We start from the raw sequence: 115,343 nt of genomic DNA, 5'->3' as shown, positions 1-115,343 counted from the left end.
GAACGTGAACTTAAGATCGCTTGTTAAGCGTAATTAGGCCTCACACCAATACAGCCTTTAGGCATCTCAAGTTCATCTTGTAAAAACAAGATGCAGTTATGTAATTTAAAATTAACGCTTTTATCATGCAATAAAGACGTTTCATCTTGAAATTGTAGTTCAAATACTAAGAACCAAAAAACCATTTCTTTTTGACTTGATATTCTGTTATCCACGATATTTAAACGTTGCCAGTCTTGTAATATTTCCCAAATATAATCACATAGCATGGCGTAACTCAGTTTATTATTCATGAATTGCTGAGTATGCCAGATTAATAGTTCTGATTTTAATGCGACAAAGTTACCTTCAAGCATAAGTTGGTCTCCAATTATAAATCACTGGAATATTAATCAGTAGATGCATACAGGCTGGTATCCTAATTAGCTCAAACTAATGTAAGCATAAGTGATGATCTTTGATTTGTATATTTATCGGATATAGGTGCTTACGTAGCAGGTCTTTGGTCGGTTAATCGACAATGGAAAATATTTAAAATTTAGCTAAACTTTCGCTATGGTGTTGTTAATTTACAGCAGTAGGAAATGGCTATGATGTGTCAAGTTACAAATGACCCCTGTATTTATAAAGGACGGGAAATGAAAGAGGCGCATAAGGATTTACATATAACGGAAAAAGAATGGTATCTGAAAAATAACATTAGGCTTCACCTGTCGTAGTAACACAACTAATGAAGCCTATTTTATATAATGCTATTTCCTAATCATCTATTTAACGACAAGCGTCAATGTTGTTTGTGTACTTGCTGATGGCACATTGCTTTGATGACTTAATACAAAGATACGGCCCGCGTCAACTTTGCTTACATCTCGTAGGTGAGTTTTAATTGCATTAGCTCGCGATTTAGCTAACCCTCTTAGCGCTTTATCTGTGATTGATTGTTGCTTACTTGTTTCTGTATATAAACGACGAAGCCAAATTTTTTCTAACTCTGGTTTAGCTAATGCGGGTTGTTGCGCTGCAATTGCGTTGCGTAACGCATCTGCTTTACTTTTGGTTTCTTGCTCATATAACGCGATAAGTGCATCTCTCATATCACTTGATGCTGGTATATTCGTTGCGTTAATCATTTCCGAAACATTCGTGTTTGTTAATTGACTTAGCTTCGCATTCACCACTCGATTTTGAAGCGTTTGTTTGTCCATATTCACATCATAACTGCCTTTTATGTTCAATTTGATGTCAGGGCGCTGTGCTAATGCTTCCGCTAATGTGTCTAGCTTAGTTTGCTCTGCTTTGGCAAGTATTGCTGAGCCATTAGCAAAACTTACTTTATCTAAATCGTCGGTTGTATCAACAAGACTTGCCAATAACGTAAATGGTGAGGTAACCGCTTTAAGAATAATGTTGCTTAATGATTTTAGTACAATTTCAGCAACATTAAAACTTGGGTCGTTAATATCACCAGATACATTCACACCTAAATCAATCGCACCACTGCTGTCTTTTAGTAGTGGTAAAGCGAGGGTAATAGGAAGAAAACTTCCTGCGTCACTGTCTTTGGTATCGTTAATATCCAGTTGGTCAATAAAGATATGGTTACTGCCCTCTAAATGATTTTTATCTAGTTTGTATTTTAGGGCTAGAGATAACTGACCTTCATCAATATCTAAACCAGCATATGTACCAGAGTAGGGCGTCATTGAGGGCAACTCGAAGTTATCAAACACGAATTCCACATCAACAAAAGGTTCTGGGATTAATGGGTTAACCACGCCTCTTAAGGTCATGGGGGCGTATTTGTTGACGACAGCTTTGATATCAATTTCTGCATTTTTGGTTGTTGTCGATGAGAGTTTACCAACATGGCCTTCTATATTTTCGATGACAGCTTCAAAACTAGGTTTAAGCAGGTTATCGGTATAGTCAACTTTACCTTGTGCGAGTGTGATCTTGTTTATTTCAATCAGCATTGCATCTTCTGCTACTTTAGTTTTTTGAGTCTCTGGTTTAACTTGGAGTTCTCCTTGTTCAACCGTCACATCTTTCTTTGCATCTTTTGTTTTGACAACCAGATCAGACACATTGGAGCTTTTATCTGCAGCGACAATTATCTGAGCATAAGGCTGCACTAGAGAAACATGGTCGATAAGCAAACTGTTTGCTTCTTTATCGAATTTAAGACTGTTGATAGTGAAATCTTGCCATTTGATGAGCGTTTTATTTAATTTGTTGTCATTAATCGCTAGTGCTTCCAGTTTTATTGAACCATCAAAGCGAGCTGCACCTTTGGCATTCGCATAAAGGTTACCTTGCGTTGTGAATTCACCACTTTGGATTGTGATGTTCACGTAAGGTTTAAGATAAGGTTGAAATTGTGCGAGGTTCAATTTATCTAAATTGATCGTAGCATCAAGTGATTGTTCTTTTACATCTGCGCTACCTTGAGAAGAGAAGGTACCTTTATCGTTAATCGTGAAGGCTAAATTATATTCAATGGGTGTATCGAGACGGCTGGTTAATGATTTGGTACTGACGTTAATTGGGAATACACGCCATGCAGTTGCATCCGTCATTATAGATTCAATGACATTGATATCGTAGTTGGTTAAATTAAACTCACCAAGGGTGACGAGCCATTCTTGTGTTTCTGCATTTTCAGTTGCTTGAGTTTCATTGCTTTCAGGTTGCGTTGCCTGCAATTTCGATTTAGCTGTTATTTTGATATCGGATGATGCGCTAGTTGGTTCTGTATGTTTTGGTGTAAAAGCGTTTACTAGGTTAACAACACCATCTTTGTTTATAACTGCATTAACTTTTAATCCATCGGTACTGATATTATCTAAACCAATTTGTTGCTCTAATAGGTCAACTTTGATGCCTGCAACTGTGAATAACGGTAGGTTAACGAGTTCTTTTTCTGGGTTAGTGAATACCAGTGTACGTAATGAAAATTGACCCGCATTAGTGATCAGCTGCGGAGATTCATCATCACTAATGAACTGATAGTCAGTTGTAAAGTCGATAACGCCTGACTCTAGCTTAGCTGTTAGTTGTTCTGCTATGAATGGCCAGAATGTCACTAATTTTATGTGTTTAAGGGCCAGGTTACCTTGTGCTTCCAATGGCGTTAACTGGAATCGACCTACCGTGGTCACAGCACTATTGTCGGCGCCTTCAATGCTCAAATCATAACTGTTGTAAGGTATGGATGGCGCGTTGCTGTGTTTTTTACTATTCAACATTGCCAGGCTATTGAATTTGGTCAGTACAATATTGATTGCTGGGTAGTTGAGTTCAGCACCTGTAGGGAGGTCTTTAAAATTAAACGCGGTGTTGGTGATGCTGATATTAGCGATTTGAATATGCGGTAACTCACTGCCTTCAGTTGTCTCTTCGCTAATGGGTGCTGGTGTTTCTGATGGCACCGATTGTGCTGCTATGTGCGCTGGAATATCAGAGAAGTTAAATTGACTTTCATCTAATTTTTCAATATTAGCAAAGGCTTGATCAATTTCGATAGTCTCAATATTGATACTGCCATTGAATAAACTTTTCCATAAGTTAATTTGCAATGTGAGTCGACCAATACCAGTAAAATCTTGCTGATCTTGGGTTTGAATTGCAAACCCTTTGATCTCAAACTTGAGGGTAAAAGGGTTAATACTGACATCTTGCAGTTGTACTGGGCGGCCAAGTAACGCACTGATTTTTTCTGGTGCGATACTTTTAGCGAGATAGGGGGCGAGTAAACCTAACAGCAAGGCATACATTAAATAGGCAACCAGCGCATAACTTAATAAACGTTGATAACGTGGCGCACCTGAGAATTTTTGACGAAAGTTTGAAAATATAGCAGCCATTAGTAATGTAAATCCTTTTAAATACAATCAATAGAACTAATTATAGAATATCAATGGCTAGCAGAACAGTTATTATTCTAACCATTGCTGATGTAACTGGTCACTATCCCCTAAATAATCAAGTAACCATTGAACTGCAGGGCTCATTCGTTTGGTATTCCAAGCAAGACAACAGTCGCTGACAGGTAAACTTGTAATGAGTTCTTTCTCTATTAACTCTCCAGTCATTAACAGTTTATTTGCCATATGTGCAGGCATGATAGCAATACCTAAGCCGCCTTTGAGTAATTGGGTTGCGCTATGCCAGTTTGGTACTACAAGACGACGTTGATTATCAAGTAACCAGGTGGTGCGTTTAGGTAGTTTACGTGCCGTATCTTCTAAACAAATAACCGGGTATTTTGCCAGTTCCTCGTTACCTATTGCTTGTTCTGCGTTGGCCAGGGGGTGATTAGGGCTAATGACAAACGTCCATTTTAGTTCCCCCATACCACGATAATCAAAACCGCCACTCACCGGGATTGATGCGGTTGCACCAATGGCAATATCGGCGCGTGAATCAACTAAGGCATCCCAAACACCGTTATACACTTCCATCGTGAGTAAAAGTTCTACATCTGGAAATGCGTTGTAGAAGTCACCCACCATAGTGTTAATACGACCTTCATGTACTACATTATCGAGCGCAAGAGACACACTTTGGTTCCAACCGTTAGCGACGCGCTGGGTTTGAAATTTCATATGTGCCATTTGCTTGAGCAATTTCCGAGATTCAATCACAAAGTATTCACCTGCAGGTGTTAGCTCTACTTTACGATGCAGACGAATAAATAACTCGACCGATAATCGCTCTTCAATATTACGTACCGTGTAGCTAATCGCACTGGGTACTTTACATAATTCATCTGCTGCAGCAGTGAAACTTCCGCGTCTTGCAACTGCGTCGATAACTTGCAGATCTTGTTGGGAAAACATACACATCAAATTTTTTGAAAGCAATAGTGAAATATTAGCGTTTCTCAAACAGAATCGCCAGTATTAAACTAGTAACATCATCATTAGTCTATGTAGTTTAAGTAATGAACAATATTGAAAATAACACTAAAAATAAAATTCCAATGAGCACGATGATCTGGTTTTCTGGATTAAGTATGCTAGGTTTTCTTGCAACGGATATGTATTTACCCGCATTCGAAACTATTCGTCATGAATTTGGTACATCTCAGACATTAATTAGCTTGTCGCTCAGTATTTTTTTATTGGGAATGGCGCTTGGCCAATTAGTTTATGGTCCGCTGTCTGATCGTGTTGGCCGTAAGAAGATGCTGTTTGTTGGTATGACTATCTTTGTTATATCAACCGCTGTTATCTCTGTATCTAACAGTATTGAGCTGTTTCTTCTTGCACGGTTTGGTCAAGCATTAGGTGCATGTTGTGGCACTGTTATTTGGCAGGCTGTGGTGATTGACCGTTATCAAGGTAAATCGTCAGAGCGTGTCTTTGCGACTATTATGCCATTGGTTGCGCTGTCTCCTGCATTAGCTCCTTTACTCGGCGCAGGTATGGAAGCGTTCTTTGGCTGGCGTAGTATTTTTGTTGTGCTTATGGTGATTGGTTTAGCGTTGGCATTTGCAACAAGTCGCGAACAAGAAAGTGTACCCTTAGGTAAAAAACAAGAAAAACTGTCATCGCAATTGGCGCGTGATTATAAGCAAATTATAAAATCAAAAATATTCATGGGTAATATGTTGATATTTGCGGCGTGCTCGGCTGCATTCTTCGCGTATTTAACTGGTTCACCATTCATTATGACTGCCATGGGCTATTCAGGTTCGGACATTGGTCTAAGTTATCTACCTCAGACAGTTGCTTTTCTTGTTGGTGGTTATGGTTGTCGTAGCCTGTTAACACGCTTTAATGCGAAACAATTATTGCCTTGGTTAATTACACTGTTTATCACAACGGTTGTGACTATGTTTGTGATTGCGTTTGTAACATCACCAACGACTATTTGGCCTATTTTGATCCCATTCTGTTTCTTAGCGGTTGCTAATGGTGCGATTTACCCATTGGTGATTAATGCTGCACTCGCTGACTTTAAGAATTGTAGTGCAACGGCTGCAGGATTACTTAACTTTTTACAGACGATGTTTTGTTTCTTAGCAAGCAGTGTGGTATCCGCATTTTCTGAACATGGTATGTATACAGTGACTGCTGTGATGTTGTTCCAAGGTTTGCTGATTGTGGTCGGTTATGTATTAGCTAAGCACAAAAAAATGAATGAAACAGCGAATGCAGCTGTAGTGGTTTAATTATGAAGTTTAGTTATGAAATAGTGGTGTAGTCATTAAGAAGTGATTATTTTAAATTAAGGTGAGTTAGAGATGAGGGGGGATTTCTTACAAACTGAAATTTGAATAAAAAACGGGAAAGACAGTAATTGTCGTTCCCGTTTTTTTATTGGTAACATTCATCTAAATCGTATGCTAGCGCGGTTTATTCGATACTGTACTAGCGATAGTTTAGTGGCTCAATTCACCACGAATGTTTTGTTGCATTAGTACTTTAATTTCTTCACTCGGTAGCTTTTTACTGATGAGATAATGCAACTTAGTTAATGCAGCTTCGGTCGTCATATCATAACCCGAGATAACACCAACTTGCGCTAGAGCATCGCCTGTCGCATAACCGCCCATGTTAACTTTACCTTTAATGCACTGGGTAAGATTTACCACAACGATACCACGCTGGTTAGCGGCTTCAAGCGCATTCAATAGCGCTTCACTTTGCGGGGCATTACCTACGCCATAACTTAGCAAGATTAACGCTTTAACTGGTTGTAACAGAATATTAAAGATAACTTCTGTTGAAATACCAGGGTAAAGTGTCACGATCGCAATAGGCTGTGGTGTAATATTACTAACCGTAAGTGTTTTTTCAGTAATCGGTTTTACATCACCCAGCATTATTTCAATGTTGATACCCACTTTTAATAGTGTTTCGCAGTTTGGTGTCGCAAACGCGCTAAAACCATCGGCATGCACTTTTGTGGTTCTGTTACCGCGTAATAACTGGTTATTAAAAAATAAACAGACTTCATGAACAGGGTAGTTTGCTGCGAGGTAAAGCGAGTTCAGTAGGTTGCTTTGACCATCTGAACGGATCTCAGCCAGTGGGATCTGGGAACCAGTAACAATAACGGGTTTGCCAAGATCTTCTAATATAAATGATAATGCTGATGCTGTGTACGCCATGGTATCAGTACCATGTAAGATCACAAAGCCATCGTAGTCGTCATAATTGCTTTGGATATCTTCTGCGATCTGCTGCCAATCAGAAGGTGACATGTTAGAAGAGTCGATTAACGGCGAATACTCGTGAAGGGTGAAATCAGGCATTTCTTCGCGGTGGAATTCAGGTAGACGCGCTAAGCAATCCGTCATGAATCCTTCCATCGGTACATAACCGTGCTCTGAATGTTGCATACCGATCGTGCCACCAGTATATGCGATGTAGATTGATTTCTTAGCCATTAATAAATTCCCTGTGCGTTTTTTAAGAGGATTATAGTGCTGAAATCAATTAATGGAATAGCTTGATACTAGATTGCTTAATAAAACTGCAATTTAATAGGGTAATTAAGATATAAATTTGAATTGAGCGGTAAATGGATTCGTTTACCGCTCAATACAATGACTCACTGGGTGCAGTTAATCTAGAGGATTATTTAATTTCGCATACTAAACATTCCACATATAGGCCTTGTGGATCTGAGTAGTTAGTGAGTTGTCCGGCTTGTCGGCTCATTGTTGCTAACCAAGTCGCCATGCTACCATTAGGACTAATGTTGAGTTCTGTTAATACTTGTTTTGCAACAGATTGAGTGAACATAGACAGTAATCTATCGCGCTCACTACGGGGTGTTTGAATTAAAATTAATGAATCACTCGATACACCCGCTTTTTTAGCGGCAGACGCAATGGCATCATCAAGGCTGCCAAGGTTATCAATAAGGCCAAGATTGAGCGCATCGCTACCAGTCCAAACACGACCTTGAGCAACCTTATCAACTTCTTCTGTCGTCATATCTCGACCTTCAGCAACCACATTCAAGAAGTTGCTATAGCCATTTTCAACCGTCATTTGGATAATTTTAGCCATGTGCTCAGGCAGTTCTCGATTTACAGATAGCCCTGTGTAATCGGTTGTCCCGACACCATCACTGTAAATTCCCATCTTAGCGAGTAATTTTTCAGTTGTCGCAAATAGACCAAAGATACCAATTGAGCCGGTGATCGTGGTTGGTTTAGCCCAAATTTCATCAGCTGCTGAGGCTATCCAATAACCACCAGATGCGGCGACGCTACCCATAGACACTATCACGGGTTTACCCGATTTTTTCACTTCTAATAATGCGGTACGGATTTGTTCTGATGCAAATGCACTACCACCTGGACTGTCTATTCGTAGGACCAAGGCTTTGATTTGTTCATCGTCTTTCGCTTGTAGTAACAGCTTAGTCAGCGATTTTCCGCCAATCGCACCAGGAGGTTGATTACCATCTAAGATTTGGCCATTAGCAAAAATGATACCGACACCAGGCTTACTAGCAAAACCTTGTTCTTCAAACTGTGTAGGCAGAAGATTAAGGTAATCTAAAAACTCAACTTTGTCATACTTATCCGATTCGCTATTTAGCTTTTTAGCCAGATAATGAGAGATTTGTTCACGCGTTAATAGTTGGTCTACAAGTTTTTGTTTTAAAGCATATTGCGCAATGTTGCCATTGACTGATTGCAATTGTGCAATAAATATATCTGCTTTAGGTGCTACGTCGTCAGCGTTAATTAAGCGATTCTTAGCAACCGTGCTGGTGTAGGTATCCCAAAGTTGATTTAACCAGTTTAATTTAGCTTCTTTACTTTCTGCTGACATGTCACTACGTGTAAAGGGTTCAACAAATGATTTATAAGTGCCTACACGGAACACATGTGATGATAGATTGAGCTTATCAATGGCATCTTTGAAATAAAGACTATAACTACCATAACCTTGTAGTAATACACCACCTGCAGGATTTAACAGAATTTCATCCGCAAATGAAGCAAGGAAGTATTGTTCTTGGCTAAAGTAATCACCGTAAGCATAAATTGGCTTATTACTTTTTTTGAATTCAACTAATGCATCCGAAATATCCGTTAATTTCGTTAGACTCGCTGGTTTTAGCTGTGCGAGATCTAAGATTAGTGCGCTAATGGCATTGTCTGTCTTCGCGCTGTTAATGACGCTAACAACGTCTGAAATAGCAATTTCATTAATGACATTTTGAGAATCAACAAGTTCACCAATAACTTTGTCGAATGGATCAACTAATTTTGGTTGATCAACGAGAACACCGTTTAAGTTGAGAACCAAAGCGGTATTATCTGCGAATGTGACGGGAGCATCTTTTTGCTGCTGCAAAGCAATAATAATAATTGCTATAAAAGAAATGAAAAACAGGTTTAAGATTAAATTACGCGTGAATGTAATCGAACGACCTATTTTAGAAAGAATGAATCCGAGTAGTGAGAATAATTTTCTCATTATTATATTCCTAGTAAACCCAATGGGATTAGACTGTTATGGATGTTATTTTGTATATTAAGCCATAAATCTAGTTTAGATTAAAGCACTTAGAATATGGAGGTGTGACAATACGTAGCGGATCTAGTTCTCATTAATAATAAATAATGACAAATTAAGCTTAGTGTAAACACGACGAAATGTATTGTTAAGTGTTGAAATTCAACGAAATCATTAATTTATGACTACACTTGTACGCTGTATTAGTTAAAATAGCGTTTGAAATGAACGATTAAATTAATTACTCTAAAATTAAAATAGATAACAATTATATAGCAATTGTGTAACCACTGGGAGTGGAGTTATGTCTGCAAGCAATTATCCGAATATGTTGGCACCGTTAGATCTGGGCTTTACAACATTGAAAAACCGAGTCTTGATGGGTTCGATGCATACAGGCTTAGAAGAAGAAAAAAATGGATTTCAAAAACTGGCTGCTTTTTATGCTGAACGTGCCAAAGGTGGAGTCGGGTTAATTGTGACGGGTGGTATTTCACCAAACCTACGTGGTCGCCTCATGCCACACGGTATGCAACTGTCTTATAAATGGCAAGCGAAGAAACATCAAGTCGTTACACAAGCTGTTCATGATAATGGCAGTAAAATTGCGCTACAAATTCTGCATGCGGGTCGTTATGCTTATCATCCATTTAGTGTGAGCGCGAGTAAAAAGAAAGCACCGATTAACCCGTTTACACCAAGAGCGATGTCCAAACGTTCTGTCCGTTGTACTATTTATGATTTTGCCAAAACCGCAGAACTGGCTAAGTTTGCTGGTTATGATGGTGTGGAAGTAATGGGTTCTGAGGGGTACCTTATCAATCAATTTATTTGTCGACGCAGTAATAAGCGTACTGATGAATGGGGTGGTAGTTATCAAAATCGTATGCGTTTTCCTATTGAAATTGTAAAAGCGATTCGTCAGCGTGTTGGTAATGATTTTATTATTATTTTCCGCCTTTCAATGCTTGATCTTGTTGAAGATGGTAGTACGTTTGAAGAAGCGGTTGAGCTTGCGAAAGAACTTGAAAAAGCCGGTGTGACGATTATTAATACGGGGATTGGCTGGCATGAAGCGCGTGTACCAACCATTGTAACCAGTGTACCTCGTGCCGCATTTAGCTGGGTAACAGAGAAAATGAAGGAGCACGTCAATGTTCCTTTAGTGACAACTAACCGTATTAATACACCAGAGGTTGCAGAACAGATTTTAGCTTCTGGGCAAGCGGATATGGTATCGATGGCACGTCCAATGTTGGCAGATCCTAACTTTGTAGAGAAAGCAGCAGCGGGTAAAGCAGATGAGATCAATACTTGTATTGCCTGTAACCAAGCATGTTTAGACCATGTATTTAAAGCGAAACGTGCATCTTGTTTGGTTAATCCACAAGCTTGTTTTGAAACTGAGCTAAAATTTGAAACTGCCTCAATATCAAAACGAATTGCGGTTGTTGGCGCGGGTCCGGCGGGTTTAGCATTTGCTTGTTATGCTGCTGAGCGTGGTCATAAAATTGATATTTTTGATAGCCGTTCAGAAATTGGTGGTCAATTCAATTATGCGAAACAGATCCCGGGTAAAGAAGAGTTTTACGAAACACTGCGTTATTATGCGAAACAAATCGAAGTACTTGGTATTAACTTACATTTAAATGAGTTAGTGACGGTTAAGACCCTGCAAGGTAAAGGGTATGATGATGTTGTTGTGGCAACGGGTATCAAACCAAGAACACCAGCCATTCCCGGTATTAAACATGAAAAAGTATTAAGTTACATTGAAGTGTTACGAGATCATAAGCCAGTTGGTAAACGTGTTGCTGTTATTGGTGCTGGTGGTATTGGCTTCGATGTTTCAGAATTCCTAGTTGAAGAAGAAGGCGCTTCACCATCGACCAATACTAAACGGTGGTTAAGCGAGTGGGGCGTAACAGAAGATAGTCAAACTGTCGGTGGTCTAACACCAGCTAAAAATACTGCGCCAGCGCGTGAAGTATTTTTATTACAACGAAAAGATACTAAAGTCGGTGCTGGCCTAGGTAAAACAAGTGGCTGGGTACACAGAGCAACACTGCAGAAGAAAAATGTAGAAATGATCAAAGGCGCTTCTTATGACCTTATTGATGATCAAGGTTTACATATTACCGTTGATGGTGTGAAAAAAGTATTAGATGTTGATAATGTGATCTTATGTGCTGGACAAGAACCTTTTAGAGAATTGTTTGAGCAACTGCAATCTGAGAAAGTGAAAACACACCTTATTGGTGGCGCATTTGAAGCGGGTGAACTTGATGCTAAACGTGCAATTCGTCAAGGTGCTGAACTTGCCGCGTCGATTTAACGTTAGTTTAATACGCATTTAATACTAATATAAGACAATCAAAGTTGCTGTTGTAGCGACTGTTATTATTAAAAGAAGCCCATCTTATGTATGGGTTTTTTTGATCCTAATAAATTAATCACTTGATATTTTATTGACTACATTGAATACTTTAGCTATCACTCATTGTTCAAAGTAGTAAATAATGGACGCAATTGACCTATTAATAAATCGCCATTCTTGTAATCAGCTTATCGCACCTGCCCCAAGTGGTGAAGCATTAGATAACATTATTAATGCTGGATTACGTGCACCTGATCACGGTGGATTAACCCCTTGGCGTTTTATTATCACCGAAGGTGAAGGTTTAAACACTTTATCGCACTATTTTCAAGATGCGGCATTTAATCTAGGAAAAGTGGAGAAAGATGTATTAAAGGCGGCAAATGCACCGTTTCGAGCACCGCAAATTATTACTGTTATTGCTAGAATTGAAGATCATCCAAAAATCCCGGAGTCGGAGCAGTTAATGTCAGCAGGTTGTGTGGTCATGGCAATGCAAATGGCAGCGCAAGCACAAGGTTTTAATGGTATTTGGCGTACGGGCTGGTTTGCTTATGATAGCCATATAAAACAAAAGCTTGAGTTAGAAGAAAAAGATGAAATTGTTGGTTTTTTATATTTAGGTACTCCCGACGTATCATGCAAAAAAATTCGTCAATTAAACACTGATAATTTTGTTACGCGAATGGATAATTAACACTATTGAGTTTGGAATTAGTACTTAAATAAAAACTGAGGAATTAAGATGACAACAGACTATCCGAAAGGACATTTACTCAGTGTACAATTTCCACTTTACCATCATGTTGGTATCTCGGATGGTTGTGGTCATGTTTATGAAAATTCGCGTGCACGATCTGGCCGTGGCTTGGTTAGCTTGCTTGATTTTTCTGATGATAAAGACATTATCGACCATGGTTTTTTACCTGGGAGTTTACCTGCCAGTGAGATCATCAAAAATGCCAAGCAATTGATTGCAGATAAAAAGCGTTATCATCTGCTGAAAAACAATTGTGAACATTTCGTACACGAGGTTTGCGGTGTTAAAATCACTAGCCCGCAGTTACGTCGAGCCTTAATTTTAATTGCTACCTTGTTAGTTGATCGCTGCTCAAGTGGTCGACTACGCTCTGCACTACTGTGGGGTATCGCCTCGCAATTATCGCATTTAAATGAGGCGTCACTGTCTTGGTGGAAACATGCTCTTTTTACATCAACCGGATTTTGGTTAGTATTATTAACGAATAGTAATCAAGATATTGAAGATAAAACCCCTGATTAATACCTCTTTATATCTAGTTTCTGTCCTTTAAGTGCTCACTTCTTTAGTAAGCGCTTTCTAGTTATTTTCTCTATAATATCGACCATTAGACTTAACACTCGTCAGGGTTCTAACTTAGCGAGTAAGGTGAATTGTGGGTAACATTGAAATCATTCGCGATCATAGTTTGCCACATCAGCAAATTATCCGCATCGCAGACAAAGTTATGCTTGATATAGCAGAAGAGTATGGCCTTACACTTAAATGGAAAGGTGATAAACTTCATATTAAGCATGCACATACCAGAGGGTATTTACATGCTGATTCAGAAAGTATCAAAATTAAATTAAAATTGGGGATACTGTTATTTCCTGTTAGTTTTGTTTTAAAAAAAAGCATTGAAGAAACGCTTGATGAACTGCTGCCAAGTGCAGCGTGTTCACATAAATAAAGTATGACTAAGGCTTGATATTATGGAACAATTATCACTGGTTGAAACCTCATTTTTATTAAGTGAGAGTACAGCAAGTCCTAAGCATTTTTCAGGACTGCAAATATTTGAACCGCCAAAGGACTATGAAGGTAATTTTGCGCGCGATCTCTTTCAAAAATTGATTATGGATCCGGCTGTTGCCACCCCGTTTAACTTTAAGCTTAAAAAAAGCATTGGCGGCTTGTATTATTGGGTCCATGATAGTCAATTTGATTTTAATTATCATATCCGCATGTCAATGTTACCGGGTGATGGTTCTGATGAACAATTACGTGATTTAGTTGAACGTTTACATTCACATCTAATCGATCGAACACGCCCGTTATGGGAGGTTTATCTTATCGAAGGGCTATCGGACGATCGTTTTGCTATCTTCACCAAAATTCATTATGCAATGGCAGATGGTAAAATGGCAAATAGTTGGCTGTCTGGGTATTTACAAAATGATCAATCAGTAAATGACTACCGTCCATTTTGGCAGATCCCATCTTTCCGTCCTGGTTATAAAGAATCCGCGGGTGTGATTGAAAATGCGTTATCAGCTTATATGAGCGGACTAAAGCAGCTAAAATCAATACCAGGCCTTGTCAAACTTGGTACACGCATGGGGTTAAAATTTCTACATCTACGTGACAAAGGACCTGCATTACCATTTTGTGCACCAAGGACGCCATTTTCTGTCCCTGCGACGCGATCTCGTATTGTCTCTTTTGGTCGTTTACCTTTTGAAAAAATGCGTTCAATTAGTAAGATAACAGGGGTAACGTTGAATGACGTGATCTTATGTTGCGTTGATATCGGCCTTAACCGTTATTTAAAAGAAAAGGGCATCTTATTACGCAAGCCGTTAGTTGCTCAGGTTCCTGTTCGTATTGGTAATGGACGTAGAAATGCATTAACAGGCGTTGAATTGGGTAATATTGATGCTGATGCATTAGATCATTTAGAAACTATTTTTAAACGTACGAGCAGTGTGAAAGAAGATTTATTCAGTTTACCTGCAGAATCGGTGGTTAATTTTTCATTACTGATCCAAGCAACAGCGTCTATTTCCGAATGGTTGGGTATATCAAAGTTCTTACCCCCATTAGGTTCAGTGCTGGTATCGAATGTGCGTGGACAGCAAGAGTTTGCTTACCTAGCTGGCGCTAAATTAACAGAAGTGTATCCTGTGTCAGTACTTTCTGCAGGTACGGCATTAAACATTACGCTGTATAGCTATCATGAAAACGTGTTTTTTGGTCTAGTCGGTTGTAAGAATGAATTACCTGATTTAGATATGCTATCTCGTCATGTTGAAGCTGCCTGTGACATTCTATCCGATGAAATCCTCGACAATGCCAAGCAACACTCAGTGCTAATCTCTTCACGGTAAATATAAAGATGGTGACTAGGTCACCATCTTTATCTATCCCTTCTGCTTATTTTATGCTACTTTTTGTAAGTTACAGATTTGTTACATAAAGATGTAACTTATAAAATATAAATTCCATTGTTAGTTCTATGTCTTAGGAAAAGTACCTAATTTGTATTGCTATATTTTTACACGTATAAATTTTGTTCGAGGTTACTTTGATTAGTTGGCAAGCTAAGGCGCTGAATTTATTTTTGAAAAACACAGTGAAGCGTTCGATTGAAAATACCAAAGACGTGCATAAATTACGTTTTCAAATGCGAGCATTAGACAAATTTGTATTCGGAACTAGCTCTAAAATTGAACGTTCACAATCCATGCGTGCTGGCACTTTGTGTGATGAGATCAAAGTTAAGTTCTCTACGAGTAAGAAAAAATTATTATATGTACATGGTGGCGCTTTTGTATTTAAAACACCGGGATTACATCATAATTTGATAGCACGTTTAGCTGAACCATTAGATTTACACGCGATTATTCCTGATTATCCACTTGCCCCTGAACACCCTTTTCCGGCTGCACTTAACAGTTGTTATGCTGTTTACCAGTCATTATTAGATGACGGTACCTTACCCGAAGACATCGTTGTCGCGGGAGATTCTGCGGGTGGTAATATTGCGCTATCTTTATTGTTACGCGCTAAACGTAATGGCTTGCCGATGCCGAGTTGCGGTGTATTATTATCACCGGTGGCTGATATGACTCAAAGTGGCTTATCTTCTGTGGAAAACCGTTATAGTGATGCACTGTTTAGTCTAGAAGTGATGCTACATTGTCGAAACCTGTATTTAGAGGGGGATAATACCGATCTGCATAACGATGAGATTTCACCGTTATTTGGTGACTTCACTGGTTTTCCTCCTTTTATGTTCCATGCTGGAAGTGCCGAACTAATGCGTGATGATTCAACTCGACTTGCTGACTTTATGCAAGCCAAGGGCGTTGATTCTCATTTACAAATATGGCACCAGATGCCGCATGTATTTCCATTATTTGAGCAGCTTCCTGAAAGTAAGGCGGCGCTGATTCAAATTGTAGACTTTATAAATAAGCATCTAAATAAGTCTTAAACAGGGTTGTTTCATCATTTAATAAAATCAAATCATAACGTATCCATAGAGACTAGGTGTTTTCACGTTATATAGCATCTTGAAGTAACTTGGAATAACAGTCAAAAAAAAGGCGAGTAAGATAAATAATTATCTCACCAGCCTTTTTGTTTTAAGTGGTTAGCTTTCTATTTTAAAAACTAACTATACACTTAAATTAGAATTCAGCTGTACGTGGTGCACGTGGGAAAGGAATTACGTCACGGATATTTTGCATACCAGTTACATAAGACACTAAACGTTCGAAGCCTAGACCGAAACCAGAATGTGGTACTGTACCAAAACGGCGTAGATCACGGTACCACCAGTAATCTTCTTTGTTTAGGCCCATTTCTTCCATACGCTTATCAAGCATATCTAAACGCTCTTCACGTTGGCTACCACCGATGATTTCACCGATGCCTGGTGCAAGTACGTCCATCGCTGCAACTGTTTTACCGTCATCATTCATACGCATGTAGAATGATTTGATATCTTTCGGGTAGTTTTTAACAACAACAGGTGCTTTGAAGTGTTCTTCAGCAAGGTAACGTTCGTGCTCAGAAGACATATCGATACCCCAAGAAACTGGGAATTCGAATTCTTTACCGCATTCTTCTAAGATTTTAATTGCGTCAGTGTAATCAATTTGAGCAAAGTCAGAATCTACAAAGCTTTCTAAGCGAGAAATAGCGTCTTTATCGATACGTTGTGCAAAGAACTGCATATCATCCATACGCTCTTCTAGTACAGCTCTAAAGCAATACTTAAGCATATCTTCAGCTAGTTTTGCAGCATCGTCTAAATCAGCAAACGCAATCTCAGGTTCAACCATCCAGAATTCTGCAAGGTGACGCGTTGTGTTTGAGTTTTCAGCACGGAAAGTTGGACCGAAAGTATAAACTTTACCAATCGCACAAGCATACGTTTCAGCGTTAAGTTGACCAGATACCGTTAGAAAGGTTTCTTTACCAAAGAAGTCTTCGTTGTAATCAACGTCACCTTTATCAGTTAAAGGCAGGTTATTCATATCCAGTGTACTTACACGGAACATTTCACCAGCACCTTCACAATCACTACCAGTGATAAGTGGTGTGCTTAACCAGTTATAACCATTTTCATGGTAAAAGCGGTGAATAGCTTGTGATAAACAGTTACGAACACGCATAACGGCACCCATTACGTTAGTACGGCCACGAAGGTGAGCGTGTTCACGAAGGTATTCAATGCTGTGACGTTTTGCTGACATAGGGTAAGTATCAGGGTCTTCTACTAAACCAAGTACAATTACTTCTGTTGCTTGGATTTCGAATGCTTGACCTTTACCAGGTGATTCAACTACTTCACCTGTAATTTCAACTGAACAACCTGCCGTAAGACTTAATACGTCGTCTGAGTAGTTCGGTAAATCTTTGCTTACAACTGCTTGGATAGGATCGAAACACGAACCATCGTAAACGGCTAGAAAAGAGATTCCAGCTTTAGAATCACGGCGTGTGCGGATCCAGCCTTTCGTTGTAACTGTGCTGCCTACCGGGAATTTACCGGCAAAAATATCTTTAATTGACGTATGCGTCATAGGATTATTGCTCTCCAGCATAAAAAGCTCTTGCTGAGCGAATGATGATTATTTAAGTAAGGTTATATTACCTTTGCAATTGCAGGATACAAGTAAAAACAATGAAAAATCATTTTGTTTGCTTATTATTTAGTAAATTAACACTGATAATCGCAAATGGTTGAGGATTCTAATGGTAATTAATTTGTTTTTTCTTTTGTTGCAGTAAACGGGCTTGGTTTAAAATGCTGCGATTCAATTTAATTGGAGGAGTGCCTGCAGGGCTGATTTCGCGTTGCTTTAACGTTTGTTGTAATTTATCAAAATAACTTGATTCACTAATATTATTATCGAGCATCAAGTTGTAGCGCTCTGACAACCCTTGTGTACCAGTTGCATGTTCAAGTTTATTGATGATTTTATGCTCAAATTGAGCTTCCTGTATATAACCTTTGATACTGCTAAGGGGCTCAATTATTTTAATATAAAGAATATACGAGATAGTGAAAAAACTAATTAGACTTAAGCTGAATATCAATAAATTATTGAGCATAAATGACCCCACAAACTAAGATTAAATTAATGTAACAAACTTAATATTCCGTTTGTTACATTAACAATAATGAAGTACGCAGGTCATAAACACAGACTTGGTACCCATAGTTTAGCAAAGACTATTTTGACTATATTGCAAGTGAAAACAGGATAAAGCTAAATACATATTGGTTAATACGTTATTCAGCCCAAATGTCAGCATCAAGTACTTGTCTGATCACATGGCATAATGTGATGAGTTCTGAATCTGAAATGATGTAAGGGGGCATAATATACAAGAGTTTCCCAAAAGGTCTGATCCATACACCCAATTCAACAAATAATACTTGTGCTTTAGCCAGATCAATTGCTTGTTTAGTTTCTATAACGCCAATACTGCCTAGCACACGTGCATCTGCAACATTTTGATGTGCGACGAGCGGGAGTAATGTTTGCTGTAACTGATCTTCTATTCGTTTAACTTGTTGCTGCCAATTACTTGCCATTAATAAATCGATACTGGCATTTGCCACTGCACAGGCTAATGGGTTACCCATAAATGTAGGCCCGTGCATTAATACGCCACTTGGCCCATTACTGATTGTTTCTGCTACATGGCGAGTGGTTAATGTTGCCGCTAATGTCATGTAACCGCCTGTGATGCCTTTACCCAAACACATGATGTCAGGTGTGATACCTGCATGTTCACAAGCAAATAATTTTCCTGTTCGACCAAAACCTGTCGCAATTTCATCGGCAATCAGTAACACCTTATAACGCTCGCACAGTAATTTTGCTTGGCGTAAAAATTCGGGGTGATAGAATTTCATACCGCCAGCACCCTGCACGATAGGTTCTAAAATAAGCGCCGCTATGTGTTGATGGTTTTCTATTAATGCTTGCTCTAGATCTTGCATGGCGCTCTGCTGCCATTGCTCATTAAATTTGATGCTTGGTGTATTAATAAAGAACTGTGGCGCTAAAAATCCTGTAAACAATTCGTGCATGCCATTATCTGGATCGCAAACTGACATCGCGCCAAATGTATCCCCGTGATAACCATTACGTATGGTGACAAATTTCTTCTTCGTCGGTTGTTGATGGTGCCAATATTGAATTGCCATCTTCATTGCGACTTCAACACTGACTGACCCTGAATCTGACAAGAACACACATTCGAGACCATCGGGTGTTATGTCGACTAATTTTTTGCATAAATTAATTGCCGGATCATGGGTTATGCCACCAAACATCACATGTGACATTTTACTCGCTTGTTGTTGCATTGCTTGATTTAGCGCTGGCACGTTATAGCCATGTATTGATGCCCACCAAGAAGACATGCCATCGATTAATCGCGTACCGTCATTCAACGTTAGATAAACACCTTCAGCACTATCAACGTGATAACAAGGTAATGGTTTTGTCATCGATGTATAAGGGTGCCAGATGTGTTGCTGGTCGAACTTCATTGATTTGCTGTGTGTTTTTTGAGTCATTGTAAACCTTTGTTTTGGCATTTGGTTGACCTTGCGGCTATGCTGGATAGACTAATCGAGTTTAAGAACAAATTCAAATAAAGGATTTTAGATGACTAACAGCGTTCGCCATGATTGGCAAGTTGATGAGATTGAAGCACTATTTAACCAACCGTTTAATGATTTGATGTTTCAGGCTCAAACGGTTCATCGTCAGCATTTTGATCCAAACAGTGTGCAAATCAGTACGTTGTTATCAATCAAGACAGGTGCTTGCCCTGAGGATTGTAAGTACTGCCCACAGAGCGCTCGCTATACAACGGGTATTGAAAAAGAGCGCTTGATGCAAGTAGAAACCGTGCTTAAACGCGCAGCCGAAGCGAAAGATAATGGTGCAAGTCGTTTCTGCATGGGTGCGGCTTGGAAAAATCCACATAAGCGTGATATGCCGTATTTAATTGATATGGTTAAAGGCGTTAAAGCAATGGGACTGGAAACTTGCATGACGTTAGGCATGTTAGCGCCGGAACAAGCACAATCTCTTTCTGCAGCGGGCTTAGACTATTACAACCATAACTTAGATACGTCAGAAGAATACTACGAACAGATTATTACCACGCGTACCTACCAAGATCGTTTAAATACCTTAAACCATGTTCGTGAAGCAGGGATGAAAGTATGTTCTGGTGGCATTGTCGGAATGGGCGAGCAACAACTCGATCGTATTGGATTGCTTAAATCATTGGCTAATTTACCGCATCACCCTGAAAGTGTGCCAATTAACATGTTAGTTAAAGTGGCAGGAACACCGCTTGAAGATACGCCTGATTTAGACGAATTAGAGTTTGTACGTACTATTGCTACTGCTCGTATCTTAATGCCGAAATCGTATGTACGATTATCTGCTGGTCGTGAAGCGATGAGTGAACAAACGCAAACGTTATGTTTTATGGCTGGTGCAAATTCTATTTTCTACGGTTGCAAGTTGTTAACAACGGACAATCCAGATGAAGACAGTGATAAGCGTTTATTTAAGAAACTGGGATTGCATCCTGCACGTATCCGTGAAGCCAGTGATGAAGCACAATCAGCGCAGTTACTCGATGAAATAGCAGAGCAGGCGTCACCATCACTATTTTATGATGCGACAATTGTTGATACAAATAATGTTGATACAACGAGTGTTGCACATTAATGGCTTTTGAATTCATTACACAAGCATTACGCCAGCAGCAAACCGATTCTTTGTTACGTTCGCGAACGGTCTGTAATGGTACGATAAATTTTTCTGCTAATGATTATTTAGGGTTATCGACACATCCGGAACTAATCAGTGCTTGGCAGAGCGGGGCAAACGAATATGGCGTTGGTAGTGGCGGCTCTTTTTTAGTCACGGGTTATACTAACGCTCATGCCGCCCTGGAAGAAAAATTAGCTGAAATAACAGGCTATGAATCGAGTTTGCTATTTAATTCAGGCTACAGTGCCAACCAAGCGCTAATTAAAGTCTTGTTAGATAAACATGATTTACTGGTTCAAGATAAGCTTAATCATGCTTCGTTAATTGAAGCGGGTGTTTATTCGCCTGCGACCATGAAACGTTTTAAACATAATGACAGTGAGCATCTTGCACAAATTCTGACTCAAAACCGCTATCAACATACGAATTCACTCGTGGTAACGGAAGGTGTATTTAGCATGGATGGTGATACGCCTGATTTACAGGCGATTAGTCAGCAATGTAAAGCGCATGACAGCTGGTTGTTAGTGGATGATGCTCATGGTTTTGGTGTTCTTCCAAAGGGACAAAATAGCCTAAAACAGCATAGCTTATTAGCCCATGATGTTGATTTGTATATGGCGACGTTTGGAAAGGCAGTTGGTGTATCGGGGGCATTTGTAGCGGCTTCCAAAGACGTTATCGAATATCTGGTTAATTTTTCAAAACCGTATATTTACTCGACGGCGATGCCCGCTGCAATGGCAGTATGTATTGATAAAGCATTGACGATTATGGCAACTGAGAGATGGCGTGTTGCGCATTTAAGTCAACTTATCACTTATTTTAAACAACAATGTTTTTTACGTAATATCGTCCTAATGCAGTCTGATACCGCGATTCAACCACTTATCATTGGTGATGCTAATAGGGCTATGAAGATCAGTCAATATTTAGCGGGTAAAGGGTTGTTAGTCAAAGCCATTCGACCGCCAACGGTACCACAGGGGTCATCTCGTTTGCGTATTACCTTATCTGCGAATCACAGTATTGAAGATATTGATTTATTACTGACCTGTCTAAAGGATGCGCTAGATGATAGTGCTGGAGGTATAGCATGATTGATAAGAATGCTGTTGCACGTTGTTTTGGTAAAGCCGCAGCGAGTTATGATCAGCATGCACTCTTACAGCGGTTATCGAGTGATAAGTTACTGCAGTACTTACCTACGGTGCCAAACATGGTGAATACCTACGCGACGACTGTCGATCTTGGTTGTGGGAGCGGGGCATTATTATCAACATTGGCAGAGTGTAGTGAAAATTTGATTGCGGTTGATTTATCCTTTGGGATGCTTACCCACGCTAGAGGTCATCATCAATTAGCCACGCCTACTTATTGGCTTAATGGTGATGCTGAGGCGTTACCATTGCAGTCGGATAGCATTGATTTATGCGTCTCTAACTTGGCATTACAGTGGTGTGATGATTTAGCTATGCCGTTAATTGAAACATCACGTTGCTTAAAACGAGGTGGTTTGATGCTATTCAGCACCTTAGTCTCGGGGAGTCTTGATGAACTGACGCAATCGTGGGCAGCCGTTAATAAGCATCGTCATGTAAATCGTTTTCTGTCTGAAGGTGAAATTAAAGCCGCGTTATTAAAATCGGGTTTGAGTGTTGAAAGTTTTCAAATTGAAATTCAAACGATGCATTACTCTAGTGTTAAAGAGGTCATGTTAAGTCTAAAAGGCATTGGCGCCAACCATGTCCACAATAAAAACGTGAAACCGACAACGCAGGGTGACCTGCGTGCATTCAAAGCCAACTATGAAACATTACGTGATAACCAAGGCTTGTTGCCGCTTAGCTATAAATTAGCTTACTGTTTATTGCGGAAACGTTAATACACCTGAACTAAAGACATTAAATTTAAGATACATTCATTTTAAGAACCGCTAATTTAAAACATGCTCATTTAAACAGAACACGAAAGGTATCAATGACAAATCATAGGAAAAAAGTATTTATTACCGGTACGGATACGGACGTTGGTAAGACGGTGATTAGCTGTGCGATCCTCGAGTATGCCAATAAGTTAGGCTTTAAAACGGTAGGGTTGAAGCCTATTTCTGCCGGTTGTGAATTAACCCCAGCGGGTTTACGTAATGAAGATGCCTTGTTATTACAGCAACATGCATCACATCATCTAGACTACGATATCATCAATCCCATTGCTTATCAGGAACCGATAGCACCGCATATCGCAGCACAGAAAAAAGGCGAGTTTATTGATCTTACGTTAGTCGATGCCGCTCTCACGAAGGTGCCGGATGATATCGATTTTACTGTTGTCGAAGGTGCTGGAGGCTGGCATCTTCCTATTGATAATAATCACTATTTTTCATCTTGGGTAGCTGAAAATAAGTTAGATGTTATTCTTGTAGTAGGGGTTAAGTTAGGTTGTTTGAATCATGCGATACTATCAGCGCAAGCGATTCAACATTCAGGCGCTAATCTTATTGGTTGGGTTGCGAACAGTTTGACGGTCGATATTGCTAATTATGATGAAATGATAGAAACATTAACGGTGTCATTACCTGCACCACTCATGGGAAAAATGCCTTATTTGTCATCAATTGGAGATAAACAGGAAAAACCAGCTAACTATTTGGATTTAACTTCTTATTTAGCGTTGTAAAGGATAATATACTTAGCCATAAATACCCCATTGAATGTTAATGAAAACGTATATTCCACAGTGGGTACTTTTATCGTGCGCTTATGTTAAGTGGGGCAAGGAGTACGTGTAATAATTAAAGGATGTGCAAGGCGTGGCTAAGATTGTTTTAAAGCAAGAAGATAAATTATCATTTAAATTGAATCACCTTATCCCGCAAGGTGGTTATCGTCGTGTCGATGTGTATTTTTTATTACCTAATGAGATGGGTATCAATCCGCAGACATTGACGGAAGAAGATTATTTCTATCGTGGCATTCAAGGTAAGCGCGCGTATTATTCTGAAGGTTTACACCTCCCGCTAGTACAAAGCCGTTTTGCAAGTCGAATGAAACGTTCTCCAGATGAATACCGTGTAAACTTAAATCTGTTTGCTTATCAATTTGCTAAAGCCTTCGAAAAAGATATCAGCAATATTCAGCAGCAAATCGAACCGCAATTATTCTATTCTGCGTTAATTGAGCTTAATGATGTCGCAAAATCGATTATTAAGAAGTTTCGTCGTAATGCCCCGTCAGATGAAAAATTAAAAGCTTACTTTAATAATGTGGATAATTATTTGTCATGGTTTAGTGAACAATGCTGCTATAAAGCGTTATCAAAACGGAAAAAGAACAATGAATTTCTTGATGAGCGGGCTGAAATTATAGGCTTTTGTCGTAGTGAAGCTAAGTACCGTTTAGAAAATGGCTATAATTCAGCAAATACCTTATTAGACCCGAATCGCATTGCCAATAAAATGCGTTTATTGCGTCGTTTGATTGAACATGGCGTGATCTTTAAAGAAGAAACTCAGCAATTGGGTAAACACCAACAAAAAATTGTAAAAGGTACTGCAACGTCACTCGTGATGGTGATTGTATTAAGCATGATTTTTTTTGCTCAAGGCGAATTGAAAGGTTTAACTTATGCTTTAATTGCTGTGTTATCGGTTATTTATGGCTTCAGGGAGATCTTTAAAGATGAATTTAATAACACGCTATGGCGTTGGATCCGTAAGGGACGCCCAAAATGGTCAAGAAATCTAATCGACACAACAAATAAACAAATTATTTCCAAGCAGCGTATATGGCTGGACTACATTAAACAGAGTAAATTACCAACCGTTGTACGTGACGTATTATATCGCCGTCGTCCGCAAAACAAGCAAGAATCAATTCTATTACACTATCGCCTTGATACTCGAGTGAGTAACAAAGGTTTCCAAGCTGGCTATGATCGTATGCAAGAGCAGATCTATTTTAGTGTGCGTCCACTTATTCGTTATTTAGAGCGTGGAACCGGTGCTGTCTATGCTGAAAGTGATGGCAAGATCAGTAAAGAAGCGATTGAAAGACGCTACCAAGTGAACGTGGTGGTTGGATTAAAAGATGATAGTGCTAAAGTCGTTTATCAGCGTCATAAAATAACAGTCAATCGATCTGGTATTCTTGATATTGAAGCCGCGGATATATTTAGTGAGATTCTTTAGCCGTGAAATTATATTTATTAGGCATTAAATCTATCGATAACCTAAAGCCTTTATGATCATTTAATCAAACGTTTGAATTATTATGATACTAAGCTCTTATTTTTGAATTAACATTGTTGCGAAAATGTTGCCTATGTGGAATATTTGTTGTATGTTTTCTGGTTTTTAATTTCAATCTTTAAACTATCTGTAATTATGAAATAATAAGCAAAGGAGTGCTGGCAATGGACGGACAAGGAGATGTTATTGGTGGTTGGCTTGTTGCGCTCTATAAAGCCTTACAATGGAAGGGGATAGAGCCTCTCGAACTGCTATCTAAATCAGATATTAACATGAATGAAATTACACATGTAGGCAGCCGTGTGCCAGTTAGTCTGTGTAACAAACTCTTTGAGCAATCTGTAGTGTTAACAGATGACCCACTATTACCAATCAAAATTAGCCAATGTATTGTCGCGACAACGTTTCATGCACTTGGTTATGCATTACAAGCATCCTCATCTTTACAAGATGCATTTACCCGTCTAGTTCATTATGACCGTGTTTTGAGTAGTACATGCCGCATTAATTTAAGCGAGGATGAAACGTATTGTTACCTTGCGTTAAACCTGAATGAGACCGAAAGTGATATTAATCGTATCGGCGATCAACTTGAATTAACCATGCTGCTGTCCATCATCAAAATATGTCGTGATCTTTCTAATCCTGGCTTTGCACCAATTAAGATATATACAACTGTCGACAGTCGTTGCCGCGAACAATTTGAAGCCCATACTGGATGTTCGATTGAATTTAGTTCAAGTAAATCTATGCTGGTAATGGATCGTGAATTGTTATCAAAACGCCTTCCTAATTTTGCGCCTGATCTCACGTTATTAAGTGATCGGGCGGCAGATGATTATCTCGCAGGGCTGACGAGTAATAATGTTGTAAGTAAAGTACGTTCAGAAGTCGTTTCACGGATGACGACAGGCATACCTAATATTGACCTGGTGGCTGAAAAATTAAATTTCAGTCAGCGTAGCTTACAGCGAAAATTAAATGATTCAGGGACGAGTTATAAAGACTTAGTTGAAAATATTCGTCAAACAATAGCCGAGCAACATCTTAATCAAAATCTCTTATCTTTGGGGGAAATAAGTTACTTATTGGGCTTTTCTAATGTGGCCAATTTTTCTCGTGCTTTTAAGCGCTGGAAAGGGATCACACCAGGTGCATATCGAGGAGAACATTACCATTCGTAAATAGTTGTTGGTTCACAACTGTTGAAGTGTTTATATCAAATGACGGCTATAACCATTTGATGAAAAATTTGGGGTCTTAGTGAAAAGACGTCGTAAACTTAAGGGATTAGGGAGTACAAATGCCAAGTATGGACAAAAAATTGTTGGCACTGTTATGTACATTAAGTTTACCAGTACACAGTGCAAGCGAGGAACAAGCGCTAAACACAGCAAACGGTTATGTAGATAATAATGTTCTACTGGTCGCAGCTGAAATGAATAGCCTTGTAGAGCAAAGTGTTTTTTTAGAAATTGATAATTATGCTAAGCGACAAATATTGGTTGGTGAGTACGGCCGTATTTTGGTTCGAGAGAATAGTAATTCCGCTTGGCTTCAGGCTAACGTGCCTGTGCAAACTACGATAACCGCAGTTGATTTTATTGATGATCAAGTGGCTTGGGCTGTGGGTCATCAAGGCGTCATATTAAAAACAACGGATGGTGGTCATAATTGGAATAAGGTTTTTGATGGTCTTCAATTAACGAGCCTACTGAAATCAAGTTTAGAAACTCAAGTTGCATTGTTAACTGCTGCATTTGAACGGGCCGAAATTGCGGGCATCGATGAAGATATGTTGGATGAACTTGAAATGCAACTTGATGATGCATCGTACAAATTAGAAGATTTAACGGTTAATTCTGGTATTGAAATTTCATTCTTTGATGTGCTATTTAGTACAGCAGATTATGGCCTTGTTATTGGCGCTTATGGTGCAATGTTAGAGACTAAAGATGGCGGTAATAGCTGGGAATATATCGGTTTTAAAGTGTCGAATCCTGAAGGTTTCCATCTTAATGCATTAACCGCAGACGCGGAAAATAATATTTATGTTATTGGTGAGGCTGGTTTTGGCATTGCAACGTCAGATCAAGGTCAAACTTGGCGTTCGTTAAATATTGATTACCCGGGTTCATTGTTTGGTATCGAAGTGCAAGGAAAGACACTCTACAGCTATGGATTACGTGGCAACATGTTTGCGTCGAAAAACCAAGGAGAAACTTGGCAACGCTTAGATACAGGTGTGACAAATCATATATTTTCTGCTGACTGGCTAAATAACAAGGAATTGTTATTAGTGGGGGCTGGTGGTCTAAAACTCGTTTATGATGGGCATGTCTTTAATGATATTTCAAAATCGAATCAACGTATTGATATCACATCAGTTAAAATAATTGATGATAATGTTGTTACAACGGGTCTCCGTGGTTGGCAAAGCAGTCTGAAAGATGAATTAGTACAGGGAGGTCTTAAATAACATGGAAAAACTTACTATTTGGATCGAAAAACAATTATTTGGTTTTAAATATGTGGTGTTTGCATTCATCGTATTGCTCACTGCTTTTTTAGCTTATAATGCAAGTTTAGTGAGACCAAGTGCATCATTTGAAAAAATGATCCCCGTGCAACATGAATATGTTCAAAACTACTTAAATTATAAACAAGAACTAGCGAGTCTAGGTAATAGTGTCCGTGTTGTTATTGAAAATGAAAATGGAGATATTTTCAATGCTGAATTTCAAGAACAGATGCGTACATTAAATGATGAATTGTTCTTTATTTCGGGCGTTGACCGTTCTGGGATGAAATCAATTTGGACTTCAAATGTGACTTGGGCTGAAGTCACTGAAGACGGTTTTGTCGGCGGTACGGTTATTCCGAGTGATTATGATGGTAGTCAGCGGACACTAGATAGATTACGCCGTAATGTGATGCTATCAGGGCAAGTTGGTTATTTAGTCGGTGATGATTTTAAATCGGCAGTATTCTTATTACCTTTAATGAGCATCAACCCTGAAACAGGTAAGCCATTAGATTATAATAAATTATCGAATACGTTAGAAGAAATACGCAGTAAATATGAAGTGGATGGCGTTAAGGTTCATATTACCGGATTTGCTAAGGTCGTCGGTGATCTTATTGCTGGTGCTTCAGAAGTGGTCATCTTTTTTATCACTGCAATTATCATTACGTTCGCTTTATTATACCTTTACAGTCGTTGCTTACGAAGCACGATAGTGACTGTTACTTGTGCACTGGTCGCGGTTATTTGGCAATTAGGATTACTTAATTTATTAGGGCAGGGACTCGATCCTTATTCTATGTTAGTGCCATTTTTGGTATTTGCGATTGCGGTAAGCCATGGTGTTCAGTTAATTAGTGCAATCGGTCAACATATGGCTGCTGGCAATAAAGCAGAACAAGCTGCGCGTCTGGCATTTAGAGCACTCGCAATTCCAGGTCTGATTGCATTGTTAAGTGATGGTCTTGGTTTTATTACCTTGAATGTGATTGAAATTCAGGTTATTCAAGATTTGGCCACTGCGGCGAGTGTGGGTGTTGCGGTTATTTTGTTAACGAACTTAGTGTTGTTACCTATTTTAATGTCTTGGACGGGAGTGTCTCCTTCGGGCATTAAATATTTGTTGGCGGAACAATCAAAGACGCCGCTAATTGTCACTGTGTTTAGTCGTTTTGCTGATGCAAAATGGGCTAAATCAGCATTAATATTTGGTGTGTTTTGTCTTGCTGTTGGTTTGTACCAAGGGCAATCATTAAAAATTGGTGATCTCGACGCTGGTGCGCCTGAATTACGTGCAGACAGTCGCTATAATTTAGATAATGCGTATGTTGCAAATAATTACCAAGCGAGCACTGACATCATGGTGTTAATGGTCGAGACTCCCGCAGAACAATGCAGTAGTTACCATACATTGAATGCAGTAAACCAATTACAAGCACATGTTGAAGGTATCCCTGGTGTGCAATCAACGCTTTCTGTGGCGACGATTGCTAAAAAAGCCATTGTGGGCATGAATGAAGGTAATCCCAAATGGCAGGGATTAAGTCCTAATCAATTAGTACTTAATGCTGCCGTAGGTCGTGCGCCTGCTGCGTTTATGAATAATACGTGTAGCATGTTACCGCTTATTATTTATCTTGATGATCATAAAGCGAATACACTCGAAACTGTGATTGCTGATATCACCGCTTATACAGCCGCGAATAAAACTGAAGGTGTTAATTTTGCGCTTGCGGCTGGTAATGCGGGTATTGAAGCGGCGACAAACAGCGTGATTGAGAAAGCCCAATATCAAATGTTGATGTGGGTATATGGCGTGGTTGGGGTGCTTTGCTTCCTGACATTCCGCTCAGTCAAAACACTCATATGTATTATTTTGCCTTTAGCACTGACCTCTATTTTAGGCCAAGCATTAATGGCTACATTAGGTATTGGCGTTAAAGTTGCCACATTACCTGTCATTGCATTAGGTGTGGGTATTGGTGTGGATTATGGCATCTACATTTATAGTCAGTTATCAGCCCGTTTAAAAATGGGTGATAATTTACAAGACGCTTATAAGTACGCATTATCTAGCACAGGTAAAGCGGTTGCATTTACTGGTGTTACCTTGGCTATTGGTGTGTGCACTTGGGTATTGTCACCCATTAAATTCCAAGCTGACATGGGCTTAATGCTTACTTTCATGTTTATCTGGAATATGATCGGTGCTTTATGTTTCTTACCCGCGCTTGCATGGCTGTTAAACATTGGTGGTAATACTCAAGCCTCTGTACCAAGTCAACAGAACCGTGTTGACGTAAATGAAAGCAACGCTGCGTGATCTAATGAATATATATTTACATCATTAGTCTTTTATAAAGGGCTGAGCTATTTAGTTCAGCCCTTACCATGTATACATGGTTAAAAAATAGTTATTTGTCGGATCTATACTTTAAAGTTTGGCGTTTTAGTTAACCTAGGTTTAAAATGAACGCCTATCTCAATAACAAGACAGTTTTCATGGATCAACAGCGTACAGCTTGGCAAACGCTCAAGCGATTTTCTTCTTATGTTCTCGATTTAAAAACCACCTTATTTTTTGGTATAATAGCCATGCTTGGTTATGGTATTGTCGATGCAACATTATTAAATATTCTACAACCCCTTGTCGACGAAGGCTTTAATGCTAAAACTTCGACATTTTTGAAATGGATGCCACTTTTTGTTGTGGGCATGGTCGGCTTACGTGGTTTGGCTTCATTCGGGTCTAGCTACTGTATGGCAAAAGTAGGTAATACAGTTGTTATGCGCCTACAACGTGAGTTATTTGATCATTTGATGCACTTACCCGTTAGTTTTTTCGATAAGACGCCATCGGGTGAATTAGTATCAAAGATTATTTATGATTCGACCCAAGTGTCGGGTGCTGCATCTAAATCAATGGTTAATATATTTCGTAGTGGTGCATTTATTCTTGGTTTGCTTATTTGGATGTTTTACCAAAGCTGGCAGTTATCATTAGTATTACTCTTTATTGCACCCGTTGTAGGGATAATTGTTAGCGTTGTTAGTCGCCGCTTCCGGGTTATCAGCCATCGTTTGCAGCAAGCCATGGGTAACGTATCTTCAACTGCACAACAAATGTTGCACGGACAAAAAGATGTTCTGATGTTTGCTGGTCATGAAACTGAACGTGAACGTTTTGGTACAGTGAGTAACCATATTCGTCAACAGCAGATGAAAATGGCAACGACAACCGCGGCAAGTAATGCACTTGTGCAGGTCGTTGCTTCATTTGCTTTAGGTGTTGTGTTATATCTCGCGTCATTTGATTCTATTCGTGCAGAATTAACGCCGGGTAAATTTGTGGCAATCGTTGGTTCAATGATGGCGTTATTGCGTCCATTACGTGATATCACTAATATTAACTCAGAAATTCAAAAAGCCATTTCAGCATGTAATAGTTTATTTAATATTCTTGATCTTGATATTGAGAAGAATACTGGCACGCATAAACCTGCACGTGTTGAAGGTAAGATCTCATTCACCAACGTAGATTTTACATACCCTACAGCAACGAAACGTTTGATTGAGAATATGAATTTTACTGCTCAACCAGGTGAGATGATCGCGTTGGTGGGCCGTTCTGGTAGTGGTAAATCAACATTAGCAAGCTTGATCACTCGTTTCTATGAAATAGAAAATGGCCAAATCAGTATTGATGATATCGCTATTCATGATTACGAATTGAAATCGTTACGTAGTCAGATCGCCTTAGTGTCACAGCACGTGCATTTATTTAATGACACCATTGCGGCGAATATTGCTTATGGCCGTATGAATGAGGTGACGCGTGAGGAAATTATTGCCGCGGCAACGAAAGCCAATGCGTTAGAGTTTATTGAAGAATTTGACAATGGTTTTGATACGATTGTCGGTGAAAATGGGTCAATGCTATCGGGTGGACAGCGCCAGCGTATTGCTATCGCTCGTGCGTTATTACAAGATGCGCCAATTTTAATTCTCGATGAAGCGACGTCTGCATTGGATGCTGAATCAGAACACAAAGTACAGCAAGCCCTTGAAGTATTACAAAAAGATAGAACGTCATTAGTGATTGCACATCGCCTATCAACAATTGAAGCGGCAGATCGTATTTTGGTTATTGAGGCTGGTGCGATTGTTGAAAGTGGAACACATAGCGAGTTACTTGCTAAAGGTGAGCATTATGCTCAACTGCATCGCTTACAACTTGGCGTAAAATAGGTCTATACGTGAAAATAGAAGAGGATATTTGGTATGGTAACCATTGGACAAAATGGTTACTGGCACCACTTAGTATTACTTTTGCAGCTATTACAGGCTGTCGTCGCGCGCTATTTAAATCCGGCATTAAAACCAGTATAAAGCCAAGTGTACCGACGATTGTGGTTGGTAATATTACGGTCGGTGGTACTGGTAAGACGCCGCTCGTTGTTTATTTGTGTGAGCAACTGACTACAGCTGGATATAAGCCCGGTATTATTAGCCGGGGTTATGGTTCTAAAGCGCCGCAATATCCGTATATTGTTAATTCGGACTCTCCTGTTGAACAAAGTGGTGATGAACCATTCATGTTGCAGCAACGTACTCGATGTCCATTGGTGATTAGTCCTGTTCGTACCGATGCAGCTGCACATTTGTTAGCACATTTTGATGTAGACATTATTATTACTGATGACGGTTTACAACATTATGCCATGCAAAGAGACATCGAATTAATTGTCATCGATGGAAAACGCCGCCTCGGTAATGGCCATCTATTACCCATGGGGCCGTTACGTGAAGGTCCGTGGCGTTTAGATACAGCTGATTTTGTAATCTGTAATGGTGGTAACGGCTTGGCTGGTGAGCTTAATATGTTATTAGTTGCTGCGCCATTACGTAAAGTAACAAATAATGAATTAGTGACATCGGATAAATCTAAATCGATGGTTGCAATTGCTGGTATTGGTAATCCTCAGCGTTTTTATACTACATTAGAGAAACACGATTATGTGATTGAAGAACATCTTTCATTTCCTGATCATCATGCTTTTAGTGCCGCTGAAATTGAACAGTTTGCAGCAGGGCGAACCGTTATTATGACCGAAAAAGACGCTGTAAAGTGTCAATCTTTTGCTCTAGATAATTGGTATTATTTACCGGTAAACGCAAGTTTAGATAGCGATTTTTTACCGCAGTTATTATTAAAATTAAAGGAATTAACCCATGACTCTGGATCATAACTTACTTGAAATTATTGCTTGTCCTGTTTGTAAGGGAAAACTGCACTATGATAAAAGTAACAATGAACTTATTTGTAATGTAGATCGTCTTGCTTATCCAATTACGGAAGGTATACCAGTACTACTTGAGGTTAAAGCACGTCAGTTAAGCAGTGAAGAGTTAGCTAAATGAGTTTTATTGTCATTATCCCATCACGCTATCAATCTAGTCGTTTGCCCGGTAAGCCGCTCGTTGATATTTGTGGTAAAACAATGATCCAACGTGTTGCCGAACAAGCTATGCAAAGTGGCGCTTCACGTGTTGTTGTTGCTACAGATGATATACGTATTGAACAGGCCGTTACTGCTTTAGGTTATGAAGTTTGTATGACTTCACCTACGCATAACTCTGGTACAGAGCGTTTAGCTGAAGTATGCAGTAAGTTAGGTTTTAATGATGATGACATTATTGTTAATGTACAAGGTGATGAACCATTAATTCCACCGCGTATTATTGAGCAAGTAGCGAATAACCTTGGCAAACAAAACGAAGCGCGTATGGCTACGTTATCTGTTGCTATCACAGATGTGGAAGAAGTCTTTAACCCTAATGCGGTTAAAGTTGTCACGGACAAGCAAGGTTACGCTCTGTATTTCAGCCGTGCACCTATTCCGTATCACCGTGATAACTTTATGCATACGCCAGTGACTGAGATTAAGCCTGTGTACCAACGTCATATAGGTATTTACGCATACCGTGCTGGTTTTATTCGTGATTATGTTCAATGGGCGGAAACAGAATTAGAACAGATTGAATCGTTAGAGCAATTACGTGTACTTTGGCATGGTGAAAAAATTCATGTTGAAGAAGCGCTTGAAGCACCTGCTGCAGGCGTTGATACACCAGAAGATCTTGTTGTTGTACGTAATATTGTAAGCGGCTGATGGTTTACGAATAATACAAGCTTGCTTTAAGTAGATTAAGTCATGTAAACGTCTTTTTCAATAAGCATTTGGCAGCATATAAAGCACTTAGCGTGGAAACGTTCGGTGCTTTTTTAGGAAGTGAAAATGATGACTTTATACGTAAACGTGAGGTATTTAAGTTGAGCCTTCATTAATATTTTTATTTATATCATGCATAAATGTATTTTTAAGGTGTTTAAGATCTTGATAGGTAATGGAATCGAGTTCGCTATGTTGTTGTAAAAATTGCTCTAATTTTATTAAAGAGTAGGGTGATAAACTTTTTGGGTGCCCCATTATATTAAAAATACTATCTTGATCTGTTTGCTCTAGATGTTCTTGAAATGCCTTCTCTAGTTGTCCAGCTTTGGAACCATCAATCATGACAGGCCCGTAAGTTGTTTTTGTTAATCGTTCAATGTAATAACTGCGATTTGAGAGCATTGCTTGGCCATCGCCAAAGGAACTAAATAAATGGCTGGAGAGTTTTTTACGAAGTGCGAGCTTCCAAAAAAATAGAGGTGATGTTTTAGTTGCGCTGATGGGAAGTTCGGTAAAGTAACCATCTTGTTGTTGTTTTAAAGGATCATCATCAAAGTACCAATATGCTTGCTTAGGTATGGTATTAAAATCAAACCAGCGGGTTGGGTCATCTGAGTGTCCTTGAGAAAATACCGTACTGTCTAACCAAATTTCATTCGCTTTTAACGCTAACTTAATTTGCTCAAAGGGTTGTAAACACCAGCCCCCCGCTCGAAAAGCGAATACAGCTTGTTCACTGCATGATTCAAGTTCTTGTTTGTAGCTTTGCACTATGTTATTGATTTCTTCTGGGGTAAAATCATGCAGGCGATAGCGCTCAGTATTAATTACCCAAGTATGACCATTATAATAACTATCCTGCCAATGAGGGTGAATATGAAGTTGTATATCATGGCCTTGCAATGACAGTGATTTCAATTGTGTTTTAATCGTTTGATATTGTTTTTCTAAAACCGGAAAATCAAAAGATTGCGATTTTAGTTTAACCAAAAATCCAGCATCAACAAATAAGCTGACTTTACAATTATACTTATTCAATACCCTAAGTAATCGTTGTGTCGGATTAATCATACAGTTTTCAACACTGCCGGTATTATCACCAAAAAAAAGCTCATAATCTAAACTGAGTATTAATTTGACTTGATCTTTTTCCATTAACTCATTCCCATTTAAACAAGTGACTTATTAGCTATCAACCCTATACGGGCATAAATCGGTATAGGGTTAGTTGTATTGCACTTGATTATTACGACGAGTGAATCCAAAACCTAAAAGTGCTAAGCCTAATAGCGCTGCACCAGCAGGCGCTGGAACCACGGTTGGTGGGAATGAACTCCTACTTTGGATAATACTGGGGGGGGCAGGATATACTGTTGCAGAGAAGGCATTATTACCTCGTCTGCTACTGTAAGCCCAATGAAAGGGAGTCGTTTCATAGCCAGCCGTTGAAAGAAAACCAGCCCCTTCAACGATGGCTACACTACCAACAACAGTATTAATAGTAATAGCAGCAAGGTCAAATTCAAACCCTCCGACATGCCATAAATCAATTGTTGGGACTATGGTGGGTAAATCCGAAAATATGACTGTATCACCAGGCGTAACAGCTGGAATAAAGTTACCTGTTACTGCATCGATTTCAAACGTAGCGAACATCAATGACGTTACAGCGGAACCATCATCGGTAGTCGTTGATAGACCGGTGAAGTCTATCTTACCTTCAAGTAACATTGCAGATGTTGTCGTGCTTGTGAAGAAAAATAACGCTGTTAGTAAAAATATAAATTTTCTCATGGTTATCGCCTTAAAAATATGACTATTTAATATAAAGCATTTTTCACACCAATTTTAATATCATTTAATTTTCAATGTGCTACATATCTACAGTATTATTACTTGAAATTTATGTAAATTATTTCGACAGTTATCCCTTACTTACCTCGTCTAAATGTTGTTGAATATTTTTATCATTAGGTAATAATTTACTGGCTTGTTTGATTAAGGCTTTTCCTCGGTTTATATCGCCGTTATGAAATAATATCCAACCATAAGTATCTAAAATAGCAGCATTATTAGGCTTCAATTTATAGGCTCGCTCAGCAAAAGAAAGAGCCTGTGGAATACCAGCTTCAAAAGAAAGCCAAGCGGTATTATTTAAGCTGATTATCTCATTTGGTGCTTTTTGTAATATTGAATTATAGATGGCAATCGCTTGCTTATTTTCACCTTGTTCCTGCAAGTAAATAGCCTTATAACGAGTCGGTATCAGGCTATCAGGAAACTCATTTTGCCATTCATCAAGAAACGTGAACGCTTTTTCTGAGCTATTAGTTTTTAATTGTAAATATAATTGCTCAGCGACGCTTCTATCTTTTACTTTATTCCAGTATGAATGTAATAGCTTGATGGCTTCATTTTTTTCTCCTTTTGCATTCAATATCTGTGAATTGAACAGTGTTGCTAATGAATTATCGGGTAATAATTGGTTTATTTGTTCAGCTAGGCTTTGGGCTTCATTATATTGACCTGAAGCAATCTCTATGTGGGTTAATAAACTGAGGAGGCGGACATTATTTACATAATTTTTAGTTGTAGAAGTGACTATTTCTCTCGCTTTTAGATAATCTTTTTCTATTAAAGCGGTACGTGCTTTCAATAGAGCAACTTGTACCGTTAATTCATCAAGGTTTACTTGGTATTTTTTAGGCAACTCATTGTTTGCTTCTTTTGCATAATTATCAGCCAAATCGAGTCTATTTTGTTGTAGGCTTAAATGGGCTAGGGTGAGTGCTAATACACTAGCGTTATAATTTTCGTGAAGGTAGTCAGCTGTCTTTAAGGGATCTTTTTTTAATTTCATTAAGCTCAGTATAGCCCCTTTATAGGCTGTGATTTCAGTAGGGTAAAACTTAATAATGTCGTTATAGTTATTTAAAGATAACTGCCAATTTTTATTTATATTATTTATTTTAGCCATGGTATAAAGTGCTTGGATATTATCTTTCTCTGATACCAAAATATTTTCTATTATTGGTATTGCCTTATGTAATCTCTGTTGATACATGTAGTAACTCGCGATAATTAATTGTGTATTCGTATTTTTACTATATGTTTCTTCTAAACTAGCAACATAGTTATCTACTTCCGTTGTTTTATTAAGTGTAAGTAGTTGTCGAATGTACAATGTTTGTAATTTTGGGCTTTCTGGATTAAAAGTTAAACTTGAAGATAGGGTTTGTAATGCCATCTCTGGCTGTGGTTCTGGTAAGTTGCTGTAATAAAGGAATGCAAGTAATGCAACACGCTCAGATTTAGGGCTTAATGACATTGCTTTATCAAGGCCTTTTTTGGCTTTGCTAAACTCTTTTTGCTGGATTGCAGCACTTATATAAAGAATCCATGTGTCAGTATCTCTACTTGTTTCGGGTATATATTTAAGTAGATCTAATACATTGTCATATTTATTTTGTTGTAATAGGGTTTTGACATAAAGTTCTGTGAGTTTTGTTGGAGATACTTCTGGATCAATAATATCAATGAGATACTTTTCGGCGTGTTGTGGGTTACCTTCATTGTAAAGTATTAATCCCAATAAGACGGCTGATTTTTTATGCCCAGGAGAACCATCTAAAATTTCCAATAATATTTCTTTAGCGGCTGAAAACTCTTCATTTTGAAATAAGTTAAGTGCCTGAGTATATTGTAGTGACAGTGATTCTGACATTGGGAATTCATCAGATAAAATACGTGTATATATTTTTGCTTCAGATAGTCGCCCTTGTTGTGTTAATACATGTGCTAAGCTCTGAAATATTTTAATGCGTTGTACCGTAAATATATCAGCATTTGGAAGGCTAGCTAGTGTTTGTGATAGTGCTTCTTCTGCATTATTAAGCTCACCCATATTGATATAAATTAGACTTTTTAAGAAGAGAGCATCTGTGTTTTCAGGGGCGATTTCGATGATATTATCAATTATATTGATTGCATTAATTTCATTGTCTGAGGCAACTTCAATTTTTGCTAAGCCAAGCATGCTATCAACTTTGTAATCCGGATCTTCTAATAATTGGCTAAACGTTGTTTTGGCTTGTTCTAACTCATCGGTATGTAGTAGTTGCTGTGCAACGGATAGCTGTAAACGTTGTGCTTGTGTTGATAGTAATTGTTGTTTTTGTTCAATGAGTTGTTGTGCTGAAATCAATTTGTTTGACATTTGGTAAGCATCGAGTAGTGCAAAATAGTACTCGACATTTTTACTGCCGGTAAAATCTTCAAGCACTTTAATGCTATCTCTCGGGTGCCCTGATTGTAGATGTATTGAAGCTAAAATAAGATAACTCTCAAGTCGGTTAGGATCTGCATTAATCGCTTCAGTTGCGGCATTAAAAGCGGCTCTAAATTGATGTCCATCGAGGTATGATTTACTCTGTTGAATATATATGTCTGGATCAGTTTTGTTTTGTAAGTCAGAGGATTCACTGCAACCTGCGAGTAGAATTACACCTGATAGTAATAGTGCTGTGAAGACTATTTCTATTTGAATATTAAGATCAATTAATTTCATACATATCTTCCTAGTCTAACTTTTTTAAGATTTATGTGTTTGACTGATTTTTAGTTTGTCATTAAATCAGGTTTGTTTTTAAGCTCGCATCCAAATTATGCTTTTTCATTAGATCGTATAATGTAGGTCTAGTGACACCAAGCAGTTTTGCAGCCGCAGAGATATTATTCCCCGTTGCACTTAGTGTTGTTTTAAGCGCATCTTTTTCCGCACTCTCCCTAATAACTTTTAGATTTAGCTGGATGTTTTCAGCTGACTTCAAACCAAGATCTTCAGCGCTAATGTATTTATCTTCACACATGATTGCGGCTCGAGTGACTTTATTGCTTAGCTCTCGAATATTGCCAGGCCATGAATATTCCTCGATAGCATTGATGGCTTCTTCACTAAGACCTACTATGTTTAAATGTTCTTTTTGAACATATTTTTTTAACAAATAACGAGCGAGTAAGGTTTTGTCTGAGCTTCTATCTCTTAATGGCGGAATTTCTATCTGTATTTCTGCAATTCGATAATAGAGGTCTTCCCGGAATGTGGCGTTAGCCATCATATCTTCTAAATTTCTATTGGTTGCACAAACAATTCTGGTATCTAGGTGAATTAACTTCCGTCCTCCAATTCGTTCTATTACTTTCTCTTGCAGAAAGCGTAGCAGTTTAGCTTGTAACTGCAGGGGCATTTCACCAATTTCATCAAGAAATACTGTGCCACCATTTGCAAGCTCAAACTTTCCGGGGGTACTTTTTACTGCTCCGGTAAATGCCCCTTTCTCATAGCCGAATAATTCACTCTCAAACAAATTCTCGGGTAGGGCCGCGCAATTTATTGCCACAAAAGGATGCTCATTACGAGTACTGAGAGTATGTAATGCTTTGGCTAATACTTCTTTACCTGTTCCACTTTCACCAAGGAGCAAGCAAGCTGCATTGGTCGGCGCTACTTTTTCGATTAATTTACAAAGTTTTAGCATTTTATCATCGGTAGTTATTAATCCTTCCAGATTGCTACTTTTAGATAAGTTAAAGGCTCTATTTTTACTTTCGAGTTGATGCATATGAAAGGCACGTTGCACGATAAGTTCCAGTGTTTCAGGGTTGGCTGGTTTACTATAGAAATCATAAGCCCCTAGGCTGACCGCTTTTAGCGCATGTTCATTACAATCATTACCTGTCATCACGATTAATTTCATGTGCGGATGTATACGTAGGGATTGTTGTAGTAATTTGAAACCCTGTATTACACCATCTGGTTCGGGTGGTAAGCCAAGATCTTGCACCATAACTTGTGGTTCATGTAAACGTATAGCTGCAATAGCATCATTGACATTCGCAGCTACAACTACATTATAATTAGAAAAATGCCATTTAAGTTGAGTTTGAAGTCCGATGTCATCTTCAACAATGAGTAATGTTTGAGTGATGTTTTTTTGCAAAATAAACTCCCTAATATAAGAATATTTAGTATCTGAAAGCTATTCTAGTTGCATAGTTTTTCTCTTCATAACCAGCAGCGTTCCGCATGCTATTTTGTTTTTCAAAAGACACAGTAAATTGGATATATATTGAGGAATTTAAATTATAACGACTGCCAATTTTTGCTTCTGCGAATTTTTTTGTGTCGCTAGTTGAAAGCTCTGCGTTATAATAGTTGAGGAATAAGTTAGCGCTTAATTTATTTGTAAATGACCACGTCAACCTTGCGTAAGCGCCATATCTATCTTGATCGCCAGTATCAGAGCCGTTAATGGATGTGATAGCATCATCATTATTATAATATAAGCGGATGGTGCTGAGTAATCGCTTATCTAAGGACGTGTACTGTTGTTGCAATGAAATATTAGTTCTATAAAATAATTGCTTGTTTGAAAAGTCTAACTCATCATCTGTCCCAACTTGAGCTGAAGTATTGGTTAATACTTGAGATGCATGAAAGATAAATAAATGCCGATGAAGTCTTGCGTCAATAGTGAATCCATAATGGTATCCATCATATTTTTCGCTGGAAGTATCAACCCAGTTTCCTCCTGCATTAAAGGCGTAATTTCCCAGTAAGTATTGACGTGTTAAGCGGACATCTAAATTATGCTCATTGTAGGTGTAGTCAAAATCATCAAACTTATTTTGGCTACGAACATAACTGAGTTGAATTTGTGATATGTCATCGAATGCATATTGCAAACTGACTTGACCTTCGTTCGTACTGTTATCATTGATTTTTTCTTCTTTAAACCAAGTTTGTGTATGTGTGGCGCCTAATATAAAGGTTGCCCGGGGCGAATAAGGGATTAGCCACTGTAAGCCAGCTGTCAGAAGATCTCTTTCATCTTGATTACTATCAAGCGCTGTTTGAGTTTGATCTATCAGGTAACGCTGACGTATATGCTCAAGATTAAACAGCAGATTTTTACTGAAAACGTCTTGTGAAATGGCAGAATGACCGACCCAATAACTATTACTTCGTAAGTCCGCTTCACTTGTTTCTGAGTATTCACCATCGTAGTTAAGCGTAATACGGTTGTTGGCTTTACTTTGCTCATAGCCGAGTTCTATTCCAGCAGTCGTCGTCGTCCCATCCTTCTTGCGATTAGGTGATTTATAGATGTTATCACTGTATTCATACCCCGCGCTCACCTCTATAAATCTGTTTCGAGCGTCGGCTTCAGATGCGAGAGCGCTACCTCCGTATAAGATATTAAACGAGGATAGAGTTATATATATTCGAATAGTATTGTTACTCATATTCATAGATATATTACTCATTGTTAAGAATAACACCCGCTAATTTATCACTGCTGATCAGATCAATTCCGGTCTGAACTTCTGATGCTGTTGTATGACCGTAGCGAATGACTAAAATAGCTATATCGCAAATTGACGCTAAAATTTGGCTTTCTACATAAAGGCTAATAGGTGGAGTGTCTAAAATAATAAAACGATCTGGATAACGCTTTTTTACTGTATCGATAAAAAATTTCATTTTGTCGGATGAAAAATTTTCAGCTGCAGATTCAGTTTTAATACCGGTAGGTATAATCCTGACTCGACGGATACCTGAAGGGTAGATAATATCTTCGATTTCTTGGGTGTTTTGCTCAAGGTAGTTTGATAATCCGAGTGGATTTTCATCCTTTAAATAGTTATGTAGATGAGGGCTATAGCTATTACAGTCTATTATCAGCGCTGTTTTACTGTGGTCTAATGCAATACTTGCAGCCAAGTTAACTGCAACATGACTCGTTCCAGCCCCTTCTTCGATGCTAGAAACCATACAAACAAAGTTTTGGTTATTGGCCGATTTTAATAGTTTAGTGCGTAATTCGCGATAATAATTAAGAGATTTATCATTTTTACAGCCGGGATAAATTATTTTTAGCTCATCCAATTCTTCTGAAGTGAATAGACAAGCATCATCCATATTTTTAATTTTTTTACAGCCATCGCTATCCATACTATTAGTATTCGATTTCTCATTACTAATACTTTGTGCTTTTAAATTTAAAGGGTTCTGTGTCATTTTATTAATTCCATTAATTGAAAATACAATGGTGTAATTAATGTCGGTATAGATACGTCATATTTTTGCGCAAGTGCAGTTGCTATATAGATTGTTAATGCGCATAAGAGGTAAAACGTGAAAAAAGTATTGTCTAGTTTTTGTTTTTTTCTTTCAGAACGACTAAAAGTGTGATCAATACTGATTAGAAGTTGTGTATTAGTGAGTGATGACAGTTGAGATGCAAAGCGAATCTTATTATCGAGTACGACTTTTACTGCAAATAGACAAATGACCGATAATAATCCAAGGATGGGGCCTGCAATAACGAAGTGTACAAAGCGAAGTCCAGATGGGATCATGGGGTAAGTTGCTGGTTCTTGTATTTTGTAGTTAACCCCTTGTCCTTCAATATCTAACACCATGGAAAGGCGCGCTTTTTCTTTATTTGCAAGCATGTCTTCATACAGTGTCCGAACTACATTGTAATCCCGAGTCAATTCAGACAACTCTGCTTGGTTATTAGCGATTCGCTTACGTCGTTCATAGGCATCTTCAATTAATTTATGAAAGGCTTTAAGTCTGTTTTCTATTGTGCTGTTTAAAATACGGGCTTCTGCCAATTTTATTTTTAGTTCTTGATATAATGGGTTGAGAGTATTTGATATATTACTTTTCTCTTTTTTTCCAGAGTTCAAATCTTGAATAACTTTATTTAGATTACTAATTTGGTATCTAACGTCAGATACTTCAGGGTAATCGTCTTTATACACGAGTAGTAGGTTTTCAAGACGCAGTTGTAATGCCCTGAGTTGATTGTGGTAAATGGATACTTCATAATCATTCGATGAGAATTTTTTTTGTGAACTTAATTGTCTTTTAAGTAAATAAATACGATTTAAGTTTTCCAGTTTTTCTATTTTCATATCTTCAATATCACTACGTAACACTGAAATTCTAGATTCGACGCCTGTTTCTGTGCCATCTAAATGTGATGATTTAAATTTCTTCAATTTATGTTCAGCTAACACTAATTGATTTTTATAACTCGTCACTTGTTGTTTGATAAAATTATATGCGCTTCGACTTTCATCTCTTTTAGTATTCGCACTATCTTCAATGAAAACCCTAACTATTTCATTAAGTAATCTAAAGGTTTTATCAGGGCTATCATCTTGATAGATAATTTTAATGTAATTACCTGCTAATCCTTTGACCTCTAGTTTCTCTCGTAAATTGGCGAGTTCTTTTTCACGGCTTGCTGCTGTTAGGAAAGCATCTTTGCCATAAATATTATTAATAACCTTATTTAACTGTCTAGGAGAATAGATAACATCACGAATTTGTGCTGTTCTACTTTGCTTTACATTTGTTACTGAGGTTTGTTTTCCTAGTAAGGGTTTGATAATATTTTGAGTATCAGCGAAAATAGTTATTTCACTATTAAATACAGACGGTTTATAGATCCCTATACTTAAAATAGCAAAGCTGGTCAACGTTATAAGCAGTATCGATTTGAATTTTTTTAAACAGATTCTCTGCCATATAATGGGTATGTATTTTAATATTTCATTTTGTTCCATGTTTAAAATACCTCATTAAAATAGACTTTCAGGAACAATCAGAATATCTGATGGACGTAATTCATAATTCGTAGATATATCCCCTTGCTTAATAATATGATCAAGTTCTACAGAGTAACGTTTAACACCATCGTCTGTTTTCCGATATAAAATAGCACCGTCACCGTCGGCAAAAGGGGTTAGACTTCCTGCTTGTAATAGTAAATCGAGTACGGTCATCCCCTGTCTGTGCGGCGTCGATTGAGGGGCGTTAACTGCGCCAGTGATACGAACCCGAGTTAAAAACTCAGCACTGACCGGCGATGTAACTATCACCGTTACTTCAGGGTCTCGAATAAACTTCTTTAAGCGTTCGTTAAGTTGCGCAGCTAATGTCTCTGCAGGAAGACCTACGGCGCTAATATCACCAACAAGTGGGACGGATATTTTGCCATCAGGACGAACGAGCATATTTAGTGATAAGTCCTGATTTTTCCAAACGTTAATATATAATTGATCCCCAGCACCTATTTTGTATTCAGGAATACTGACATTTTGTTCAGGAACGCCCGTTTCGAGTGAACCTGATGTAGAGCAACTTGTTAATATAAATATTGTTAATACAATGGATAAAATGTTTGGCATATAGTCCTCTTTTAGTTGAGCTAAAGCGTGCCAGTTTTTATGTTATGATCATTAATATGCACTATGTTATTTATTTCTACTGTTGTTCAAGGGTAAAAAAATTAAGAATGTGGTGCCTTTTCCTATGATGCTATCAACAAAAATTTCCCCTTGTAATGAATGTATCAGCTCCCTTATTTGGTATGCACCAATACCCATTCCTTTATCTTGTTTCGTACTTGAAAAAGGTTTAAATAATTGTTCCTTAATAAATACTTTGTCCATACCACATCCGCTATCTTTTATCTCTAACCAAAGTTCTTTATTTTTAGTCGCTAGTTTTATTGCTATGGTTCCACTATCTTCGGTTGCATCTTGCGCATTTCTAATTAAATGATAGAGCACCATTTGTAATTTATCTTTATCAGCCATTACAAATGCATCTTTACCTTGTATCGATACCGTTGGAGTTGGAAAGTGAGACACATTCATCTCTACCGCATTTTTAAGAAGTTTATTTATATTGACGGGCTTAATATCACCGTGCGGATTGCCTTTTAGTTTGACTAATAATTTATCCATTTTTTCTACTGAGTTAGTGATTGTTAATATAACATCATGAATAAAATCAGGGTGGTGCATAAATTTCTCAGCGTTATTAACAATCAAACTTTGTTGTGAAATAAGATTTTTTATATCGTGAATAGCAAAGGCTGTTATTTTATTAAATAGATCAAACTGCTTATTTTGAATTAGCTTTTCAGACGTTTGATGGCTAATAATATAACTGCCGATCTGTCGTCCTGTTAGTTTTAATATATCTAAATCTTCCCAAGTTAATGGTGTATTAATCGTATTCTCACACAGCACGGTAAAGCCAATTAATTCTTGATTTGCATTTAATGGAACTATCACCCATGGGCCTTTAGCATTGAGGTACCATTGAGGTAAAAGTTTATTTTTTTCTTTATCATAAATATTGGTATTTTTATGCGCTTTAAATACCCACTCATTTTCATCCATTAATTGTATAAAGTGGCTGTTGTTTGCTTCTATTGCACCAGAGGAAGGTAAGTCGAAATTTTTTAAGGCAACGGGGGAGTAAAATTGCTGGCCTTTTAACCAAATCCCTCCGCTATTACATTTAAATAAAGTGGTCATGGCTGAAAGTGCTATTTCGTAACCGTTATTATCTTCTCGTTTTTTTGACAGCAGCGAATCTAACTCTATCCATTGTTTTTGATAGTCATATTTATTAACAAAGAAATGCTTACTAATCCAAACGGTAATAAGTAGACGAAATTTTTCGACACACGATAAGGCTGCTATGGCAAATATTGACATTACATACAGAAGTATTTTAGAGACTTCAGCCCATTCAGCATTAAATATATTAACCACAAGCCCCAATGTCGCCATGCATATAAGGAATATGCCTGCCAATATGAAACTGGCATTAAACATGATGATCGAACGAGATAATTTAAATTTACTATCTTGTAACTGCTGAAAGGGGTATATGATAATTGATAGCGCGAATATTAGAGATGTTGTTGTGCTAATCACGCCCCTTGTATACCAAAGGTTATAATTCTTGCTGGTAAATAGTAATAAGTTAGAAAAAACGAGTATGTCATAAGAAAGTAGAGTAATCGCAACAAGTGCCACTAATTTACTCACTCTATTTGAATGCGTATGTCTGAGGATTTGTTCTGCGGTAACGATTGCCATCAAACACAATATTATTTTTATATACAGCCATGATTTTGGATGGAAAAATGGATTCAATGGTTTGTTTAAACCAAACAGATAAGTGGCACTCGCGATAATAATGATGAGGTACATAAAGGCTGAGTAATGTGCTGGAAGCCGTGTCTTTTGTGAATACATTAATAGGTAAATAAGTACCAAAAATAAACCAATATAACGCATTATTTCGAGCAGTTGAAATTGGTAACTAGATGCTAGATTAGTGAATGGGGTTTGACTTAAACTGATATGCCAAACAGCTGAAAAGAAAGAGAAAATGCAAAAGCTAAGCTTTATTTTTACATTTTTTATTTTAACCAGCGCAGTTAAAGCAAGTGCGAGTTCAACGCAAGCTACTAGAAAATAAAATGTAGTCAATTGGGATAAATAACCCATCATGGACCTTTCGCAACCTTTATCTGCTGTAATGCCTGAATATTGAAGTTGGATGGAGCTTTAACTCATAGGATCCCACGAGTATCAATCACCACTTTTTTTGAAAATTGGGTTTTATCTGCCGCTTTAAATTCTTGATGGTCTACCAGTATAACGATTACATTAGCAATCTCTAAGGCGGTTTCTAAGCTTGTTAGCTCAATGTTTGAATGTGATAAATGTGGGGGTAATGACCTTATGTTTGGCTCGACAGTAAGTAATAGACCGACTTTTTTATTGGCAAGGAATTCAACTATCTGCAAGGCTGGACTTTCTCGAAGATCATCAATATCAGCTTTAAATGCAAGTCCTAAACAGGCAATGACAGGGCGTTTAAATTTATCGGCCGCACGTATTATTTGATCAACAACATAATGAGGTTTGTGATCGTTGATCAAGCGTGCTTGTTTGATTAGTTGTGCTTCTTTGGGACAACTGTCAATAATAAACCAAGGGTCAACGGCAATGCAGTGTCCGCCAACGCCAGGGCCTGGATTTAAAATATTAACACGAGGGTGGCGGTTGGATAGTTTGATTAGCTCCCAGACATTCATTTTTAATTTGTCACAAATAATAGAGAGCTCATTAGCAAATGCAATATTCATATCACGAAATGAGTTTTCAGTTAGCTTCGCCATTTCAGCCGTTCTAGGATCTGTCACAATGCATTCACCGCGAACGAAAGTGCGGTAAAGTTCAACTGCTTTAGCACTACAAACTTTGCTCATACCACCTATTACGCGATCGTTGGAGACAAGCTCTTGCAAAACATACCCTGGTAATACTCGTTCTGGGCAATATGCGATATTGATGTCTGCTGTATCTCCTTCATTCTGAGGAAAAGAAAGATCGGGACGAGCTCTCGCTAACCAAGCCGCTAACTTTTCAGTCGTTCCCACGGGAGATGTTGACTCTAGGATGACCAGGTTACCTTTTTCAAGAATGGGGGCGATTGTTTTAGTTGTTGATTCAATATAACTAATATCAGGTTGATGGCTATCATCATCACTATGGATAAAAGGCGTTGGCACGGCAACTATAAATACGTCTGCTGGTTCAGATTTTGTCACTGCTCGTAAATGACCAGTAGAAACCACACTGCGAACGAGAATTTCTAGTTTCGGTTCGACAATATGTATTTTTCCTGCGTTAATGGTTTCAACAATATCTTGGTCAACGTCGACCCCAATCACAGTCAAGCCACAAGAAGCAATAATTGCTGCAGTAGGAAGCCCTATGTAACCTAACCCAATTACTGATACTTTATCGAGCGCCATAATTTATGCCTTTAAACTTTTATTGCACATTATTAATGCATTGAAGTCGTTATTGTTATTCACCATTATTTCTTATACCTAAACAGAGCGAATAATGCGTGTATTAGGGGTTTTCGAAATAGTGTTTTATTTTAGCTATTATTTTCTGACACGCTTGCCCATCTCCATAGGGGTTATGCGAACGACTCATTTGGTTATAGTGATCCTCATCTTGTAATAAGCGCTCTATTGCATTAACAATCTTGTTTTTATCAGTACCAACAAGTAAAACGGTTCCTTCACTGACTGCTTCAGGACGTTCTGTCACATCACGCATGACTAAAACTGGTTTACCTAAGCTTGGTCCTTCTTCTTGGATACCGCCAGAATCAGTTAAAATTAAGTATGCCTTGTTCATTAAATATATGAAAGGCAGGTAGTCTTGTGGCTCGATTAAAAAAACATTGTGGAGGCCTGATAATATTCGATTTACGGGTTCTAGGACGTTTGGATTTAGATGCACAGGATAAACGATTTGAATATCAGGGTACTTATTTGCAATTTCAGATAACGCTTCGCAAATTCGTTCAAATCCATCGCCAAAGCTTTCCCTGCGATGCCCTGTCACTAAAATAAGTTTTTTATCGTTACTTAATTGTGAGAATCTGTCTGCTAGAGTGTTGGATAATTGATAGTCATTCTTAAGTTTATTCGTTATTTCTATCAATGCATCGATGACGGTGTTGCCTGTTACTTCAATGTCATTAGGATGTACACCCTCATTAAGTAAATTCATTTTTGAGCTTACAGTCGGTGGAAAATGAAGCTTTGTAATTGCGCCTGTTAGCTTTCTATTTCCTTCCTCTGGCCAAGGGGAATTTAGGTCTCGTGTACGTAAACCTGCTTCAACATGTCCAATTGGAATCTGTTGATAAAAGGCTGCTAAGCTTGCAGATAGAGTGGTGGATGTATCCCCATGAACTAAAACCAATTGGGGTTGAAACTCTTTAAGAATGGGCTCTAAACCTAATAATATATTCGTAGTAACTTCGGACAATACTTGCCCTGGTTTCATTATATTGAGATCGTAGTCAGGTATAATAGAAAATAAATCAAGAACTTGATCTAGCATTTCTCTGTGTTGTGCTGTGACGCAGACTTTAGCATCAATACCTTGTTGATCATTCAGCGCATTAACAAGAGGGGCCATTTTAATTGCTTCCGGCCGAGTACCAAAGATGGTTAATATTTTTATAGGCATGATAATTTCAACATTATGTATGAATTGTAATACCTAATACTAAAAGTATTAGGTCTGTTATCTTGTAGTACGTATATAAATTAACCTTACAAAGAATGAGTTTCATAAAATTGTTTTGCTACTTTAAAACTCATCATGTAAATAAGGCTAAGTTTGAATCGTCCTATTGATAATTGCCGTGGATGTGTTTGGTAAAATATTGCTAATGAGTATTTTAAATGAAGTATAGACAATGATTATCAGTTGTTTACAGAAAATATAATTTTTTAAATTAGAAATAATTATTCTAGTTTTATAATCAAAATTTTGAGCATTTATAGGAAATTATGCATATAGATTTATTTGAGGTGATTAACTACTTATTTAAGTGCTTATGCTTTTTGATGTCGTTTCTTTTTATTTGAATAGTTATTACTAGCTAGGCATAGACTTAGGAGAGGGAGAGTGAAAGGTATGAGTGCTTAATATCATGAAATCATAGTGACAAAAACCGTAAATAGTGAGCCTGAGCCTAGTCAGTAAACTAATGTTAGATAATCGCTATTACATTAGTTTTACTGAGTTTGCATGAGGAATTATTTATTATGAATATATTGATAACGTCTACAATATACTTACAGTATCGCTGCATTTGCTTTCAGATCCCGTAGCACTGTAAGCTGATATACAAAAAAAGTAACTGTTATCGGAGTCTAAATTTTTGATGTCGTATGAGGTTTCTAAGGGGTTGTTGACTACTATCGATACGTCGAGGTTAGTTATAGATTGACCATAATATATTTTATACCCTGCCAAGTTCGTCAGTGTTGAACCATTTTCGTTTTCAGTCGGTGCTGTCCAGTTGAGTTGGGCCGTATATTGCCCATTTTCTGGTAATACTGTTACAGACACAGCATCTTTATATTCCTGTTCTTGATTGTCAGTGACTGTCACCTCGAATTCTAATAAGTCATTTACAAGTGGCGTAAATGCGATATATGAACTGTTATTATCTGGTAACGATATTGGATTTCCGGATGTTTGTATCCATAGGTAAGAGATCGTATTCGTGTCCAAATTTTTGATTGTAGGGCTGAGGTGAACGGATTCACCGATATCGACAGTTAGGTCAGGGCCTAAATCAACACTTGGACTCGTGTCATGGTTTGATGCTGAATCTTGATTACAAGCTGTTAAAAATGATAAACATAAGCAATAAAAGACGAGTAGGCGAGGGTGCTTAATGGAAACTCTCCATTGTTTTGAATCATTCATTTCCAACTCCATATTTATTCATAATCTTATATATTAGGATGTGCAGTTTAGTTCATAACCCCTAGAAGTCAAACGTGATAAACAATGCGGTTAATTTATTGTTAGCCTATGTAGATTCTCCTTAAGGTATTGAATTTACTTTGTTTTTGTTTTAACTTCTAGTTTCTTTATGTTTTATTTTATACTCGATATTTTCTATTGATTTGATTTTTAAGGTATTGTTTTTATAAAAAAAGTTAAATAATTTATAGGGCATGATGAGGTGGTTTATATGGTTAACGGTGAAGATAAATCTATCGAAATTAGAATAATAAAAGAGTGGAATGAGTTTGAGGCTTTGAAAGAGGATTGGCAAAACCTTCTCGAACAGTCTGATGCGAATAATATTTTCCTGACTTGGGAGTGGATTGATTGTTGGCTAAAAAGTCAAAGTACGGCGATTAATCTACTTATAATCGTGATTCAAAATAGTCAACAGACCCTCGCCATTGCCCCTTTTTATATACAAGAATACCGATTAGCTAATTTATTAACCTATCAATCTTTACGCTTTGTTGGCGATCAGAACACTGGCTCAGAATATTCAAATTTTATTGTTAAAGCAGAGAGATGCCTCGAGCTTAAAAGCATGCTTTGGGAGTATTTGCTTAGCCCTGATATTAAACCCTATTGGGATTTCATTTGGTTTACTAATGTTGCATCTTGGACTGCTGGAGGTACAACATTATTAGAGTCATTAGCAACAGTAAAACCCCTCAATTGTAATTGCCGTACTGTCGAGTTTGCTCAGGTGGCGTTACGAGATTTAACAACAGAAATACTACCTAGCCTATCTAAGAATTTACGTACTAGTATACGTAAAACCCATCGTCGCTTAGATAAAATTGGGCCTTGGCAGGTTGAAATTAGCCATAAACGTGATGATATTGGGAAGTATCTTGAGAAACTGTTTACATTACACAATAAACACTGGCAATATTTAGGTTTAGGTTCTTTCCAGCGGCGTCCTGAGTTAGTTGATTTTTACCGTGATTTTGTGCCTTTGGCATTACAAAAAGGTTGGCTAAGATTACTCAGACTTGAGAGTGAAGGTGAAATACAGGCTATGCAACTTGGGTACGTGTATAACAACCAATTTTTATCCATACAAGAAGGTTATAACCCTGATTACTTATCAGGAATCGGACAGGTTTTACGTTATTTTTCATACAGAAAGTGCAAAGAAGAAGGTGTATGTTGTTATGATTTTCTTGGCGTTTACACAGACCATAAAAGACGTTGGCTTGCAGAAAAAAAACACGGGGAAAACCTTTTCATTTGGCATAGAAAAATGAAGAACCTGCCTTTTGAGGCTAAACAGATTTGGCCAACAGGGCGTTATTTAAAGCCAACATAATGTCTTATTAAATCCAAGTTATTATAGTCATGAATTGCTTATCACCAATGACGCTACCACTTGAAATCAATGTGCTAATTGCGGTACGCTGATGATAATTACGACTTATCCAGCCTAAAGATGTATGGTCGGTATCTTCATGCCATTGACCTCTAACTATTTCATGGGTTAAATTTTCGGGCAGGCAGATATATACTTTATTGCTGTTTAAGTAAAGGGTACAAATGTGACCTTCTATTTTAATATTACTGCAATCTTCTGATAGATGAAAATATAACGCAATATCATGATTGCTTTGAGATTGTATTTTATCCGTGATTGCTAAACTATTTCTTTGAGTATTCAAATCTAAGTGACGTTTATGAATAAGTGGTGATGAGAGTCGTTGGTAACCATTATGAAAACCAGCTACCTGTCCTCCTGATTTAGTGGGATTCCAGAGAGTACACTGCGCTTGTGCATGTTGCTCCCACATAAATGGACCTGTCATGACAGATTGATCTAAGCCATCAATTTCGAGCGTATTATGTGCTTGCGTTTTTCTAAACTGATTACGCCAACATGGAAAGCTATAATAATCGTATGTACCACTATCAACGAATAGATCTTTGCCGTTTATACGCATTACTAAGCTTAATGCATCGGCATGACCATGAGCTGCGATAGATGTGTAGCCTAGCTCTGCGCAATCGAATAAAATACTGACTTGATCATTATTATTTATATTACCGGCTTGTAATAAAAAATAACCGGATTCTTGGAATTTTAGAGAAGTTAAATCAGGTACCTCTTGTAAAACGTTGTGCTTACGCTCTATGCGTTGATTGAATAACCAAAATGCAGACTCACAGGGTTTTCGGTAATTGATATGAAAAATTTGATTGTCATAAAGGTGGGCTGCCAAATCACAAAGTGCATTTATATCATGGACATGATCTCCAAGGTTAAGCGCATAACCATCGTCCTGATCACCTACCATCGGATAATGTTCACCCCCTTGTGCAATGAAAGCAATAAATGCGGCTAATTTATTTAAAGTATCTTGGTAGGCGGGTGAAAAGTTATCTTTTTGCCAACATCCAATCTGTGCTGAGAACAGGTAGAGCTGAAATACAAAAAATTGATAGCTGAAGCCGTGCTCTTTCGAGCATCCGTCAGCAAAGGTTTGAGCTTGTATTTCCGTTTCTAAAACATGTTTACTTTTATGACGCCAATGACTAGCATCTTTTAACATTGAAAAATAACTACTGGCTATATAGACACCTGCTGCTTCACCAACTAAATGGTTATTAGCAGAAGAGCCTTGTGAAAATTTACTACTCACATCACGGCAATGAAGGTAGACACTATTTAATACCCGTTTTTTAAAGTCCCCAACAAAAAGCCCTGAATCTAGAATAAGATCAATTGCCCATACCCAATTAATCATTCTTATACCTAATTCAAGGGGGCTTTTCCAATTCATGCCGTAGCCGTAAGGGTTAGCGTCTAACCAGCTTGTTAGTTGAGTAACGACACTTTGTGCATATTTTATTTTGCCAGTTATTTTATATGCGCGCGCTAATACTACAAATTGATGGTGGCGGTTAGGCTCCCAAACTAATTTGCAATCGCCATTTTTACTCATGTCACGATAATTAACAGACATGATAGCCGCACGACTTGTTTGTTGGCCTGTTGCATGATCTTTATGCCAGTTGATAGGGGTTTCTAAATGATGATCTTGTAAATCAAAATAACTGAGCTTATGTTGTATGATTTTATCCGCTTTGTTAAGTAGCGCTTGCTGCCACTCAGGACTAAAGGCTGATATATCACCTATAAATACGTTAAATGGAGGTTGAAATGGTGCATTTTCTTGATAGTTGTCATGAAATTTCGCTTGCGATACGAGGTTCATACTCACTCGTAGATGTTCAAAAATTGCTGAGGATAATGACATTACACGCCAAGTAATTTCCTTTCCGGACATCGTTTTAACTCGTTTTATATACCAAGATAGTGCTTGCATAGATTATTCTTATATTGATTTGTTCATGTTGATAGCTTGTGAGCTAAAGAGAGTGACAAAATTAGTCATAGTTTTTAAGGCTCGCGTCTCATTTTCATTACTGTAATCAATTGCAATCGCAATGAGCGTAGCACCTGGTTGGCCTTTAATCGCGGCTTGAACCTCATGCCATTTAGCTGTTTTTTTATCGGCTATAAAGTGGCTGTCGACTAAGTACCAATAGGCAATTAAACGAGAACGATGGCTGTCTTTTCTGAGCGTGATTAAATTAACCTGCTTAAGAGAGGGGGAATTTAATAGGGTTGTTTGTTGCTTGACATTGAGCCAACGATTTTCATCAAAGAGGGTATTCCCAACAAAAATGATTTCTTCGCCTTGTCTTTGCCGAGCATAATTAGCCAAATAAACTTGTAGTAAATCATCACCTTGTAAAAAATAATTGAACTCTTCGCTAGTCGCACCGTGTGAAACTGGGTACCAGTTTTGACTCGTTACATTATTTAATGATAAGTGTGTATAGGATGGGATTATAGGCAGGGTGAATTTGTAATTAGGATCAAAGCGAGAGGGGAGTATTATTGTCGCAGCCGCAAAAAATAGAGTGATGGTCGAGACAGCGAGTAAATACCATACACTTATTTGTTGTGGTTGTTTTATTACCTCCTTCTGCTTGCCATTTTCAGGTGATTTCTCACCAAAATAGGTATTTCCTACGATGATGACAGGTATGAAGCAAGCGGCAAAAACTAACCAGCCGAATGTTAAATGGTCTTGGATGATAAAATGCTGCATCGCAGTTTGGCTTCCGACGATAATGATAGCCGTAATACGGATCCAGTTGGCTATGATTGCAACCATGACGGCGAAAGTAAAAAAAATGCCCGTTGCTCGCCGAGATAGATGATTAATTTGCGCGACAAAAACAGCATATAAAGCAGATGCTAAAAAGAAGCTCAGTCCGGAACAGGCTTCTTCAACCATAAAAATACCATTGGGCGTTATCAGCTTGTATCCTTGTCTAATTATTTCAAATCCTAATAGACTTACACTATGAAAGCTTACCCAAGTAGATATATCTCTTAGCGGCAGTTGTAATACATTCCAGATAGGTAGTATTAATAAAATCATCAGTAAAGGCAGTAACAGCCTAGGAACAGATTGAAAACCAAACAAAGAAAGCAATAACGCTAATATCACAAGAAACAAGCTAAGCATTTGTAGTTGACCAATGCTGGCTAGATTGGCAACCAAGAGTAATAGGCTCGTCGTTATTAGTAGAACCAGGGCGAATAGATTACTTTGTGGTGATGAAAAAACCTCTCTTTTTGTCCAAAATACATATATTGCAAGTGCTAGCCCTAATAGACCATGATTATAAGCGCCGGTGCTCCACCACTCCTCAATGAGATTGACAACTACAACTGAGTTAACCGCTAACACAAAGAAAAGATTAAACAGGAAAAATGAGATTAATATTTTTCGATTATAGGCCCTCATAGAATGTCCCTAATATAATCATATTGACTAATACGGTAAGTTATTATTGCTATAGATAGTATCTAAGTTGTTGATAGTAATTTATAGACTAAGATTTTAACTTTTTTGTAAGACTTAAATAGTATTTGTAGTAAGAGTAGCGCTGTTGAGTTTAGTTAAGGATATTATTATCCGCATCATTAAAGCATCTTTTTGAATGGCTTTACATTGTAAGCCACTGTTTTATATGTCATTAATTGTATTAAAATAACTGCGCTACGATCATTTAGTCTGATTACTAGCAATGCATAGGCATTGTGACAAAGCTTGAACTATGCTTGTGAGAATGTCATTACATGCAAAGCCTATTTTCTCTGTAATTAAATGATTAACATCGCATTGAAGTTTTATTTGTGATTAAGGTGGTTATTAATGCTATTACTTAAGGAGTTGGAGGATTATTCCTCTCTTTCTGAATTTGAGGTTTCACAAGAATATGTCAATATATTTGGTATTAAAGTTCACGCTTTAACGTCAGCGCAGGCCTTAGATAATATTGACCGAGCAATAAAAAATAGGCAATCACTACACATTGGCATGTTAAACGCGGCTAAGATTGTGAATATGAAACGCAACCCTGCATTAGATAAGGACGTCCGCTCTTCGAATATGATCCTTGCTGATGGTTGCTCTGTCGTTAAAGCAAGTAAAATATTGAGAAAAACTTTACCTGAGCGTGTTGCTGGTATTGACCTGATGCATGGGATTTTAGCGCGAGGCGATAAAGAAGGTTATCGGATATTCTGTTTAGGCGCAACGCCTGAAATTGTGACTAAAACGGTTACTGAAATCGAAAGTCAGTACCCTGGCGTGATAATTACTGGTTCTCAACATGGTTACTTTACTGATAGCGAAGAAGCAACCGTTGCGCAGAAAATTGCAGATTCGAATGCGGATGTTTTATTTGTTGCTATCACCTCTCCGAAAAAAGAAAAATTTATGGCTCGCTGGAATAAAACCATGTGCGTGCCTGTTGTGCATGGTGTTGGCGGTTCGTTTGATGTGCTGGTCGGAAAAGTACAACGAGCGCCGCTTATTTGGCAACGGTATGGCATGGAATGGCTGTATCGAGTGAAGCAAGAGCCAGCGCGCTTGTGGAAGCGTTATTTGGTCACCAATACCTTGTTTCTCGCAATGTTAGCCAAAGAAATATTTTATCCAAGTAAACCCCTTTAATCTAGTCACTTATTTTACTGATAAAACATGATAAAAAATAAAAAACAACAGCTTATCTATTTAGCCGTAGCCAGTCACTCTGAGTCGACGATGACAGTCATGTTATTAGGCGCGTACCCTGACAGTCCGTATTCACTGAAATTACAGCAGCGTAATGCGGATTGTGTGAGTGAATCTGATCTTAAACATTTTTACGATACAGCAAGTGGATATCATTATTCACTTAGTTACGTGAAATAGTATTAATGGTGACCGAGTCACGATCGAATAAAGAAGAAGATCTAACTGGGCAAGATCGTTTTGCATGGAATTTAATTGTGAGTTGGAGTAGCCAGCTTGTCCTTGTTTTTTCTGGTTTTATTATGCCTAGACTCGTGGATGATAAAGTTGGACAAGTCGCATTAGGTGTCTGGGATTTTGGTTGGTCTTTTGTTAGTTACTTAAGTCTAGTAGGGCTAGGTATGGGGGCATGCTTTAATCGCTATATTGCAAAACACCGTTCTGCGGGGGAGTTTGTTTTATTAAATAAGGTGGCCAACTCAGCTGTATTTGTACAAGTTATTTTTTCACTTATTACTGTTCTATGCACGGTTTTGTTCTACGTGTTATTACCCCGTTATTTTAGTGATGCATTAAAAGACAATACGACAACAGCGCAATGGGTTGTACTTTTTTTAGGCTTAAGTGTCGCTGTTCGGATGCTCACTGGTTCTGCAAGTGGACTGTTGACGGGATACCACCGTTGGGATATTCATAATACATTACATGCAGGCGACAGCATATTGTCATTAATATTGATGGTTTCTGCACTACATTTAACAGAATTAGGTGTCGTTGGGATGGCGATAGGGTATTTAATTTCGACAACTGTTTTTGAAGTACTTCGTTTTTTTTCTGTGGGAAAAATATGTAAAGAATTTCATTTTGATTTACGTATGGTTAATTGGTCAACGTGCCTAGAAATGTTGATATTTGGTATAAAAAGTATGCTGTCCAATATTCCTCCCATCATTCTATTACAAACGATTAGCATAATGCTGGTTAGTGTCTCTGGACCAGCTGCTTTAGCTATTTTTGCAAGGTCTATGGCATTAACTAAGCAAATTACCACGTTCATGACTAAGTTTACCTTAATGTTAACTCCGACTACAGGATCCATGCTTGGAACCGGTGATATTAAAGCAATTAAGTCTCTTTTTATTAATACCACGGCACTTTGTTTTGCATTTACGTTGCCGAGTTTAGGTTTTTTATTTATCTATGGGGATGTGATTTTACAATATTGGATGGGCAATGATTATGCGCAATGGCCGTTGATCATGATTTTAGCTGCTGGACAGTTGCTACCTATGGGGCAGGATACCTCAATCCGAATACTAATGGGGATGAATCGACATGGTGCAATTTCTATCGCTGCTTGCATAGCAGTATTTGTTATCTTTGTTATCGGCCTGCTTTGGACTGGTCTTGATAACTGGAGACTGACTACTGCTGCTATATTATTTGTTGTGCCCATGAATATTGTTTATGGCTTTATTATCCCTATTTATACATGCCGACAATTAAAGCTACCATGGTTAAATTATGTCTATTGTGGTTTTATCAAGCCCGCTATATATAGCACCCCATTTTTAGGATTTCTTTGTTGGTCGCGTCAAGCCTTTGATTCGGATGATAACAGCACTGCATTAGTCACTCTTTTCTTCGCTGTCATTGTCACGAGTATTATTTATTTCATATTTTTAGTACCTAAAAATATGCAAAATAAAATTATCTCCCGTTGTAAATTTTAATTATATATTTTGAAATGAAATTACTAATAAGGTTGGTTAAATATGGATGTTAGTTTACGAAAATACCCCTATCCTTATAGAGCCATGCTGTCTATTTGCAGTGATTTAGATGAAACACCGAATAAAGATATCTACTTTGAAACGGCACGATATTTAAATACCAGCGAAGATACCTTACTTGGCAAAGGCGTCGATTTAGAAGTGGGTAATACAATCTATTTTGATATGCCAGATCATAATTTTTCTTATACGAATACGGATGATGACGGACGAGAAAAGATACAAATATTAATTGAATCGGGTCATATAGATTGTTTGCATTCGTTTGGCGACTTTGTCGAGTCACGAAAACGCATCGAGCAGTGTTGGTCAGAGATACAAAAAAGGAAACGAAAAATTGAGGTGTGGATCGATCATGCGCAAGCACCGACGAATTTAGATAATGACATTATGCGGGGCCGCGGCGCGATAAAAGAGGCGGATGCTTTTCATGCAGATCTTACTGTGCAAACAGGTGCATTACCTTTTATCTGGAAAGGGCGGGTGACGAGTGTCGTCGCGCAAAATGTAAAACGCCGTTATGCTAGCCTTTTTAATAAAAATGAAATTATAAAGTCTAGTAAAACTATGCTATTAGAGTTTACCAAAGGTTGGTTAGCACGCTTTGGTAGTAAAAAATATGCAATGCATAAAGATAATAAAGTATTACGAAGAACACCGTTATTAGATGGAACTAACGTCATAGAGTTTATGCGTTGTAACCCTTCTTGGGGTGGTGTTTCTGTTTTTGACTCTGCACGCGGTATTGATCAGGTATTAACGAAATCAGTGCTAGACACCTTAGTTAAAAATAAAGGTTGTAGTGTTCTTTATAGTCATTTAGGTAAAGTTTTTAGTAAAGAAGTACCGTTTCAAGATAAAACCCGAACTGCTTTTGAGTTGTTAGCAAGTTATCAACATAATAAACAGATATTAATAGCAACAACGAGACGTTTGTTAGGGTATTGTCGTACAGTCGATGAACTGGATTTTTTAGTTAAAACAGTCGGTAAGGAAACACATATCTATCTTTCTACCGCTTATGATGGAGACGATATTCACGGTTTAACTTGGTATGTCGAGAAACCAAAGCAAGTCCGATTATACATAAACGAGCAGTTATTGGATGGGGTAATCATTAATCCTGCGGATATGAATAATCGGCTTAGTATCTCAATTCCTTGGGAGAGACTAGCGTTCCCTTCTTTAAAGAATCAACAACCATGATGACTAAAAGTGTACGCAATAAAGACGTTACTATTGTACAGCATGCTTACCGTTGGGTTCTAAGGGGCGTTTTGATTTGTTATCGTTTTTTTATGCTGTTAGTTAAGATAATACCGAAACGAAAACATAAAGAAAATAGTCAGATTAATATTTTGGTGACAGGGACATTTTATTCAGATCACTGGTTAATCACACATTTACGGCCCATGGCAAATGCGAAAAACTGTCAAAAATTAACGATGGTTGCAACTTCTACCGTACCTGCAATGAATAAAGTATCTGCTGCTTATGCGCCTAGGTGGTTACAGCAAGCAACGGGTAAAGTAGGTTCTAGGCTATTATATTTTTGTTGGTTAGCAATTAAAGAACGGCCAGATGTACTCGTTGGATTTCATCTGTTACTAAATGGTTTGTTTGTTGCGTTACTGGCTAAATTGATGGGTGCAAAATCAGTTTATATTTGTGGTGGAGGGCCTAGAGAGGTTGCTGGCGGTGGTATAGCAACTGAAAATAGAATATTTAGTCGAATCGGCCAGGCTGATTATTTTATTGAGGCACAACTATTGAAAGCAGTTAATGAAATGGATTTAGTTGTATCAATGGGAACGAGTGCAATTAAATACTTTAAAAACAAAAGCGTTAACACTGAGTTTGAGATTGTGCCTGGCGGCTTTGATGACGAAGTATTCACGCCCAACGTTGAACGAAAAAAAGAGTATGATCTTATTCTTATTGGCCGCCTTTCAGAAGTAAAGCGGGTGGACCGACTTCTACATGCGATTAAACTTGCGAAGGAAAAATTACCTAAATTAAATGCTGTTATTGTCGGTGACGGACCAGATAAAAAAGATCTAGAGGAATTAGCTATGCAATTAGGTATTGCTGATGATATCGATTTTGTCGGATTGCAAAATAATGTCCATGTGTGGTTACAAAAATCGAGATGCTTTGTGCTTACTTCAGATTCTGAAGGTCTCTCTCAGGCGTTAATTCAAGCCATGATGACAGGATTGCCCGCAATTACATCAGATGTGGGTGATTTAAGTGATCTTATCAAAAAAGGATATAACGGGTATTTAGTTTCAGAGTTAAACCCTGAAAAATTTTCAACAATATTTATTCAATTATTTAAAGATATGTCATTGTTAGAAGAGTTATCTAATAATGCATTGAATAGTACTAAGCCATTTTCAATTATTCAAGTTCAAGGTCATTGGCAGAGTATATTTGATAAATTTTTGAATAGTAGGGTTATCTAATGATTAGGATTACATTATTAACATTACTAGTCGCTTATTTGTCTGTTTATGCATGGAAAGATTGGTTCCGCGCTACTTGTTGGTTAGTTTTACTGATGGCGGTATTTCAACATCCTGATATGCCAAAATCTATAGCAGGAATTCCTGGTCTAAATCATTGGAATTTTTTATTTTTAAATACAGTTTTATCTTGGCTTTCGAATCGAAAAAAAGAGAAGTTAACTTGGGAAATGTCACAACTTATTAATATCTTGTTATTGATATATGGTCTTTTTATTTTAATCAGCGTGATTAGATATTTATATGACTATAGCGGCTTAATTGAATTGTTTGAAATAATGGGTGTAGCTCCTCCACAGCCTATAAATGATATCAATGAATATTTTATAAATTGTTTAAAATGGGTATTGCCTGGCATTATTATTTTTGATGGTTGCCGCAGTCCTAAACAATATAATTTTGCCGTAGGCTCTTTAATTTTAATGTTAATATTATTGGCATTGCAAGTGATAAAAATGATGAAATTAGGGTCGCTTACCTTGGGTGGAGATGCTCTGCAGTATAAGGCGCTTAAAATAATATCAAATGATGTCGGCTTTCATCGTGTAAATATATCGATGATGATGAGTGGTGCTTTTTGGGCCATTTTTTCTATGAAAGAGTTAGTTAGCACTAAGTATTATTGGTTACTGATTTTGCCTGGTTGTTTTATTGTATTCCTTGCTATGGCTTTAACCGGAGGGCGAACTGGTTATGGTACTTGGGCTATTCTCGGGTTTTTTTATTGCGTGTTTAAATGGCGGAAATATATTTTATTAGCACCGCTAGTTTTTTTAGCTGTAATAATGTTTGCCCCTTCTACGATTGATCGTCTTAGCTTCGGTTTTTCATCTGAACAGTCTACTGAAACACAAAATATAGACTTTGAAGAAGGTGGCGTGGATATTTATTCTGTGACGTCTGGACGAAATTTGGCGTGGCCACTTGTTTGGGAGTCAATTAAAGAAGCGCCATTTTTTGGTTATGGGCGAGAGGCTATGGCGAATATAGGTATCACACTGAGAATGAGGCTCGAATATGGTGAGTATGATACCTTCGCTCATCCTCACAATGCCTATTTGCAATGGGTTCTAGACAATGGCGTTGTCGGTGCTATTCCTGTGTTTTTATTATATTTTCTATTATTAAAGTATTCTTGGAGTCTTTTTCGTGATCGAACTGAAAATATATATGTCGCTACGGGTGGACTCTCATTCGCGTTATTACTGGCTTTTTTGATTGCCTCGATAGGAAGTCAAAGTTTTTATCCGAGAGAAGGTTCTGTGGCAATGTGGGTGGGGATAGGCATTTTGCTTCGAGTGTATATTGAGCGCAACAAAAAACGTTTAGGAAAAAATAGCACTCTTATTGATGGTTAACATTACTTTAAAATATTAGCTGTAATTCCCGTCAACACTTTAATAAGCTGGGTAATCAATTATTAAGGATCTAATGTTTTGATGGAAATGCCTGAAGGCGCCTTAGGCGTGTCGTCCCTACCTATGTATTCATACGCGCCAATATCCCATTCTCCATCATGTGGACGATTATTACCAAGTATATCTGTGGTTATCTCCTTGCCGTAAAGATTTTTAAAAACAGCGTAAGAACTGGAAAGAATACCAGTATTTATTGCAGGAGAACCTAACGTTAGGGTGTGACCATCTTTATAAAAAGATGGGTTCTGGGTTACACAACTGTTTACGCTATCATTACATTTTCCTGATAATACGAGTGTTGCGAGTTCGGTGTGTATTAGACCATCCACATAAATCCGAATAGGGTTATAAAACAAACTATTTTCAATATCTGAATTAGCCACAGCAATATCATCACCCTTCAAGATAATTGCGTATGCATTGTTACCTGAGAATTCGCCATTGCGTAGATTTGCTATTATATTCCCTGTAATATCAACTTCGAATCCAGGAAGTGTTTGATACGCAATACCATGAACTGCATCAGTAATGGTGTTATTACTAATGTATGTATTTCCCGTATTGTACGCCATGAATCCTACCCCTGATTGATAGGTTGATATATCGGGATGTTTTTCTCCTGAGATTTCCCTCATCCCATGAATGTTATTGCCGATAACGTGTAGCTCACTGGCTCCTGAAGAATTTATTCCGTAAACACATTCTGATATATTATTATTAATAAACCAGATTCTATTGGGTTCATAATGAACCACCATACAAGATCCTTGTGAGGATGATGAACTCTCTATATTAGAGCAAGTATTCTGACTAATGATTACATCATTTGCTTGCTTAATGTCTACACAATTTTCACCTTCATCATAGCTAGTATTCCCTCCATAATAGAAGTGGTGACTATCAACGCCGCTATGGGAATATTGAACTCCATCTCCACCATTGTGGTGTGTCGTGTTATACAAATGCCATACATCATTAATATAACTACCAGTTGTCAATGCATGCCGATCATTTTCAGCAGCGATTTCCGAATCACCCATATACGATATCGTATTCTTATATGCGATGAAGCCTTCAAATTGTAATCCAGACAATCCATTTGCGTTAATGCCGGTAGTGCCAACACTAAAAGAACCGGAACCTGTTATAACAGTATTACGTACCATTATATGATCTGTTTGTCTATCCTGATAAGGTCGGGCTGAAATCCCTTTATCACCTTCAATATTGAATCCATCTAGATATAAATATGTTCCAGATAGTACAAGATGCATTTTTATCAGATTATCTTTTGCACCTATGACCCATACAGGTTTAGATTTAGTGCCTTCTGAGTGGAGATAAGCCGTGTTTGTATAAGTATATGGTCCTCCGTGTACCTCTACATACGAGCCTGATGGAAGTAATGAAGGAAAAGAGCATCTTGGTTCGGTAATTGTTCCATATGTAACTTTTGCAGAACACTTAGAATCAGATCCATTAATATAATACATGTTAGTGATCTCGGATGTCCAAGGTGAAGGAGATAAAGGGGCTGCAATATCAGGGGAAATCCACGCATCAGGAATACCTACCGGATAGTTAAACGCCCAAACGGCGCTAGTTTTTGAAAGTATTATTATGAATATACAATATGTTACGTATCTTAATGAACTATTCATGTTTACTCCGTGTGGAAATAACTTATGTTTAGTAATAGATAAATTGATTATTCCTATAATATATTGCATTTATGTTGTATTTGATAAGTATGTTTATTATAAGCCAAAATGAGATAAATCCCAGTTTAAAGCCTAAAATTGAAGCGTTAGCTATAGAGGTTTGAATATTTAGATTAGATGCTTCTGCAGTTCACTCAGGTATAACCTAAACTAATTGTAATAAGCCTAGAACTATTTTAAAGGGCTTTTGATGAAGGTTCCAGAAGCAAGCTTTCCCGTATAACAGCTTTTTGTGTCGTTTAAATCCTTCTATTAGTGATTTAGCCGGGCAGGAGGTCGTTGAGCAGGTTGGCTTTAAAATAAAGTTGCACCGTTATAGTTTCAGTATCTGTTGAACGGTTTACTTCTGTTAAGCACTCACATGTTCGCCATTCATGGAGGAGTGATGAAAAGTAATAATTTTTTTAAATCTATAGTATTGCACTGTTTAGATAAGCTGGGGATCTTATCATTTTGGCATTATAAAAATAGGCATAAAATTTGTGTTTTGATGCTACATGGAGTAATGAAAAGGCACTCAAAAAGTGCTTGGGATCCACTGCGTTCACAGCTTTCTCCCGATGAATTTAAACGTACTTTGAGTATTTTGTCTGGTTACTATCAATTTATTAATATTGAGCAAGCGGTTGATATATTAGCAGGGAAAGCCCCGTTAATTGATAATGCGATGCTCATTACTTTTGACGATGGTTACCGTAATAATATTGATTATGCCTTACCAATTTGTGAATTATTTGGTATTAAGCCTGTTTTATTTGTTGTCACTGGGCATATTGATTCTGGGCTGCCTTTTTGGTTTGATCGGTTAGATTACGCACTACAACAAAATATGGGGGGAAAGATCACCCTTGAATATAAAAAACAAAAGTATCACTTTGATGCAACTTCTCGTGGCGTTTTGCAGAAGAGTTACAAAAATTTTAGGGATTATTGTAAACATAATTTTACTGACGAGATTCAAATGAATGAGCTATTTAATGGGCTTTCTGAAATACTTGAACAACAGTCTGGTAGGGCTCTTTCTGATATCTGTGCAAATGATGATTGGTCCGCTATTGCTACATGGGCCCAGCTTCAAGAAGTGGTAGTGCAAGGACGACTCGACGTTGCAAGCCACACCGTTGACCATTTCCGTTTAGAAAGATTGTCGGAAATACAAATGTCACCACAAGTGAAATCATCGAAAGATCATATAGAACAAGAGATTGCGGTGAAGTGTCAATATTTTTGTTATCCTAATGGTAGCTATAATCAGTTAGCGATTAAACTAATAAAAGAAAGTGGTTATCGTGCTGCTTTTTCAACTGATCTTGGTTTGTGTAAATCAAAGGATGATTTAATGAATTTAAAACGCCTAGATTTCCCTTCAAATAAAACAGAATCTGAGATTCTTTACCTGCTTAATCTTTAAGTATTTATCACAGTTAGAAGAACTCGCTATCGCTGTAAATATATTAATTATCACTTACTAAACGCAAGGTTAAAATGTCATGGTTAATATTTGTCTTGTTGCACATTTTGCATATGGCGCGGTAACGGGGGGCGATCAGGGATCTATCGGTGGAGTTGAAAGACAAACGAGCCTGATGGCAAAATGGTTAGTGAAAAAAGGCCATAAAGTCTCCTTATTAACTTGGGTTGAAGGGGGGGGGGATGATGAAATTATTGATGGCGTGCATGTAATTAAAACCTGCCGCCAAGATGCTGGCTTACCTGGTATTCGCTTTTTTCATCCAAGATGGACTAGCTTAATAAGCGCGATGAAACGTGCAGGCGCTGATGTGTATTATCAAAACTGTGGTGAATATATTACCGGACAGGTAGCTATGTGGTGTAAAGCTAATAATAAAAAGTTTTTATATTCATTAGCAAGTGATATGGATGCTGATCCTAGTTTGCCTATCATGAAAACATTAAGAGAGCGTTGGCTTTATAAATATGGTTTGTTAAATGCCAATGAGGTAATTGCACAAACTAAAAAACAAGTTAACTTGTTAAAACATGGTTTCGGTATTGACTCTTCGATGATGCCGATGCCCTGCCTAGGACCCGATGACAGCCAATACTCGCCATTAAAATGGTATACAGGTAAACCAACGATACTCTGGGCTGCACGGATTCACGAATGTAAGCGTTTAGAGATGTTTTTACAAGTAGCTTCTGAATTGCCAGAGTATAATTTTGTTGTCGGAGGGAATCCGGGCAAAGAAGACGCCTATTCACAAGGGTTAATGGATACCATGAGAAAATTGGTAAATGTAACTTATCTGGGCATGGTTGCACGTACAGATATGCCCGAATTATATCATTCCAGTACTGTATTTTGTTGCTCTTCAGAATATGAAGGTTTTCCCAATACTTTTTTGGAAGCTTGGAGCCAAGGTTTACCGATTGTTTCTACGTTTGATCCGGACAATTTAATACAGAAAAGAAAACTTGGGATAAGTGCAACGAGTAAAGATGAATTAATTTCAGGCATTCGAAAGCTTTGTTCTGATCGTGATTTATGGCAAGTATATTCGTCTAATGCGAGAGATTATTATCAAGAGCATCATTCCGTTGATCAGGTGATGGAGCGCTTTGAAACACTATTTAATAATCTAGGGACTAAAATTTAACAGGTCTTTTCATGAAATCAATAAAACTTGCTTTTGTCACTCAATTTCCTCTTGATGTTAATCACCCTTTTGGTGGCGTAGAGGCTGTCAGTGTTAATTTGGTTCATTCACTATCTGCATACACTGAACTGGATATTCAGATTGTTACTCTTTGTACGCAAACAAAGAAAGTAACTCAAAATAGTTGGGGGAAAGTGACTATTCATCGCTTACCTAAACCTAAAGGTAGTGATCTGTTTAATGCCGTGACAAAAAGTAAGGTTTTGGTTGCTGGTTATGTACAATATTTACAACCGGATTTAATTCATGTACATGATACTTACGGTATTATGCTTAATGATTTATCTATTCCAAAAGTGTTTACCGTACATGGTTTTATCTATGAAAATACACTTTTTTCATCTAGTCGGTTTTGCTGGTTGAGATCCAAAATTTGGAAGTTAATTGAACAACGCAGTTGGGCAGCTCAAAAAAATATAATATCTATTAATCCTCATGTACGGGAAAAAGTATCATCTGTTTCTTCTGCAACTATTTACGATATTGCAAATCCAATTTTTGAAGATTTTTTTTCTGTGGAACGGAATGAAGATAAACAGATTATTTTTACATCCTCGGTGATATCACCGTTAAAAAACACACTTATTCTAGTCAAAGCTGCAGATCTACTTATTCGTATAGGGTATGACATTAAGCTTAGAATTGCTGGTGAAATGGTAAATAATGCGTATGCAGAAACGTTAAATAATTATATAAAAGAAAACAACTTGTCTGACAATATTAAATTATTGGGTCGACTATCGGTATCTCAAATAAAAAAAGAGCTTGGTCAGGCTTCGATCTATGCCTTAGCTTCGTTAAGTGAAAATGCACCGATGGGAATCGCAGAGGCAATGGCTGTCGGTGTACCTGTTGTCACTTCTAACCGTTGCGGGATGCCGTATATGGTACGTGATGGTGAAACTGGTTTTTTAATTAATCCTTTGGATGAAAATAATATTGCTAATAAATTTAAAATGATATTGGATGATGTTCAACTAAGATTAACGATGGGGAAAAATGCCAAAGAGTTAGCTTTTTCTCAATACCATGCCCAAAACGTCGCCAAGCGTACATTTTATGTATATCAGGAGTTGATGCTGAATAGTAATAGCGTTCATCTTAATTAGCCGTCCACTGGAATCCTATCATCTGAAGTTATAGTTTTATTTAAATAAAATTTGAGTATTGATTATTATGGCCAATAAAAAACAAAAGTTGATTTTTTTGTCTGCAGCCAGTCATTCAGGAACGACCCTAACCGCTATGTTATTAGGGGCGCACCCAGATTTGTGCTGTGTTGGAGAATTAATGACACCTAGGCTAGGTGAAAAAGAGCGCTATCTGTGTTCGTGCCAAACTATTATTGATGAGTGCTCTTTCTGGAGTGGGATCAGCGATAAGATGGCGAATAAAGGACAAGATTTCAGTATCTCGAATGCCCAGACGGACATTCGTACTGATGCAACGCCATATATGTTGCACTTGTTTAAGCCATTAGTGCGTTCCCCTTTTATTGAATTGCTTAGAGATGGCTTATTATCATTGTCACCAACATGGAGAGAACAATCGCCAAAACTACAACAACGCACTACTGATTATGTTAGCGCCATTATCGAGCAGACTGGATCGCAGGCTGTTGTTGATTCCTCAAAAATTGGAATCCGTCTTAAATATCTGCTTAAGAATGAGGATCTGGATGTAAGGGTTATCTGGGTAATACGCGATGGACGAGGTGTATCGCTTGCTTACAAAAATCCTTCTAAATACGCGGATGCGAAAGACCCTAAACTACGTGGTGGTGGTAGTGGGGAAACTCAAGAACAAGGACGTACTATTTCTGCTGCGGCTAGAGAATGGCTCCGTAGCAATCAGGAATCCGAGGCTTTATTAGCAACCATGGATCAAGATAAATGGATTAAAGTCTATTATGAAGATATTTGTAAAAATACAGGTAATACATTAGATCGAATTTTTGAATTTATCGGTGTTGATCCTACGAAAAAACGATTGGACTTTAAAACTGTTGAGCATCACGTTGTTGGAAATGGTATGCGTTTGGATTCTAGTGAAGTCATCAAACTTGATGAACAGTGGCAGTCGGAATTAACCGCAGAGGAATTAAAAGGATTTTATGGCGTAGCTGGTGACTATCTCAAATCTATGGGTTATTAAGCTTAGGGATGTTGAGTATAATAAAGCACCGAACGTTTTTACGCCCAGTGCTTGATATATCGTTAAGCTGGTATTGAAGTATACTGACTTAACTTTATGGTCTTTTTCTATGTCAGGGGCTAATGGTCTGCCGCAGCACCAGCACCACGAGGGAAGCGCAGATTATCAACCAGTTGTTGAATATGTAATGGTGCATCACCTGTTACTTTGGTAACAATGAAAGCAACTGAGAAGTTAACGATTGCACCTACTACACCAAATGCATTTGGTGAAATACCAAGGAACCAGTTTTCTTCCATGCCACCGAGGAATGATGTACCTGGAATAAACATAATGCCTTTATGTTGGAATACATACAGCATAGTGACACCTAAACCAGAACACATACCTGCAACAGCGGCTTGGCCATTAATTTTCTTCGAGAAGATACCCATCATGAGCGCTGGAAACAGAGATGAACCTGCTAAACCAAAGGCGAGGGCAACTGTTCCCGCGGCAAATCCAGGCGGATTAAGCCCGAGGTAGCCTGCGACAATGACAGCAATTGTCATGACGATACGGCTGGCTTTTAGCTCACTTTTTTCCGATAAATTCGGGATTAATATACCTTTCATTAAATCGTGAGATATCGCTGATGAAATAGCCAATAGCAGACCCGCAGCCGTTGATAGTGCAGCCGCTAAGCCACCTGCGGCAACCAGTGCTATCACCCAGTTTGGTAAATTTGCAATGGCAGGGTTTGCCAGTACCATAATGTCACGGTCAACTTTAACCATTTCATTTTTAACTGGATCCGCAACATATTGGATTTTACCATCACCATTTTTATCTTCAAATTTCAATAAACCTGTTTTTTCCCAGTCTTTAAACCACTGTGGACGTTTTTCATATTCAAGCGGTTGACCAGCCGTTGGCTCAATTGTGTTCATTAAATTAAAACGTGCCATTGCACCTACCGCTGGTGCTACTGTATAAAGTAACGCGATGAATACTAAGGCATAACCTGCGGAAGCACGCGCATCTTTCACTGTTGGTACTGTAAAGAAACGCATAATTACATGGGGTAAACCGGCTGTACCGATCATCAGTGACATGGTGTAAGCAAACATGTTTAATGTGCCACCCATGTTATCAGTGGTATATTCTTTAAACCCAAGGTCGGTAACAACCATATCGATTTTATCGAGTAGATAAACACCGCTACCATCGGCTAGGGTACTACCTAATCCAAGTTGCGGAATCGGATTACCAGTCAGTTGTAATGAAATAAAGACGGCTGGAATGGTATAAGCAAAAATCAATACGCAATATTGCGCGATCTGGGTATAAGTAATCCCTTTCATGCCACCAAGTACCGCATAAACCCATACGACAACCATGCCTATGCCTAAACCCAGGTCATAATCTACTTCAAGGAAACGTGAGAACGCCACGCCAACCCCTTTCATTTGACCGATAATATAGGTTACTGACGCGACAATTAAGCAGACAATAGCAACGATACGTGCTGTTTTTGAATCATAACGGTCGGCAATAAACTCTGGCACAGTAAACTTACCATGTTTACGCATATAGGGAGCAAGTAGGGTCGCAAGGAGTACAAAACCACCGGTCCAACCCATTAAGAAGACAGAACCGCCGTAACCCATGAAGGCAATAAGACCTGCCATCGAAAGGAATGACGCGGCACTCATCCAGTCTGCACCAATCGCCATACCGTTTTGTAATGGTGTAATACCACCACCCGCAGCATAGAAATCACTGGTTGTTTTGGCGCGGGCAAACCAAGCAATGGCAAAATAAATGGCAAATGAACCAAATACGGCGATATAGGTATAGAGTTTTAATTCACTCATTTATTCTTCCTCAACGTTATGTTTTTTGTCCAGTTTATTCATCTGTACTGCATACCAAAATACCAAACCAACAAAGGTATAAATTGAACCTTGTTGCGCGAACCAGAAACCAAGTTTATATCCGCCAAGTCTAAACTCATTCAACTGTTCGACGAATAAAATGCCACAGCCAAATGACACGACAAACCATATAACTAAACACGTTAATATGAGTCGTATATTAGCTTGCCAATAGGCGTTTTCTTGTTCCATATCCTTTCTCCCAAAAAAAACGATTAAATCTTAGTAAGTAAAATTAGATAGTGATTGATTACCTTAATAAGTTGTCCTTAACTTGAATGACAAATTGTTGGTTATCGCAACTAGCATGTTGTAAATCTAGCAACCTTTAAAAATTAACCCTATACAACTTTCGTCTATATATTATTTATGGCATTGACGATTTAGAGGTAGATAGGTTAAAACTGAACATACAAAATAAGTGGTGTAGAACTCGATTAGTGGTTTTTGATTAACGGGTAGGGATTAAAATATGAATGCAGCATTAAACGACATAGTTGATTTTATTAAAACTATTCCTCCTTTTAATTTGTTGAGCGATCAGCATTGTCACCTCATTGCTAAACGGGTTTCAATTGGCTATTACCGAAATCAATCAGAATTAGAAACACTGCGTGATGATCAAGTCATGCTTTATCTGGTTAAAAAGGGCGTTGTGGCTTATTACAACGAAATAAACGAACTTCAGGCTAAGTTTTCTGAGGGCGATTTGTGTAGTGTATTATGCCAAGAAAATATAGATGAATTACAGATAACCTTGCTAATTGAAGAAGATAGTTTGATCTACTCCATTGATTTTAAAGCATTGCAGGAATTACTGATTGATTACCCTAATGCGTTACAATTTTTATTACAAACGGCTCCCCAGCGTTTACAGGATAAAATGGGGGCGGTAAGTGAATCTGCATTGATAGCGTCTAGTCTAACCAATGCGCCAATTATGGATTATTACAATAGTCCTGCCATTACGATATCAAGCCAAGCAAGTATTCAAAATGTTGCAAAATACATGACAGAAAAGAATGTATCTTGTCTGGTTATTATGGCTAATGGCAGCCCAGCGGGGATAGTGACAGATAAAGATATACGACGACGTTGTGTTGCTACAGGACTGAGTAGTCAAGGTCCGGTGACAGAAATTATGACTGATAAAATGGCGACAATTGATATCAACCTGTGTGGACATGACGCTTTAGCATTGATGATAAGCCAGCGAATTCATCATTTGCCAGTGACAAATCATGGGGTGTTAGTTGGGATGCTAACGGCAACGGATTTAATGAATCAAGAAGGTCATCATGCCGTAAATTTAAGTTCTGTGATCCATAAAGCCAGTTCTGTCGCTGCCTTGGTTGAACTTAGTTCGATGTTACCTAAACTACAGGTAAGCATGGCGAAACTGGGTGCTAGCGCAGATTATTTAGGTAAAAATATCAGTGCGCTGACGATGGCTTTTACTATCCGCTTGATTGAATTAGCAGAGCAAAAATTAGGGGGCGCTCCGGTAAGTTATGCTTGGTTGTGTACGGGATCACAAGCACGGCAAGAACAACTTGTTTATTCCGATCAAGATAATGCGTTAATCATTGCTGATCATGCTACGCCTGAACAAGAAGGCTGGTTTAAAGCTTTCGCTCATTTTATTTGTGATGGCTTGGCGGCCTGCGGTTATATTTATTGTCCGGGTAATATTATGGCGACTAATCAGCAGTGGCGACAAAAAAAGCAAGTGTGGCAGCGGTATTTTACGGATTGGGTAACAGAGCCTGATCCACAGGCGTTGTTAAATAGTAGCGTATTCTTTGATCTTACAACTGTGTATGGCGATAGTTCGTTATTGCAAGATGTTCGTCGTAATATGCTCATACAAACCCAAAAGAACACTTTATTTTTAGCGTATTTATCGCGTAATGCATTATTACAAAAGCCGCCATTAGGTTTCTTTCGTGATTTTGTACTTATTCATGATGGCAATAATAAAAAAGGTCTCGACCTGAAACATAACGGTCTTGCTCCGATTATTAATTTGGCTCGTATTTATGCACTTGCTGAGGGCATTGAAGATGTAAATACGATTATGCGATTAAAATTGGCGGCGGGTACGCCATCATTAAGTCGAACCGAGTCTGCTAACTTAATTGATGCGTTTGAATTGTTAGGTATGTTACGCGCAGAGCATCAAGCCAAGCAGATTGCAAGAGGTGAGAAGGCTGATAGCTATTTGTTACCAAAAGAGATATCTCGGTTAGAACGTGAACATTTAAAAGATGCGTTTAAAGTCGTTAAAGCAATGCAAAATTATCGTCAAATGGTTTAGCAGTAGGTCAACCAATAGGGATGTGTGATGAATCTTATACAATATTTCTTTAGCCTAGAAACACAGCGAAAGCGATTATTAATTAAAGCGCCGGAAGGGGCGCTGAAGCAATATTTGAGTGTCCCAATTATCGATCTTGATAAGCCTATCATGCACAGTGATATTTTAGCTGTCGATTTTGAAACCACGGGGTTAAATGCAAAGCACGATGATATTTTGAGTATTGGTTATGTTGAATTATCTGGAAACCAAATTAGGTTGGGTAGTTGTTATCATCAAATTGTTGCTGCGCATTGTGAACTCGAAGCGGAGAATGTCATGATACATACCATTACAGACCAAGAAAAAGCCAGTGGGCGGCCATTAGCAAGTGTGGTCGAAGACTTATTAACCGCATTGGCCGGAAAAACAATGTTGGTTCATTATGCTCAAATTGAAAAAACATTTCTCGAACAAGCCTGTATAAAGCTTTATGGGATGGCACCTGTTTTTCCGATCATCGACACGCTAGCATTAGCCAAGAAACGACATGATAGATGCAGTCAAACTTATGCGTCATCTACTCTACATCTCAGTAATTTACGTGATGAATATGGTCTACCACACTATCCTGCACACAACGCATTGAACGATGCGATTGCCACCGCAGAACTATTTATGGCAAAAATGCAATATTCAGAGCTCAAAGGAAATACCCAGCTTAAATCTTTGATCTCAACAGCTTTTAGTTAGTTATGTCGTGTACCTCGAACTGAGCAAGTTAAGTTCGTCACAGTTTGATTACAGGGTGTCATGTATAGTGGAGGTTAATTATTTGTAGCAACACATGGATGAATATGCACGTAATGCCAGAAAAAATCATCATTGCTGACGATCACCCTCTATTTCGTCAAGCATTATTGATTGCATTAAAAGAGCAATTTAAAACGACACATTGGCTGGAAGCTGAAACTGTCGAAAGTATTAGTGAGTGCCTTGTCGCTAACGCAGATGCTGATTTATTATTGCTGGACCTAAACATACCTGGTGCACATGGATTCGATCATTTAATCCGTATCAGAAAACAATATCCGAATATTCCTGTGGTTGTTATTTCTGCTTACAGTGATGAAACTATCATAAGTAAAGCAATGCAGCATGGTGCGTCGGGTTTTGTGCCCAAATCTGAGTCGGTACCAACAATCATTTCAGCTATTAATAAGGTGTTAGCTGGTCAGTTATGGGTTCCTGGATCATATGAAAAAATCAAAGAAGAAACGAATAACACAACAGATGAAGCGATTGCGAGTTTAACTGTTCAAGAGTATCGAATATTACTGATGTTTTCTGAAGGACTCCTTAATAAGCAAATCGGTGATAAGCTTTGTGTTGCTGAAGCCACGGTTAAAGCCCATGCGAGTGCTATTTTCCGTAAGTTGAATGTGCGGAATCGGACACAAGCTGCAATGATGTTGGGTCAGTTGGATGTCGTAGAGTATAGTAATACCTTAAAGGAATAAGTGCATGAATAAACATACCAAAGTGGCAGTACTTGTCGCGCCATTATTAGCTGTATTGGGCTATATAGCATCGGACTATTTCATTGAAAACGATGCGGACAAAACGAAGTTAATCACATTAATACCAGAATCTTCTTGTGAAGTACTTGTTGGTGGGTGTGTGTTGATAAGTGGTAATTTTAAAGTAAACGTGTTTGATAAAGCAGGTTCAACAGTCGTCAATTCGACTTTCCCTCTTGATGAAGCAGTGCTATTTCTAGTGAATGAAGACAATACTGCGACAGCATTCCCCCTATCTCAGGTACAAAGTAATTATTATTGGCAAGCTCAAACACCATTGCGTGAATTAGCCCGTACATCGACAAGTTATAAATTAAGGTTGATCGCCTCAATTAAAGGTGGCGATTACATTAGCGAATTCGAAACCTCGCTTTAGTCGTTTTGTATATATCCAAGTCGTGTCATGTTTTGAATATCTCTTTTGTGGTTTTTAATTTGTCCACGTTGAGTGGCTTGAGTATCGCGCTTTCTCTGTTCTTGAATCAGTTAATTCAGTCGTAGTTCGATAGGTTACAGTTGAGCAGGTTGTCGCTGGGTAGGTTATAGTATGTTCGCAAATTGGCAGTTGATGCTATTAAGTTTTTTTTATATCGCGTTATTATTTTTAATTGCATATTTAGGCGATAAATATCGTCATCTGATCCAAGGAAAACGGCAAGCGTTAATTTATGCTTTTGCTGTTTCTGTTTATTGTACTTCGTGGAGTTTTCTCGGCACTACAGGGCAGGCTGCGAGTAGTGTTTATTCGTACCTGCCTATTTATTTAGGTCCCATATTACTGCTTGTTTTCGCTTGGCCTTTTTTACTGCGGATAATTCAAACAAGTATTACCTTTAATTTAACTTCTATTGCCGACTTACTCGCCGCTCGTTTTGGGAAGTCACATGCATTAGCAATTCTTGTCACACTCGTTTCTCTTTTTGGGACAATGCCCTATATTGCATTGCAAATTAAAGCCATTGTTTATTCATTCCAGCAATTACAAATTCAACAAGACTTTATGCCTTGGCAGCTTGGTCTAGTGACCAGTTGTGTTCTAGCAGGCTTTAGCATGTTGTTTGGTATACGCAGTATTGATGTCACAGAGCGCCATCCCGGTATTATGTTGGCAATTGCGTTTGAAGCATTGGTTAAAATCGCAGCTTTTGCCAGTGTCGGTATTTTCATTTGTTATATCGTGTTTGATTCACCACAAGAAATTTGGCAACAAGCGAGTGTGAATGCTGAATTAGCCAGTGCATTACAATTTCCCGATCTAAGCGCGATGGTCGGTATGCTTATCATTGTCATGGCTGCATTTTTCGTATTACCACGACAGTTTCATATCATGATTGTGGAACTACGCGACGAGCAAGATGCATGGCTAAGTCGTCGTATCTTCCCACTGTATTTACTTGTATTTGCATTTTTCTCTGCACCGCTAGGCCTAGCGGGTTACTTACTACTGGGAAATAGTGTTCCTGTCGATATGTACGTGTTGGTCTTACCTTGGCATCAAGATCAAATATGGCTGACACTATTTGCATTTTTGGGTGCTATTTCAGCTGCAAGCTCAATGGTGATTGTATCTACAATTGCTTTAAGTACTATGCTCAGTAACGAAATAATATTTCCTATTTTGTTTAAGAAAAATAAACATCCGACCCAATACAATGCGTTTAGATTAAAACTTCTTAACATTCGAAAGTTATTAGTCCTGTTTGTGATCCTGTTAAGTTATCTTGTGTTTCTGTTTATACCACCAACCACGTTATCAAGTTTAGGCGTAACAGCATTAGGTGCACTGGCGCAGTTAACGCCAGCATTGTTGGCCGCTTTCTATTGGCGACGTGCGACATTAAAAGGTGTGTTTAGTGGTATCTGTATCGGTTTCTCGTTATGGACAGTGGTTAATTTTTTGCCTCAACTCGGTTTTTATCCTGGGCCACTAGAAGGTACAGTTTTTGCGAGTTCGACGGCGATTAACTTACTGTGCCTCGCAATTAATACCGTCTCTATGATCACTATTTCACTGGTGACTAGGTCGAGTATTCAGGAGCGAATACAAGGCGCATTATTTTTAAAGCGGCAATTACCGGCATCTCTTATCGAAAGTAAGCGTAAAGCCAAATCTAAGCGACAAGCCATATCTGTCGATGAATTGTTATTGTTAACAGCTCAATTTGTTGGTAATGATAAAGCGTCTGCGAGTTTTAAAGCATTTGAACAGATGGCTATCACGTTAGGTCATACAGCAAAGGAAACCGCTGAGCATGCTCTTGAGCATACAGAGAAAGTATTGTCGAGTGTGATGGGTTCTTCGTCTGCGCGGTTGGTCCTTAATTCTGCTTTAGACGGGCATGATTTTGCGTTAGATGAACTTGCTACCTTAGTGGGGAATGCATCCAGTCATCGACAAGAGTTTAGTCAAAATTTGCTGAAAAGTGCGATAGAAAATACCAGAGAGGGGATATCAATTATTAATGATGAGCTCGAACTCGTTGCTTGGAATAAACAGTATGCGATGTTGTTTAATTATCCTGATGATATCCTTTATGTTGGTTGTCCGGTCGAGTCATTAATACGCTTTAACGCCGAGCGTGGTCTGTGTGGTTCGGGTGATACTGAAAAGCATGTTCAAAAACGCCTCGATTTTCTGCGTTTAAGGCTGTCCCATCGCTCTGAACGTTTACGTGAAGATGGCAAAGTGATTCGTATTGAAGGCAATCCATTACCGGACGGTGGTTTTTTAATGGTTTTTTCAGACATTACGGCATTTAGGCAAGCAGAACAGGTATTAAAAGAAGCCAATCAAGATCTAGAAACACGAGTTGCAGAGCGAACTCAAAAACTCGAAAGGGCAAATAAAGAACTGGCGAAAGCGAGAGTGGTTGCAGACGAGGCGCTGAGTAAGAAAAGCTATTATTTACAAGTGTGTAGTCATGACTTATTGCAACCGCTTGAAGCAGCACGTTTGTTTACATCGGCTCTCGCTAGTCAGTCTACGCTAAATGAAAATCAGCAGCGGCAAGTGAGTAGTATTGATTTGTCGTTAAGAGTTGCTAACGAAATGATTGTTAATTTAGCTGAAGTTGCACGAATAGAGAGTGGCAGCATTAAACCCCATATCGAAACATTTGCGTTAAATGATCTATTTAGTCAACTTGCGAGCGAATTTTCCGCGGCAGCGAAACAACATGGCGTTACCTTTACTATTATGCCGACAAAGCATTGGGTAAATACCGATAAACACTTGCTACGTCGCATTTTACAAAATTTAATTGGTAACGCATTTCGATATGCGAGCCCTGGGCGTGTATTGCTCGGTTGTCGTCGAAAAAGTGACCAGTTGAGTGTTCAATTATTAGATAACGGTCCGGGAATTGCTGCAAAAGATCAAGAACGCGTTTTCGAACAGTTTAGCCAATTAAAGGCCAATAATGGTTCGAATGATGGGTTAGGGCTAGGACTGAGTATTTGTACTAGTTTGTCAGTATTATTACAGCATCAGTTGACGCTTGATTCAGTAGAAGGCAGGGGATGTCGGTTTAGCTTACAACTTTGTGAGGCAACAGCGTTACAACAAGACAACCCCACGCCGGTTATTGTGCCAACGGACCTGACGGGAACCGCTGTGTTATGTATAGATAACAACCCTGCTATTTTAGAAGGCATGCTAGAGCTCATGAGCAGTTGGGATTGTGAAGTTTATGGCGCCAGTTCAATTGGGAGTGCGATGACGTTATTTAAACAATGTGATTTTGATATCTTGTTGGTCGATTATCAATTAGATAATGATGAGGATGGACTAACATTAATCTCAGCGTTAAGAGAAATAAACCCTGCGATACCCGCTATTCTTATCACGGCGACAACGGAGGTTGGGATTGCAGATAAAGCAGCGGCGGCTAAAGTTGGTTTATTACGTAAGTTAGTTAAACCTGCATCACTGAGGGCGATGATGAGCGCACAATTAACGGAAACATTGCAAACACAGTTTATTCGTCAGTAGTTATGCGGTTTGTTTTGCTGGTTCTATATTGTCTACGCTCTTTCAGATAGATATTAAAAAAGGCTTCTGACATAAATCAGAAGCCTTTTTGTTTATTAAGATTAGTCACTAACGTTAAGACTAATCTCTATCGTCAATTTTTTTAAATGGACGGTGCGCTTCACCAGTATATAACTGACGAGGACGACCAATTTTCTGTCCAGGTTGACTTAACATTTCGTTCCAGTGAGCAATCCAACCTACGGTACGGCCTAATGCAAAAATAACCGTAAACATAGAAACAGGGATGCCAATAGCACGTAATGTAATACCTGAATAGAAATCTACATTTGGATAGAGTTTCTTTTCAATGAAGTAAGGGTCTTCAAGCGCAATACGCTCAAGTTCCATCGCTACATCTAATAGAGGATCATTAATGTTTAGCTCTTTTAGCACTTCGTGACAGCTCTTACGCATTACGGTAGCACGTGGATCTTTATTCTTGTAAACACGATGACCAAAGCCCATTAGACGGAACGGGTCTTCTTTGTCTTTCGCTCGAGCGATAAACTCAGGAATACGTTCAACAGTACCAATCTCTTCAAGCATTGTTAGACACGCTTCATTCGCACCACCGTGAGCAGGGCCCCATAGTGACGCAATACCTGCTGCGATACATGCAAATGGGTTAGCACCTGACGAACCAGCAAGTCGAACCGTTGATGTAGAAGCATTTTGCTCATGATCAGCATGTAGCGTAAAGATACGGTCCATTGCTTTTTCTACAACAGGATTAACCGTATATTCTTCACACGGAACAGAGAACATCATTTTAAGGAAGTTACCTGCGTATGAAAGGCTATTGTCTGGATATACAAAAGGTTGCCCAATTGAATATTTGTAACACATTGCAGCAATTGTCGGCATTTTAGATAATAAACGGAATGCTGAAATTTCTCGGTGACGTTGATTGGTCACATCTAGCGAATCATGATAAAAGGCTGCAAGTGCGCCTGAAACACCACAAAGGATCGCCATTGGATGAGAGTCACGGCGGAAACCTTTGAAGAAAGATGCAAATTGCTCATGCACCATGGTGTGTTTATGTACTGTCGCTTTGAATTGTTCATATTGTTCTTTTGTTGGTGCATCACCGTAAAGAATAATATAACAAACTTCTAAATAATCTGCATTAAATGCTAAGTCATCAATAGCGTAACCACGATGTAGTAAGATACCTTCTACACCATCAATATAAGTGATTTTTGACTCACATGATGACGTTGCCATAAAACCTGGATCATGGGTGAAATATCCTTTACTACCTAGGGTACGAATGTCGATAACATCGTGACCAGCTGTACCAGATAAAATTGGAAGTTCAACTGGCTCTTGACCGGGTAGGTTTAACGTGGCTTTTTGATTAGCCATAGCACGTCTCCTTTGCTTATTTATAATTAGATTTCTTCATGAAATTCGAAGCTAAAGCTACCTTTATTAATTACCAATGTCAATTTTGTTACAAAATAATCAAATAAAAAACACTAAAAGGTTAACCGATGTTTCAATTTTAATGTAAATGTTGCTATAAGGTCTTTTATAATTGTAAATAAATTGTGATGTAGGTATACTTATTCGCGGATCAAGAGTCCTTCTTTTAATTTTGTTCATGATATGTAAGTGCTTATAATCATTATTTTATTTACGCTTTGAACAAGAAATAAACAAGGGCTTTCATTTGAAAAGGAATTTGTTATGAAAATAATAAAATTCTGTGATCCACATCAATATAATAATAATTATGCTCAATGGAGCTGAGTGAGCGATATCGTGAAAAAGCAAAGACCTGTAAATTTAGATCTGCAGACTATAAGCATGCCAATCGCAGCAATCGCATCTATCCTACACCGAATCTCCGGTGTAATAATGTTGTTTGCAGTGGGTATTCTTTTATGGTTACTGACAGAATCACTATCTTCTGAACAAGGTTTCCAAAATGCACAAGAAATTGTGTCTGGTTTCTTTGGTACATTCATTCTTTGGGGAATCCTAACCGCACTTGCATATCATATTGCTGGTGGTATCCGTCATTTATTGATGGATATGGGGTATTTTGAAGAGCTTGAATCGGGTGCATTAAGTGCGAAAGTATCTTTTGTTGCAACCGTTGTTTTATCAATCCTAGCGGGGATAATGGTATGGTAACTAACGCAGCAAGTTATGGCCGCAGTGGTACTCATGATTTTATCATGATCCGTGCAACCGCCATCATCATGGCATTATATACATTTTATTTTGTTGGTTTCGTTGCATTTAATGATCTTACTTATCAAGTATGGTCTGATTTTTTTGCAAGTACTGGCAATAAAGTATTCACTCTTCTTACCCTTATCGCTATCGTCATCCATGCATGGATTGGTGTATGGCAGGTATTAACTGACTATGTTAAATCAACAGGTTTACGTGGTGCATTACAGTTTATTCTAACAACCACTGCATTTATTTATGCGCTTGTTGGTTTTGTTGTTCTTTGGGGGTTATAAGTGAGTATTCCAGTTCGCGAATTTGACGCAGTAGTTATTGGTGCCGGTGGTGCTGGTATGCGTGCTGCGCTATCAATATCTAAATCAGGTAAAAGTTGTGCACTTTTATCTAAAGTTTTTCCAACTCGTTCACATACCGTATCTGCTCAAGGTGGTATTACCGTTGCATTAGGTAATTCACATGAAGATGATTGGACATGGCACATGTACGATACTGTTAAAGGTTCTGATTATATCGGTGACCAAGACGCTATCGAATTTATGTGTAAAACGGGTCCTGAAGCAATTTTAGAACTTGAGCACATGGGTCTGCCATTCTCTCGTTTTGAAGATGGTACTATTTACCAACGTCCATTCGGTGGTCAGTCTCTTGCATACGGTGGCGCACAGGCGGCTCGTACAGCTGCAGCAGCCGATCGTACCGGTCATGCGTTATTACATTTGTTATATCAGCAAAATATTAAAAACGAAACCAAAGTATTTTCGGAATGGTATGCATTAGACCTCGTTAAAAATGACGAAGGTATTATCACTGGTTGTACTGCAATTGATATTGAAACTGGCGAAATTTGCTACTTCAAAACAAAAGCAACGGTATTTGCAACGGGTGGTGCTGGTCGTATCTATTCTTCTACAACGAATGCACACATTAATACTGGTGACGGTGTTGGTATGGCTATTCGTGCTGGTATTCCAGTACAAGACATGGAAATGTGGCAGTTCCACCCGACGGGTATTGCTGGCGCAGGTGTGCTTGTAACTGAAGGTTGTCGTGGTGAAGGTGGTTACCTTCTAAATAAAGACGGTGAACGTTTCATGGAACGTTATGCGCCAAACGCGAAAGATCTTGCGAGTCGAGACGTTGTTGCTCGTTCAATGATGACTGAAATTCGTGAAGGTCGTGCGTGTGATGGTCCTTGGGGTCCGCATCTAAAACTTAAACTTGATCACTTAGGTGAAGACGTACTTGAATCTCGTTTACCTGGTATTTGTGAGTTATCACGTACATTTGCTCACGTAGATCCAGTTAAAGAACCAATCCCAGTAATACCAACTTGTCACTATATGATGGGTGGTTTACCTGCAAATATTAACGGTGAAGTATTAACGCGCAAAGAAGATGGCAGCATGGAAGTTGTTGCAGGTCTATTTGCAGTTGGTGAAATCGCTTGCGTATCTGTGCATGGTGCTAATCGCTTAGGTGGTAACTCACTGCTTGATCTGGTTGTATTTGGTCGTGCTGCAGGTAACTATTTAGGTAAAGTACTTGATACAATTCCAGAGCCACAAGAAGCGACAGACGCTAACATTGATGCATCTCTTGAGCGTTTAAATCGCTGGGAAAGTAACAAAGACGGTGAGGACCCTGTTCAGATCCGTAAAGATCTACAGCAATGTATGCAACTTAACTTCTCAGTATTCCGTGAAGGTGAGTCAATGGCCGAAGGTCTTGAGCAACTTAGAGCCATTCGTAAGCGTTTAGATAATGCACGCTTAGATGACAACTCAACAGAGTTCAATACCCAGCGTATCGAATGTCTAGAGCTTGATAATCTGATGGAAACGGCATTTGCAACCGCTCATGCGGCTAATTTCCGTAAAGAAAGCCGTGGCGCGCACAGTCGTTTTGATTATCCAGATCGTGATGATGAGAATTGGTTATGCCATTCACTGTACTTACCTGAAACTGAAGAAATGGCAACACGTGAAGTGAATCTTTCACCGAATTTGTTAACTGATGAACAGTTGAAGCACTTTGTGCCTAAACCACGCGTTTACTAAACATAAGGGATCAAGATGCAAGTTAAATTTTCAATTTACCGCTATAACCCTGATGTTGATAGCAAGCCTAAAATGCAAGAAACGAGCCTTGAAATTCCTGAAGGTTCAGACATGATGGTGCTTGATGCTCTTATCTTGTTAAAAGAAAAAGATGCGACATTAGCTTTCCGTCGTTCTTGCCGTGAAGGTGTATGTGGATCTGATGGTGTTAACATGAATGGCAAAAACGGCCTCGCATGTATCACACCATTGTCTGATCTAAATATGAACAAAACGATTGTAATTCGACCGTTACCTGGTTTGCCAGTGGTCCGAGATCTCGTGATTGATATGACGCAGTTCTATGACAACTACGCACGTATCAAACCGTTCTTGATTACAGACGACAGTGCTATTCCACCTGCTCGCGAACACCTTCAGTCTCCTGAAGAACGTGAGAAGTTAGATGGCCTGTATGAGTGTATCTTATGTGCATGTTGTTCAACGTCATGCCCATCATTCTGGTGGAACCCTGACAAGTTCATTGGTCCTGCAGGTTTATTAGCGGCTTACCGCTTTTTGATCGACAGTCGAGACTCTGCAACTGAACAACGTTTATCAGAATTAGACGATGCGTTTAGTGTATTCCGTTGTCACGGTATTATGAACTGTGTAAACGTGTGTCCTAAAGGTCTAAATCCTACAAAAGCAATCGGTAATATTAAATCTATGTTACTACAACGTGCGGTGTAGCAATGTTTTTTGTTAGCTTTTAGTTACAATGGTCATTCCGTTGGGAATGGCCAAGTAATTTAAAATCTTTGCTACCATCTCTGGCGCGATGGACATTTAAAGTGAAAAGGGCAGAGAATGCAGAATAACGTCATGAAAGCCTGGTTAGAATCCTCTCATCTAGCCGGTGCGAACCAGACATATATTGAAGATCTATATGAGCAATTTTTGGCAGATCCAGATTCAGTTGGCGAAGAATGGCAAACTGTATTTTTAGAGCTACCTAAAGTTGATAATACCAAAGAAGTTCCACATGGTCCTGTAAAGGATTATTTCATTCGCCTTGCGAAAGATACCTCTCGTTATGCTGCTCAAGTAAGCGACCCACATAATGATGCGAAACAGGTTAAAGTATTACAGTTAATCAATGCTTTCCGTTTTCGAGGTCATCAACATGCTAACTTGGATCCATTAGGCCTATGGACACGTGATCGTGTACAAGATCTAGATCCGGAATATCACAATCTTTCAGATGCTGATTTTGATGCCAGTTTTAATGTTGGTTCATATGCAATCGGCCAAGAAAGCATGAAACTCAGTGCGCTTTATGCTTCGTTACAAAAAACCTATTGTGGTTCAATTGCAGCTGAGTATATGCATATTGTTTCTACTGAAGAAAAACGTTGGATCCAAAGCCGTTTAGAATCAGTTGAAAGCACGCCTGAGTTTGAAAAAGAAGATAAATTACGATTTTTAGATAACTTAACCGCGGCTGAAGGTCTCGAAAAATACCTTGGTGCTAAGTTCCCTGGTGCAAAACGTTTCTCGCTTGAGGGCGGTGATGCACTGATTCCAATGATGAAAGAATTAATTCGTCGTAGTGGTGAACAAGGTATCAAAGAAGCAGTTATTGGTATGGCGCATCGCGGCAGACTGAATATGCTGGTGAATGTACTTGGTAAAAAACCAAACGACCTGTTTGATGAGTTTGCTGGTAAACACGGTGATGCATGGGGTGCGGGTGATGTTAAATATCATCAGGGCTTCAGTTCTGATTTCAGTACGCCAGGCGGTAATGTACATTTAGCACTTGCTTTTAATCCATCGCATTTAGAAATTGTTAACCCAGTAGTAATGGGCTCTGTTCGTGCACGTCAAGAACGTTATAGTAGCACTAACGGTGATGATGTACTGGCAATTACAATTCATGGTGATTCTGCAATTACTGGTCAAGGTGTTGTTGCTGAGACATTTAATATGTCACAAACACGTGCTTATGGCATTGGTGGTACCATTCGAATTGTTGTTAATAACCAAGTTGGTTTTACAACATCAAACCCGAAAGATATGCGTTCTACAGAATACTGTACGGATATCGCAAAAATGGTTCAGGCCCCTATCTTCCATGTTAATGCAGATGACCCTGAAGCTGTCGTATTGGTAACACAAATCGCACTTGATTTCCGTAATACATTTAAGCGTGATGTTGTGATTGATTTAGTTTGTTATCGTCGCCATGGCCATAATGAAGCTGATGAACCAAGTGCAACACAGCCATTAATGTATAAGAAAATCAAAAAACACCCAACGCCACGTAAAATATATGCAGATCAACTTGTAAATGAAGGCGTTATTGATGCTGCTGAAGCAACTGGCTATATTAACGAATATCGTGATCAACTTGATCATGGTGAATGTGTTGTTAAAGAATGGCGCCCAATGCAACAGCACTCAGTTGATTGGAACCCATACTTAAAACACGAATGGGATATGCCTTATCAGTCACAAGTGCCCCAAGATAAATTATCTGACCTTGCATTGAAAATGACGGCTGTACCAGAAGGGCACAAGATCCAATCTCGTGTTCAAAAGATCTATTCAGACCGTATTTTAATGGCAAAAGGCGAGAAACCATGTGATTGGGGTTTTGCTGAAACGCTTGCATATGCAACATTACTTGACGACAACTACAAAGTTCGTCTCACTGGACAAGATGTTGGTCGTGGTACTTTCTTCCATCGCCATGCAGTTGTACACAATCAAGATGACGCAAGTACCTACACACCATTAGCTAATTTAAAACCTGAACAAGGTGAGCTAACTATTCACGATTCAGTATTGTCTGAAGCCGCGGTATTAGCGTTTGAATATGGTTATGCGACGACTGAACCAAGTGGTTTAACTATTTGGGAAGCACAGTTTGGTGATTTCGCCAATGGCGCACAAGTTGTATTTGATCAATTCCTTTCTTCTGGTGAACAGAAGTGGGGTCGTATGTGTGGCTTAACAGTATTGTTACCACATGGCTATGAAGGGCAAGGTCCTGAGCATTCATCTGCACGTTTAGAACGTTATATGCAAATGTGTGCTGAGCATAACTGGCAAGTGTGTGTACCTAGTACACCTGCGCAGGTGTATCATATGCTGCGTCGTCAAACAGTACGCCCTATGCGTCGTCCATTGATCGTCATGACACCTAAATCATTATTACGTCACCCACTCGCTATTTCTAGTTTATCTGAATTAGCAGAAGGCACGTTCCAAAATGTAATCGGTGAAATTGATACACTTGACTCAACGCAAGTTAAACGTGTTGTGATGTGTAGCGGTAAAGTGTATTTCGATTTACTGGAAACGCGCCGTAAATCGGGTCAGACGGATGTTGCTATTGTACGTATTGAGCAGCTTTATCCTTTCCCACATGCGGAAATTGCAGCTGTATTTGCAGAGTATCAACACGTAGAGCAGTTTGTTTGGTGTCAAGAAGAACCGCAGAATCAGGGTGCTTGGTATTCGAGTCAGCATAATTTCTGGGGCGCAATCCCGCAAGGGGCGAAATTAAGTTACGCAGGACGTGCTGCATCAGCATCACCAGCAGTCGGTTATATGTCTGTACATACAAAACAGCAGCTAGCACTTATTGAAGATGCTTTAACTGTTGCGCAGAAATAGTTTATTAAAGGAATTATGAAAATGACAATTGAAATCGTGGTACCTGTACTACCTGAATCAGTAGCTGACGCAGCAGTAGCAACATGGCACAAACGCCCTGGCGATGCTGTTGAGCGTGACGACATAATAGTAGAAATTGAAACTGATAAAGTTATTTTAGAAGTTCCAGCAGTTGAATCTGGTGTTCTTGTTGAAATTCTAGAAGAAGAAGGCGCGACGGTTCTTGGCCAGCAAGTTATTGGTCGATTGAAAGTTGGCGCTGTCGCTGGTGAAGAAACAAAAGATAAACCTGCTGCAGCAAGCGAAGAATCAGTAGACGCAAGTCCAGCTGTTCGTCGTCTTATTGCTGAGAAAGGTTTAGATGCTTCTAAGATTACGGGTACAGGCAAAAATGGCCTAATCATAAAAGAAGATGTTGAAAAAGCATTAGCTGCTCCAGCTGTAGCTCCAGTGGCAAAAGCCGCTGCGCCAGCACCTGTTGTTAGTGCTCCAGTTGAATTACAAGCTGGTCGTAGTGAAAAACGTGTGCCTATGACGCGTTTACGTAAGCGTATTGCAGAACGTCTACTTGAAGCTAAAAACTCAACTGCAATGCTTACTACGTTTAACGAAATCAACATGAAACCAATCATGAATATTCGTAAACAATATAAAGACGTATTTGAAGAGCGCCATGGCATTCGTTTAGGTTTTATGTCTTTCTACGTGAAAGCGGTTGTTGAAGCGTTAAAACGTTACCCAGAAGTGAATGCATCACTTGATGGTACTGATATTGTTTATCATAACTACTTTGATATAAGTATCGCTATTTCAACGCCTCGTGGTCTAGTAACGCCAGTACTACGTGATTGTGACACGATGAGCCTTGCTGATATCGAGAAGAATATTCGTCAATTAGCGCTAAAAGGTCGTGATGGCAAACTGTCAATTGAAGATCTGACTGGCGGTAACTTCACTGTAACTAACGGTGGTGTATTTGGTTCATTAATGTCAACGCCAATCATCAACCCGCCACAAAGCGCAATTTTGGGTATGCATAAAATCCAAGACCGTCCAATGGCTGTTGATGGTAACGTTGTTATCCTACCTATGATGTACCTTGCTCTTTCTTACGATCACCGTATCGTTGATGGTAAAGAGTCAGTTGGTTTCTTAGTAACAATCAAAGAATTATTAGAAGATCCAACTCGTCTTCTTTTAGATGTGTAATATTTAGTTTAATTATTTAGTTGCTTACGCCTTATCTTAAGGCGTAAGTTCTCGGGACAAGCCCTAGTGGCTATTAACATGGATATACGAGCATGAATCTGCATGAGTACCAGGCAAAACAACTTTTTGCTGAATATGGTTTGCCAGTTCCTGAAGGTTACGCAACAAACGTACCTCATGAAGCGGCAGCTTTCGCTGACAAAATTGGTGGCGATAAATGGGTTGTTAAGTGTCAAGTACACGCCGGTGGGCGTGGTAAAGCAGGTGGTGTTAAGCTTGTAACTTCTAAAGAAGAAATTACAGCATTCGCTGAGCATTGGTTAGGTAAAAATTTAGTTACTTATCAAACTGATGCGAAAGGCCAACCAGTTTCACAAATTCTTGTTGAAGCTGCGGGTGATATCGCTAATGAACTTTACCTTGGTGCTGTTATCGACCGTGGTTCACGTAAAGTTGTATTTATGGCATCAACTGAAGGTGGCGTTGATATTGAGACTGTTGCTGAACAAACTCCTGAGTTAATTCACAAAGCAACGATTGATCCGCTTGTTGGTGCACAACCTTTCCAAGCGCGTGAACTTGCATTCAAACTTGGCTTACAAGGCGCTCAAATCAAACAGTTTACACAGATCTTTATGGGTCTAGCTAAAATGTTTACTGATTCTGATATGGCACTACTTGAAATCAACCCACTTATTGTTACTAGTGCCGGTGATCTTGTTTGTTTAGATGGTAAAATTACTATCGATTCAAATGCACTTTATCGCCAACCTAAACTACGTACAATGCAAGATATTACTCAAGAAGACGCACGTGAAGCTCACGCTGCTAAATTTGAGTTAAACTATGTTGCATTAGACGGTAGTATCGGTTGCATGGTAAACGGCGCAGGTCTAGCAATGGGCACCATGGATATTGTTAACATCCATGGCGGCAAACCAGCTAACTTCCTTGATGTTGGCGGCGGCGCAACAAAAGAACGTGTTGCTGAAGCATTTAAAATCATTCTTTCTGATGACAATGTTAAAGCCGTATTGGTAAATATCTTTGGTGGTATTGTTCGTTGTGACATGATCGCTGAAGGTATTATCGGTGCAGTACAAGAAGTTGGTGTACAAGTGCCAGTTGTAGTACGTCTTGAAGGTAACAATGCAGAATTAGGCCGTGAAGTTTTAGCTAAATCTGACTTAAATATTATTGCAGCATCTAGCCTAACGGATGCAGCGCAACAAGTTGTTGCAGCAGCGGAGGGCAAATAAATGAGCATTTTAATTAATAAAGATACGAAAGTGATCTGTCAAGGTTTCACGGGTGGTCAAGGTACTTTCCACTCAGAGCAAGCTGTTGATTACGGAACTCAAATGGTTGGTGGTGTTTCTCCTGGTAAAGGTGGCACGACACATTTAGGTTTACCTGTATTTAACACAGTACGTGATGCAGTAGAAACAACAGGCGCAACAGCGTCTGTTATTTATGTACCTGCTCCGTTCTGTAAAGATGCGATTCTAGAAGCAATTGATGCTGGTATCGAACTTATCGTTTGTATCACAGAAGGTATTCCGACTGTTGATATGATCGAAGTTAAAGTTAAACTTGATCAACAAAATGTGCGTATGATCGGTCCTAACTGTCCAGGTGTTATCACTCCAGGTGAATGTAAGATTGGTATTATGCCTGGTCACATTCACAAGCCGGGTAAAATTGGTATTGTTTCACGCTCTGGTACGCTTACGTACGAAGCAGTAAAACAAACAACTGATGAAGGTTACGGTCAATCAACATGTGTTGGTATCGGTGGTGATCCGATCCCTGGTACAAACTTTATTGACGTACTTGAATTATTCGAAAATGACCCACAAACTGAAGCAATCGTTATGATTGGTGAAATCGGTGGTACGGCAGAAGAAGAAGCAGCAGCTTATATAAAAGCTAATGTAACTAAACCTGTCGTTTCTTACATTGCAGGCGTTACAGCGCCAGCAGGTAAGCGTATGGGTCATGCTGGCGCAATTATCGCTGGCGGTAAAGGCACTGCAGACGAGAAATTTGCAGCACTGGAAGATGCGGGTGTATCAACTGTCCGTTCACTTGCCGATATTGGTTCTGCTTTACGTGCTAAATTAGGTTAATACCTGTTTTGTTTAAAATAAAGCCACCTTCGGGCGACTTACTACAAGTCGCTCTAAGGTGGTTTTTCTATTTAAAACATAGGTTTAACTGTTTGTATTGATACTGCGATATGTATCATATACTACGAGTTTGGTCACAATGTGGACATTGGGTTTAGCTTCATCGCTTCATTCAAATAATCCGGAGCAAGGTGAGCATAAGTCATTGTTTGCATAATCGTTGAATGACCTAGGATTTTTTGCAACGTTAAAATATTGCCCCCGTTCATCATAAAATGACTCGCAAAAGTATGTCTTAAAACATGCGTTGCCTGACCTTTAGGTAAATCAAAGCCCTGCGCTTTCAGCACATCATAAAACTCCATGTATGAACCATTAAACAACCGACCTGTTTTCCCATTGTAGATATCATTCATTAATTCTGGCGTTATAGGTACAGTTCTGTTTTTACCATTTTTGGTATCATTGAACGTAACTCGCCCATGAATAATATCATTTCCCCGTAGTTCTGCTGCTTCACTCCAACGTGCACCCGTAGATAAACACAACTTAGCAATATTAAGTTCATCGCCACCAAGATTATCCAGCAACTGAATGATTTCTTTTTTATTCAAAAAACCCATTTCTGTTGCGCGTATCTTGAGTTTGCCGATCCCTTTTAATGGGTGTTCGTTATGAAACTCACCAGCTTTTATCAATACTGTAAAAACACCACTTAGCCTGACTTGGCTCCTATTGATCGTTGTTGCTTTATTCCCGATAGCCATTTTGTCGGCTCGGAATTGCATAACGCGCTGTTTAGTTACCTGGTCTGCTCTTGGGTGCCCTAAGTCTTTATCAATCGATATCAGGTGTTTTAGCTCTTTTTCAGGGCGCTTTAACTGTTGACCATGGTAGTGATACCAAAGATCAATTAAATCGCGTAACGGTCGCTTGTCTGCTGATTTCTCTACCCAGCCTTTTTGGTTCTGAGTTGATAATAACCAGCGTTCATACTGTTGCGCTTCGCCTTTCGTTTTAAACTTCTTTCTGTATCGTTTACCACTTCGTCCTTGCGGACGACAATCGACCTCATACCCGTTAGGAATAGATTTAATAGACATCTAGTTGTCCTCCCTAGGGTAAAATTGTATTGCTAACGTTTTTATTGTAGTTGAGTCCACCTCCTTTTGATTTAAACGCATGGCTCTTGAGTTGAGAAAACCGGACAAACTTGACCTGAACGTGGCTCAACATTTCCGGTTAATAGCCATATTGTGTATTTTTTTAAACAGTCATGTCGGCTAAATTTCATTAAAAATTGGTAGCATGGTTCGCTTCGTCCAGCAATGTAGTTCGCTGTTGCGGATAGATTAAAACGTAACGCATTAGCGAGTTGTTGATTGCTATATCGCTCTTCTTGAATAATAGCGCGTAATCTCGTATCAAAAGACATCCTGTCACCTTTAATTTGTAGTGAATGAAATTATTCACCCTAAAAGGGTATTATAATTATTTACAAATTAATGAGTTTGAGATACCAATTTAGGAATAGTGATTATATTCCATTAATAAAACGTAGAATTTTAATAACCGCGAACAATTAAAACAAATATACAAACAGCAAACATAACAATCGTCCATAAAATTGCTGGAGCGTTATTTCCATTTTTAGCCTCGGAGGCTAAATAAGCATTGAACTCTTTTTTGCTTTGTTGTCTTCCGTGCTTTGAGCCAAGGTTATGCTGACCAATTGGTGTTAAACCCGTATTTACATATTCCTTAGCTGAACCTAGCGTAGGAACTGGGCCAAAATTAGGCTCACCCTCACTATTTACCACATACCAACTTGAGCCACTTTTTATAATAAAACGCCCGTCTGATACAGAATACTGACCAGCCTGAATCCTTTTAACAGTTACCACACTTACTCCTAACGCCTAGCAACGTATTAAGCCTTAACCTTTTTTATTTCTTTAACGTACGCTTCAATGATATTTTTGGTTTTATAAGGTTCGTTAATATAGGGAACCCTAATACTGCTACCATAACTATAAATATCTAGCGTTCCGTAACCTAATTTATTTCCTAAAGGAGTCGTTACAATTTCTATATTTTCTATAGTATCTAAGTCGAGCTTATCAAGACTCTCGAAATGAAAACCTGTTTTAACAGCAATGCTTTGGTTGGATAACCCAACCTTTATAAATAGAACAGAAAATACTTCGGGAAATTCCTTTAAAATAGCTAATAAAGGTAAAACTAAAACACCAAAAAGAAAACTTGAATCAAAATTAGTAATGAAAATATGACCAAGAAAATTAACAAACCATGCAGTCAAAAACACACCTATGATTTGTAAAGTAAACAAAACCAACGCTTCGTAAAATTGTTTTTCATTTACTTCTAATATTTGATATTCAGAGTCAGCCCCTTCGATTGCCATAGTGAATAAGTCATTTTTATTTGGGATGTATTTCTCAACTAAAGATTTGATTTTTAAGATAAGCATCGAGAGTCCTATAACGCTGCATACTAGTGCAGATTTTGCCCATTTTGTTTATTGCAAAAAATGAGACAGTATTAGCTGTCGGATTTCATGTTTTTGTTATGAATTTGATTTACAGTTTGCTGACAAACTGTAAATCAGTAACGTTCACTTACTCTCGAATTTTTGCATAACTATTTGCGCCTTTTCTTTTACCTTTGAGTATCCATAGTTCTTTGGCATAAGAAGTATTATCACAGGGGCATCGATGTCTTTCAGATGCTCTAGCCTCGAATTTGTTATCACAGTGTTCACAATGAAACAGAGCAGTACAAAAAGGGTTACGCTGGAGGTACAGTTTGTCCTCTTTTGCTCTTTCTTCTAACATTTCTTCGAGTGATATTTCGCCCTCATCGTTAAATCCATCTTGTCCGACCCAGTGACAATGATTTTCTTGCCAGTCTGACATATCAAGCTTCCTTCTCTGAATCATCAGACACTAAACCGCATTTTTCTTGAGTAGATGGTTTTGGACTAACTTGGTCTGAATCTTCTTCAACGTCCCCTGTTAACAGCCACATTGTGTATTTTTTAAATTGCTCGTGCGAGACAATTTTCATTATTACATCGCCAGCTGGAATCCTTTTTCCCGATAGATATTGCTCTACAGCACCTAGGCTGACATCGATTTCTTCAGCAAAAACTTTTTGGCTCATGCCTTCTTCTCTAATTATTGCTTTTAGTCTTTTTTTAAAAAGCATTGACACACCCCACGTATGATTGGTATATTTTACCAATCGTATGATTGGTAATGCTGTGTTGCACCACAGCATTCATTAGTTAAACCTATAGAGGATACATCAAATGCCTAAGAAATCAGATACCCAAGAAAATTTAGTGATTAACATTCAGCCAGATATGTTGCCTATCACGTTAGAAGTCTACGCTCGCCGTACAGATCAATCACTTAGTGCCGTTCGTGCTCAAGCAACTCGCGGTGTCTTGCCTACTATGCAAGTGGGTAAAAGCAGCACCATTTATGTGAACCAAGCCCAAATGGTAATGAGTTCATTAGAAGCCGCTGGTTGGGATGTTCGCACTCCAAAAGACATCTACGCCTTGTAGATACAGACATTTCAAATTAGAGGTTTAAATATGTTGATCATCAACTTCATATCTAAGTACCGACAAGAATTGAGTTTAATAGCGCCTTCGGTCGTTCAACTGGTTCTTACTGGTTATCTTTTCTTTGCTGTCGCGACTGCGTAGTTTGATCATCTCAAATAGGGAAATTTGTTCAATGTTTGAAATTAATGATAGTAAACAAAGCGTAATTGACACGGCTTGTATCCGTTTTGCAGATATTGAAAACGTAGAGTCAATTGCAAGCGAATGTGGCATGCGCGGTCAGATGCTTCGTAACAAGTTAAACCCCAACCAACCCCACCAACTAACCGTTACAGAGTTAATCAAAATCACTAAGGCCACTGATAATCACGACATTATCAACAGTGCGATTTTAGAGATCGGATTAGTTGCTGTTCGCCTACCAAAGCAGGGCGAGTCAAAGCCGCTAACGCTAAGCGCAATGAGCGTTACAGCTGATCTAGGTGATATCAACCGTCACATCTTAGAAGCCGAATCAGACCGCCGCCTTACGCGCCATAAGAAAGACGCAATTGTTAGAAAGGCACAACAAGCTGTACGCGAATTGGTTTTTCTTATGTCAGACGTCGAAAACCGCTGCGGTGGTGCAGGGCCGTTCGTGTCCATGTGTGCAGATGCAGTAATGAATGGATTACCAATACCAGGTATGTAATAGGAGATAACAATGGATGAAGAAATAATTAAATGTTGTGAATGTGGTGATTTTATTGAATTGGACGAGCCAAGAGCTCTTCATGATTTGTGTAACAGCTGCCATGAAGCAGATGACCCAGAAGAGTTTGAAGAGTTCATGAACCGTTAATCGTGGGGATTATGTATGGAACAAACACAACACAAAGTATCTGCGGTTGAAGCCATCGCTCAAGTCCGCGCCATGTTTAACCGTAATCGTGTCGCCGTTATTTATAACAAACAAGGTGATGAAACAAAGCGCGTTATCTGTTTTGCAGCCGGAATGGAAGAGCGGGACATGAAATTTAAGTTTGAAAGGTTTAATCAAACTCAAAGAGCCTCGATCCATCAAGTCATAAAACGACTAGCACCAGCAATCAAGGAAATGGCTGGTTACTCATTAACTGAATTCAACAAGTAAGGGAATACCATGATTAAACCAAATCCAACAATAAACGATGTGATCAACGAGCTAATGTTTATTGCCATAGCCAAACCAGAAAAAGTGAGCGTATCTGTTCGCTATATTGGCCATGCAGATGCGCTCGAAGTTATCGTAATTGATAAAGCCTACTTTAACGGCATGAAAACCCCGAATACCTGGTCAGTGCACAAGCTCATTGATAAAACCATTTACCTCGATGGCTTAACTGCATTTAGGCAAATTACTTCTACATATAACGAACTAAGCAATTTAATTAAAGGCGAGGTGGCAGCATGAAACGTATTTTAGCCCCAGTTGAAAATGTGCGTTCGGCGCTGCACTCGCTTGGTATTGATGAAGACAAAGCCGATTGGATTATCGATTTGTTTGAATGCGTTGATGCTGGTCGTAGTGACGCACTTGCAATGCCTTGTTTTCATTTCAACCTTTACGCAACGCTAAAGCAAGAAGAGGTATTGATTACTGTATTTGCCTTTTGGCAAAGCGTGGTGACTTGTTCTGATACTAATTCAACTGAAGAGCAACTTGCCCTAGGCGCTATCCGCTCGGTGTACTTTATGGCACAAGGCTTCGGCTTAACCAAGTTAGTAGCCTGCATCGAATTGTGGTGGGAAAAAACACTCGATATCCACAATACAACAATCTGGATGGTCGCATGATGTATTTAGCAATAGAGCTGTGTCCAAATGGCGGCATGCGTGAACACCCTAAAACCCACGAACTGCGCACTGTCGAAATAGGTGAATGGGAAACCAAGCAAGATGCCATCGACAACGCTTGCCAACAGCTAGATTGTCGCCAGTTGTTTCGTGGTGTTATCGGACGACCAAAAGGCAAGGGCGGTTATGTCGTATTAAACGTGCAGGAATATGCCGAAGTATGAGTACGACTCAACCGCTCTCACTTTCTGGCCGTAATACAATTATTGAAATGATTGAAAGCGCGGAGGACTGCAGTAATAAGCCGGTCAGAATGCCCGCGCTAGGCAAAGAATTACCACAACCTGAAATGTCGCTAATCGAAAACGCGATGTTCCAGGCTAACCCCGATCTCGAAGACCATCAATGGCGCAAGCAGTTCTTTGGTGACATGCCGCATTACCTTAGCCGTTATTTTGCCGAGCGCTATATCAAAGCCTTTAAACGTAATGGCCGTCAATACGCCAATAAGTACTTAAGAAAAACCGTGGGAGCCAAGATTAACCCACGTTTAAAAAAAGTATTAGGGCAATATAACCAGCAGGTTAAATATCGTGATTCTTATACTCTCTGTAACGATTTGTTCCGTGAAAAACTACTCGCAGAAATGGATAAAAGCGAACTCAAAGTATTAGCGCAACAGTATGCTGATTTCTTTGCCGTACAACTCGATGAACAAGCTGCAGAGCAGGATGAAGCCCAAGACTACGATCAGTCTATTATCCAGGTCTTTTGTGGCCTACGTGAAATTAGCCGTAAATTTGGTTATACACCACCCTATGATAAACCCGAATCTGACTTAACAGCTGCAGAAGCTGAGTGTGGTATTTTACGCTTAACCTGCAATCGTGCCTGGGAAAGTAAATTAAAAGCCAAGCGTTCGATAATGCGCGAGCACCTAGCAATCGCAGTAGGCCAAGTACAAAAGTCAGCAAGCCCGTACTGTTCCCGTGACTGTCTGCACGAATGGAAGAACCAAAAACAACGTAACCGTGATTTCATCAAAGGCATGTCGGTCTTTGATGAAGACATGGACGAAGAGATAGCACTTACCGAGATGTTCTATAAATCCACGGGTAACCCAGCCATTCGCCGTTGCGAGCTTATGGTTCGGATGCGTGGTTACGAGAATATTGCCCAAGCTATGGGTTGCGAAGGACTTTTCCTTACCTTAACCGCACCATCCAAATATCACCACACCCGAAAAAGGGGCGGCTTTATCGATCACTGGATGGGTAACAGTCCCCGTGATGCACAGCGTTATTTATGTAGCGTTTGGGCTAAAATCCGCGCTCAGTTCAAACGTGATGATATTTCAGTATTTGGTATCAGAGTTGTAGAACCACATCACGACGGTACACCACATTGGCATTTACTGTTATTCATGCAGCCCCATGATGTAAAGCGGGCGAGTGAGGTATTCACGCATTACGCAGTACAAGAAGATTTTAAAGAGCTGTTTCCGTCAATAAACAAAAAAGAAATAGCAGTAGGGCCACCGAATTTACGCACTCGATGCGAGATTGTTGCTATCGATTCTGAACTGGGTTCTGCAACCGGCTACATTGCTAAATACATCAGTAAGAATATTGATGGTTATGCCATGGATGATGAAAAAGATGACGAGACAGGGCGCGACCAAAAAGAAATGTCGGCAAACGTTACTGCCTGGGCAAGTCGTTGGCGTATTCGTCAGTTTCAAGCGATAGGTGGGGCACCAGTCACTACGTATCGAGAGTTACGTCGTTATGCCAACAACGACGTAAACACATTCAAAAGCTACGTTGCTTTGCTCAATGCAAAACAACAATACAACCTATTTACCGAATTATTCCCAGACCAAAATGCTTACCTTATTGGTCCTCAATTAGATTTTCAGGGGCCACGTTTGAACTATGCTGCAATGACTCACTTACAGCGCTGGGAAGTGATCACTTGCAAATATAAAGCTGAGTTAAAAACAGAAACGGATAGCGCATCCACAGCAATGAAATGTGCCGACAAAGGTGACTTTGCAGGTTATGTCATGGCACAGGGGGGTCCATTCGTGAAACGTAAGAATTTACTTATTCGTAATGACTATGACGTTACAGAAATGGGTAATGAATACGGGGAATACGTTGGTAAGATCCAAGGCTTCAAAGTTACCGATGAAACACCAGTTAAGACTCGTCTACGCAACTGGGTAATCCAGCGCAAGTCTCAAGCATTTCTTGATAGTGAAGTGATCACCAGTAGCACCGCAGGTGCTGAGGGTTTAATGAGTCCCGAAGGGGCTTCTCGGAGTTCTGTCACTAACTGTACGCCCTCCAGACGCGACAGATTAAATACTGGAATTAAAGCACTTTTGAAAAGGCGCGGTATTCATTTAGATGATCACCTGGTCAATGTTATGGAAGAGGGCGCCCAAATCAGAGTTGATAAGGACCACATCGTGAAATTGAGGCAGGGCTATTACGCCGATAGTAAATATCACCCGCCCGAAGTGATAGATGTAACACCTGAAGAACCTAATATTTGGGATGGTTGGAACAGTCCTGAGACTGAAATTAAAGATACATCCGATTACATACCTGGTTGGGAAGACTGGGAAAGCTGGGATTGGGGGTGATTATGAACTCATTACAGGAACGTGCTAAAGATTTTGTCGTTATCGCGGCTGCACAGGATACATTGAGTGATAATACTGATGTTGTGCTGTTTTTATTGATGTTGATATCTGAAATACAAAACGAAGACGAAAGCTAGCGATACCAGGAACAACGACTATTGGGAATGTACTTTATGAACAGGCTGGATAAGGCCATCAAATGATTGTTGGCGCAAGTCTAGATGATTAATTATTAATAAATCATTATAACGGTGACTAAAATATCAATTTTTCACTGTGATTTTATCTTCTTTTAAGTCAGATTTTAATTTCCATTCAAACGTTATTATTGGACACTAATTTGATTCTGTTTCTATTTTTATATGAAATCCAAGTATTTACAAAGCGACAAATCAATTTGCTAATTAGTGCTATTAAATAAATATTTAGTAACTTTAACAGATCTAGATTGGCTTTCTTTGTAAATGTGAATTAATTTAAGTTATTGATTTATATTAATTTCATTATTACTTATACGGACCTGTATAAATAATTTCATTCTGTATATCTAAATAAGAGGGAATACCAACTCAATGCCAAATGTGATGTAATTCATTGTTATTAAATAATAATTTAATATAATATCATTTAACACTAGTAGTCTTTCAGGTATTATACGGAATTCCGTAAAATACACTGTTATGTCCAAAAGGAGTAATCATGCCAGAACCAATTACGACAGTCGGAATAGGAGCAATTGCAGCCTATTTAGGAAAGGATGGTCTGCAAAAATTGTTAGGCCCAACGGCAGATTATCTTGGTGGTGAGCTACAAGAGTTTACTAAGAAAAGAATCGAAAATGTTGGGAAAATATTCAGCAAAGCGGAAGAAAAACTAGGCGAAAATATTGATTCCCCGGGACACGTTCCTCCAAAAGTACTAAAGACAATCATTAACGAAGGCTCTTATTGTGATGATGAAGTCGCAGTAGACTATTTTGGAGGAATTCTTGCGTCATCCCGAACAGATCTTGGTAGAGATGATCGAGGAGCTAGAATAGCTAAGATACTTGATGGCATGTCTACGTATCAAATTCGTTCGCATTACGTGATCTACTCATTAATCAAGAAGGTCTTCTCTGAATCAGGTTATATGTACAACCAAGATGACAGGCACAAGATGCAACTATTCATCCCAATGAATATTTATATTGCCTCTATGCAATTTGATGAGAAGGAAATGCAACAATTCGGTGGCATTATAAATCATGCCTTATTTGGTTTGAACAGCGATGACTTAATTGAGGGCTTCCAGTATGGCCCCCTCGAACAAATCAAAAAGCATTTTGTGGACGCTAGCTCCGACGGAATTATTGTTGCTCCAAGCGCTTTTGGTGCTGAACTGTATTTATGGGGGCATGGTAAAGGCAATCAAGACCTGTCATATGCGCTCAATGCCAAAGAGCTAACAGATTTACAAGATGTGCCGCTGTACTTAGATGGCGTTTCAGCCACCGACAATGAACATAACAAATCAAGGCAGCAGGACGCCAGCGAAGCTGGCGCCTCTGCTTGAGGCGTTATGCATCAAGGATGGTTCAATGCTCGACGTTGATTCTCATAAAAAATATGGCGAGATATTAGAAGAAGCCGGAGAGCTTCTTGATAGTTATGTTATTCCTATTTTTTGTTTAGATAAGTTTGAACGTCCAGAAATGGAAGGAACGGGCTTTTTCCTTGAACACAATTTAAGAATATATTTTATCACTGCATCTCATGTTATAGATGTAATTCAATCTACAAATAGTCGCTTTGTTATCGCAATGAATACTGAAATGTTTTCACTGCCATTGTCGGGTTCCAAGAGAACCGTTAATACAGAAGATGAAGTCGCGGATAGTCAGTTTGATTTAGCTGCTATTCCAGTTAGTCCTAAATTTGATTATTACGAACAGTGCCTAAAATTAGCAATCCCACTCAATAAAACAACCTTGAGTAAGAGCTTTCTAAAAGTGGATATGCAAATATTACAGGGTTTTCCATCTTCCAAGAATAAAACGGCAAAGTGTCTTGATAATAACACTAAGCATTTTTCTGGTGGGCTATGGACTTATTCGTTTAATTTTAGTGATAATTGTGACTACCCAAGTTTTAATAAAATAAAAGGTTCACATTATCCAATACATTGGCCTAAAAAAGTACAAGGGCAAAAGATACAAGGAAAAGAAATACAACCACAAGGACAAATAGGTGTTCATCCTAGAGGTTGTAGCGGTGGCCCATATTGGTTTATTCCAGATAAAAGTAAAATTAATGAATTCTATTTAGCTGGTGTATTCATTGAATATTATGAACAATATGAAATAGCTTTCGTGACAAAAATTGAACATGTAATCGAATTGGTTGAGCAATTCGATGCATAACAACCTGTTAAACAAGGACAAAAAAAAGTTGGTTTTTACTCCTTCGTCGCTTATTTTAACCAACTATTTTATTGCCTGTTAACAGGGCGTCATGTGCAAAGGTGTTTAATTGAAATATAGTACTCAATCTATCCTCGAAAATGATATGTGCATTGATATGACTTGCATAAATAATAAGTTAAATTCGTATGATATAAAAAATTCAGCTATTGAGATTGAAGGTTATCTTGATGTTATTTCTGATGCCTATATCAAGCATGGAAGCTCTTCCATTGTTGAAAGCATCATACTTACAGAGTTTACTTCTCGAAAATCATTGATGAGCAATGAGGATTCTGTTCAAGTTTTAGATGCACTTAGGCATTCATTTAATAACTTCGTTACTGGAGGTATTAAAGATTTATATCACTTTCAAGAGAATGAAGAGTGGCATCCCAAGCTTATTATTAATGAAGTCATTGACGTTGAAGAAATCGAAACTGAAATAGATCCAATTAATATTTATCGAGGGTGTAGTAAAGAGGAACTAATCTCTGGTTGCTTTGAACAATCATGGTCGGTTGAAAAAAGCATTGCAGAAGAATTTGCATTTGAAAATTATAAACATCAACCATGGTTTTCAAGTTCCGATAGAATTGTTGTAAGGGCTACAATACCAAAACATGGAGTTTTCTTGACTCGGTTATGGCATTACGAAAAAGAGCTTGTCGTGAGTACAGCACTTCTTTCAAATATTGAGCAATGCACATAACAAGCCACTAAAGTAGGACTCGTAACAGTTGGCTCGGTTCCGCTTCGCTTCACAGTTTAGCCAACAATTACTCGCCTCTTAGTGGGGCGTTATGTTGCTCTACTTTCTTTTTATTTATTCACGTTGAGGCGTTAGAAACGATTTATGATTTTTGATCAATATGTTGGTTTTTTAGATGAGTTTTCAGTTAATGTTGAAGTTTTTACTACATCAGGTACTGCGGTTGGTAGTGGAAATCTATCAGTTAAAAAAAATCAAGCCCCTCAAGTTAATATTGATTTAAATACAGATATATCTAAATATGCAAAACAAAAAGTGTTTATTTGTAAGTCTGAAAAGTATCAGTACCAATTGCTAGAGTGTGAAGTATTTGATAATGCCATTTTTCCAAGTGTCTTTATTAGGGGAAAGGAAAAGCGAGCTAAATTTAAGAAAGTTTACCTTCTTCTCCAAGGACTATCACAATGGATGGATAGTAATGGAAGTTTTGAACTTACTGATAGTGAAATCATTAGAAAAAGAGACACTAGAACTTTTGATGCTGAAGTCAACTTGGGCGGTAAAAAGATTTCTTTAAGCAATGAACATTGGTGTGATACTAAGCATGTTAAAGATAATAATTACCAACTTAACCAATACTCACTTCTAAGAATCGAATCTAAGAACTCCTCTTGGTCTATTACTGAATTGATTGCAATAATTAGCGATATAAGGACATTCTTTACATTACTACTTGGTCATTCGATTGGTGTCGAGTATGTACTGGATACAACTACAAAAAACACTAAGCAGTCAATCTATTTTGTAAACGCTACAAGAGATACAAGCGAAGATATCTTGCCGAGAAAGTGCTTTGTTCCTTCCTCATTTTTATTCAAAGAAAATAAGTGGCAAGAATTATTACAAGGCTACTTCAGTAGTAACAATGAAAAATACAAAAATATTTGGGCTAGAATCTCTGGTATGCTTTCATATGAAGGGTTTTGGGAATATAGAATATTAGCATATGTTAGTTTGGTCGACCGATACGTAAGTATCTTCGCCAAGAATGAAGAAAAGTCTCTATCACTTGGGCTGTTTAAGAAATACCGACGAGTTGCACGAACTTCATTGGAAAAAGTGAAATCAGAATGCAGTCTAGGCGCTGAAGATAAGGAAAAATTCAATGCTGTTATTGACAGCATGTGCATTCAGGTTAATCAGAATATTCAAAATACATCTATTCCCTCATTTAATAAAAAATTCGATCTGAAAGTGTCTAGAACTAACCCAAATATCATTGAAGTGCTGGGATTCAAAGATGATGATTTTCGACACTTGAAGCAACTTAGAAATACTGTAGCACATGGAGATGAGCCTAAAATTCAAAATGAAGGTAATATTACATACGAAGTCACAGTTACCAATAAAATTGTTTTGCTACTCCGTTATTGGGCTTTTATTGATATGGGGTTCACGCATTCAGAGTTCATTGGTTTTTTAGGCAACTGGATGTATCCAATTACACAGCAAGCACAAATTAATAGAGTTTCGCTTGATATCGCTTCGGGAAAGTACTTATTTCTTAAGACAAATAAAACAAATTTTTTAAAAGCTAAAAAACATAATTTTAAATGTTTAATTTTAAATTATGTAAAATCAAGTGATACTTTTAGAGTTAATGATAAAGCGACTGAGCATGTTGGTGCTTGGCTCTTTAATCGAGATAAAACAACTCGATCTGTTGAAGAAGAACTTATGGCTTTTGTAGATACTACAAAAGTTAAAAATGTCGCATATTTGGGCATTTCTTATCTTAAATATAAAGATGAGTTACTTAACCTTTCTTCAGGAGCTTGTATTTTGAATTGCCCTGAATATATATCCTCACATGGACAAGTAAAAGACCGATTGAGAGTCTTTGATGATTTAAATTATACATGGCTTCCTTCCGAGTTTGAAAAGCGTATTGGGCTTGCGTAGCCTCGAACAATGCAACATAACAAGACAATTAAACGGAACTAAAACAGTGGGTTAAGTTTCGTTTCTCAACATTACAACCCACTATTTTAGTCCGCTTATTACGGCGTTAATCCCAATCTAACCACCCTTTCTGTAATGCGAGCATGTTTCTTGAAGCTAAGGCTTAACCCTTTTTTGTCTAAAGCGTGCGGGATTGGCTAATTGTGGGAGGGACTTCCACGCTTGGTTGTTTGGGTTATGTGGTATAGATGACTCTGATATTTACAAAATAGAAAGTTGTTGCTGCAACTCTTGGCGCTGTTCGGGCGCCAAACCTTTCATTAAACTAATGGCCATTTGCGTTGTGGTTTTAGCAGAAGGGCTTAACGTATGACTAAAACTAAGATTCATTACAAACGAATGACCACACTCCGCATTATTACAACTGCAATATAAATCGGTATAGCTATTCGAAATTCTATTCGTTTTTTGTATACGGCTTTTATCTCCGCACTCTGGGCAAACTACTCGCATAACATATCCACTCAATTCACATACTGACCTGTAAATTATACGATATTCAACTGTTGTTTTATACAGTTGTTTGTGATGCCCGCATAAGATGAATAGTTCTGGCTGTATTTCAAATGATTTCGCTCGCTTGTATTGCCAATGTTTGGATGCTAAGTGTAGCCATACACTAAACGCAGCGGCTAATATTGTTGATCAGTTATTGGTGGACCGAGTTAGACAAATGCCTATGGAAAGGCAGCGAGAGTTGTTTAGTTTGGTGTAATGTAATGTAATGGAAGAAGTTAGTTAGGCATATTGTCATGATTGTAATATGCCTATAATTTACTTATCGATAGTTAACGTCAGAAAATACAACGCTTGTTGTGTCTCCAAAGCCATTTTTCTTCAACCTATACCTTAAATTCCATAGTGCAACTTGTCTGTCTTGTACTTTGGGACCAATAACAATTTTTGATGACATATTTTTGAATAGGAACGGTGTTGTTTCGCAATAAAGTCGTCCAGGCTTTCGTTCGTCTAGCTTAACATCGTCTAAAGACATTGCTTGAATTACACGGACTTCTCTTTCTGTTGAATATTGTTCATCCTTATATAGATACATAACTTCTAACAAAGTGGCATATAATACGTAATAGATTTCATTTTTAGCCAATTCATTAAGTTTTGATAATTTATCCTCAATTTTCTTTAAGGGGATATTTAATTTTTCAATTGTTTCTAATTTATTTTTATCGTCATAGAAAACACGGAATAAAATAGGAGGTATATTTGGTTGAGTATTAAGGTTGTTTTTTTGTATGTTATCCGTATCTATTTGTTTTGCAAAGGTATCTAGGGTTTGCCGACTAGAAATTTCTTCTATACCACCGATTGGGAAAGTCGTGACAATACTAAAGCCGTCACCGTCATTACCATATGCGCGCCATAGGTCTAAACGGTCAGATGATTCAGTAAAAGAAAGTGAGTAGATAGATGGAGGCACTGAATTAATTGTGTTCGTTTCATTTGAAAAGATGGTATTTTCAAAAATATCATTTAAAAATACATTAGAGTTTTCTGAACTAGTACTTTTGACATTCATCAATGAACGTCCTTCAGCTGGGTCATTCATATAATCTACATTATACAGTCTTAGTACATTATTTTCTTTAGCTGTTTCCGGGATAATATTTTCAATAGCAGGCCACGAGGTAAAATGAGCTAGAGGAAACTTGTAAGTGTAAATATGACGTTCTTTGATAGCCCTAATTGTATCTTCTAATTCTAAGAAGTTGTCTTCTAATTCTAAGAAGTTGTCTTCTAATTTATCTAATTTATCTAATTTATTAAATAATTGGGCGATTAATTTATGCGGCATATGCAAAGCAGCCATAGCATGACCTTTACCTGCAGCTTTAGTAAATAAGATTATTGATTTTTTTCTGTCTTTAAGAATATCGTCATACCTATATATTATGGCAAGGTTATAAATGGCATCTAAATTATCTAAGGTGCTGGCTTGCTGTAATAAATCAACAGCTTGATCCATGTTTTTAATTACGCCATTACCATTTCTATACATTCCGGCAAGAGTATTCATGGCATTTGAATTACCTAACTTGACGGCTTGCTGGAATAACTTTACAGCTTTCTTTAGATCCTTTGAGATGCCGTCACCATTTTTATACATCACAGCAAGGTTATTTGTGGCATTTGAATTATTTAATTTGGCAGCTTGCTGGTACAGAGCGAATGCTTTGTCTAGATTCTGCTCAACACCCTTACCATCCTTATACATCATGGCGAGGTTATTTATGGCTTCGTCATAACCTAAGTCCATAGATTTTTGGTAAAACACGGCCGCCTGTTGTAAGTCTTGCTCGAAGTAATCCCCAGTTTGATACATCACAGCAAGATTATAAGCAGCTTTTGCATTACCTAGGTCCACTGATTTTTGGAGCAGAATGGCTGCTTTTTTCTTATTTTTTTCAATGTGTATGCCGTCATAATTCATTAAAGCAAGGTTATACGCTGCGGTTGGATGATTAGCATCAACGGATTGCTGTAATAATTGAGCTGATTTTTTCATGTCTAACGGTACACTATCTGATTTAAAGTACATTTCAGCCAGAGCGTAAGCTGCATTTCCATTACCCGCATCAGCAGCTTGTTGTAATAGCATAACTGCTTTTTCCGTGTCTTTTTTGACCCCATCACCATTTTTATACATAAAAGCAAGATTATTAATGGCAAATTTATAGCCTGCGTTAGCAGCTTCCTTAAATAACTCGGCTGCCTTTTCCTTATTTTTCTTGACGTCAGTACCGTTGTAGTAATTCATTGCAAGATCAAAAATTTCTTTTGCACTCATGTTACTGGTTCCATTACCACTCATTCTTTATATCATCCGATGTATAATTTTATTTCAATAGATTGAATTATATATTAAATGTGTTCGCGCACCAATAGGATTCACTCCTCTTCGCCTACCGCGTTTTCGCAATTTTTTCACGTTTTTGACACAGCTATGGACACGGAGATATTGCTCAAGCCTTATTAATAAAGGATCTCAACGATCATTTAAAGATCGCTAATGTCAAAGCTGTGACATTGTTTGTCACAAAATGACAGACCACTCAGGTTTATCTTAGCGATAAACATTAATTCGCCAGAATCAGTTAAGTGATGTTAATTTTATGAAATTTTTAACGAAAGGTTTAGAGCCTGAAGAACGAATTAATCTACTTTTGCAATTAACCAAAATTGGTAGTGAAAATATCAAAAATGCTTTAGTTGATCACTTAACTAAAGGCCTAGCAGAAAATGATGCAGCTATGTTGAATGATGTATCACAGCAGAATTTTAACCGAGCGTTGAAGCGGTTGAATGGTGTCGCTGGTGTTGTTGAACAAGTTAAAGAATTGGATTGGAATTAATAGATTGATCTTTTTAATGCAACGGATTGAAATGTAAGATATATTTATTATAACCTTGCTTTAGTTTAGCATTCTTAATTTTAATAGGTATTTTATAAATGAATAGTAAGCCTGATTTAACGGCTGTATTGGAAGATCATGAGCCAGAATTAACTGTCGCAAAACTTACACCAGATTGGTCTGAACTTGCACAAGTAAATATTGCAATTGCGATGGCTGCATTGCTGGTTACGGCATCTGCTGTAACTTTACCTATGATGGCGTCAGTTACTGGAGAAAGTCATAAGTATCTTAACGATATATTTTGGTTAGTTGGGCTCGGCTCTATTGTTACGTCTGCATTATTAATCGACTGGGTTTTAGATAGGTCTAACATCAATTTTAAACAACGTTTAACTTTAATGGGAGGGGGTTATCTAGCCTTTGCATTACTGATTTCATTTATTAGTGTCGCAGTAACAGCTCAGTTTTTTGCACTTCAAATGGGAGAGGGAGTACAAACGACAATTTTTAGTATTCCATTCTTATTTTTTTTCATTGGTGGAATTAGTGTGTTCTTTAAAGTTATGACAGAAGACGATCATTCTGTTGCCCTGTTTGGCATCTTGATCTCATTTACCTTGTCTTATCTATTTATTATATTTCCGTGTATATGGTCATAACAATCACTTAAGAGGACAAACAGCGCAATGTAGTATTTACTCATTGCGCTGTTTTTAAGACTATCATCCCCTTTAGTCATTTATGCTAAAGGGGATGACTACTTCCTTTAGTATTCTTACTCCCCCAAAACGCTCGGAACAATCGCATCAACCCCAACGTAGAAACCGCAATACCCACAATCACAAATTCAAAGTACCAGGGCGCGCCCTTATAACCCATAGCCTGCCAACCATCAGCCATATACGGCTGCAGCTGTGGCACAAAGTGGGCAATGAACAATCCCAAAAATACCGTAATAATGATTTCATCCATTATCGATTCGCGCCGGTTCTTCAACACCTGCAGATCATAATCAGCATCGTTACCTTCCTGGTTCGCTAACCGTTTAGCTTCCGCATCCAGCTTGGCCAGTTTAAGGTTACCTTCTGCAGTCGCAATCGATGCAGCCATTTCTGCTGCAATACGTTTACGCTCTCGATAGCTACCCGATAAATCCGCAATCGGTGCTGAAATAAAACTAAACAACGAAGTAAGCCAACTCATGATTTATTCCTCATAATAATATCTAAAAAGTGCTTCGGGTCTTTTGATACTGCCTTAGCTAGGGCATTAACCCCCGTTAAAATATGCGGAGCTACATAAGCCGCAATACCAATAATGCCAGTCTTTAACCCTTCATCTAATCCAAGCCAACGACAAAAACTGTCCGCAATATACGCAGACAAAATAGCCATTAGCACCGACATGAAATAATGAAAAAAGGTAATTCGGGTACCAGACATATACATTTGTGTTGCGGCGGCCAGTAACGACAACAAACACAGCTGCCCCCATTGCCTTATAAAAACAATCAGTTCTTCCATCAATCTTCACTCCTCGGGTTTAAGTCGGAATACGCTGGCTCTGCAAACTTAATATGCAGTGCAGCAGGTAAATACTCGTTAATTTCCAGCATGTCCTGCTGCATCGGAACCACTTCATTGTTGTAATAAGCCCGGGTGATTTTATCCAGGTCACCAAAGCCCGGACTATCACCCGATGTTTGCCCGCTTAACGCTTCCTGGGCGCGGTGCATACTCAACATATCGTTTAACGTCATCTTCTTAATGCGCTCAAATTCATCCTTGGTCGATATATCACCTACCGGAATAATCTTAATTGCCTTCTCCGCGTCAGCCTTACCACTGCGGTTATTAATAAATAAACTGCGGAAGTTACCCACACCGCGAGAATCTTTGATCGCAGCTTTCAAATCATTCTCATCATCGGTCGATAAATTGGGATCTGCCATCGAAAAGATAAACCCCATATGTGCGCCGTTCTTGTAATACTTACGACGGAACAGGGTGGCATCTTCGTTTAAAAGCGCAGACTGAATACCGCCATAATATTGGGGGATACCATAGATACCCTGATTCGGGTCGTATTCTTTAAGGTGAATAACTTCACCTTTTTTAAACCGCAGCACCTTGCCATTACTTAACCGCTGCGCATAAACACCAGGTGTTGATGTATAGCGCATCGATAACGCAGGTAAATGCCTTAACTTAATCACATTACCGAAGGTATTTTTAATTACCTGCAGGTACGCATTCGCCGCCCAACAATAATCAAATGCAAACTTCTTAAAGGTGCGCCGCGTTAATAGCGAATTAGGCTTAAACCACTTCAAGATCATATTGCGTTTAAAATATAAAATAGGGCCATGTTGGGCATTAACACGCAGCAATTTAATCAAGCCAGCTAAGCTAATTGGCGGTGAATATAGACCGTCCATATCAGCGTAAAGCCCGATGTATTCGGTCATGCGATTATCTAAACACGGCTCAGGGTCGCCAAAGCTAAACGTATCGATAGCTTTGTCTTTCACCTGTTCTGTCGTTGTACTTTTAGTTGAATTCATTATGCGGCATCTAATCCTATTGATGTTCTGGTGCTCGAGCTGTCACCAGATAATGGTTCGTAAATCATGGCGTGCATGATTGCCCAGGCAATATCAGCATGGCCTGTTGCTGCAGTGCGGTTGGTTGCGTAACTGATTTGGTCACCAACTACCTTTTTGCGAATATTAATAAAGCTGCTGGCAACCATCACCGAATTCTCATCGAACTCAAAACGCTTCTTACCAATGACATTAAGCGCCTTAATCACCATCTTGTTTTTGTTGTGCGGGTTGTAATGAATTGGCATCGCCAGCGGGAAGAATTTTTGTATTAACTCAAACACACCCAAGCCCATACCAGTGGTATCAACACCGATATGTACAACATGATATTTAAGGGTGAGTTCTTTAATTTCACTGGCCATGGTTTCAAAATCGTTACCACTGAGATTCAGTGATTCCAATAATCTAAATTTATCATCAGGGCCAAGCGGCAAACTCAAGACCACTACCGAGGCAATGTCTCGGGTTCGCGCAGGGTCAAAACCAATAACAACCGGCTTCATGGCATAAGGGCGTGACCAAGTCGGGTCAAAGTCAGTCCATTTTTTACTGTTACCCACACAGGCCATCAGTTGTTTAAGGCTAAATGCACTGTGAGCATCATCAATAAATTTGCACATAAAGAGGTTGTTAAACTCTTCGGTAGAATATTCATTTTCCAAAATGCTGATATCAATGCGGTCAAAGCCTTGTTTCACCACATCATAAACATTGAGCTTTTGACGCCAAATACCGTCATCACAAAGCAAGCCATCTTTTAAAGTCTTATGGCTAACATCAATGGCAAACTCGGGATCATTACAGGCTTTGGTTTTTCGGTACCAGCGACCATTCCACAAATCATAAGCTTCATGACTAGTCACCGACGGCGTACTGAAATAGGTAATACGAAAATCTTTATGGGTCGCCATTGCCTGGGCAAGACTGCGTAACTCTTTAAACTTCGGGATCCAAAACACTTCATCAATATACAAATCACCAGATGCCGATTGTGCAGTCCGGGCATTGGTTGATTTGAAATACAGTGTTGTCGTTTTGCCTTTGTTACGCATGGTCAGTGGCGAGCCGCTTAGCTCAATACCAAACTGCTCACGACATAAGGCAATAATATTGGCTTTGAATATCTCAGCCTGGTCCCGTGATGCTGAAATGAAAATCTTATTACGGCCATTCACCACCGCATCATAAAACGCTTCAAACGCAAAATAGAAGGTCGCGCCGATTTGGCGTGGTTTCAGAATAAAACGGCTACGGTAATCTTGATGTTCAAACCAGTGTAATTGGTGCGGGTAGAGCAGGTTGTCTTTGAGTTCGTCCAGCATTTCCTTGGTGATACTAGACACATCATTCTTAATTTTCTTCTGACGTTTCTTACTTTTACTGCTTCGCTCGCCTGTCTGTTCACTTTGGGGATCCGCAGCTGCAGGTGCATTACCGTATTTCTTCGTTATACCGGCACTGGGCAAGCGTGACTGATTCAATGCACATTGCTGTTTAGTCAGAAAATCCAGTTCTTTATAGTCCGCTTCACTTTTAACGTCGCGATCAGCCAATAACACAATACGTCGTGCAATCGCTGTCTCGGCATTAAGCGACGGGCACAGTTCATTCCAGCTGCCATCATCCGCCCAACGTCGTAATGACCTTGCACTTGGCATACCGTCAATTTCTGAAATCTCATCAAACGTCAGCCCACCAAAAACATAATGGTCACGCGCCGTTTTAATAATTTCGGGTGTATATCGGGGAGTCCTTGGTTTCATAACTGGCCTGTTAGTAAGAACAAGCGCCAAGTTTATAACCCTAAAACACGTAATTCTTTAAGAAGATTTCCGCGTTATTCCGCCATCGCCAAGATCGGAACTTAGCGGATTTAATGTGATGGATTAAGGTCTATTCTGCGGGCAAAATTGGTCTCACTTAGATTCACTTAGACATTAAACAGGAACCAACATGGCTCAGTTACGCACAATTCCACTTGCCATTGCCGCCATGGGGTTAACGGTCGATGGTCGCGAAATATCAGAAAAAGATATCGACGATATTGTCGCTACTTACAAGTATAAAAAGTACGGCGCTCGCATCAATTTAGACCACGAATGTAATTGGTCGGGTTGGGCGGCGAAGAACCTTAGCAACATCGATATTAAAGGTGGGATGTTAGGTGATGTGATCGGGTTAAGCACAGGTAAAAATGAAGACGGTATTAAAGTGTTATACGCCGTGTTATCGCCGAACGCATCATTTGTGCAACTAAACCAAGCTGACCAAGCCGTATATTTCAGTATCGAAATTGACCGAGATTTTATGGAGTCAGGGCAAACCTATTTAACAGGGTTGGCCGTGACGGATTATCCCGCCAGTACCTACACCGACCGCATTCACTTTAGTCAGCAAGACAAAGACAACACTAATCATACATCTTCAGATACTGACCTATTTAAGGTGTCATTAGCGTTAGATGAAGCGGGCAAACCCACCAAGAGCCTGTTTAAACAACTCTTTAATTTTAAAAAGGACAATGACGATATGACCCGCGAAGAACTTGCAGCAGCAATGGCCGACGCGCTCGGTGAACCATTGCTTAAATTTAGCCAAACGCTCGAAGCCAATACCCAAGCAACGCAAGACTTACTTGCTAAGCAAGGTACGACCACAGCACCGTTAGATGATGTGAATACGGGTACCGAAGCCGACATAAGTACAGATAAACCAACCGCTGAATTTTCGGCGCTTGATGGCAAGGTTGAAGGTTTGGTTGAACAAATTGCAGCACTGACTAAAACCGTGAACGATGCAATCAAAGATCCTGCGTCAACGACCACTGAAGGTGAAGAAGAACACCTTGGTGAGAATGGCAAGTACCACAACCTTCTTTAGCAATAGGAACCAAATTAATGAAGCTTAAAACAACACAAGTTTTTGCCGCGGTTGTGTCTGCATTAGCGGTCAATTACGGAGTCGCCTCTGTATCAGAACAGTTCAGTGTCGAGCCGTCGATTGAGCAGACGCTATATGACCAGGTATATCAAAGTGCAGAATTCTTACAGCGCATTGATACGCAAATGGTCGATGATTTAGTCGGCAGTTCAATTACGGCAGGTATCAGTGGCGGTGTCACTGGTCGTGCAGGCGTTGAAACGGATGAAACTAAAAGTCGTAGTACCAAAGACCCGCTGGGTTTAACTGACCGTGAATACCGTTGTTATGCGGTTGAATGCGATACCCATATTACGTGGCAGCGCATGGACATGTGGGCCAAGTTCCCAGACTTCCACAGTCGTTTTCGTGCTCACGTTCGTCAAGCCATTGCACTGGATATCATCAAGATTGGCTGGAACGGTACAAGCGCCGAGAAAGTAACGGATATCGCAGCATTCCCAATGATGGATGATGTGAATATCGGTTGGTTCCAGCTGGTTCGTCGAGACAATCCTGCCAATGTGTTTGCTAATGGTGAACAAAAAGACGGTGAAATTCGTATCGGCGCAGGCGGTGATTATGAAAACCTTGATCAAACCGTGCATGATTTACTGCAAGCGATTCCAGCCCATAAGCGCATTGGTTTAGTCACTATTATTGGTGATGAGCTGTTATCCAAAGAAAAGAACAAGCTCTATGCCAAGCAAGCGCATACCCCAAGTGAAAAAGACAAGATCGAGTTAGAGCAGATCATTGAAACATTCGGTGGTTTGAAAGCGTATAAGGTGCCGTTCTTCCCAGAGCGCGGCATCTTAATCACCTCGTTCGATAACCTTTGTCATTACGTGCAATCAGGTTCAACGCGCACCTCGATTGAAAACAACGCCAAGAAGAAACGTGTCGAAGATTACCAATCACGTAACGATTGTTACTACATCAACGACATGGAAAAGATTGCCTTCTTTGAAGCGGACAGCATAAAGCTGGATAAGGTCAAAGACCCTGCAGTAGCAGCCGCTGACTTTGATGCGGATAACCCCGCACACTGGGTTTGGTCTTAGTCGGTTTTGAGTCAGTAATTTGAATCAGCAGAATTGAATGAAGCACTGGCTTATTACGGTAAGCCAGTCATTTACCAAACAGAGAGTTTTTTGAAATGAGCATAGTCAAACGAAATCAGCGTAAAACCCATGCCTCTATTATCGGTGTGGACCTAGCAAGTGGTCCTGATCAATCGGTCACTTCGACAGTGAAAAATGGCAAGGTTGTCGCAACTGAACCAAGCCGTGCCCAAGGCATCATGGAAGAGTTTGATTTTTTCAAAGTGGCAATGGAATCTGACCTTACTCAACTTAAAAAGTTTTCCCACATGGAAGACAAGCTTGAATACAAAGCCAAGGCCATTGAGAACCATCTATACCTGGATTATTTACGCCGCTATCAAGCGCAAGGTACAGACCACCAGAACATGGTGCTGGCTTGGGTGGTGATTTGGCTTGTTGACCTTGGCCACTGGAAAACCGCCTTTGATTTTGTTCCCTTGTTAGTGACGCAAAACCAACGTTTACCAGGGCGCTTTAGTACCCAAGATTGGCCGACCTTTTTGATAGACCAACTCTATGACGAAGGCGCTAAACACTTAAGCCAAGGTCGTGACGCCGTAGAGCGAAGCCAAGTGATTAACTTATTCACCCAGTTTATTCATTTGCTCGACACGCACCAGTGGCGGTTAAGTGAATTGATAGGCGGCAAGTTATACGCCATGGCTGCAAAGCTAGAACAAAGCGTATTTAACCTGGGCAATGCCTATACCTACGGCACCAAAGCAACCGCGTTAAACGACAAAGCGGGCGTTAAAAAGATGGTCAGAGAAATCGCCAACACCATTGGTAAAGAAACCGACCTTTAGTTTATTGGCAGTCTTTGTAAAAAGAATTGTAACAACTCTCGCGCCACCGGCTCGGCTGCGTTGGACTTATTCACAGTAGTGAAATGGGCTCCTTATCGCAGTGGCCAGAGCCGACCTATTAGAAGTGAGTGAAAGATGAATTTAGCAGGCATGCCACACGCAGAAGTAAGCAATGAAAATGTAGTCAACAACGGCTTTTATCCCGAACTGGGCACTGCTGAATTTATCACTGATTACGCGATAGCGACGGAGTACGCCAACAACATCGAACAGGTTAAACGCACATTAGTACTGGTCATGCTCGATGTTAATCAGGCACTGGCAAGGTATCGCTCACGTCATTGGCAACAGGTCGAACAATTACAAGATGTGAGCGTTGACGAGATTGATGGCGTAAATGCATTAATCCTCATGTATCAACGGGCAGTGTATTGCCGCGCTAAGGCCAAGTTGTTAATCAGTCGTCTAGGTGAAACGCATCGCGACCAACGCGCCGCACAGCAAGTGATGGCCAGTGACAATCAAGAATACTGGCTACAAGAAAGTGACATGGCCTTACGTCAAATGATGAAGGTAACGCGTTCAGGTGTTGAATTGATATGAGCCAAAGTAAATTACAGCGTTTAGTGCAGTACCTGGTATCGGCCACTTATAAGGGACGACATTTAGCCAGGGCTGGCGAGTTTGATAGTTGGATTGAAGGCGGACGTATTGAACACGCCAGTAAACGAATAAACGGAACAGGATTGCTCGCCGCGCGTTTTTATTACAGTGGTGTGATCAGCATTAACCCATGCAATGCGCCTGTTGAATTGATCGCAACCTATGTGAGTTTCTGGTTAATGACAAATGCAGAAAAAGACGACAGCCATGATGTGGAATTTAGCCTGGATATTAATGATGACAACAGCGCTGAAATCGAATTAACAATCGAGCGGTTCGCAGAAGATGTGATGCTAGTTGAAGACATGAACGGGCCGTTTGAATTGGAGTTTCAAGGCGAAACCAAGCGTTTTGATTTTGGTGAACAGAGTCTTTGGATTGCAGCGTCATTTGAGTTAGATGCAGAGAGTGTAACGGGGTAGAAAATGCTTAGTCTTGGTATCTCCACTGATAACGCGTTAAAACAATTAGACCTGTTAACACTCGATGCCAATAAGCGTCGCCGTATTTTACGCGGAGCAGGTCGACAAGTTAGGCGAGATACCAAAGCCCGATTAAAAGGGCAGAAAGGGTTATCCGGTACCAATTGGCAAGGCCGCAGTGATGGTCGTAAAAAACGCATGTTAAAGCGACTAGGTAAAGGTATCCAGGTACACACCACACCCAATAACGCGACGGTTACCTTTGGTAATAAACGGTTAGGACAAATAGCCAGAGCCCATCAAGAAGGGCTCACATTAACGCAAACGGCTCAGCAGGCAGCAAAAGCCTATGGCACACCTGATTACAATGCCAAGGCATCACGCAGGCAAGCGAAATCACTGCGTGACAGTGGTTATAAGGTCAGAAAGAAGCGCGGTAAAGGCTGGAAAGCACCGTCGCTAAAATGGATAACCGAGAATATATCCGTGGGACAAGCTGGTTTGATACTGCGTATTTTACG

General features: G+C 38.9%; 102 protein-coding genes. 64 read left to right on the top strand and 38 right to left on the bottom strand.

Annotation, left to right across the window (positions count from 1 at the left end; all coding sequences use genetic code 11):
• Positions 1–23 precede the first annotated feature (23 nt).
• The 3 genes from AKG98_RS07200 to punR form a co-directional block, all read right to left on the bottom strand.
• Complete coding sequence (locus AKG98_RS07200; protein WP_067043517.1) at positions 24–356, bottom strand: hypothetical protein; 333 nt, start codon at positions 354–356, stop codon at positions 24–26.
• Between the two features lie 411 nt (positions 357–767).
• The gene (locus AKG98_RS07195) at positions 768–3,863 is read right to left on the bottom strand and encodes a DUF748 domain-containing protein (RefSeq protein ID WP_067043514.1); all 3,096 of its coding nucleotides are present in this window, start codon (positions 3,861–3,863) and stop codon (positions 768–770) included.
• Positions 3,864–3,935: 72 nt separating this feature from the next.
• Complete coding sequence (gene punR, locus AKG98_RS07190) at positions 3,936–4,838, bottom strand: DNA-binding transcriptional activator PunR (protein ID WP_067043511.1); 903 nt, start codon at positions 4,836–4,838, stop codon at positions 3,936–3,938.
• Between the two features lie 104 nt (positions 4,839–4,942).
• Between punR and punC the strand changes: the two genes are divergently transcribed.
• Positions 4,943–6,175: a purine nucleoside transporter PunC gene (punC, locus tag AKG98_RS07185; RefSeq protein ID WP_067043508.1), complete on the top strand. Its 1,233-nt coding sequence runs from the start codon at positions 4,943–4,945 to the stop codon at positions 6,173–6,175.
• Positions 6,176–6,385: 210 nt separating this feature from the next.
• On the opposite strand, the gene ansA is transcribed toward punC, so the two are convergent.
• Both ansA and sppA read right to left on the bottom strand, forming a co-directional pair.
• The gene (gene ansA, locus AKG98_RS07180; protein WP_067043505.1) at positions 6,386–7,396 is read right to left on the bottom strand and encodes an asparaginase; all 1,011 of its coding nucleotides are present in this window, start codon (positions 7,394–7,396) and stop codon (positions 6,386–6,388) included.
• A 190-nt stretch (positions 7,397–7,586) separates the two neighbouring features.
• The gene (gene sppA / locus AKG98_RS07175) at positions 7,587–9,449 is read right to left on the bottom strand and encodes a signal peptide peptidase SppA (protein WP_067043503.1); all 1,863 of its coding nucleotides are present in this window, start codon (positions 9,447–9,449) and stop codon (positions 7,587–7,589) included.
• A gap of 343 nt (positions 9,450–9,792) precedes the next feature.
• On the opposite strand from sppA, the gene AKG98_RS07170 reads away from it, so the two are divergent.
• The 6 genes from AKG98_RS07170 (at position 9,793) to AKG98_RS07145 (ending at position 16,103) form a co-directional block, all read left to right on the top strand.
• The gene (locus AKG98_RS07170; protein ID WP_067043500.1) at positions 9,793–11,823 is read left to right on the top strand and encodes an NADPH-dependent 2,4-dienoyl-CoA reductase; all 2,031 of its coding nucleotides are present in this window, start codon (positions 9,793–9,795) and stop codon (positions 11,821–11,823) included.
• 184 nt (positions 11,824–12,007) lie between these two features.
• Positions 12,008–12,562: an NAD(P)H nitroreductase gene (locus tag AKG98_RS07165; RefSeq protein WP_067043497.1), complete on the top strand. Its 555-nt coding sequence runs from the start codon at positions 12,008–12,010 to the stop codon at positions 12,560–12,562.
• A 48-nt stretch (positions 12,563–12,610) separates the two neighbouring features.
• Positions 12,611–13,147, top strand: coding sequence for a lecithin retinol acyltransferase family protein (locus tag AKG98_RS07160; protein WP_067043494.1), 537 nt, complete (start codon positions 12,611–12,613; stop codon positions 13,145–13,147).
• A 133-nt stretch (positions 13,148–13,280) separates the two neighbouring features.
• Positions 13,281–13,577, top strand: coding sequence for a polyhydroxyalkanoic acid system family protein (locus AKG98_RS07155; RefSeq protein WP_067043492.1), 297 nt, complete (start codon positions 13,281–13,283; stop codon positions 13,575–13,577).
• A gap of 22 nt (positions 13,578–13,599) precedes the next feature.
• Positions 13,600–14,994, top strand: coding sequence for a wax ester/triacylglycerol synthase domain-containing protein (locus AKG98_RS07150; protein ID WP_067043489.1), 1,395 nt, complete (start codon positions 13,600–13,602; stop codon positions 14,992–14,994).
• A 233-nt stretch (positions 14,995–15,227) separates the two neighbouring features.
• Entirely contained in the window at positions 15,228–16,103 is an 876-nt protein-coding gene (locus tag AKG98_RS07145) for an alpha/beta hydrolase (RefSeq protein ID WP_228140237.1), read from the top strand.
• Positions 16,104–16,299: 196 nt separating this feature from the next.
• Here AKG98_RS07145 and asnS read toward each other — a convergent pair whose 3' ends face one another.
• The 3 genes from asnS to bioA form a co-directional block, all read right to left on the bottom strand.
• Complete coding sequence (gene asnS / locus AKG98_RS07140; RefSeq protein ID WP_067045093.1) at positions 16,300–17,700, bottom strand: asparagine--tRNA ligase; 1,401 nt, start codon at positions 17,698–17,700, stop codon at positions 16,300–16,302.
• 169 nt (positions 17,701–17,869) lie between these two features.
• On the bottom strand, positions 17,870–18,232 hold the full coding sequence (locus tag AKG98_RS07135) for a hypothetical protein (protein WP_067043482.1): 363 nt from the start codon (positions 18,230–18,232) through the stop codon (positions 17,870–17,872).
• A gap of 181 nt (positions 18,233–18,413) precedes the next feature.
• Positions 18,414–19,712: an adenosylmethionine--8-amino-7-oxononanoate transaminase gene (bioA, locus tag AKG98_RS07130; RefSeq protein ID WP_067043479.1), complete on the bottom strand. Its 1,299-nt coding sequence runs from the start codon at positions 19,710–19,712 to the stop codon at positions 18,414–18,416.
• 91 nt (positions 19,713–19,803) lie between these two features.
• On the opposite strand from bioA, the gene bioB reads away from it, so the two are divergent.
• The 12 genes from bioB to kdsB all read left to right on the top strand — a co-directional run bounded on the left by bioB (position 19,804) and on the right by kdsB (position 33,877).
• Entirely contained in the window at positions 19,804–20,886 is a 1,083-nt protein-coding gene (gene bioB / locus AKG98_RS07125; protein ID WP_067043476.1) for a biotin synthase BioB, read from the top strand.
• Positions 20,886–22,031: an 8-amino-7-oxononanoate synthase gene (locus AKG98_RS07120; protein ID WP_067043474.1), complete on the top strand. Its 1,146-nt coding sequence runs from the start codon at positions 20,886–20,888 to the stop codon at positions 22,029–22,031. The genes bioB and AKG98_RS07120 overlap by 1 nt, the downstream gene beginning before the upstream one ends.
• Complete coding sequence (gene bioC, locus AKG98_RS07115) at positions 22,028–22,816, top strand: malonyl-ACP O-methyltransferase BioC (RefSeq protein ID WP_067043471.1); 789 nt, start codon at positions 22,028–22,030, stop codon at positions 22,814–22,816. The genes AKG98_RS07120 and bioC overlap by 4 nt, the downstream gene beginning before the upstream one ends.
• A 95-nt stretch (positions 22,817–22,911) precedes the next feature.
• Complete coding sequence (bioD, locus tag AKG98_RS07110) at positions 22,912–23,610, top strand: dethiobiotin synthase (RefSeq protein WP_067043468.1); 699 nt, start codon at positions 22,912–22,914, stop codon at positions 23,608–23,610.
• Between the two features lie 133 nt (positions 23,611–23,743).
• On the top strand, positions 23,744–25,120 hold the full coding sequence (locus tag AKG98_RS07105; protein ID WP_067045090.1) for a hypothetical protein: 1,377 nt from the start codon (positions 23,744–23,746) through the stop codon (positions 25,118–25,120).
• A gap of 224 nt (positions 25,121–25,344) precedes the next feature.
• The gene (locus AKG98_RS07100; protein ID WP_067043465.1) at positions 25,345–26,364 is read left to right on the top strand and encodes an AraC family transcriptional regulator; all 1,020 of its coding nucleotides are present in this window, start codon (positions 25,345–25,347) and stop codon (positions 26,362–26,364) included.
• A gap of 119 nt (positions 26,365–26,483) precedes the next feature.
• Positions 26,484–27,659 carry a YCF48-related protein gene (locus tag AKG98_RS07095; RefSeq protein ID WP_067043463.1) on the top strand — a complete coding sequence of 392 codons (1,176 nt, stop codon included), beginning with the start codon at positions 26,484–26,486 and terminating at the stop codon, positions 27,657–27,659.
• 1 nt (position 27,660) lies between these two features.
• The gene (locus AKG98_RS07090; protein WP_067043460.1) at positions 27,661–30,027 is read left to right on the top strand and encodes an RND family transporter; all 2,367 of its coding nucleotides are present in this window, start codon (positions 27,661–27,663) and stop codon (positions 30,025–30,027) included.
• A gap of 179 nt (positions 30,028–30,206) precedes the next feature.
• Positions 30,207–31,952 (top strand): lipid A export permease/ATP-binding protein MsbA, encoded by a 1,746-nt coding sequence (gene msbA / locus AKG98_RS07085; RefSeq protein ID WP_228140235.1) that lies wholly within the window; start codon positions 30,207–30,209, stop codon positions 31,950–31,952.
• A gap of 8 nt (positions 31,953–31,960) precedes the next feature.
• The gene (gene lpxK, locus AKG98_RS07080) at positions 31,961–32,953 is read left to right on the top strand and encodes a tetraacyldisaccharide 4'-kinase (protein WP_067043455.1); all 993 of its coding nucleotides are present in this window, start codon (positions 31,961–31,963) and stop codon (positions 32,951–32,953) included.
• Positions 32,937–33,125, top strand: coding sequence for a Trm112 family protein (locus AKG98_RS07075; protein ID WP_083543910.1), 189 nt, complete (start codon positions 32,937–32,939; stop codon positions 33,123–33,125). The genes lpxK and AKG98_RS07075 overlap by 17 nt, the downstream gene beginning before the upstream one ends.
• On the top strand, positions 33,122–33,877 hold the full coding sequence (kdsB, locus tag AKG98_RS07070; protein ID WP_067043452.1) for a 3-deoxy-manno-octulosonate cytidylyltransferase: 756 nt from the start codon (positions 33,122–33,124) through the stop codon (positions 33,875–33,877). The genes AKG98_RS07075 and kdsB overlap by 4 nt, the downstream gene beginning before the upstream one ends.
• Positions 33,878–34,033: 156 nt before the next feature.
• On the opposite strand, the gene AKG98_RS07065 is transcribed toward kdsB, so the two are convergent.
• The 12 genes from AKG98_RS07065 to AKG98_RS07010 form a co-directional block, all read right to left on the bottom strand.
• Complete coding sequence (locus AKG98_RS07065; protein ID WP_067043448.1) at positions 34,034–35,095, bottom strand: hypothetical protein; 1,062 nt, start codon at positions 35,093–35,095, stop codon at positions 34,034–34,036.
• Between the two features lie 69 nt (positions 35,096–35,164).
• Entirely contained in the window at positions 35,165–35,734 is a 570-nt protein-coding gene (locus tag AKG98_RS07060) for a hypothetical protein (RefSeq protein WP_067043445.1), read from the bottom strand.
• A 130-nt stretch (positions 35,735–35,864) separates the two neighbouring features.
• Positions 35,865–38,507 carry a tetratricopeptide repeat protein gene (locus tag AKG98_RS07055; RefSeq protein WP_067043442.1) on the bottom strand — a complete coding sequence of 881 codons (2,643 nt, stop codon included), beginning with the start codon at positions 38,505–38,507 and terminating at the stop codon, positions 35,865–35,867.
• A 61-nt stretch (positions 38,508–38,568) separates the two neighbouring features.
• Positions 38,569–39,939 (bottom strand): PEP-CTERM-box response regulator transcription factor, encoded by a 1,371-nt coding sequence (prsR, locus tag AKG98_RS07050; RefSeq protein WP_157534086.1) that lies wholly within the window; start codon positions 39,937–39,939, stop codon positions 38,569–38,571.
• 25 nt (positions 39,940–39,964) lie between these two features.
• On the bottom strand, positions 39,965–41,251 hold the full coding sequence (locus AKG98_RS07045) for a hypothetical protein (protein ID WP_157534085.1): 1,287 nt from the start codon (positions 41,249–41,251) through the stop codon (positions 39,965–39,967).
• 7 nt (positions 41,252–41,258) lie between these two features.
• Entirely contained in the window at positions 41,259–42,020 is a 762-nt protein-coding gene (locus AKG98_RS07040; RefSeq protein ID WP_067043434.1) for an AAA family ATPase, read from the bottom strand.
• Positions 42,017–43,582, bottom strand: a complete 1,566-nt coding sequence (locus AKG98_RS07035; protein ID WP_067043431.1) for an XrtA system polysaccharide chain length determinant — start codon at positions 43,580–43,582, stop codon at positions 42,017–42,019. The genes AKG98_RS07040 and AKG98_RS07035 overlap by 4 nt, the downstream gene beginning before the upstream one ends.
• 15 nt (positions 43,583–43,597) lie before the next feature.
• On the bottom strand, positions 43,598–44,206 hold the full coding sequence (locus AKG98_RS07030; protein ID WP_083543909.1) for an XrtA/PEP-CTERM system exopolysaccharide export protein: 609 nt from the start codon (positions 44,204–44,206) through the stop codon (positions 43,598–43,600).
• A gap of 66 nt (positions 44,207–44,272) precedes the next feature.
• Positions 44,273–46,333 carry an XrtA/PEP-CTERM system histidine kinase PrsK gene (gene prsK / locus AKG98_RS07025; protein WP_067043428.1) on the bottom strand — a complete coding sequence of 687 codons (2,061 nt, stop codon included), beginning with the start codon at positions 46,331–46,333 and terminating at the stop codon, positions 44,273–44,275.
• A 62-nt stretch (positions 46,334–46,395) separates the two neighbouring features.
• Complete coding sequence (gene wecC / locus AKG98_RS07020; RefSeq protein WP_067043426.1) at positions 46,396–47,646, bottom strand: UDP-N-acetyl-D-mannosamine dehydrogenase; 1,251 nt, start codon at positions 47,644–47,646, stop codon at positions 46,396–46,398.
• A gap of 103 nt (positions 47,647–47,749) precedes the next feature.
• Complete coding sequence (gene wecB, locus AKG98_RS07015) at positions 47,750–48,886, bottom strand: non-hydrolyzing UDP-N-acetylglucosamine 2-epimerase (RefSeq protein ID WP_157534084.1); 1,137 nt, start codon at positions 48,884–48,886, stop codon at positions 47,750–47,752.
• A gap of 603 nt (positions 48,887–49,489) precedes the next feature.
• Entirely contained in the window at positions 49,490–50,140 is a 651-nt protein-coding gene (locus AKG98_RS07010) for a fibronectin type III domain-containing protein (RefSeq protein WP_067043424.1), read from the bottom strand.
• 271 nt (positions 50,141–50,411) lie between these two features.
• On the opposite strand from AKG98_RS07010, the gene AKG98_RS07005 reads away from it, so the two are divergent.
• Complete coding sequence (locus AKG98_RS07005) at positions 50,412–51,536, top strand: GNAT family N-acetyltransferase (protein WP_067043421.1); 1,125 nt, start codon at positions 50,412–50,414, stop codon at positions 51,534–51,536.
• A 7-nt stretch (positions 51,537–51,543) separates the two neighbouring features.
• Here AKG98_RS07005 and AKG98_RS07000 read toward each other — a convergent pair whose 3' ends face one another.
• Both AKG98_RS07000 and AKG98_RS06995 read right to left on the bottom strand, forming a co-directional pair.
• The gene (locus AKG98_RS07000; protein ID WP_228140234.1) at positions 51,544–53,508 is read right to left on the bottom strand and encodes an alginate lyase family protein; all 1,965 of its coding nucleotides are present in this window, start codon (positions 53,506–53,508) and stop codon (positions 51,544–51,546) included.
• Between the two features lie 48 nt (positions 53,509–53,556).
• Positions 53,557–54,987 carry an exosortase C-terminal domain/associated protein EpsI gene (locus AKG98_RS06995; protein WP_255358618.1) on the bottom strand — a complete coding sequence of 477 codons (1,431 nt, stop codon included), beginning with the start codon at positions 54,985–54,987 and terminating at the stop codon, positions 53,557–53,559.
• Positions 54,988–55,455: 468 nt separating this feature from the next.
• Between AKG98_RS06995 and AKG98_RS06990 the strand changes: the two genes are divergently transcribed.
• The 6 genes from AKG98_RS06990 to AKG98_RS06965 are packed head-to-tail and all read left to right on the top strand — an operon-like array spanning position 55,456 to position 61,995.
• Positions 55,456–56,259, top strand: a complete 804-nt coding sequence (locus AKG98_RS06990) for a WecB/TagA/CpsF family glycosyltransferase (RefSeq protein WP_067043413.1) — start codon at positions 55,456–55,458, stop codon at positions 56,257–56,259.
• A 27-nt stretch (positions 56,260–56,286) separates the two neighbouring features.
• The gene (locus AKG98_RS06985; protein ID WP_067043410.1) at positions 56,287–56,499 is read left to right on the top strand and encodes a hypothetical protein; all 213 of its coding nucleotides are present in this window, start codon (positions 56,287–56,289) and stop codon (positions 56,497–56,499) included.
• Between the two features lie 5 nt (positions 56,500–56,504).
• Positions 56,505–58,052 (top strand): lipopolysaccharide biosynthesis protein, encoded by a 1,548-nt coding sequence (locus AKG98_RS06980; protein ID WP_067043408.1) that lies wholly within the window; start codon positions 56,505–56,507, stop codon positions 58,050–58,052.
• A gap of 42 nt (positions 58,053–58,094) precedes the next feature.
• Positions 58,095–59,318: a hypothetical protein gene (locus AKG98_RS06975; protein WP_067043405.1), complete on the top strand. Its 1,224-nt coding sequence runs from the start codon at positions 58,095–58,097 to the stop codon at positions 59,316–59,318.
• Positions 59,315–60,577: a glycosyltransferase family 4 protein gene (locus tag AKG98_RS06970; protein WP_067043402.1), complete on the top strand. Its 1,263-nt coding sequence runs from the start codon at positions 59,315–59,317 to the stop codon at positions 60,575–60,577. The genes AKG98_RS06975 and AKG98_RS06970 overlap by 4 nt, the downstream gene beginning before the upstream one ends.
• Positions 60,577–61,995: an O-antigen ligase gene (locus AKG98_RS06965; protein ID WP_067043399.1), complete on the top strand. Its 1,419-nt coding sequence runs from the start codon at positions 60,577–60,579 to the stop codon at positions 61,993–61,995. The genes AKG98_RS06970 and AKG98_RS06965 overlap by 1 nt, the downstream gene beginning before the upstream one ends.
• 62 nt (positions 61,996–62,057) lie before the next feature.
• Here the strand turns inward: AKG98_RS06965 and AKG98_RS06960 are convergent, their stop codons facing one another.
• On the bottom strand, positions 62,058–63,716 hold the full coding sequence (locus AKG98_RS06960; RefSeq protein WP_067043396.1) for a choice-of-anchor Q domain-containing protein: 1,659 nt from the start codon (positions 63,714–63,716) through the stop codon (positions 62,058–62,060).
• A gap of 445 nt (positions 63,717–64,161) precedes the next feature.
• Here AKG98_RS06960 and AKG98_RS06955 point away from each other — a divergent pair, with 445 nt between their 5' ends.
• The 4 genes from AKG98_RS06955 (at position 64,162) to AKG98_RS06940 (ending at position 68,608) form a co-directional block, all read left to right on the top strand.
• Positions 64,162–65,187 carry a polysaccharide deacetylase family protein gene (locus AKG98_RS06955; protein ID WP_228140233.1) on the top strand — a complete coding sequence of 342 codons (1,026 nt, stop codon included), beginning with the start codon at positions 64,162–64,164 and terminating at the stop codon, positions 65,185–65,187.
• A gap of 79 nt (positions 65,188–65,266) precedes the next feature.
• Entirely contained in the window at positions 65,267–66,394 is a 1,128-nt protein-coding gene (locus tag AKG98_RS06950; protein WP_067043393.1) for a glycosyltransferase family 4 protein, read from the top strand.
• 11 nt (positions 66,395–66,405) lie between these two features.
• Entirely contained in the window at positions 66,406–67,563 is a 1,158-nt protein-coding gene (locus AKG98_RS06945; protein ID WP_067043390.1) for a glycosyltransferase family 4 protein, read from the top strand.
• A gap of 67 nt (positions 67,564–67,630) precedes the next feature.
• A complete protein-coding gene (locus tag AKG98_RS06940) occupies positions 67,631–68,608 on the top strand; it encodes a sulfotransferase (RefSeq protein ID WP_067043387.1) in 978 nt (325 codons plus the stop codon).
• 119 nt (positions 68,609–68,727) lie between these two features.
• Here the strand turns inward: AKG98_RS06940 and AKG98_RS06935 are convergent, their stop codons facing one another.
• Together AKG98_RS06935 and AKG98_RS06930 are read right to left on the bottom strand one after the other, a co-directional pair.
• On the bottom strand, positions 68,728–70,464 hold the full coding sequence (locus AKG98_RS06935; protein ID WP_067043384.1) for a sodium:solute symporter family protein: 1,737 nt from the start codon (positions 70,462–70,464) through the stop codon (positions 68,728–68,730).
• Positions 70,465–70,716, bottom strand: coding sequence for a DUF4212 domain-containing protein (locus tag AKG98_RS06930; RefSeq protein ID WP_045110219.1), 252 nt, complete (start codon positions 70,714–70,716; stop codon positions 70,465–70,467). It abuts the gene before it with no gap.
• Between the two features lie 280 nt (positions 70,717–70,996).
• On the opposite strand from AKG98_RS06930, the gene AKG98_RS06925 reads away from it, so the two are divergent.
• The 5 genes from AKG98_RS06925 (at position 70,997) to AKG98_RS06905 (ending at position 78,391) form a co-directional block, all read left to right on the top strand.
• Positions 70,997–72,841, top strand: a complete 1,845-nt coding sequence (locus AKG98_RS06925) for a DUF294 nucleotidyltransferase-like domain-containing protein (RefSeq protein WP_067043381.1) — start codon at positions 70,997–70,999, stop codon at positions 72,839–72,841.
• Positions 72,842–72,868: 27 nt separating this feature from the next.
• Entirely contained in the window at positions 72,869–73,573 is a 705-nt protein-coding gene (locus tag AKG98_RS06920; protein ID WP_067043378.1) for an exonuclease domain-containing protein, read from the top strand.
• Positions 73,574–73,677: 104 nt separating this feature from the next.
• Positions 73,678–74,340: a response regulator transcription factor gene (locus AKG98_RS06915; RefSeq protein WP_067043374.1), complete on the top strand. Its 663-nt coding sequence runs from the start codon at positions 73,678–73,680 to the stop codon at positions 74,338–74,340.
• A 4-nt stretch (positions 74,341–74,344) separates the two neighbouring features.
• Positions 74,345–74,776, top strand: a complete 432-nt coding sequence (locus AKG98_RS06910) for a hypothetical protein (protein WP_067043371.1) — start codon at positions 74,345–74,347, stop codon at positions 74,774–74,776.
• 171 nt (positions 74,777–74,947) lie between these two features.
• Entirely contained in the window at positions 74,948–78,391 is a 3,444-nt protein-coding gene (locus AKG98_RS06905; RefSeq protein ID WP_067043368.1) for a PAS-domain containing protein, read from the top strand.
• Between the two features lie 120 nt (positions 78,392–78,511).
• On the opposite strand, the gene AKG98_RS06900 is transcribed toward AKG98_RS06905, so the two are convergent.
• Positions 78,512–79,801 carry a citrate synthase gene (locus AKG98_RS06900; RefSeq protein WP_067043366.1) on the bottom strand — a complete coding sequence of 430 codons (1,290 nt, stop codon included), beginning with the start codon at positions 79,799–79,801 and terminating at the stop codon, positions 78,512–78,514.
• A gap of 387 nt (positions 79,802–80,188) precedes the next feature.
• Here AKG98_RS06900 and sdhC point away from each other — a divergent pair, with 387 nt between their 5' ends.
• The 8 genes from sdhC to sucD all read left to right on the top strand — a co-directional run bounded on the left by sdhC (position 80,189) and on the right by sucD (position 89,696).
• Positions 80,189–80,575 carry a succinate dehydrogenase cytochrome b556 subunit gene (gene sdhC / locus AKG98_RS06895; RefSeq protein ID WP_067043363.1) on the top strand — a complete coding sequence of 129 codons (387 nt, stop codon included), beginning with the start codon at positions 80,189–80,191 and terminating at the stop codon, positions 80,573–80,575.
• On the top strand, positions 80,569–80,913 hold the full coding sequence (sdhD, locus tag AKG98_RS06890; protein WP_067043360.1) for a succinate dehydrogenase, hydrophobic membrane anchor protein: 345 nt from the start codon (positions 80,569–80,571) through the stop codon (positions 80,911–80,913). Before sdhC ends, sdhD begins: the two co-directional genes overlap by 7 nt.
• Complete coding sequence (gene sdhA, locus AKG98_RS06885) at positions 80,914–82,695, top strand: succinate dehydrogenase flavoprotein subunit (protein WP_067043357.1); 1,782 nt, start codon at positions 80,914–80,916, stop codon at positions 82,693–82,695.
• Positions 82,696–82,710: 15 nt separating this feature from the next.
• The gene (locus AKG98_RS06880) at positions 82,711–83,427 is read left to right on the top strand and encodes a succinate dehydrogenase iron-sulfur subunit (RefSeq protein ID WP_067043355.1); all 717 of its coding nucleotides are present in this window, start codon (positions 82,711–82,713) and stop codon (positions 83,425–83,427) included.
• A gap of 117 nt (positions 83,428–83,544) precedes the next feature.
• The gene (gene sucA, locus AKG98_RS06875; RefSeq protein ID WP_067043352.1) at positions 83,545–86,358 is read left to right on the top strand and encodes a 2-oxoglutarate dehydrogenase E1 component; all 2,814 of its coding nucleotides are present in this window, start codon (positions 83,545–83,547) and stop codon (positions 86,356–86,358) included.
• A gap of 21 nt (positions 86,359–86,379) precedes the next feature.
• On the top strand, positions 86,380–87,567 hold the full coding sequence (gene odhB / locus AKG98_RS06870) for a 2-oxoglutarate dehydrogenase complex dihydrolipoyllysine-residue succinyltransferase (protein ID WP_067043349.1): 1,188 nt from the start codon (positions 86,380–86,382) through the stop codon (positions 87,565–87,567).
• A gap of 92 nt (positions 87,568–87,659) precedes the next feature.
• Positions 87,660–88,826, top strand: a complete 1,167-nt coding sequence (sucC, locus tag AKG98_RS06865; protein WP_067043348.1) for an ADP-forming succinate--CoA ligase subunit beta — start codon at positions 87,660–87,662, stop codon at positions 88,824–88,826.
• Positions 88,827–89,696: a succinate--CoA ligase subunit alpha gene (gene sucD, locus AKG98_RS06860; protein ID WP_067043345.1), complete on the top strand. Its 870-nt coding sequence runs from the start codon at positions 88,827–88,829 to the stop codon at positions 89,694–89,696.
• 134 nt (positions 89,697–89,830) lie between these two features.
• On the opposite strand, the gene AKG98_RS06855 is transcribed toward sucD, so the two are convergent.
• The 6 genes from AKG98_RS06855 to AKG98_RS06830 form a co-directional block, all read right to left on the bottom strand.
• Positions 89,831–90,799 carry a tyrosine-type recombinase/integrase gene (locus AKG98_RS06855; RefSeq protein ID WP_067043342.1) on the bottom strand — a complete coding sequence of 323 codons (969 nt, stop codon included), beginning with the start codon at positions 90,797–90,799 and terminating at the stop codon, positions 89,831–89,833.
• A 71-nt stretch (positions 90,800–90,870) separates the two neighbouring features.
• Positions 90,871–91,131, bottom strand: a complete 261-nt coding sequence (locus tag AKG98_RS06850; protein WP_067043340.1) for a hypothetical protein — start codon at positions 91,129–91,131, stop codon at positions 90,871–90,873.
• A gap of 130 nt (positions 91,132–91,261) precedes the next feature.
• On the bottom strand, positions 91,262–91,600 hold the full coding sequence (locus AKG98_RS06845; protein ID WP_198155451.1) for a hypothetical protein: 339 nt from the start codon (positions 91,598–91,600) through the stop codon (positions 91,262–91,264).
• 26 nt (positions 91,601–91,626) lie between these two features.
• On the bottom strand, positions 91,627–92,187 hold the full coding sequence (locus AKG98_RS06840) for a PH domain-containing protein (RefSeq protein ID WP_067043337.1): 561 nt from the start codon (positions 92,185–92,187) through the stop codon (positions 91,627–91,629).
• A gap of 148 nt (positions 92,188–92,335) precedes the next feature.
• Positions 92,336–92,632, bottom strand: a complete 297-nt coding sequence (locus tag AKG98_RS06835) for a hypothetical protein (RefSeq protein WP_067043334.1) — start codon at positions 92,630–92,632, stop codon at positions 92,336–92,338.
• A 1-nt stretch (position 92,633) separates the two neighbouring features.
• On the bottom strand, positions 92,634–92,924 hold the full coding sequence (locus AKG98_RS06830; RefSeq protein WP_067043332.1) for a helix-turn-helix transcriptional regulator: 291 nt from the start codon (positions 92,922–92,924) through the stop codon (positions 92,634–92,636).
• Between the two features lie 103 nt (positions 92,925–93,027).
• On the opposite strand from AKG98_RS06830, the gene AKG98_RS06825 reads away from it, so the two are divergent.
• The 13 genes from AKG98_RS06825 to AKG98_RS06775 all read left to right on the top strand — a co-directional run bounded on the left by AKG98_RS06825 (position 93,028) and on the right by AKG98_RS06775 (position 102,870).
• Positions 93,028–93,288, top strand: a complete 261-nt coding sequence (locus AKG98_RS06825) for a hypothetical protein (protein WP_045110243.1) — start codon at positions 93,028–93,030, stop codon at positions 93,286–93,288.
• A gap of 175 nt (positions 93,289–93,463) precedes the next feature.
• Positions 93,464–93,982 (top strand): phage regulatory CII family protein, encoded by a 519-nt coding sequence (locus tag AKG98_RS06820; RefSeq protein WP_067043329.1) that lies wholly within the window; start codon positions 93,464–93,466, stop codon positions 93,980–93,982.
• Between the two features lie 12 nt (positions 93,983–93,994).
• The gene (locus tag AKG98_RS22185; RefSeq protein WP_157534083.1) at positions 93,995–94,132 is read left to right on the top strand and encodes a hypothetical protein; all 138 of its coding nucleotides are present in this window, start codon (positions 93,995–93,997) and stop codon (positions 94,130–94,132) included.
• Between the two features lie 15 nt (positions 94,133–94,147).
• Entirely contained in the window at positions 94,148–94,423 is a 276-nt protein-coding gene (locus tag AKG98_RS06815) for a hypothetical protein (RefSeq protein WP_067043326.1), read from the top strand.
• Positions 94,424–94,432: 9 nt separating this feature from the next.
• Positions 94,433–94,723, top strand: coding sequence for a hypothetical protein (locus tag AKG98_RS06810; RefSeq protein ID WP_067043323.1), 291 nt, complete (start codon positions 94,433–94,435; stop codon positions 94,721–94,723).
• Complete coding sequence (locus AKG98_RS06805; protein WP_067043320.1) at positions 94,720–95,106, top strand: hypothetical protein; 387 nt, start codon at positions 94,720–94,722, stop codon at positions 95,104–95,106. Before AKG98_RS06810 ends, AKG98_RS06805 begins: the two co-directional genes overlap by 4 nt.
• Positions 95,103–95,330, top strand: a complete 228-nt coding sequence (locus AKG98_RS06800) for a hypothetical protein (RefSeq protein ID WP_067043317.1) — start codon at positions 95,103–95,105, stop codon at positions 95,328–95,330. The genes AKG98_RS06805 and AKG98_RS06800 overlap by 4 nt, the downstream gene beginning before the upstream one ends.
• Complete coding sequence (locus tag AKG98_RS06795) at positions 95,327–97,756, top strand: replication endonuclease (protein ID WP_067043315.1); 2,430 nt, start codon at positions 95,327–95,329, stop codon at positions 97,754–97,756. The genes AKG98_RS06800 and AKG98_RS06795 overlap by 4 nt, the downstream gene beginning before the upstream one ends.
• 2 nt (positions 97,757–97,758) lie before the next feature.
• Positions 97,759–97,893 carry a hypothetical protein gene (locus tag AKG98_RS22860; RefSeq protein ID WP_255358617.1) on the top strand — a complete coding sequence of 45 codons (135 nt, stop codon included), beginning with the start codon at positions 97,759–97,761 and terminating at the stop codon, positions 97,891–97,893.
• 562 nt (positions 97,894–98,455) lie between these two features.
• Positions 98,456–99,310, top strand: coding sequence for a hypothetical protein (locus AKG98_RS06790; protein WP_067043312.1), 855 nt, complete (start codon positions 98,456–98,458; stop codon positions 99,308–99,310).
• A 25-nt stretch (positions 99,311–99,335) separates the two neighbouring features.
• Positions 99,336–100,157, top strand: coding sequence for a hypothetical protein (locus tag AKG98_RS06785; RefSeq protein ID WP_067043309.1), 822 nt, complete (start codon positions 99,336–99,338; stop codon positions 100,155–100,157).
• A 109-nt stretch (positions 100,158–100,266) separates the two neighbouring features.
• Entirely contained in the window at positions 100,267–100,908 is a 642-nt protein-coding gene (locus AKG98_RS06780) for a hypothetical protein (protein ID WP_067043307.1), read from the top strand.
• Positions 100,909–101,052: 144 nt separating this feature from the next.
• Positions 101,053–102,870 (top strand): HEPN domain-containing protein, encoded by a 1,818-nt coding sequence (locus AKG98_RS06775; RefSeq protein WP_067043303.1) that lies wholly within the window; start codon positions 101,053–101,055, stop codon positions 102,868–102,870.
• A gap of 261 nt (positions 102,871–103,131) precedes the next feature.
• On the opposite strand, the gene AKG98_RS06770 is transcribed toward AKG98_RS06775, so the two are convergent.
• The gene (locus tag AKG98_RS06770; RefSeq protein ID WP_067043299.1) at positions 103,132–103,383 is read right to left on the bottom strand and encodes an ogr/Delta-like zinc finger family protein; all 252 of its coding nucleotides are present in this window, start codon (positions 103,381–103,383) and stop codon (positions 103,132–103,134) included.
• 325 nt (positions 103,384–103,708) lie between these two features.
• A complete protein-coding gene (locus tag AKG98_RS06765) occupies positions 103,709–105,733 on the bottom strand; it encodes a DUF2971 domain-containing protein (RefSeq protein ID WP_067043296.1) in 2,025 nt (674 codons plus the stop codon).
• A 325-nt stretch (positions 105,734–106,058) separates the two neighbouring features.
• Between AKG98_RS06765 and AKG98_RS06760 the strand changes: the two genes are divergently transcribed.
• Together AKG98_RS06760 and AKG98_RS06755 are read left to right on the top strand one after the other, a co-directional pair.
• The gene (locus AKG98_RS06760) at positions 106,059–106,298 is read left to right on the top strand and encodes a PapB/FocB family fimbrial expression transcriptional regulator (RefSeq protein ID WP_067043293.1); all 240 of its coding nucleotides are present in this window, start codon (positions 106,059–106,061) and stop codon (positions 106,296–106,298) included.
• A gap of 98 nt (positions 106,299–106,396) precedes the next feature.
• Positions 106,397–106,960, top strand: coding sequence for a hypothetical protein (locus tag AKG98_RS06755; protein WP_067043290.1), 564 nt, complete (start codon positions 106,397–106,399; stop codon positions 106,958–106,960).
• A gap of 85 nt (positions 106,961–107,045) precedes the next feature.
• Here the strand turns inward: AKG98_RS06755 and AKG98_RS06750 are convergent, their stop codons facing one another.
• The 4 genes from AKG98_RS06750 to AKG98_RS06735 are packed head-to-tail and all read right to left on the bottom strand — an operon-like array spanning position 107,046 to position 110,669.
• Positions 107,046–107,504: a hypothetical protein gene (locus tag AKG98_RS06750; RefSeq protein WP_067043287.1), complete on the bottom strand. Its 459-nt coding sequence runs from the start codon at positions 107,502–107,504 to the stop codon at positions 107,046–107,048.
• Positions 107,501–107,824, bottom strand: coding sequence for a hypothetical protein (locus AKG98_RS06745; RefSeq protein WP_067043284.1), 324 nt, complete (start codon positions 107,822–107,824; stop codon positions 107,501–107,503). Before AKG98_RS06745 ends, AKG98_RS06750 begins: the two co-directional genes overlap by 4 nt.
• Positions 107,824–108,864 carry a phage portal protein gene (locus tag AKG98_RS06740; RefSeq protein ID WP_067043281.1) on the bottom strand — a complete coding sequence of 347 codons (1,041 nt, stop codon included), beginning with the start codon at positions 108,862–108,864 and terminating at the stop codon, positions 107,824–107,826. The genes AKG98_RS06745 and AKG98_RS06740 overlap by 1 nt, the downstream gene beginning before the upstream one ends.
• The gene (locus AKG98_RS06735) at positions 108,864–110,669 is read right to left on the bottom strand and encodes a terminase large subunit domain-containing protein (protein WP_067043279.1); all 1,806 of its coding nucleotides are present in this window, start codon (positions 110,667–110,669) and stop codon (positions 108,864–108,866) included. Before AKG98_RS06735 ends, AKG98_RS06740 begins: the two co-directional genes overlap by 1 nt.
• A gap of 190 nt (positions 110,670–110,859) precedes the next feature.
• Between AKG98_RS06735 and AKG98_RS06730 the strand changes: the two genes are divergently transcribed.
• The 6 genes from AKG98_RS06730 to AKG98_RS06705 form a co-directional block, all read left to right on the top strand.
• The gene (locus AKG98_RS06730) at positions 110,860–111,786 is read left to right on the top strand and encodes a GPO family capsid scaffolding protein (protein ID WP_067043276.1); all 927 of its coding nucleotides are present in this window, start codon (positions 110,860–110,862) and stop codon (positions 111,784–111,786) included.
• A 17-nt stretch (positions 111,787–111,803) separates the two neighbouring features.
• Positions 111,804–112,889 carry a phage major capsid protein, P2 family gene (locus AKG98_RS06725; protein ID WP_067043274.1) on the top strand — a complete coding sequence of 362 codons (1,086 nt, stop codon included), beginning with the start codon at positions 111,804–111,806 and terminating at the stop codon, positions 112,887–112,889.
• A gap of 95 nt (positions 112,890–112,984) precedes the next feature.
• Positions 112,985–113,737, top strand: coding sequence for a phage terminase small subunit (gene gpM / locus AKG98_RS06720; RefSeq protein WP_067043271.1), 753 nt, complete (start codon positions 112,985–112,987; stop codon positions 113,735–113,737).
• Between the two features lie 135 nt (positions 113,738–113,872).
• Positions 113,873–114,340 carry a head completion/stabilization protein gene (locus AKG98_RS06715; RefSeq protein WP_067043268.1) on the top strand — a complete coding sequence of 156 codons (468 nt, stop codon included), beginning with the start codon at positions 113,873–113,875 and terminating at the stop codon, positions 114,338–114,340.
• Positions 114,337–114,822 (top strand): phage tail protein, encoded by a 486-nt coding sequence (locus AKG98_RS06710; protein ID WP_067043265.1) that lies wholly within the window; start codon positions 114,337–114,339, stop codon positions 114,820–114,822. Before AKG98_RS06715 ends, AKG98_RS06710 begins: the two co-directional genes overlap by 4 nt.
• Positions 114,823–114,825: 3 nt before the next feature.
• Positions 114,826–115,343 (top strand): phage virion morphogenesis protein (locus AKG98_RS06705; RefSeq protein ID WP_067043262.1); only part of this gene is annotated, 518 nt, incomplete at its 3' end.

The organism is Moritella sp. JT01 (genome assembly GCF_001574435.1).
Taxonomy (GTDB): Bacteria; Pseudomonadota; Gammaproteobacteria; order Enterobacterales; family Moritellaceae; genus Moritella.
This window is presented reverse-complemented; position numbering and strand designations above follow the sequence as displayed.

Bases quoted from the DNA above. Each gene is read 5' to 3' on its own strand.
- AKG98_RS07200 (WP_067043517.1), bottom strand. From the start codon at position 356: ATGCTTGAAGGTAACTTTGTCGCATTAAAATCAGAACTATTAATCTGG.
- AKG98_RS07195 (WP_067043514.1), bottom strand. From the start codon at position 3,863: ATGGCTGCTATATTTTCAAACTTTCGTCAAAAATTCTCAGGTGCGCCA.
- punR (WP_067043511.1), bottom strand. From the start codon at position 4,838: ATGTTTTCCCAACAAGATCTGCAAGTTATCGACGCAGTTGCAAGACGC.
- punC (WP_067043508.1), top strand. From the start codon at position 4,943: ATGAACAATATTGAAAATAACACTAAAAATAAAATTCCAATGAGCACG.
- ansA (WP_067043505.1), bottom strand. From the start codon at position 7,396: ATGGCTAAGAAATCAATCTACATCGCATATACTGGTGGCACGATCGGT.
- sppA (WP_067043503.1), bottom strand. From the start codon at position 9,449: ATGAGAAAATTATTCTCACTACTCGGATTCATTCTTTCTAAAATAGGT.
- AKG98_RS07170 (WP_067043500.1), top strand. From the start codon at position 9,793: ATGTCTGCAAGCAATTATCCGAATATGTTGGCACCGTTAGATCTGGGC.
- AKG98_RS07165 (WP_067043497.1), top strand. From the start codon at position 12,008: ATGGACGCAATTGACCTATTAATAAATCGCCATTCTTGTAATCAGCTT.
- AKG98_RS07160 (WP_067043494.1), top strand. From the start codon at position 12,611: ATGACAACAGACTATCCGAAAGGACATTTACTCAGTGTACAATTTCCA.
- AKG98_RS07150 (WP_067043489.1), top strand. From the start codon at position 13,600: ATGGAACAATTATCACTGGTTGAAACCTCATTTTTATTAAGTGAGAGT.
- asnS (WP_067045093.1), bottom strand. From the start codon at position 17,700: ATGACGCATACGTCAATTAAAGATATTTTTGCCGGTAAATTCCCGGTA.
- AKG98_RS07135 (WP_067043482.1), bottom strand. From the start codon at position 18,232: ATGCTCAATAATTTATTGATATTCAGCTTAAGTCTAATTAGTTTTTTC.
- bioA (WP_067043479.1), bottom strand. From the start codon at position 19,712: ATGACTCAAAAAACACACAGCAAATCAATGAAGTTCGACCAGCAACAC.
- bioB (WP_067043476.1), top strand. From the start codon at position 19,804: ATGACTAACAGCGTTCGCCATGATTGGCAAGTTGATGAGATTGAAGCA.
- AKG98_RS07120 (WP_067043474.1), top strand. From the start codon at position 20,886: ATGGCTTTTGAATTCATTACACAAGCATTACGCCAGCAGCAAACCGAT.
- bioC (WP_067043471.1), top strand. From the start codon at position 22,028: ATGATTGATAAGAATGCTGTTGCACGTTGTTTTGGTAAAGCCGCAGCG.
- bioD (WP_067043468.1), top strand. From the start codon at position 22,912: ATGACAAATCATAGGAAAAAAGTATTTATTACCGGTACGGATACGGAC.
- AKG98_RS07100 (WP_067043465.1), top strand. From the start codon at position 25,345: ATGGACGGACAAGGAGATGTTATTGGTGGTTGGCTTGTTGCGCTCTAT.
- AKG98_RS07095 (WP_067043463.1), top strand. From the start codon at position 26,484: ATGCCAAGTATGGACAAAAAATTGTTGGCACTGTTATGTACATTAAGT.
- AKG98_RS07090 (WP_067043460.1), top strand. From the start codon at position 27,661: ATGGAAAAACTTACTATTTGGATCGAAAAACAATTATTTGGTTTTAAA.
- msbA (WP_228140235.1), top strand. From the start codon at position 30,207: ATGGATCAACAGCGTACAGCTTGGCAAACGCTCAAGCGATTTTCTTCT.
- AKG98_RS07075 (WP_083543910.1), top strand. From the start codon at position 32,937: ATGACTCTGGATCATAACTTACTTGAAATTATTGCTTGTCCTGTTTGT.
- kdsB (WP_067043452.1), top strand. From the start codon at position 33,122: ATGAGTTTTATTGTCATTATCCCATCACGCTATCAATCTAGTCGTTTG.
- AKG98_RS07065 (WP_067043448.1), bottom strand. From the start codon at position 35,095: ATGGAAAAAGATCAAGTCAAATTAATACTCAGTTTAGATTATGAGCTT.
- AKG98_RS07060 (WP_067043445.1), bottom strand. From the start codon at position 35,734: ATGAGAAAATTTATATTTTTACTAACAGCGTTATTTTTCTTCACAAGC.
- AKG98_RS07055 (WP_067043442.1), bottom strand. From the start codon at position 38,507: ATGAAATTAATTGATCTTAATATTCAAATAGAAATAGTCTTCACAGCA.
- AKG98_RS07045 (WP_157534085.1), bottom strand. From the start codon at position 41,251: ATGAATATGAGTAACAATACTATTCGAATATATATAACTCTATCCTCG.
- AKG98_RS07040 (WP_067043434.1), bottom strand. From the start codon at position 42,020: ATGACACAGAACCCTTTAAATTTAAAAGCACAAAGTATTAGTAATGAG.
- AKG98_RS07035 (WP_067043431.1), bottom strand. From the start codon at position 43,582: ATGGAACAAAATGAAATATTAAAATACATACCCATTATATGGCAGAGA.
- AKG98_RS07030 (WP_083543909.1), bottom strand. From the start codon at position 44,206: ATGCCAAACATTTTATCCATTGTATTAACAATATTTATATTAACAAGT.
- prsK (WP_067043428.1), bottom strand. From the start codon at position 46,333: ATGATGGGTTATTTATCCCAATTGACTACATTTTATTTTCTAGTAGCT.
- wecC (WP_067043426.1), bottom strand. From the start codon at position 47,646: ATGGCGCTCGATAAAGTATCAGTAATTGGGTTAGGTTACATAGGGCTT.
- wecB (WP_157534084.1), bottom strand. From the start codon at position 48,886: ATGCCTATAAAAATATTAACCATCTTTGGTACTCGGCCGGAAGCAATT.
- AKG98_RS07010 (WP_067043424.1), bottom strand. From the start codon at position 50,140: ATGAATGATTCAAAACAATGGAGAGTTTCCATTAAGCACCCTCGCCTA.
- AKG98_RS07005 (WP_067043421.1), top strand. From the start codon at position 50,412: ATGGTTAACGGTGAAGATAAATCTATCGAAATTAGAATAATAAAAGAG.
- AKG98_RS07000 (WP_228140234.1), bottom strand. From the start codon at position 53,508: ATGTCCGGAAAGGAAATTACTTGGCGTGTAATGTCATTATCCTCAGCA.
- AKG98_RS06990 (WP_067043413.1), top strand. From the start codon at position 55,456: ATGCTATTACTTAAGGAGTTGGAGGATTATTCCTCTCTTTCTGAATTT.
- AKG98_RS06985 (WP_067043410.1), top strand. From the start codon at position 56,287: ATGATAAAAAATAAAAAACAACAGCTTATCTATTTAGCCGTAGCCAGT.
- AKG98_RS06980 (WP_067043408.1), top strand. From the start codon at position 56,505: ATGGTGACCGAGTCACGATCGAATAAAGAAGAAGATCTAACTGGGCAA.
- AKG98_RS06975 (WP_067043405.1), top strand. From the start codon at position 58,095: ATGGATGTTAGTTTACGAAAATACCCCTATCCTTATAGAGCCATGCTG.
- AKG98_RS06970 (WP_067043402.1), top strand. From the start codon at position 59,315: ATGATGACTAAAAGTGTACGCAATAAAGACGTTACTATTGTACAGCAT.
- AKG98_RS06965 (WP_067043399.1), top strand. From the start codon at position 60,577: ATGATTAGGATTACATTATTAACATTACTAGTCGCTTATTTGTCTGTT.
- AKG98_RS06960 (WP_067043396.1), bottom strand. From the start codon at position 63,716: ATGAATAGTTCATTAAGATACGTAACATATTGTATATTCATAATAATA.
- AKG98_RS06955 (WP_228140233.1), top strand. From the start codon at position 64,162: ATGAAAAGTAATAATTTTTTTAAATCTATAGTATTGCACTGTTTAGAT.
- AKG98_RS06950 (WP_067043393.1), top strand. From the start codon at position 65,267: ATGGTTAATATTTGTCTTGTTGCACATTTTGCATATGGCGCGGTAACG.
- AKG98_RS06945 (WP_067043390.1), top strand. From the start codon at position 66,406: ATGAAATCAATAAAACTTGCTTTTGTCACTCAATTTCCTCTTGATGTT.
- AKG98_RS06940 (WP_067043387.1), top strand. From the start codon at position 67,631: ATGGCCAATAAAAAACAAAAGTTGATTTTTTTGTCTGCAGCCAGTCAT.
- AKG98_RS06935 (WP_067043384.1), bottom strand. From the start codon at position 70,464: ATGAGTGAATTAAAACTCTATACCTATATCGCCGTATTTGGTTCATTT.
- AKG98_RS06930 (WP_045110219.1), bottom strand. From the start codon at position 70,716: ATGGAACAAGAAAACGCCTATTGGCAAGCTAATATACGACTCATATTA.
- AKG98_RS06925 (WP_067043381.1), top strand. From the start codon at position 70,997: ATGAATGCAGCATTAAACGACATAGTTGATTTTATTAAAACTATTCCT.
- AKG98_RS06920 (WP_067043378.1), top strand. From the start codon at position 72,869: ATGAATCTTATACAATATTTCTTTAGCCTAGAAACACAGCGAAAGCGA.
- AKG98_RS06915 (WP_067043374.1), top strand. From the start codon at position 73,678: ATGCACGTAATGCCAGAAAAAATCATCATTGCTGACGATCACCCTCTA.
- AKG98_RS06910 (WP_067043371.1), top strand. From the start codon at position 74,345: ATGAATAAACATACCAAAGTGGCAGTACTTGTCGCGCCATTATTAGCT.
- AKG98_RS06905 (WP_067043368.1), top strand. From the start codon at position 74,948: ATGTTCGCAAATTGGCAGTTGATGCTATTAAGTTTTTTTTATATCGCG.
- AKG98_RS06900 (WP_067043366.1), bottom strand. From the start codon at position 79,801: ATGGCTAATCAAAAAGCCACGTTAAACCTACCCGGTCAAGAGCCAGTT.
- sdhD (WP_067043360.1), top strand. From the start codon at position 80,569: ATGGTAACTAACGCAGCAAGTTATGGCCGCAGTGGTACTCATGATTTT.
- AKG98_RS06880 (WP_067043355.1), top strand. From the start codon at position 82,711: ATGCAAGTTAAATTTTCAATTTACCGCTATAACCCTGATGTTGATAGC.
- sucA (WP_067043352.1), top strand. From the start codon at position 83,545: ATGCAGAATAACGTCATGAAAGCCTGGTTAGAATCCTCTCATCTAGCC.
- odhB (WP_067043349.1), top strand. From the start codon at position 86,380: ATGACAATTGAAATCGTGGTACCTGTACTACCTGAATCAGTAGCTGAC.
- sucC (WP_067043348.1), top strand. From the start codon at position 87,660: ATGAATCTGCATGAGTACCAGGCAAAACAACTTTTTGCTGAATATGGT.
- sucD (WP_067043345.1), top strand. From the start codon at position 88,827: ATGAGCATTTTAATTAATAAAGATACGAAAGTGATCTGTCAAGGTTTC.
- AKG98_RS06855 (WP_067043342.1), bottom strand. From the start codon at position 90,799: ATGTCTATTAAATCTATTCCTAACGGGTATGAGGTCGATTGTCGTCCG.
- AKG98_RS06850 (WP_067043340.1), bottom strand. From the start codon at position 91,131: ATGTCTTTTGATACGAGATTACGCGCTATTATTCAAGAAGAGCGATAT.
- AKG98_RS06840 (WP_067043337.1), bottom strand. From the start codon at position 92,187: ATGCTTATCTTAAAAATCAAATCTTTAGTTGAGAAATACATCCCAAAT.
- AKG98_RS06835 (WP_067043334.1), bottom strand. From the start codon at position 92,632: ATGTCAGACTGGCAAGAAAATCATTGTCACTGGGTCGGACAAGATGGA.
- AKG98_RS06830 (WP_067043332.1), bottom strand. From the start codon at position 92,924: ATGCTTTTTAAAAAAAGACTAAAAGCAATAATTAGAGAAGAAGGCATG.
- AKG98_RS06825 (WP_045110243.1), top strand. From the start codon at position 93,028: ATGCCTAAGAAATCAGATACCCAAGAAAATTTAGTGATTAACATTCAG.
- AKG98_RS06820 (WP_067043329.1), top strand. From the start codon at position 93,464: ATGTTTGAAATTAATGATAGTAAACAAAGCGTAATTGACACGGCTTGT.
- AKG98_RS22185 (WP_157534083.1), top strand. From the start codon at position 93,995: ATGGATGAAGAAATAATTAAATGTTGTGAATGTGGTGATTTTATTGAA.
- AKG98_RS06815 (WP_067043326.1), top strand. From the start codon at position 94,148: ATGGAACAAACACAACACAAAGTATCTGCGGTTGAAGCCATCGCTCAA.
- AKG98_RS06810 (WP_067043323.1), top strand. From the start codon at position 94,433: ATGATTAAACCAAATCCAACAATAAACGATGTGATCAACGAGCTAATG.
- AKG98_RS06805 (WP_067043320.1), top strand. From the start codon at position 94,720: ATGAAACGTATTTTAGCCCCAGTTGAAAATGTGCGTTCGGCGCTGCAC.
- AKG98_RS06800 (WP_067043317.1), top strand. From the start codon at position 95,103: ATGATGTATTTAGCAATAGAGCTGTGTCCAAATGGCGGCATGCGTGAA.
- AKG98_RS06795 (WP_067043315.1), top strand. From the start codon at position 95,327: ATGAGTACGACTCAACCGCTCTCACTTTCTGGCCGTAATACAATTATT.
- AKG98_RS22860 (WP_255358617.1), top strand. From the start codon at position 97,759: ATGAACTCATTACAGGAACGTGCTAAAGATTTTGTCGTTATCGCGGCT.
- AKG98_RS06790 (WP_067043312.1), top strand. From the start codon at position 98,456: ATGCCAGAACCAATTACGACAGTCGGAATAGGAGCAATTGCAGCCTAT.
- AKG98_RS06785 (WP_067043309.1), top strand. From the start codon at position 99,336: ATGCTCGACGTTGATTCTCATAAAAAATATGGCGAGATATTAGAAGAA.
- AKG98_RS06775 (WP_067043303.1), top strand. From the start codon at position 101,053: ATGATTTTTGATCAATATGTTGGTTTTTTAGATGAGTTTTCAGTTAAT.
- AKG98_RS06770 (WP_067043299.1), bottom strand. From the start codon at position 103,383: ATGCGAGTAGTTTGCCCAGAGTGCGGAGATAAAAGCCGTATACAAAAA.
- AKG98_RS06765 (WP_067043296.1), bottom strand. From the start codon at position 105,733: ATGAGTGCAAAAGAAATTTTTGATCTTGCAATGAATTACTACAACGGT.
- AKG98_RS06760 (WP_067043293.1), top strand. From the start codon at position 106,059: ATGAAATTTTTAACGAAAGGTTTAGAGCCTGAAGAACGAATTAATCTA.
- AKG98_RS06755 (WP_067043290.1), top strand. From the start codon at position 106,397: ATGAATAGTAAGCCTGATTTAACGGCTGTATTGGAAGATCATGAGCCA.
- AKG98_RS06750 (WP_067043287.1), bottom strand. From the start codon at position 107,504: ATGAGTTGGCTTACTTCGTTGTTTAGTTTTATTTCAGCACCGATTGCG.
- AKG98_RS06745 (WP_067043284.1), bottom strand. From the start codon at position 107,824: ATGGAAGAACTGATTGTTTTTATAAGGCAATGGGGGCAGCTGTGTTTG.
- AKG98_RS06740 (WP_067043281.1), bottom strand. From the start codon at position 108,864: ATGAATTCAACTAAAAGTACAACGACAGAACAGGTGAAAGACAAAGCT.
- AKG98_RS06735 (WP_067043279.1), bottom strand. From the start codon at position 110,669: ATGAAACCAAGGACTCCCCGATATACACCCGAAATTATTAAAACGGCG.
- AKG98_RS06730 (WP_067043276.1), top strand. From the start codon at position 110,860: ATGGCTCAGTTACGCACAATTCCACTTGCCATTGCCGCCATGGGGTTA.
- AKG98_RS06725 (WP_067043274.1), top strand. From the start codon at position 111,804: ATGAAGCTTAAAACAACACAAGTTTTTGCCGCGGTTGTGTCTGCATTA.
- gpM (WP_067043271.1), top strand. From the start codon at position 112,985: ATGAGCATAGTCAAACGAAATCAGCGTAAAACCCATGCCTCTATTATC.
- AKG98_RS06715 (WP_067043268.1), top strand. From the start codon at position 113,873: ATGAATTTAGCAGGCATGCCACACGCAGAAGTAAGCAATGAAAATGTA.
- AKG98_RS06710 (WP_067043265.1), top strand. From the start codon at position 114,337: ATGAGCCAAAGTAAATTACAGCGTTTAGTGCAGTACCTGGTATCGGCC.